Genomic DNA, 115,343 nt, shown 5'->3' on the forward strand with positions numbered 1-115,343 from the left:
GAAACGCGCACCTTGCTGCAAGGCACATTCGACGAAGTGAACCGTCATTTCGGCGAGCTGTTCCCGCGTCTCTTCGGCGGTGGCCAGGCCAAGCTGATCATGACCGGCGACGAGATTCTCGACGCCGGCGTGCAGGTGATGGCGCAGCCGCCGGGCAAGAAGAATTCGACGATTCACCTGCTGTCGGGCGGCGAGAAGGCCCTGACCGCTACCGCACTGGTGTTCGCGATGTTCCAGCTGAATCCCGCGCCGTTCTGTCTGCTCGACGAAGTGGACGCGCCGCTCGACGACGCCAACACCGAACGCTTCGCGAACCTCGTGCGCGCAATGTCGGACAAGACGCAGTTCCTGTTCATTTCGCACAACAAGATCGCGATGGAAATGGCGCAGCAACTGATCGGCGTGACCATGCAGGAACAGGGCGTATCGCGGATCGTCGCGGTCGACATGGAAACGGCGGCTGGTTTCGCCCAGAATATCGTTTGAGTTTTCGTTTAGGTTGATCATCGCGGGCGCCCGCGTTCAGCGCAGCGGCCATCGGCCGCGCGACACGTGGGGCGGGCGCAAAGCCGCGCAGACAGAAGAATTGCTGATGGAGCATGCATGGACGAGTTGACACTCGGTTTGATCGGCGCGGGTGCCGTGGTGGTCGGGGGCGTGGTCGTGTACAACGCATGGCAAGGCGCGAAGGTGCGCCGCAAGATGCCGCGTCCAATGCCGGCCGATACCGCCGAAAGTTTCGCGCGGGACGATCAGGAGGAGCAGAGCCCGTTTATCGAACCGGCCCGGCCGACCACGCGGCGCGAGCCGGTAGTGGGTTCGGAGCAGGCGGCGGAAACCTCGGCGGCGCGCGTCGAACCGACTTTTGGCGCGACCGCCCCGCCGCTCGATACGCCGGCCGATATTCAGGCCGAGACGACTACGCCGAATGGCTATCCAGAAGCGGAAGGCATTGCTGAAGCCGAAAGCGGCCATGCCGCGACGGCCGATGAGCCGATCCTGCCCGCTGCCACGACGATTTCGTCGGCGCCGCCGGCTATCGTCGATCGCCGCATCGACTGCATCGTGCCGATTCGTTTGAACGGCCCGGTGGCCGGCGACAAGGTGATTCCGCTCGCGCAGCGTCTGCGCCGCGCCGGCAGCAAGCCGGTGCATATCGAAGGCAAGCTCGAAGGCGGCGCGTGGGAATTGCTGCAGAACGGCGCGCGCTATGAAGAGCTCCGCGCGGCCGCGCAACTGGCCAATCGGAGTGGCGCGCTCAACGAACTGGAGTTCTCCGAGTTCGTGACCGGCGTGCAGCAGTTTGCCGACGCGCTCGACGCGTCGCCGGAATTTCCCGACATGCTCGAAACGGTCGCAATGGCGCGTGAGCTCGACGGCTTCGCCGCACAGTGCGATGCGCAGCTGTCGATCAACGTGCTCTCCGACGGCGCGCCGTGGTCGGCCAATTATGTCCAGGCCGTCGCGTCGCAAGACGGCTTGCTGCTCTCGCGCGACGGCACGCGCTTCGTCAAGCTCGACGCGAAGCAGAGCCCGGTCTTCATGCTGCAATTCGGCGACACCAATTTCCTGCGCGACGACCTGACCTACAAGGGCGGCCAGATGATCACGCTGGTGCTGGATGTGCCGGTCGCGGACGAAGACATCCTGCCGTTCCGCCTGATGTGCGACTACGCGAAATCGTTGGCTGAGCGTATTGGCGGCCGGGTGGTCGACGACGGACGCCGGCCGCTGCCGGAAACCGCGCTGCTGGCGATCGAAAAGCAGTTGATGACGCTTTACGCGAAGCTCGAACAGGCGGGTATTCCGGCGGGTTCGCCGGCCACGCGACGTCTGTTCAGCCAGTAAGGGCTTCGCAATCGCGCAGTATTCGACGGCCGCACAGTGTGCGGCCGTTGGCGTTTGGGGCGGCGTCTGGGGCGGAATAACGAACGCACGAAACTGGCCATTCGGCCGATGTAAAGGGGCACGCTTCCTGCGATAATCCAATGTCTGAATTCCTTTGAAGAAGCTTCCGACAGCATGGCCCGAACCCCCGTCTCCAACCCTGCAACCAGCGCGCCTGCCGAGCGGGCCGCGTGGCTGCGCGCGGAACTCGAACGCGCCAATTACGCGTACTACGTGCTCGACCAGCCCGACCTGCCGGACGCGGAGTACGACAAGCTGTTCAAGGAGCTGGAGCGAATCGAGGCGGAGCATCCGGACCTGATCGTGCCGGATTCACCCACTCAGCGCGTGGGCGGCGAGGCGTCGAGCGGCTTCGAGCCGGTCGTGCACGATCAGCCCATGCTCTCGCTGAACAATGGTTTTGCCGACGAAGACATCATCGCGTTCGACAAGCGGGTCGGCGACGCGCTCGGCAAGAACGCGAGCGAACCGCCGGTGCCGGTGGAATACGCTGCTGAACTGAAGTTCGACGGCCTTGCCATCTCGCTGCGTTACGTCGACGGCACGTTCGTCCAGGCGTCCACGCGCGGCGACGGCGCCACCGGCGAGAACGTCACCGAAAACGTCCGCACGATCCGTTCCATTCCGCTCAAGCTCAAGGGCAAGCGCGTGCCGCAGGTGCTCGATGTGCGCGGTGAAGTGCTCATGTTCAAGCGCGATTTTGAGCGCCTGAACGAGCGCCAGCGGGCCGCTGAGCAAAAGGAATTCGCTAATCCGCGTAACGCTGCGGCGGGCAGTTTGCGGCAGCTCGATTCGAAGATTACTGCGCAACGGCCGCTGTCGTTCTTCGCTTATGGAATCGGTGTGGTCGAAGGCATCGAAATGCCGGCCACGCATAGCGAACTGCTGGACTGGTACAAGGAACTCGGCTTGCCGGTGAATGGCGAGCGCGCGGTGGTGCAGGGCGCCGAAGGCTTGCTGGGGTTCTTTCACGCGGTGGGCGAAAAGCGCGATACGCTGCCTTACGATATCGACGGCGTCGTCTACAAGGTCAACCGGCGCGATGAGCAGGACGCGCTCGGCTTTGTCTCGCGCGCGCCGCGTTTCGCTCTGGCGCACAAATTCCCGGCGCAGGAAGCGCTGACCAAACTCCTGGCCATCGACGTGCAGGTGGGCCGCACCGGTGCGATTACGCCGGTTGCGCGGCTGGAGCCGGTGTTCGTCGGCGGCGCCACGGTCACGAACGCAACGTTGCACAACGAAGACGAAGTGCGTCGGAAGGATATTCGCATCGGCGACACGGTGATCGTGCGGCGCGCGGGCGACGTGATTCCCGAAGTGGTGAGCGCGTTGCTCGACCGCCGCCCGGACGACGCCCGCGAGTTCGTCATGCCTACGCAGTGCCCGGTGTGTGGCTCGAGCATCGAACGGCTGCCGGACGAGGCGATTGCGCGCTGCACGGGCGGCCTGTTCTGCCCGGCACAGCGCAAGCAGGCGCTGTGGCACTTCGCGCAGCGGCGAGCGCTGGATATCGACGGGCTCGGCGAAAAGATCATCGATCAGCTCGTCGAGCAGAATCTGGTGCGCACGCCGGCCGATCTGTTCAACGTCGGCTTTGCTACGCTTGCTGAACTCGATCGCTTCGCTGAAAAGTCCGCGCAGAATCTGCTCGACTCGCTGGAAAAGGCCAAGCACACCACGCTGGCGCGCTTTATTTACGCGCTCGGTATCCGGCATGTGGGTGAATCGACAGCGAAAGATCTCGCCAAGCATTTCGGCTCGCTGAATCCGATCATGGACGCCTCGGTCGAAGAATTGCTGGAGGTGAACGACGTGGGCCCTGTGGTGGCCGAGTCGCTTCATCAGTTTTTTGCCGAAGAACACAACCGCACGGTGATCGAGCAACTCCGCGCACCGGGCAAGGTCACCTGGCCGGAAGGACCGCCCGCACCAAAGGCGCCGCAAGGCGTGCTGGCCGGCAAGACGGTCGTCCTGACCGGCACCTTGCCGACGCTCGCCCGTGAAGAGGCGAAAGAAATGCTCGAAGCGGCCGGTGCGAAAGTGGCCGGTTCGGTGTCGAAGAAAACGGACTACGTGGTGGCGGGGGCCGAAGCGGGCAGCAAGTTGGCGAAAGCCGAGGAACTCGGCGTTCCCGTACTCGACGAAGATGGTATGCGTAAGCTCCTGGAGGGGCAGTTATGATCCGCGAAATTCTCAAGATGGGCGATCCGCGCCTTTTGCAAATTGCCGACCCGGTCGACCACTTCGACACCCCCGAGTTGCATGAACTCATCAAAGACATGTTCGAGACCATGCACGACGCGAACGGCGCGGGGCTCGCCGCGCCGCAGATCGGCGTCAATCTGCAGGTGGTGATCTTTGGTTTTGGGCACAACGAACGCTATCCGGATGCGCCGCCGGTGCCGGAGACGGTGCTGATCAACCCGACCATCACGCCGGTGTCGCAGGATATGGAAGAGGGCTGGGAAGGTTGCCTGTCCGTGCCGGGCCTGCGCGGCGCCGTGAGCCGGTTTTCGATGATCAAGTATCACGGCTTCGATCAATACGGCAAGCCGATCGACCGCGTCGCCGAGGGCTTTCACGCGCGTGTCGTGCAGCATGAGTGCGATCACCTGATCGGCAAGCTATACCCCATGCGGATCAACGATTTCGCGAAGTTCGGTTTCACGGAAGTTCTGTTTCCGGATATGGATCCGAATAGCGACGACTGAGGCTGCGGTGTTCTGCGCGCGTGCGTTGCAGGCATAAAAAAACCCACGTTTTCACGTGGGTTTTTTGTTGGGCGAACGTATCTGAGCGTCAAGCTCCCCGCATCAGAACGACTCGTCCGCCGACAGATAGCGCCATTGACCCGGCGGCAGTGCGCCCAGCATGACCTGACCCATCCGCACGCGCTTCAGGCCGATTACTTCGAGGCCGACCAGCTCGCACATCCGGCGGATCTGGCGTTTCTTGCCTTCGCGCAGCACGAAGCGCAGTTGCTCGCCGTTTTGCCAATTGACCTGGGCGGGTTTCAGCGGCACGTCGTCGAGCGAGAGGCCGTGGCACAGGAGCGCGAGGCTTTCCGGCGGGAAGTGGCTTTCGACGTCGGTGGTGTGCTCGCCGAACGACACGCGCACCAGATACTCCTTGTCGATCTCCGAATGGCCGCCAATCAGCTGCTTGGCAATGCGGCCGTCCTGAGTCAACACCAGTAAGCCCGTCGAATCGATGTCGAGGCGGCCTGCCGGCGCGAGTTGGCGCAGATGCGAGACCGAGAAGCGGATGTCGGAAGTGTCGCCATCCCAGCGATTTTCCGGCGTGACCAGCGTGATCGCCGGTTGATAGCCGTCTTCCGCCTGGCCCGATACGAGGCCCACGGGCTTGTGGATCAAGACCGTCACCTGGCTCGCTTGCGCGGCTTCGGCGGCGGGGTCGATCTCGATGCGTTGATCCGGGCGAACCTTGGTGCCGAGCGTGTCGATCCGCTCGCCGTCGACCAGCACCCAGCCTTTTTCGATCCACTCGTCGGCTTCACGGCGCGAGCACAGGCCGAGTTCCGACATCAGCTTGGACAGGCGCAGCGTTCCCGGTGCGTCTTCGTAGTCGCGGCGCGGCGTGCGCGGAGCGGCATCGGTGTCATCGTCGCGTTCGGCTCTGGCTGCGGGCGCTGGGCCACGCGGCTTGTCGGCACGGGCGGGGCGGTTGTCGTCGCCGAAGCGGCGGCCGGCAGCCGGCAGCGCCTTGTCGAAGCTGCGAGCAGGGCGCTCGCCCCGCTCGCTACGTTCGTTACGTTCGTTACGTTCGTTACGTTCGCCGGCACGCGGCGGACGATCGCCGAATTCACGTTTGGCCGGGGCGCGTTCGCCACGGTCGTCACGCGGTGCGCGAGCCGGACGGTCCGTGCGGTCACGGTAGCCGCTTTTGACGGGCTTCGCGAAAGTGCGCTCGCCACGCTCGCCTTCAAAACGGCGCGGTGCTGCGCTGTCGCTGCGCGGACCGCGCTCGCCGCTGCCGCGCCCCTGCGGGGCGCCACGGTCGCCGCCGAAGCGGGGCCGATCCGAGGCGTCACGCGCCGGACGCTCGCCACGCGGGCCACCTTCCGACGGACGGCCTGCACCCGGGCGCGGACCGCTGAACGAGCGGCGTTCGCCTTCGTCGCGGCGCGGGGCACGGTTGCCTTCGAAACTGCGCGGTGCGCGTTCGCTGCGATCGGTGTTGCCTTCGAAGCGGCGGGGCGCGCGTTCGCCGCGATCGCCGGCACCTTCGAACCGGCGCGGAGCACCTTGAGGGCGTTCGCCGTCAGCACGGCGCGGAGCGCGTTCGCTACGATCACCGCCACCTTCAAACTTACGGGGCGCACGAGCGCCCTCATCCCGACGCGGTGCACGATCGCCGCCACCTTCAAATCGACGCGGAGCGCCTTGGCTGCGTTCGCCACCATCACGGCGCGGCGCACGTTCGCTACGATCGCCACCACCTTCAAACCGGCGCGGCGCACGCTCACCATCGTCCCGACGCGGAGCGCGATCACTACTGCCCTCGAAACGACGCGGCGCACCGCCGGCCCCTTCGCGCCGCGGCGGACGATCCGACGGCGCCCGGCGCGCAGCGCCGGCACCACCCGCATCCCGCTCGCGGGAAAACGATCCTTCAGCCCGTGGCGCACGCGCGCCGGCGCCTGCCGGCTTACCTGCATCCGCCGGCCGCTTGCCACCACCCGCTGCGCCTTCGCCCCGCGCCCCGTTGAACCCTGCCGTCGGCGTAGACGGCCGTGGCCCGGTCGGACGCGTCGGCTTACGCGCCGAGTTGCTTCCGGTACGGACAGGGGCGCGTTCGGACGAAGCCGGCCGCGGGTGCTTGGCTGTTAATTTGACTCGCATGAAATCTCACACTGCAATCGCGCGCAGCAGTTCGGTCTCGACCTGAATTTGCAGGCGGTTGTCCGACAGACCGTGTCCATCCAGCAGGAACACGTCTTCGACACGTTCGCCGAGCGTATTGATCCGCGCCGACGCAACGCCGACCCGGTGCTCGGCCAGCACGCGCGCGATTGAATAAAGAAGGCCTGGCCGGTCGTTCGCAGACACGGACAGGATGTAATATTGGCCGCGCTCGTCGGCCCGAAGATCGACGCGCGGCGTCACAGGGAAGGTCCGCGACAGCCGTGACAACCGGCCTTTCGACGGTCCCGGAAGCAGGGTGCCGTCACCGGCGAGGCGTGCGGTCAGTTCCTGTTCGACCAGATTGGCAATATCGCGATAATGCACGTCTTCTTCGGTGTGCGCGACGAGGAAATTATCGAGCGCGTACCCGTGGCGGGTCGTGCTGACCCGCGCATCGAGCACCGACAAGCCATTGCGGTCGAAATACGCACAAATGCCGGCGAACAGATCGGGCTGGTCTTTCACATACACCAGCACCTGAAGCGCTTCGCCGATCGGCGAAGGACGCGCCCGTACGATCGGCGTCGCGGTTTCGACGTGCCGGTACAGCACACGGGTCTGCCACGCGATATCCGCGGCGTCGTGGCGCAGGAAGTAGCCGATATCCAGCTTGTCCCACAGCGCCTTTTGCGCGCCTTCCGGCACGGTTTCGAGGCGCAGCAGGGCAAGCGCTTCTTCCTGGCGCGATTTCAGTTCCGAATGCGCGTCTGGCCGGGCGCCGCCAAGCACCGCCAGGGTTGCGCGGTAGAGGTCCTCGAGCAGCTTGCCTTTCCACGTGTTCCAGACTTTCGGGCTGGTGCCGCGAATGTCGGCCACGGTCAGCAGGTAAAGCGCGGTGAGCCAGCGCTCGTTGCCGACCAGTTCGGCAAAGCGCTTGATGACTTCGGGGTCGCTCGTATCCTGCTTCTGCGCGACCTGGCTCATGGTCAGATGCTGCTGCACCAGCCAGACGACCAGTTCGCCGTCCTCGCCCTCGATGCCATGGTTGCGGCAGAAGCGCCGCGCATCGGCCATGCCGAGCGTGGAATGGTCGCCGCCGCGGCCCTTGGCGATGTCGTGAAACAGCGCCGCCACGTACAGCACCCACGGCCGGTCGAAATTGGCGATCAACTGACTGCAGAACGGATATTCGTGCGCGTGCTCGGCGACCGCGAAGCGGCGCAGATTACGCAGCACCATGAGGATGTGCTGATCGACCGTATAGACGTGATACAGATCGTGCTGCATCTGCCCGACGATGCGCCGGAAGTTCAGCAGATAGCGCCCGAGCACGCTGGTCTGGTTCATCAGTCGCAGCGCGTGCGTGATGCCGGCGGGCTGCTTCAGGATGTCCATGAACAGGCGACCGTTTTCCGGATCGCGCCGCCAATGCTGGTCCATCACGTCGCGAGCGTTGTAGATCGCGCGCAGCGTGCGCGCCGACAAACCCTTCACGCCCGGCGTCTGTTCGTAGAGCAGAAAAGCTTCGAGGATCGCGTTCGGCTCGCGCTGGAAGACGTCGTCGCTGGCGATTTCCAGCATGCCCTGCTTCTCGACGAAACGGTCCGAGAGCACGCGCGTGATGCCGCTCGTGTTCGGGAAGAGCTGCGCTTCGATGTTCTGGATCAGGATCGTGGCCAGCTGCGTAACGGCTTTGGCGGACCAGTAATAGCGGCGCATCAACTGTTCGCTGGCGCGCTTCGTCGCCGTTGGCTTATAGCCGAAGCTTTCGGCCACCGGCGTTTGCAGGTCGAACACCAGAATGTCCTGACGACGGCCGGCGATCACATGCAAGCGGGCGCGCAGCGTTTTCAGGAAGCCTTCGTTGCGGCGCAGTTCGCGCGCTTCTCGCTCGGTGATCAGGCCGCGTGCTTCGAGCTCGCGCCAGCTGCTGCCGAAGCCAGCTGCCTGGGTAATCCACAGAATCAGCTGCAGATCGCGCAGGCCGCCTGGGCTTTCCTTGATGTTCGGCTCGAGCGCATACGGCGTGTCCTGAAATTTGGCGTGCCGCTGACGCATTTCCAGCACTTTGGCCTGGAAGAACGCGCGCGGGTCGAGCGTTTCGCGGTAGCGCTTCGCAAAGTCGTCGAAGAGCAGGGTGCTGCCTGTAATGCGCCGAGCTTCGAGCAGCGAGGTGCGCACGGTGACGTCGTTCGCGGCTTCTTCGACACACTGCACCACGCTGCGCACACTGCTGCCGAGTTCGAGTCCCAAATCCCACGCGAGGCTGATAAAACGCTCGATGCGTGCTTCCAGATGCGCGATCGGCGCGTCGGGCAGCAAGACGAGAATGTCGATGTCAGAATGCGGCGCGAGTTCGCCCCGCCCATAGCCGCCGACCGCGAGCAGGGCCAACTCGGGCGGCAACTCGCAGGTATTCCAGGCGGCGCGCAGCGACTCGTCCGTGGCGCGAGCCAGGGCGGCCATCAGCGAGTCGACGTTGGAGGCTGTCTTGAAGCGTTCCAGCAACTGGGCTTTGGCCACTTTGTAGTCCGCCTTGAGCGACGTGGCATGGGATTGGGCGACGGCTGGAACACTACTCATTGGCAGGCGGGCGGGTGGGGGCGGAAGTCGTTCAGGCCGTGGCTGCGACAACCGGCGGACGCGCGGGCGTGCCAGCCGAGACAGTCAGCACGTCGTAACCGGTTTCGGTGACGAGCACGGTGTGTTCCCACTGTGCCGACAGGCTGCGGTCCTTGGTTTTGACGGTCCACTGATCCGGCATGGTGCGGATGTCGCGCCGACCGGCGTTGATCATCGGTTCGATCGTAAAGATCATGCCGGTTTGCAGCTCGAGCCCGGTGCCGGGACGGCCGTAGTGCAGAATCTGCGGGTCTTCGTGAAACACCGTGCCGATGCCATGGCCGCAATATTCGCGCACCACGCTGTAGCCTTGCGCTTCAGCATGCTTCTGGATGGCGTAGCCGATGTCGCCGAGATGGGCGCCCGGGCGAACCTGATCGATGCCGAGCCACATGCATTCGAAGGTGGTTTGCACGAGGCGCCTGGCCATGATCGAGCCTTCGCCGACGATGAACATCCGGCTGGTGTCGCCGAAATAGCCTTCCTTGATCACCGTGACGTCGATATTCAGGGCGTCGCCGTTCTTCACCGTCTTGTCGCCCGGAATACCGTGGCAGATCACGTCGTTGACCGAAATGCAGGTGGCTTTCGGGTAAGGCGGGTAGCCGGGCGGCTGATAATTCAGCGGCGCCGGAACCGTGCCTTGCACCTGGAGCATGTATTCGTGACATAGCCGGTCGAGTTCGCCGGTCGTGATGCCGGCCGTGACGAACGGCGTGATGTAGTCGAGCACTTCGCTAGCGAGCTTGCAGGCGACGCGCATCTGCGCGATATCGTGTTCGTTTTTGAGCGTAATAGCCATGAGTCGGGCCTGAAATGCGATTTATTGCAAGATTATCGCACCATATTCCCGCTGCCGCAGGGTTTTGCCACGGTTTTGCAATATGGTGGTGGGCGTATAGGTGCAACCCGCCTGCGGCAAACGGGAGCTACCGCGCAGGTTGAGTCGGCCGATAGTCACGTGCTATAATCTTTGGCTAAGTCGATCTCTGTCTTATTTTGTTGCTCTATTGGTCACTCTGATGAGCGCAAACTGGCAGGAAAGGCGCCTCGTAGCGATAGTTGCCTGCGCTACGGGTAAGGCGGTACGAAGGCAGCAGACTCGCAAGCCGGCGCACCCAGGGTGTCCGTCGCGTTCAGCCAGAACGGCAGCGCGGCAGATACGGCAGCCGGCTTAAGACCCAACCCTCGCGGAGATTTTCATGGCAGTTACCATGCGTCAAATGCTGGAAGCCGGTGTCCACTTCGGTCACCAAACGCGCTTCTGGAACCCGAAGATGGCCCCCTTCATTTTCGGCCATCGCAACAAGATTCACATCATCAACCTCGAAAAGACGCTGCCGATGTACAACGACGCGCTGAAGTACGCGCGTCAACTGGCAGCGAATCGCGGCACGATCCTGTTCGTCGGCACGAAGCGTCAATCGCGCGACACGATCGCTGAAGAAGCACAACGCGCTGGCATGCCTTACGTCAACGCACGCTGGCTCGGCGGCATGCTGACCAACTTCAAGACGCTGAAGGTTTCGATCAAGCGCCTGAAGGACATGGAAGCATCGCTGGAAGCTGGCGAAACCGAACGCATGAGCAAGAAAGAAGCGCTCCTGTTCGAACGCGAAATGGCCAAGCTGCAAAAGTCGATCGGCGGCGTGAAAGACATGGGCGGTATTCCGGACGCGATCTTCGTGGTCGACGTCGGCTACCACAAGATTGCCGTTACCGAAGCGAACAAGCTCGGTATTCCGGTCATCGCCGTGGTCGACACGAACCACTCGCCGGAAGGCATCGACTACGTGATCCCGGGTAACGACGACGCTTCGAAGGCTGTAGCTCTGTACACGGCTGGCGTGGCTGACGCAATCGTCGAAGGCCGTGCTAACGCGGTCAACGAAGTGGTGCAAGCTGCTCGCGGTGGTGACGGCGACGAGTTCGTCGAGGTCAACTCGGAAGCGTAAAGCTGCCCCGTGTCCGGCAAAAAAGGGGGCTTTCTACAGGCCCCCTTTTTTTAAGCCGCGACAAAGTGGTGTGCTGTGAGTAGTGCTGAAACGTAGTCCGTAAAAAATACGTGCGACGTTGAAACGAATTCTTGCCGCCGGTATCGAAGTCCGGGCGGCGTGTGACAAGACGGAACTCAAGGAGCAAATGATGGCGGCAATTACCGCAAGCATGGTTGCAGAACTGCGCGCAAAGACCGACGCGCCGATGATGGAATGCAAGAAGGCGCTGACGGAAGCTGAAGGCGACATGGCGCGCGCTGAAGAGCTGCTGCGCGTGAAGCTGGGCAACAAGGCCAGCAAGGCAGCATCGCGCGTGACGGCTGAAGGCGTGGTTGCATCGTTCATCGGCGGCAACGCTGGTTCGCTCGTCGAACTGAACTGCGAAACCGACTTCGTTTCGAAGAACGACGACTTCCTGGCATTCTCGAAGACGATCGCTGAACTGGTCGCCACGCAAAACCCGGCTGACGTCGCTGCCCTGTCGGCACTGCCGCTGGACGGCTCGACGGTCGACGCAGTGCGTCTGGCGCTGGTCGGCAAGATCGGTGAAAACCTGTCGATCCGCCGTTTCGTGCGTTTCGAAACCTCGAACAAGCTGGCAGCGTACCTGCACGGCACGCGTATCGGCGTGCTGGTCGAGTACACCGGCGCGGACGAGCAGGTCGGCAAGGACGTGGCAATGCACATCGCCGCCATGAAGCCGGTCTCGCTGTCGTCGGACGACGTCCCGGCGGATCTGATCGCCAAGGAGCGCAGCATTGCTGAGCAGAAGGCTGCTGAATCGGGCAAGCCGGCTGAAATCGTCGCCAAGATGGTCGACGGCAGCGTGCAGAAGTACCTGAAGGAAGTGTCGCTGCTGAACCAGACGTTCGTTAAGAACGACAAGCAGACGATCGAACAGATGCTGAAGGCTGGCAATGCGAGCGTGCAGAAGTTCGCGCTGTTCGTGGTCGGCGAAGGCATCGAGAAGAAGCAGGACGACTTCGCAGCTGAAGTGGCCGCTCAAGTCGCTGCTGCAAAGCAACAATAAGTATCGCTTAAGCTTCAGTTAGTACTGTTGGACCCGCGGCGGAGCAAGACTTTGCCGCGGTCGGCAGCGCCGCAAGGCTGCACGCGGGTGACCCTCGCGGCGCACGCCGCTGGCGGACCCCAGGGTTCGTCAATTTGGCGACGCTTGCCCGAATCAGCATTTCACCCCTACATTAGTCCCTTGTTGTTGCCCTGTTCTGCGCGATCTGGATACCTCTATGCCCACTGCCTATAAACGCGTCCTGCTCAAACTCTCCGGTGAAGCTCTGATGGGCGACGATGCCTTCGGCATCAATCGCGCGACCATCGAACGAATGGTAGCGGACGTGGCCGAAGTGGTCCGTCTCGGAACGCAGCTGGCCGTGGTGATCGGCGGCGGTAATATTTTCCGCGGCGTCGCGGGCGGCGCGGCCGGTATGGATCGCGCCACGGCTGACTACATGGGCATGCTGGCCACCATGATGAACGCGCTGGCGCTGCAGGACGCAATGCGCCACGCCGGCATCGAAGCGCGCGTGCAATCCGCGCTGCGTATGGACCAGGTGGTCGAGCCTTACATCCGCCCGCGTGCGATTCGCCAGCTCGAAGAAGGCAAAGTCGTGATTTTCGCGGCCGGCACCGGCAACCCGTTCTTCACGACCGATACGGCCGCCGCGCTGCGCGGTTCGGAAATCGGCGCGGAGGTCGTGCTGAAAGCCACTAAGGTGGACGGCGTTTATTCGGCCGATCCCAAGAAAGACCCGAGCGCGACCCGTTACACCACGATCAGCTTCGACGAAGCCATCGGCCGTAATCTGCAGGTGATGGACGCCACGGCGTTCGCGCTGTGCCGCGACCAGAAGCTGCCGATCCGGGTGTTTTCGATCGTCAAGCCGGGTGCGCTCAAGCGCATCGTACAAGGCGAGGACGAGGGCACCCTCGTCCACGTGTAAACTCTCGTTCACATAACGTGGGCTTTAACGCGAGCCCAGGCCGCCGCATAGTGCGCGCGCTGGCCGGCTCGCACCGTTTTGAAGGTTCGGAGGTTTAAAAATGTCTGTGGCTGATATCAGGAAGGGCGCTGAACAAAAGATGCAGCGTTCCATCGACGCGTTCAAGAACGACTTGTCGAAGATCCGCACGGGCCGTGCACACACGGGCCTGCTCGATCACATCCAGTGCGATTACTACGGTTCGCCGGTGCCGATTTCGCAGGTCGCGAATCTGACGCTGATCGACGCACGCACGATCGGCGTGCAGCCGTGGGAAAAGAAGATGGTCCAGGTCGTCGAAAAGGCGATCCGCGAGTCGGACCTCGGTCTGAACCCGGCTACGCAAGGCGACGTGATTCGCGTGCCGATGCCCGCGCTGACCGAAGAACGCCGTCGCGAACTGACCAAAGTGGTCAAGAGCGAGGCGGAAACGGCCAAGGTCGCTGTGCGTAACCTGCGCCGTGATGCAAACGAGCAACTGAAGAAGCTCGTGAAAGACAAAGAAATTTCTGAAGACGACGAGCGACGTGCAGGTGACGACGTTCAGAAACTGACGGACAAGTTCGTCACGGAAATCGACAAGCTTGTAGTGACCAAAGAAGCCGAGATCATGACGGTCTGAGGCCGGTTGGCTCAGCACCTTTAAGATCTCCACTTCTTTTTTTGCAGTCACTGTCCCGACGGCCATGACCTATACCAGCTCAACCGTGCGCGTGCCTGATGTCGCCGCGGTGCCGCGACATATCGCGATCATCATGGACGGCAACGGCCGTTGGGCGACCCAGCGCCGTCTGCCGCGCGTGGCCGGCCATACGCGCGGCGTCGACGCAGTGCGTGCGGCCGTCGAGGCCTGCGCCCGGCAGGGCGTCGAATACCTGACGCTGTTTGCCTTCAGCTCGGAAAACTGGCGCCGCCCGAATGACGAAGTGTCGTTCCTGATGCGCCTGTTCGTCACTGCGCTGGAGCGCGAGATCGGCAAGCTGCACGCGAACGGCATCCGTCTGCGCGTGGTCGGCGATCTGTCCCGATTCGATACGCGCATTCGCGACCTGATCAAGCGCGCGGAAACCAAAACCGCGCGCAATACCCGTCTCACGCTCACCATTGCCGCCAACTACGGCGGTCGCTGGGACATCATGCAGGCCACCCGCAAGCTCGCCGAACAATCGGCGCTGGCGGGCAAGGCGGTCGAGGTGAACGAAGATTCGTTCGCCGAACACCTGTCGATGGCCTATGCGCCGGAGCCGGACCTCTTTATCCGCACCGGCGGCGAGCGCCGCGTCAGCAACTTCCTGCTGTGGCAACTCGCCTACACCGAGTTCTACTTCACCGACACGTTCTGGCCGGATTTCGACGCCGACGCGCTCGGCCACGCCATCGCATCCTACGCGGAGCGTGAGCGCCGCTTTGGCCGCACCAGTGCTCAACTCGAGCCGCAATCGCAGAACGTCGATTCGCTTCCATGCTAAAAACCCGTGTCATCACGGCGATCATCCTGCTGGCGATCTTCCTGCCGGTCACGCTGTTCGCGCCGGTGGGCGCGTTTGGCGCGCTGATCGCCTTCGTCGTCGTGTTCGCCGCGTGGGAGTGGGCGCGTCTGCTGAAGCTCGGCGGCGCGGGCCCGGTCATTTACGCGCTGGTCTCTGCGGTGGCGCTGGTCGCGAGCACGCGCCTCGGCACCGGCGTCGAGGAACCCCGGCCGCTCTTTCAGGCGGCCGCTATTTTCTGGGTGATCGCGGGGCCGTACGTGCTCCTGCGCAAGCCGGCCCTCGCGCAAGGCGCCTGGCGCGCGTTTCTCTTTCTTGCCGGCATTGTGGTATTCGTCGCGTGCTGGCATGCTCTCGTCGCCGCACGCATGCAGGGCGTGGCCTTTGTGCTGTCGCTGCTCCTATTGGTATGGCTGGCCGATATCGGCGCATACTTCTCCGGAAAAGCTTTCGGAAAACACAAGCTGGCGCCTGCCATCAGCCCGGGTAAGACTTGGGAGGGCGCGATCGGCGGTTGGCTGGTGGTGATGATCGTCGCGGCGGCGGCGGTCTTTTTGCACGCGTTCGAGCCGACCCTGTATTCTGCGCTGCTGGCGCAATGGGGCGCCGTACGTACGTTGCTCGCACTGACCCTGCTGGTGGCGTTCAGCGTGGTGGGCGACCTGTTCGAATCCATGATGAAACGCCAGGCCGGAGTGAAAGATTCAAGCGGCCTGTTGCCTGGGCACGGTGGCGTACTCGACCGCATCGACGCATTGTTGCCGGTGCTGCCGCTTGCCATGCTGCTGCTCGGCTAGAGAAAGAGATATGCAAAAACGTCTGACATTGCTCGGTTCCACGGGCTCGATTGGAGACAGCACGCTCGACGTCGTCGCGCGTCATCCCGAACGCTTCTCGGTTTACGCGCTCACGGCGCATCGCAACGGCAACAAGCTCGTCGAGCAATGCCTGCGCTTTCAGCCTGAAGTCGCGGTGGTTGGCGATGCCGATACCGCTGCGCAGGTCGCGGCGAAGTTGCGTGAAGCCGGCTGCAAGACGGAAGTCACTTACGGCCCGCAAGCGCTCGTTGACGTGTCGAAGAGTGAAAGCTGCGATACGGTCGTAGCCGCGATTGTCGGCGCTGCAGGCCTCGCGCCGAGTCTCGCTGCCGCGCGCGCCGGCAAGCGCATTCTGCTCGCCAACAAGGAAGCGCTGGTGATGTCCGGCGCGATCTTCATGGACGCGGTGCGTGACAACGGCGCCGTGCTGCTGCCGGTCGACAGCGAACACAATGCCATTTTCCAATGCTTGCCGCGCGAAGCCGCACAGCATGGCGGCGTCTCGAAGATCATCCTGACCGCGTCAGGCGGCCCGTTCCGCACGCGCGAACCGGCCACGCTGGTCGACGTCACGCCGGACGAAGCCTGTAAGCATCCGAACTGGGTCATGGGCCGTAAGATTTCGGTCGACTCCGCCACGATGATGAATAAAGGCCTCGAAGTGATCGAGGCGCACTGGCTCTTCGATCTGCCGGGCGAGCGAATCGAGGTGCTGATTCACCCGCAAAGCGTGATTCACTCGATGGTGTCGTACGCTGACGGCTCGGTGCTCGCGCAATTGGGCAATCCCGACATGCGCACGCCGATCGCGCATGCGCTGGCATTTCCGGACCGCGTCGATTCGGGCGTGGCCCAACTGGATCTGCTGCAGGTCGCATCGCTGTCGTTCGAAAAACCGGATTACACGCGCTTCCCGTGTCTCGCGCTCGCCGTGAAGGCGCTGGCCGAGGGAGGCCTCGCGAGCGCGGCTCTCAACGCCGCGAACGAAGTCGCGGTGGAAGCGTTCCTGTCGCACCAGATCGGTTTCATGGCAATCGCTCAGGTCGTCGACGCCGTACTCAATGCGTTGCCGAACCGCAGCGCGCACGCGCTGGAAGACGTGATCGAAGCGGATGCGGCCGCGCGCCGCGCCGCTGCCGACTTTATCGCGCGCCTGCCTGACGGCGCCCGTCGCACGGAACGCGCCGTCCAGTGAGGCGCCTATGAACCTGCTGATCGAACTGCTTGCCTTCGCGGTGGCGATTGGCGTACTCGTGGTTGTCCACGAGTACGGGCACTACAGTGTCGCGCGCTTGTGCGGCGTCAAGGTGCTGCGTTTTTCGATCGGCTTCGGCAAGCCGCTGTTCCAATGGGTGAGCCCGAAGACGGGCACCGAATGGACGATTGCCGCGCTGCCGCTGGGCGGCTACGTGAAAATGCTCGACGAGCGCGAGACCGGCGGGGCGCCGATTCCCACTGAAGCCTTGCCGCATGCGTTTAACCGGCAGTCGGTGTGGCGCCGTTTCGCGATTGTCGCGGCCGGGCCGGTCGCGAATTTCCTGCTTGCCATCGTGCTGTTCGCCCTCGTGTTCGCCACGGGCGTGACGGAGCCGGCGGCTGTGGTGGCAGCGCCTACGCCGAATACGCCGGCCGCGCTGGCCGGTTTCGACGGTGGCGAAACGATTGTTGCCGTGCGTGCGGAAAACGCCGGCGAATCCGAGCGAGTGCGGTCGTGGTCCGACCTGCGCTGGAAACTGCTGGGCGCGGCATTCGATCACAAGCGCGTCGTGCTGAGCGCAAAAGATGCACACGGCACCTCGGATTTCCAGCTGGATCTGCGTGGCGTCACCGAGAAAGACGTCGACGACGACTTCATGTCGCGCCTTGGTTTCGAGCCGGGTGGCGGCAAGCTGACGGTCGCCGGAGTGCAGCCGGGTAGCGCGGCGCAAAAGGCAGGCCTTGCGGTGGGCGACCGTCTGCGCGCGATCAACGGTATCCCGACCGACAATGCCACAGCCTTCATCGCTTATGTAAAATCGCACGCCGGCACGCCCGTAACGCTGCAGGTAGAGCGTGGCGGGCAAGCCGCGGGCAAGCTGGAAGACGTTCGCATCGTCCCGCAGTCGCAGCGCGATGACGCGACCGGGCAGCAGATCGGCCGTATCGGCGCGGAACTCGCTACCCAGGTGCCGTCGATCGACGTGCGTTACGGGCCGGTCGAAAGCTTGCAACTGGGCGCGCGCCGTACGTGGGATCTGGCTGTTTATTCGGTGCGGATGTTCGGACGGATGATCGTCGGCGAGGCTTCGCTGAAAAATCTTTCTGGCCCCGTGACGATCGCCGATTACGCAGGAAAGAGCGCACGTCTAGGTCCATCTGCATTCCTGTCGTTCCTGGCCCTTGTCAGTATTAGCCTCGGCGTACTGAACCTGTTACCAATTCCGGTATTGGACGGGGGTCATCTGTTATATTATTTGGTTGAAGCTGTAACCGGCAAAGTTGTCTCCGATCGCTGGCAACTCGTTTTTCAGAGGGCGGGTCTCGCCTGCATCGTCGCGTTGTCGGCGATTGCGCTGTTCAACGATCTGGCTCGTTTAATCCATTTTTAAAGTGTCTGGCGGCGTTCACGATGGCGACCGCCCGACCTGATGCAGCTATACACACTGGGGAAGCACGTTGTTTAAACCTCATCGCTTTGTTCCAAAGACGGTTATAGCCGCGGCGTTTGCCGCGCATGGGCTGGTTGCTCACGCAACGACGCCCTTCGTGGTGCAAGACATCCGGATCGAGGGATTGCAACGCGTCGAACCCGGTACCGTGTTCGCGTACCTGCCTATCAAGCAAGGCGACACCTTTAGCGACGACAAGGCTTCCGAAGCCATTCGCGCGCTGTACGCCACGGGCTTCTTCAACGACGTCAAGATCGCGACGGAAGGCAATGTCGTCATCGTGCAGGTGCTGGAACGTCCGGCCATCGGCACGATCGACTTCGCCGGCATTCATGAGTTCGACAAGGAAAACCTGACCAAGGCGCTGCGCGCGGTCGGTTTGTCGCAAGGCCGTTATTACGACAAGGCACTCGTCGACAAGGCCGAGCAGGAACTGAAGCGCCAGTACCTGACGCGTGGCTACTACGCCGCCGAAGTCACCACCACGATCACGCCGATCGACCGCAATCGCGTGTCGGTGCTGTTCTCGGTGGCTGAAGGTCCGAGCGCGAAGATCCGCCAGATCAACTTCATCGGCAACAAGGCGTTCAGCACGGGTACGCTGCGCGACGAAATGCAGCTGTCCACGCCGAACTGGTTCTCGTGGTACACGAAGAACGACCTGTACGCGAAAGACAAGCTCACCGGCGACCTCGAAAACGTCCGCTCGTATTACCTGAATCGCGGCTACCTCGAGTTCAACATCGAGTCGACCCAGGTGTCGATCACGCCGGACAAGAAGGACATGTATCTGACGGTCACGCTGCACGAAGGCGAGCCGTACACGATCAACAGCATCAAGCTGGCCGGTAATCTGCTCGACCGCGAGCCGGAGCTGAACAAGCTCATCAAGATCAAACCGGGTGATCGCTTCTCGGCTGAAAAGCTGCAAGCCACGACCAAAGCGATCGTCGACAAGCTCGGCGAATACGGCTACGCGTTCGCCACGGTCAACGCGCAGCCGCAGATCGATCAGGAACACCACAAGGTCGACCTGACGCTGCAAGTGGACCCGAGCCGCCGTGTGTACGTGCGCCGCATCAACGTGGTCGGCAACACGCGCACGCGCGACGAAGTGGTGCGCCGCGAAATGCGCCAGCTCGAAAGCTCGTGGTTCGATTCGAACCGCCTCGCGCTGTCGAAAGACCGGATCAACCGTCTCGGCTACTTTACCGATGTGGACGTGACCACGGTGCCGGTGGAAGGCACGCCCGACCAGGTCGATGTGGACGTCAAGGTGGCCGAAAAGCCGACCGGCGCGATCACGCTGGGCGCTGGTTTCTCGTCGACGGACAAGGTGGTGCTCTCGGCCGGCGTATCGCAGGACAACGTGTTCGGTTCGGGTACGAGTCTCGCGGTGAATGTGAATACCGCCAAGACGTACCGTACCTTGACGGTCACGCAGGTCGACCCGTACTTCACGGTCGACGGCATCAAGCGCATTACCGACGTCTACTACCGTACGTACCAGCCGCTGTACTACTCGACGGATTCGAGCTTCAAGATCGTCACGATCGGTGGTGACCTGAAGTTTGGTATTCCGTTCTCCGAAGTCGACACGGTGTACTTCGGCGCGGGCCTCGAGCAGAACCAGCTGGACGTCGACGCGAACACGCCAGCGTCCTATAAGCAGTACGTCACCGATTTCGGACGCGTTTCGAACAACGTGCCAATTACGGTGGGCTGGTCGCGCGACGCACGAGACAGCGCGCTGGTGCCGAGCCGCGGCTACTTTACGCAGGCGAACGCCGAGTACGGCACGCCGATCGGTGGCACGCAGTACTACAAGGCCGACATCAACGCGCAGTACTATTACTCGTTTTCGCGTGGCTTTGTGCTGGGCTTCAACTTCCAGGGCGGCTACGGTAAGGGCATGGGCGGTAAGCCGTATCCGATTTTCAAGAACTACTACGCAGGTGGTATCGGTTCGGTGCGGGGATATGAGCCTAGCTCGCTGGGTCCGCGTGACGCGACGACGAACGATCCGATCGGCGGCTCAAAGCTGCTGGTGGGTAACATCGAGTTGACGTTCCCGTTGCCGGGCACCGGGTATGATCGCACGCTGCGCGTGTTTACGTTCCTTGACGCAGGTAACGTCTGGGCGGACGCAAGCAGTGCCGCTACGTCGAATGGCGCGAACGGCCTGCGTTACGGCTACGGTGTCGGTCTTGCGTGGATCTCGCCGATCGGCCCGCTCAAGCTCAGCTTGGGCTTCCCGCTCACGAAGCACACGGGCGACCAGTATCAGAAGTTCCAGTTCCAGATCGGGACGGCATTCTGATCCGGCGGAGGGCGGCCCGGGCCTTTACGGGCGGCTTCCGGCGGTGGGCCCGGCCAAACTACAGTATCGAGAGGATGACTTTGCGAACCGGTATGTTTTCGAAACGTGTGGCTTGCGCGCTGGCGCTGGCAATGACGCTGGGTGTCGGCGTAGCGGGGGTCGCGCACGCCCAGGAAGCCAGGATCGCTGCGGTGAATTCGGACCGTATCCTGCGTGAATCGGCTGCCGCGAAGGCTGCACAGGTCAAGCTCGAGGCGGAGTTCGCCAAGCGCGACAAAGACCTGGCCGACATGGCGCAGAAGCTGAAATCGATGTCCGACTCGCTCGACAAGAACGGTGCGTCGATGTCGGCTGCCGATCGCGCGCAGAAGCAGCGCGATCTGTCGCAGCTGGATACGGACTTTCAGCGCAAGCAACGTGAGTTTCGGGAAGACCTGAACCAGCGCCGCAACGAAGAACTGGCGGCGGTGCTCGACCGGGCCAACAAGGTGATCAAGCAGATCGCCGAGCAGCAGCACTACGACCTGATCGTTCAGGAAGCGGTGTACGTGAGCCCGCGCATCGACATTACCGATCAGGTGCTCAAGGCACTGGCGGCCTCGGGTAACTGAACGCACACGCCGCGCGCCGGGCACCGGCCGGGGTGCAGCGCAGGGCCGTAGAACCGACAAGTTGGACTGATTGTGCAGCAACCATCTCGCATGGGATCGGAGACAGAGGATAGGCATGGCATTTACGCTTGAGGACATCGTCCAGCGGTTCGGCGGTGAAGTAGTCGGAGAGGGTTCGCAGCGCGTCGGCAGTCTGGCGCCGCTCGACCAGGCAGGCCCGGACCAGCTGGCGTTCCTCGCCAATCCGAAGTACCTGTCGCAGGTCGAGACGACCCGTGCAGGCGCGGTGTTGATCAATGCCGACGACCTCTCGAAGCTCAGCTCCCTTACTGGCCGTAACTTCATCGTCACGCCGAATCCGTACGCTTACTTCGCGCGCGTCGCGCAGACATTCATCGACATGGCGGCGCCCAAGGCGGTGCCCGGTGTGCATCCTAGCGCGACGATCGACCCGTCGGCCCAGATTGCCGCAAGCGCGGTGATCGGTCCGCACGTCACGGTGGAAGCGGGCGCGGTGATCGGCGAAAACGTGCGTCTGGACGCCAACGTGGTGATCGGCCGCGGCACGCGAATCGGTGCGGGCTCGCATCTGTATCCGAACGTCGCGGTGTACTACGGCTGCAAGCTCGGCGAGCGCGTCATCGTGCACGCCGGCGCGGTGATCGGTTCGGACGGTTTTGGCTTCGCGCCGGATTTCGTGGGTGAAGGTGATGCGCGTACCGGCAGCTGGGTGAAAATTCCGCAAGTCGGCGGCGTGTCGATCGCGGCGGACGTCGAAATCGGTGCGAACACCACCATCGACCGCGGCGCCATGGCCGACACGATCATCGAAGAGTGCGTGAAAATCGACAACCTCGTGCAGATCGGCCACAACTGCAAGGTCGGCGCTTACACCGTGATCGCCGGCTGTGCGGGCATTGCGGGCAGCACCACGATCGGCCGTCATTGCATGATCGGCGGCGCGGTGGGGATCGCGGGGCACGTTACGCTGGCTGACTATGTGATCGTCACGGCGAAGTCGGGCGTCTCGAAGTCCTTGCTGAAGCCTGGCATGTACACCAGCGCATTCCCGGCGGTGAACCATGCCGACTGGAACAAGAGCGCTGCTTTGCTGCGTAACATCGATAAGCTTCGCGATCGTATCAAGGCGCTCGAAAATGCCGCTTCGGCAGGCAAGCCGGCCGGCGCGGCAAGCAATTCCGCGGGCGACGAAGCCTGAGACATAAGGCCGACCCGCAGGCAGACCCGCACGCCGACCCGCGGGTCAACCCGCACAACAATCCGCGGGCCAACCGGCCGGTACCGCGTAAAATAGCGGGCAAGCATCAGGAAGCAAAGTCGGTTGCCGTGACCGGGTGGCATGGCCGCCGGGTTTCGGCGAGCGCCGGCAGCACGCGTTACCAACCCACCTGCACCAGTATCCGCAGTCATCATCGCGCAGTCAATGCGTGAGTAGAAACACCATGAGCACCGAAAAAATCAATCTCGACATTCATAAGATTCTCACGCTGCTGCCCCATCGTTACCCGATCCTGCTGGTCGACCGGGTGCTCGAACTCGAGCCGCATAAGAGCATCAAAGCGTTGAAGAACGTGTCGATCAATGAGCCGTATTTCCAGGGTCACTTTCCGACCCGTCCGGTGATGCCCGGCGTGCTGATCCTCGAAGCGCTCGCGCAAACGGCAGCGCTGCTGACGTTTTCGGAAGAGCCGAGTGATCCGTCGAACACGCTGTATCTGTTCGTGGGCATCGACAACGCGCGTTTCAAGCGCGTGGTGGAACCGGGCGATCAGCTGATCCTGAACTGCACGTTCGAGCGTCATATGCGCGGCATCTGGAAGTTCAAGGCACGCGCCGAAGTGGATGGAGCCGTGGCGGCGGAAGCCGATCTGATGTGCGCGGTGCGGCACACGGACAAAGACGCTTGAAGCCGGTGTCCGGACGGTCAGTCGCTTATCCCAGGCGCTGCGCACTCCGGCTACGCCCATCCAGACAACGCAACAGAATCAGAAGCGAGGACGCATGAGCAGGATTCATCCCACTGCGATCGTCGAACCGGGCGCACAACTCGACGAATCCGTCGAAATCGGACCGTATGCCGTCGTCGGCGCACATGTGACGATCGGCGCACGGACCACGGTCGGTTCGCACAGCGTGATCGAAGGTCACACGACGATTGGCGAAGACAACCGCATCGGCCACTATGCATCGGTCGGCGGTCGTCCGCAGGACATGAAGTACAAGGACGAGCCGACCCGGCTTGTGATCGGCAATCGCAACACGATCCGTGAGTTCACCACGATCCACACCGGCACGGTGCAGGACTCGGGCGTCACTACGCTCGGCGACGACAACTGGATCATGGCCTACGTGCACATCGGCCACGACTGCCACGTCGGCAACAACGTGATTCTGTCGAGCAATGCGCAGATGGCCGGCCACGTGACGATTGGCGACCATGCGATTATCGGCGGCATGTCGGGCGTGCATCAGTTCGTGCGCATCGGCGCGCATTCGATGCTGGGCGGCGCGTCGGCGCTCGTGCAGGACATCCCGCCGTTCGTGATCGCTGCCGGCAACAAGGCCGAGCCGCACGGTATCAACGTCGAGGGTCTGCGCCGCCGCGGTTTCTCCGCAGACGCGATCTCGGCGCTGCGCTCGGCGTACCGCTTGCTGTACAAGAACGGCCTGTCGCTTGAAGAAGCGAAGGTGCAGTTGCGCGAACTCGCAACCGCGGGTGGCGATGGCGATGCGCCGGTACAAACGCTGCTCGCGTTTGTCGAAGCGTCGCAACGCGGCATCATCCGCTAACCGATGGCTTTGAACCCGAGTCCCCTGCGCGTCGCGATGGTGGCAGGCGAGCCGTCCGGCGACCTGCTGGCGGCGTCGCTGCTCGACGGCCTCGCGAGCCGTTTGCCCGCCGGCACCCAGTATTACGGGGTCGGCGGCCCGCGCATGATCGCCACGGGTTTCGACGCCCACTGGCCGATGGAGAAGCTGACGGTGCGCGGCTATGTCGAAGCACTGCGGCATATTCCAGAGATCCTCGGCATCCGCAAGGAACTGAAGCGCCAATTGCTGGCGGAACCGCCGTCGGTATTCGTCGGCGTGGACGCGCCGGATTTCAATTTCGGACTCGAGCATCCGTTGCGCGACGCCGGTATTCCGACGGTTCACTTCGTTTGCCCGTCGATCTGGGCGTGGCGAGGTGGGCGCATCAAGAAGATCGCCAAGGCGGTCGACCACATGCTGTGCGTGTTTCCGTTCGAAACGGCGTTGCTGGAAAAGGCCGGCATCGCGGCCTCGTACGTGGGCCATCCGCTTGCCGACGAAATTCCTCTGGTACCCGATACGCTTGGCGCGCGCCGTACGCTCGGTCTTGCCGAAAGCGGCCCGATCATCGCGGTGCTGCCAGGCAGCCGGCGCTCGGAGATCGATCTGATCGGTCCGACGTTCTTTGCCGCGATGGAAATGATGCAGCACCAGGAGCCCAGTTTGCGTTTCGTGATGCCGGCGGCCACGCCCGCACTGCGCGAAATGCTACGGCCGCTGGTCGATGCGCATCCCGGTCTCGCGCTGACCATTACCGACGGCCAGGCGCAAATCGCCATGACGGCGGCCGATGCGATCCTCGTCAAGAGCGGCACGGTGACGCTGGAAGCCGCGCTGCTGAAAAAGCCGATGGTGATCTCGTATAAGGTGCCCTGGCTGACCGGCCAGATCATGCGCCGCCAAGGCTATCTGCCGTATGTCGGCTTGCCGAACATTCTGGCGGGGCGCTTCGTCGTGCCGGAAATTCTGCAGCACTTCGCGACGCCTCAGGCGCTCGCCGAAGCGACGCTGAAACAGTTGCGCGACGAGGCCAACCGGCGCACGCTGACGGAAATCTTCACGGAGATGCATCACGTGCTGAAGCAGAACACCGCGCAACGTGCAGCGGAAGTCGTGGCGAGCATCGTCGAAAAGCGGAAGGCGCGGCCGTGACTACCGCGCGCGCGCCACGCCGCAAGGCTGCGACCGTTGCTGGCGCGGCGGCGCGGCAGGTCGGTCTTGACTTCGAGACGCCGGACGACATCGTCTGCGGCGTCGACGAAGCAGGGCGCGGGCCGCTGGCCGGCCCGGTGGTCGCTGCGGCGGTGATTTTCGATCCGTCGAAGCCGATGATCCGCGGCCTCGACGATTCGAAAGCGCTCACCGCCAAAAAACGCGACGAGCTGTACGACAAGATCGTCGACCGGGCGCTCGCCTACTGCATCGCGTCCGCCAGCGTCGAAGAAATCGATACGCTGAACATCCTGCACGCCACCATGCTGGCGATGAAGCGGGCGGTCGAAGGCCTCTCGGTCGTGCCGACGCTCGTGAAAATCGACGGCAATCGCTGCCCGACGCTGAGCGTTCGCAGCGAGGCGGTGATCGGCGGCGATGCACTGATCAAAAGCATTTCGGCGGCGTCGATTCTCGCCAAGGTCACGCGTGACCGGATGCTGCTCGAATTGCATCAAACCTATCCGGTCTACGGTTTTAACGCACATGCCGGCTACGGCACGCCGCAGCATCTCGCGGCGCTGCGCGAACACGGACCCTGCGAGCATCATCGGCGCTCGTTCGCACCGGTGCGCGAAGCGCATCAGCGTTTCGGCACGGCGTTGAAACCACTGCCGGCGGGCGACATGATCGTCGTGTCCGGAACGCTCACCGACGCCATGCTCGACGACGACGCCTTCGGCGAACGCAGCGGCGCGTAAGCGCTGCGCGTTGTCCGGCGCGTCGCCCACTCTTTCCTCATTCTCACTGTCTGCGCTGCCTGTGAAAGCCATCACCTCGCGGGACAATCCGCTCTACAAGCGCCTCAAGGCACTGGCCGGCTCGACGCATCAGCAGCGTCGCAGCGGTCACGCGTTGCTCGAAGGGTTCCATCTCGCGAGCGCATATCTCGACGTCGCCGGGCAGCCGGAAATGTGCATTGTCACCGAGGGCGCGTTGCGCCACGACGAAGCGCAAGCGATCGTGTCGCGCATCGACGAGCACCGTATCGTCACGTTGCCCGATGCATTGTTTGGCCAGGTGTCGAACGTCGTGCATGGTGTCGGGATTCTGCTGCTGGTCGAAAAGCTCGATACACCGTTGCCGGAGAAGGTCGGACAAACCTGCCTCGTGCTCGATGGCGTGCAGGATGCCGGCAACGTCGGTTCGATTCTGCGCAGCGCGGCGGCCGCCGGTATTCAGCAGGTGTTTTGCGCGCCGGGCACCGCGTACGCGTGGTCGTCGAAGGTGTTGCGCTCAGGCATGGGCGCGCATTTCCTGTTGCAAATCCATGAGGATGTCGAGGCGCAGGTATTGATCGAGCGCCTCGCGGTGCCCATCGTCATTACGGATTCGCACGGTGCCGAGGCGATCTACGATTGCGATCTGAGCGGGCCGCTCGCGTGGGTGTTCGGCAACGAAGGAGCGGGCGTCTCGCAGACCTGGCGCGATGCGGTTTCGTTGCGGGTGACGATTCCTCAGCCGGGCGGCATGGAATCGCTGAATGTGGCGGCCGCTGCGGCTGTCTGCGTGTTCGAACAGTGCCGCCAGCAGCGCCGCGCGTGACAGTGCAATGACTTCAGGTCTGAGGCGATCTCCGCGACCGCCTCAGCACCACGTACACACGCCGGCAAAGCTGGTCGTCGCTCAATAAGCCGGCCGGTCCAGCTTGATCTCCTGCAGGATCGTTGTCGCGATCTCCTCGATCGACTTATGCGTCGACGACAACCACTTGACCCCTTCGCGTCGCATCATCGCTTCCGCCTCGTTGATCTCGTAACGGCAATTTTCCGGCGCGGCGTACTTGCTGCCCGGGCGGCGCTCGTTACGGATCTCCGACAGCCGCTGCGGATCGATCGACAAACCAAACATCTTCTGCCGATGCGCCAATAGCGGCGTAGGCAGCTTGCCGCGCTCGAAGTCTTCCGGAATCAGCGGATAGTTGGCCGCTTTCACGCCGTACTGCATGGCCAGATACAGGCTCGTCGGCGTCTTGCCGCTGCGCGACACGCCCACCAGAATCACGTCGGCATCGGCCAGATTGCGGTTCGATTGACCGTCGTCGTGGGCGAGCGAGAAGTTGATCGCCTCGATCCGGTTCTTGTATTCCTCGGTATCGGCGTTCTGGTGGCCGCGGCCCATCGCGTGGCTCGACTTGAGCTCCAGCTCCTGCTCGAGCGGCTCGACGAAGGTCTGAAACATATCCAGCACGAGCGCGTTCGAGCCTTTGACGATCTGATTCGACGCGCTGTCCACCAGCGTCGTGAAGACGATCGGACGGCGGCCGTCCTGCTGGATCGCTTCGTTGATCTTTTCTAGCGTGGCGTAGGCTTTTTCCGTCGAGTCGACGAAGGGCACGCGAACCAGGCGGAATTTCTGGTCGAACTGGGAGAGGATCGAATGCGCGAAGGTTTCGGCAGTGATCCCGGTACCGTCGGAGACGATGAATACGGTGGGCGGCATCAGTGGGGCTGGGGAACGTGAGCGGAAAAAAGCGCTCGAATGAAACATCGCTGCATGGATGTCGCTGCACGGTGGCTAACCGGAGATTGCAGCGGCGTCATGTCAGCGCGCCGTGGGCACCGCAATTGCGTCCGGAAGGTAGTGGGTCCTCGCGAGAGCCTCGCAGGAGCCCGTCAGCCGGTCCGGGGCGCGATTCGAGGCGCAATTCTCGTCCGACTGTCACATTTTGAGAGTCGGCACGGTAGAATAGCGGCAACCTGTTGGATAAGCAATTGCAGGCGATTGGCGTCTAACTTACTGCGAACGGTCGGTCAACGCCACGCTTTGCGCCGGTAACTTGCGGCAAATTGAGAGATTGTGACGGATCGATCGGTAATTTCGTCCAACCGCTTTCTACGTCGCGCATCCGGCACTTTTTGGCACGCGCGGCCATTTGCAGCGATTGCTTCTCCAACAGGTTGTGCAAGACGCGAGGTCACGCTTCCAATGGGCGTCTCGCGTTCAAGCCCACTTGCACAGCCGTGAATTTCTTTCACACTTAGGGGCTTGTATGACTAACGCAGTTACCGTCGCAAAGGAAGAGGCGTATGTAGTTCCGTTCGAGCAGTTGCGGATGACCGATGTGGAGATTGTCGGCGGCAAGAATGCGTCGCTTGGCGAGATGATCAGTCAGCTCGCCGAAGCAGGTGTGCGCGTGCCGACTGGCTTCGCCACTACGGCGCTGGCTTTCCGTGACTTCCTGCATCACAACAATCTGACCGAACGCATCGCCAAACGTCTCGAAACGCTCGACGTCGACGACGTGAAAGCGCTCGCCGAAGCGGGCAAGGAGATCCGTCAATGGATCGTCGACGCCCCGATGCAGCCGCGTCTCGAAGCGGATATCCGCGCAGGCTTCGACACCCTGCAAAACAGCTCGCCTGAAGAGTTGTCGTTTGCCGTGCGTTCGTCGGCAACGGCAGAAGACTTGCCGGACGCATCGTTCGCGGGTCAACAGGAAAGCTATCTCAACGTGGTCGGCATCGACGAGGTGCTCGATCGCATGAAGCACGTGTTCGCGTCGCTGTACAACGACCGTGCCATCTCCTATCGCGTCCACAAGGGCTTCACCCACGCTGAAGTCGCGTTGTCGGCTGGTGTGCAGCGCATGGTGCGTTCGGACGTCGGCGCGGCGGGCGTGATGTTCACGCTGGACACGGAATCGGGCTTCAAGGACGCAGTCTTCATCACGTCGAGCTACGGCCTGGGTGAAACGGTCGTGCAGGGCGCCGTGAATCCGGACGAGTTCTACGTCTTCAAGACCACGCTCGCACAAGGCAAGTACCCGATCATCCGCCGCTCGATCGGCTCGAAGCTGATCAAGATGGAATTCACCAAGGCGGGCGAAGAAGGCCGCGTGAAGACCGTCGACGTCGCGCACGAGCAGCGCAACCGTTTCTCGATCACCGACGAAGACGTGATCGAGCTCGCGAAATACGCCGTCATCATTGAAAAGCACTACGAGCGTCCGATGGACATCGAGTGGGGCAAGGACGGCCGCGACGGCAAGATCTTCATCCTGCAGGCGCGCCCGGAAACGGTGAAGAGCCAGGCAGCGGGCAAGGCCGAGCAACGCTTCAAGCTGAAGGGCCAATCGAACGTGCTGACTACCGGCCGCGCAATCGGCCAGAAGATCGGTGCGGGTCCGGTGCGTGTGATTCACGATCCGTCGGAAATGGACCGTGTGCAGCCGGGCGACGTGCTGGTGGCCGACATGACCGACCCCAACTGGGAACCGGTGATGAAGCGCGCCTCCGCAATCGTCACGAACCGTGGCGGCCGTACCTGCCACGCGGCAATTATCGCGCGTGAACTGGGCGTGCCCGCGGTGGTCGGCTGCGGCGACGCGACCGACGTGCTGAAGGACGGCGCGCTGGTGACCGTGTCCTGCGCGGAAGGCGACGAAGGCAAGATCTACGACGGTCTGCTCGAAACCGAAATCACCGAAGTGCAGCGCGGCGAATTGCCGTCGATTCCGGTGAAGATCATGATGAACGTCGGCAACCCGCAACTGGCTTTCGACTTCTCGCAACTGCCGAACGCAGGCGTGGGTCTCGCGCGGCTCGAGTTCATCATCAACAACAACATCGGCGTTCACCCGAAGGCGATTCTCGAGTACCCGAACATCGATCAGGACCTGAAGAAGGCCGTGGAAAGTGTGGCACGTGGCCATGCATCGCCGCGCGCGTTCTACGTCGACAAGCTGACCGAAGGCATCGCAACGATCGCAGCGGCGTTCTATCCGAAGCCCGTGATCGTGCGTCTGTCGGACTTCAAGTCGAACGAGTACAAGAAGCTGATCGGCGGTTCGCGTTACGAGCCGGACGAAGAAAACCCGATGCTGGGCTTCCGTGGCGCGTCGCGCTACATCGCTGACGACTTCGCCGAAGCGTTCCAGATGGAATGCATCGCGCTGAAGAAGGTCCGCGAAGAGATGGGCCTCGACAACGTCGAGATCATGGTGCCGTTCGTGCGTACGCTGAAGCAGGCGGAACGCGTGGTCGGGCTGCTGGAGGAGTTCGGCCTGAAGCGCGGTGAAAAGGGCTTGCGCCTGATCATGATGTGCGAAGTGCCGTCGAACGCGATTCTCGCCGAAGAATTCCTGCAATTCTTCGACGGCTTCTCGATCGGTTCGAACGACCTGACGCAGCTCACGCTCGGCCTCGACCGCGACTCCGGCATGGAACTGCTGGCAGTCGATTTCGACGAACGCGATCCGGCCGTCAAGTTCCTGTTGAAGCGCGCGATCGATACGTGCCTGCGACTGAACAAGTACGTCGGCATCTGCGGCCAGGGTCCTTCGGATCATCCGGACTTTGCGCAATGGCTGACCGACGAAGGCATCAAGTCGATCTCGCTGAACCCGGACTCGATCGTCGAGACGTGGCAGCAACTGGCGAAATCGCTGGTGAAGTAATCGAGCCCAATAAGCAGTGTGCATAAAGGGTGGTGCGGTATGTCAAAAGCACGTAAAAGCGTGCTGCACCGTCCGGTAATATGCACCTGCTTCGTGCTATAAACACCCCGGTAGATCCGGGGTGTTTTGCTTTGTGGAGATCAACATGGCGCCAGGTGGATTGTTCTGGTGGATCGGGGCAGGTGTGCTGATCGTGCTGGAATTGATCAGCGGCACTTTCTATTTGCTGATGATCGCGTTGGGTTGTGTAGCGGCCGCCATTGCGCATATGGCGGGCGCCGCTGCCGATGTGCAGTTCGCGGTTGCGGCTGTGGTGGCGCTGGCGGCGGTCCTGGTGCTGCGGCGTTCGCGCTTTGGCCGCAGGACGCGTAAGGAGGCGTCGAAGAACCCGGACGTCAATCTGGACATCGGCCAGACGTTGAACGTGCCGGCGTGGCACGAGCGCCGGGCGCGCGTCAATTACCGCGGGGCTGCATGGGACGTCGAACTGGCCGCGGGCGAGCCCGAAGATGCTCAGCTCTATGAAATCGCCGAGATGCGTGGCAGTTGCCTTGTCGTCGTGGCCAGCCGGCAGGCGAAAGCAAGAGCAACCGCGGCCTGAGCGCGCGCCAATGCGCGCACAGCGCCATGCATAACTATTCGAACTACGGACCGGAGGTCAGTCATGGATTCAACCATTGTCGGGGCGGTGCTTCTGCTTATCGTGATCGTGCTGGCGGCGCAGACGCTCAAGATCGTGCCGCAGCAGCATGCGTGGGTGCTGGAGCGGCTCGGCCGCTATCACCGCACGCTGACGCCGGGCCTGAGCTTCGCGTTTCCGTTCGTCGACCGGATTGCGTACAAGCACATCCTCAAGGAAATCCCGCTCGAAGTGCCGAGCCAGGTGTGTATTACGCGCGACAACACGCAATTGCAGGTGGATGGCGTGCTGTATTTCCAGGTCACCGATCCCATGAAGGCGTCGTACGGTTCGAGCAACTTCGTGTTCGCGATTACACAGTTGTCGCAGACCACGCTGCGCTCCGTGATCGGCAAACTCGAACTCGACAAGACGTTTGAAGAGCGCGACTTCATCAACCACAGCATCGTGTCGTCGCTCGATGAAGCGGCGTCGAACTGGGGTGTCAAGGTGCTGCGCTACGAGATCAAGGACCTGACGCCGCCCAAGGAAATTCTTCACGCCATGCAGGCGCAGATCACCGCCGAGCGCGAAAAGCGCGCGCTGATCGCGGCATCCGAAGGGCGTAAGCAGGAACAGATCAATATTGCCTCGGGCGGGCGTGAGGCGTCGATCCAGAAGTCCGAAGGCGAGCGGCAGGCGGCGATCAACCAGGCGCAGGGTCAGGCTGCGGCGATTCTGGCGGTGGCCGAGGCTAACTCACAGGCGATTCAGAAGATCGCTGCGGCCATCCAGTCGAACGGCGGGATGGAAGCGGTGAACCTCAAGGTGGCCGAGCAATATGTGAATGCATTCGGTAACCTGGCGAAGCAGGGCACCACCTTGATCGTGCCGGGCAACCTGGCGGATATGAGTTCGATGATCGCGTCGGCGCTGACCATTGTGAACAAAGGGAAGGGCGCGGCCTAAGCGCGCTGGTTGACGCTCTTCCTTGCCGAATGAAAATGGCCCGCAAATTTGCGGGCCATTTTTCGTTGAATCGCAGTTTTACGACGGCGAGCGCATCAGGCGCGCCTTCTCGCGTTCCCAGTCGCGCTTCTTCTCGGTTTCGCGCTTGTCGTGCTGCTTCTTACCCTTGGCGAGGCCGATCTCGCATTTGACGCGACCGCCCTTGTAGTGAAAGTTCAACGGCACGAGCGTATAACCACGCTGCTCGACCTTGCCGATCAGTTTGCTGATTTCCTCGGCGTGCAGCAGCAGCTTGCGCGTGCGCACCGGGTCCGGATTGATGTGGGTCGAGGCTTCGGGCAGCGGGCTGATGTGCGTGCCGATCAGGAACAGTTCGTTATTCTTGATGACCACGTAGCCTTCCTTGATCTGGCCACGGCCGGCGCGCAAGGCTTTGACCTCCCATCCTTCGAGCACGAGCCCCGCTTCGTAGCGTTCTTCGACCGAGTAGTCGTAGAAGGCTTTTCTGTTGTCAATGATGCTCATGAATGGAAAGTGCCCAACTCGTTTAAAATCACGATTTTAGCAAAGCGGGGCAAGGAAAGCCCGCGGCGCTTGTCCACCCTTGCCACGCGCTGTTCAATTTATGGCAGATGTCCAGAAAACCGTGTTGATCCGCCATTCGGCGGAACAGATGTTCGACCTCGTCACCGACGTCGCCGATTACCCCAACTTCCTGCCTTGGTGCGGGGGAGTCGAAATCCGCCGCCAGGACGAAACCGGCATGGAGGCGAAGATCGATATCAACTTCAAGGGCATCAAGCAGCATTTCGCCACGCGCAACAGCATGGAGCGGCCCACGCGCATCGATATGGAGTTCGCGGACGGCCCGTTTCGCAAATTCACCGGCTTCTGGCGCTTCACGCCGCTGCGGGCCGACGCCTGCAAGATCGAATTCGCGTTGCACTACGAATTCACCAATATCATTCTCGAGAAGATCATCGGGCCGGTGTTCAGCCACATTGCCAACACCTTCGTCGAATCGTTCGTGAAGCGCGCCGATCAGCGCTACGGTAAGGCATGAGCGCGCGCTTGTCGATTGAAGTCTGCTACGCGCTTGCCAATGAGCAGGCGCTGATTGCCGTGGACTTGCCGGAAGGCGCCACGCTGCAGCAGGCGATAGACGCGAGCGGTATCTTGCAGCGTTATCCGCAGATCGATCTGGGCACGCAGAAGGTCGGCGTGTTCGGCAAGCTCAAGCCATTGGATACGGTGCTTGCCGACCATGATCGTGTCGAGATTTACCGGCCGTTGCTGGTGGATCCGAAGCTGTCGCGCCAACGGCGCGTCGAGAAGACCCGAAAGGCGGGCTCGATCGAAGGGCGTCGCTGGCTGAATAAGGATTCGCGCTAGGCCCGTCCCGTGGCTGCGGCGAGGCGGCGCCTCGTTCTCAATCGTCTCAATGCACCGAAGGCTGCGCCTTCTCCTCAAGCGACGCCACCCCTGACGTATCGTCGTCCGCATGCTGGCGCACCGACCAGCACACCCCCGCCACCAGCAGCAGGATCGCCGCCGTTTCCAGCGGGCGCGGCAGGCGCTGGTCGTAGATAAACGCGTAGAGCAGCGCGAAAAGCGTCTCGAACACGATCATCTGGCCGGACAGCGTGAGCGGCAGCCGTTTCGACGCGGCATTCCACAGCCCATTGCCGAGCCACGACGCGCCGACGGCGAGGCCCAGATTCAGCATCCAGAAGGCGTGCCAGCGCGCGTCGCCGAGCGGCCCTTGCAGGTTCTCGGACGGCATGACGGCGACCACCAGCCACAATCCCGCGCCGAGCGCGCCGGTCACTACACCCCACAGTACCGACCACTCGTTGCCGCTGAAATGCTTCTGACGGTGCAGATACCGGGCGTTTTCGACCGCGAACCAGGTCCAGCAGGCGAGCGCGCCGACCGCACAGGCAAGGCCGAGGAGCTTCGTCGCGATACTGACGGGCGTGCTGTCCGCTACCGTGAAGACGTCAATGTTGATGCAGGCGATGCCTGCCACCACCAGCGCAAGCGGCCATACGAGGCGGGCGAGCGGCACGGCGCCGTGATCGCGCCGGCCGAGCAGCGTCACCGTGACCGGCAGCACGCCGACGATCAGCGATGCCGGCGCGATGCCGATCATATGGACCGCGGCGGTCAGCAGCAGGTAGTAGAGCAGATTGCCGGCCAGCGCCAGTTTGACCAGTGCGCCGAGATCCTCGCGGGTCAGTCGTTTGACGAGCGAGCGCCCCATCGGCAGCGCGGCGGCCAGCGAGACGATGCCGTACATCGTGTAGCGGCCGGCGCTCAGCAGCAGCGGCGAGAAATCGGGCAGCACGCGCGGCACCAGAAACACCATGCCCCATAAGGCCCCGGCCATTACTCCATATGCCACACCGCGCTGCATCGACTGCCCCTGCAAGAAAAACTGGAATGGTCGGCAGAATAGCCGTTCGACGGCTAGGGCGTCTTGTTTGATTCTGCATTTCGGCGGTTTTATCCGGCGTGTTCAGGCGCTTTTTAACTTCAACGCGATGGCCCGGCGCCGCTCAAGCCCCCGAAATACCCATTCCCGAACCGGGTGGGGCGTCCATGCGCCCGAACGCGCAAACGAAACCGGATCGAACTCGAGGCGAACGCAGAAGCGAAATCGAAGGGTACAAAGTCACGAAAAAAATCCCCTGAAATTCGCTAAGCTGCTGTTAGTGCAGTGAAAACCAGGGAGGTATCGCGTATAATTCGCTTTTGCGCCTATAGGATTTGCCATGCGTCTGATCCAAACAGCACTCACGTTCGATGACGTGCTCCTCGTCCCGGCTTTCTCTGATGTTCTGCCGCGCGACACCAGCCTCAAGACCCGGCTGACCCGCAACATCTCCCTGAATATGCCGCTTGTGTCCGCCGCCATGGACACCGTCACCGAAGCCCGTCTCGCGATCGCGATGGCGCAAATGGGTGGCGTGGGCATCATCCACAAGAATCTCACGCCGGCCGAACAGGCGCGTGAAGTTGCCAAGGTCAAGCGCTTCGAATCGGGCGTCGTGCGTGATCCGATCACCGTGCCGCCGCAAATGAAGGTGCGCGACGTCATTGCGCTGTCCCGCCAGCATGGCATTTCGGGTTTCCCGGTCGTCGAAGGCTCGCAACTGATCGGTATCGTCACGAACCGTGACTTGCGCTTCGAAGAGCGTCTGGACGAGCCGGTGCGCAACATCATGACGCCGCGCGAGCGCCTCGTCACCGTCAAGGAAGGCACGCCGCTCGCCGAAGCCAAGGCGCTGATGCATAGCCACCGCCTCGAGCGCGTGCTGGTCATCAACGACGCATTCGAACTGCGCGGCCTGATGACGGTAAAAGACATCACCAAGCAAACCGAACACCCGGACGCGTGTAAAGACGAACACGGCAAGCTGCGCGCAGGCGCGGCGGTCGGTGTGGGTGAAGACAACGAAGAGCGTGTCGAGCTGCTGGTGCAGGCCGGCGTGGACGTGATCGTCGTCGACACTGCGCACGGCCACAGCAAAGGCGTGCTCGAGCGCGTCAAGTGGGTCAAACAGAAATTCCCGCATGTCGAAGTGATCGGCGGCAACATCGCTACTGCTGCGGCAGCCAAGGCGCTCGTCGAATACGGCGCAGACGGCGTGAAGGTCGGTATCGGCCCGGGCTCGATCTGCACGACGCGTATCGTCGCCGGTGTGGGCGTGCCGCAGGTCACCGCGATCTCGAACGTGTCGGAAGCGCTGAAGGGCACGGGCGTGCCGGTCATCGCCGACGGCGGCGTGCGTTTCTCGGGCGACGTCAGCAAGGCGCTGGCCGCCGGTGCGAATTCCGTGATGATGGGCAGCATGTTCGCCGGCACCGAAGAAGCGCCGGGCGACGTGTTCCTGTTCCAGGGCCGTCAGTACAAGTCATACCGTGGCATGGGTTCGGTCGGTGCGATGAAAGACGGCGCGGCAGACCGCTACTTCCAGGACAACTCCGCGAACATCGACAAGCTGGTGCCGGAAGGTATCGAAGGCCGCGTCGCCTACAAGGGCTCGGTCAACGCGATCCTGTTCCAGCTGATCGGCGGCGTGCGCGCCAGCATGGGCTACTGCGGTTGCCGCACGATCGCGGAGATGAACGACAAGGCCGAGTTCGTGCAGATCACGGGCGCGGGCTTGCGCGAGTCGCACGTGCATGACGTGCAGATCACTAAGGAAGCGCCCAACTACCACGTGGACTAAACGCCAATGAAGCCATTGCTGCGCGCTGTACTCATCCTCGATGCACTGTTGCTGCTTGCGTTCGGCCTGCTGTTTCTGCTGACGCCCTGGACTTCGTTGTACAACGCGCTGCTCTTGGTGCAAACCCAGCCGGCTCTGGTCGGCCAGGGGTTTGGCGTGGCGCTGATCGGGCTCGCGTGGCTTGCTTTGCACGCGTCGATCGACGGTTCGCTCACGTCGACAGTCGCCAAGGTCGTCGGCCATGTGAACTGGTTGACCGGCGTGCTGATGCTGGTCTGGCTGCTCGGGCTGCATACGCCGGCGCTGACCGGCTTCGGGCAGATCATCGCGGTGCTGACCGGTGTGGTGCTGCTGGTGGTTGGCCTCGGTGGTGTGCGCCTGTCCGGCGCGGTGCGGCGGCGTGAGAGGGTGCGGCTGGTTGAGGCCGCAGCCGCTGAACGCGCCGAAAAGCAGGCCGCGAAAGATGCCGCCAAAGACGCTGCCAACAGGCGCGACGCCGGTCGCGTAACGGCGGAGCCGGTCTATCGCGCGGAGCCGGTCGTCGAGCCCGTTGTGCCGGTCACACGGCCCGTCAGTCCAGTTTCGGCTGCGCCGGTCTACCCGGCGGTCGACGAACCGGGTCTGACGGCCTCTGAACGCGCCGCACGCGCCGATGCTGCAGCTGCGCGCGACGATGCCCGTAACGCCGCTGCCGACGCACCTGGTGCGCCCCGGCCGCCGTTTCATGGCTGACGCGCCAAGCGCCAGAACGCCTGCCGAAGCAACCGGATTCCGTTCGCGCGCGCCGCAGGCAAGTGCCTGCGGTGCCGAATGGTCCAGCGCGCTTCACCGCCACGCTTCATGCTCGATCGTCCCCACGTGGACAGCTTTGAATTCAACGCCGCGCTTCTTGCGCGGTATCCCGTATCCGTTCACTTTTGACTCCGTCCGCTGCCATGCATGACAAGATCCTGATCCTCGACTTCGGTTCGCAAGTCACTCAACTGATTGCACGTCGCGTTCGCGAAGCCAACGTGTATTCGGAAATTCATCCGTACGACGTCGATGCGTCGTTCATTCGCGATTTCGCGCCGAAGGGCGTGATCCTCTCCGGCGGCCCGAGCTCGGTCACCGAAACGGATACGCCGCGCGTGCCGCAAGCGGTGTTCGAACTCGGCGTGCCCGTGCTGGGCATCTGCTACGGCATGCAGGCGATGGCCGAGCAGCTCGGCGGCAAGGTCGATATCGGCCACCTGCGTGAGTTCGGCTACGCCGAAGTGCGCGCACGCAACCATACGAGCCTGCTCGAAGGAATCAGCGACTTCACCACGCCGGAAGGTCACGGCATGCTGAAGGTGTGGATGAGCCACGGCGACAAGGTCCTCGAAATGCCGCCGGGCTTCCAGCTGATGGCCTCGACGGACTCGTGCCCGATCGCGGCAATGGCCGACGAAGCGCGCCATTTCTACGGCCTGCAATGGCACCCGGAAGTGACGCACACGGTGCAAGGCCGCGCGATGCTCGAACGTTTCGTGCTGCAGATTTGCGGCGCGAATCCCGACTGGGAAATGGGCCATTACATCGACGAAGCCGTCGCGAAGATTCGCGAGCAGGTCGGTAATGAGCACGTGATTCTGGGCTTGTCAGGTGGCGTGGATTCGTCGGTGGCTGCGGCGCTGCTGCATCGCGCGATCGGCGATCAGCTGACCTGCGTGTTCGTCGATCACGGTCTCCTGCGTTTGAACGAAGCCGAGCAGGTGATGGCAACGTTCGCTGAGAACCTCGGCGTCAAGGTGATCCACGTCGACGCGAGCGAAGTGTTCCTGTCGAAGCTGGCCGGCGTCACCGATCCGGAAGCGAAGCGCAAAATCATCGGCGCGGAGTTCGTCGAGGTGTTCCAGACCGAAGCCAACAAGCTGACCGACGCGAAGTGGCTCGCCCAAGGCACGATCTATCCGGACGTGATCGAATCGGCCGGCAAGGGCAAGAAGGCCACGCAGACCATCAAGAGCCACCACAATGTGGGCGGCCTGCCGGAGACGCTGAATCTGAAGCTGCTCGAGCCGCTGCGTGAACTGTTCAAGGACGAAGTGCGCGAACTCGGCGTGAAGCTCGGCTTGCCGCCGGCAATGGTGTATCGCCACCCGTTCCCGGGCCCGGGTCTGGGCGTGCGGATTCTCGGCGAAGTGCGCCGCGATTTCGCCGATCTGCTGCGTCGCGCGGACGCGATTTTCATCGAGACGCTGCGTACCTTTATCGACAAGGAAACCGGCAAGTCATGGTACGACCTGACGAGCCAGGCTTTTGCGGTGTTCCTGCCGGTGAAGAGCGTCGGCGTGATGGGCGATGGCCGCACCTACGAATATGTGGTTGCGCTGCGTGCTGTGCAGACGCTGGACTTCATGACCGCGCATTGGGCGCATCTGCCGCACGAGTTGCTGGGGCATGTGTCGAACCGCATCATCAATGAAGTGCGCGGGATTAACCGGGTTGTCTATGACATCTCGGGGAAGCCGCCGGCAACGATCGAGTGGGAATAGAATTCCCGCCAGGAAACATCATTCGCTAATTGACTGACTATTAAAGCCCTGTTTTTTACAGGGCTTTATATTTTGTTCTGAGTACCATTTTTGGAATTTCCCCATGGAAATTAAAGTCAACTTTCTCGACAAGCTACGTCTTGAAGCCAAGTTCGATGACTTCACAGTCGTGGCCGACCAGCCTATCCGTTATAAGGGCGATGGCTCGGCGCCTGGTCCCTTCGATTATTTTCTGGCCTCATCGGCTTTGTGTGCGGCTTACTTTGTGAAGTTGTACTGCGTAACTCGCAATATTCCTACCGAAAATATCCGTCTGTCGCAGAACAATATTGTTGATCCGGAAAACCGGTATCAGCAGATTTTCAAGATTCAGGTTGAGTTGCCGGCGGACATCTCCGACAAAGACCGCCAGGGCATTTTGCGTTCTATCGACCGTTGTACGGTCAAAAAAGTGGTGCAAGCCGGACCTGAGTTTGTCATTGAAGAGGTAGAGAACCTGGATGCCGATGCACAGGCCTTGCTGACCTTGACTCCGGCTTCCGACGCCAGCACCTATATTGCGGGCAAGGATCTGCCGTTGGAGCAAACCATCGCCAATATGTCGGGCATTCTGGCAGGCTTGGGCATGAAGATTGAAATCGCTTCGTGGCGCAACATCGTTCCCAATGTGTGGTCGCTGCATATCCGCGATGCACACTCGCCGATGTGTTTTACCAACGGCAAGGGAGCGACCAAAGAAAGCGCGTTGGCGTCCGCGTTGGGAGAGTTTATCGAGCGCCTGAATTGCAACCATTTCTATGGCGGGGCGTTTTGGGGCGAAGACATCGCCAACGCGGAGTTTGTGCATTACCCGAACGAGCGGTGGTTCAAGCCCGGCCGTAAGGATGCGCTGCCGGCTGAGATTCTGGATGCGTACTGCCTGGAGATTTACAACCCGGATGGGGAGTTGCGTGGCTCGCATCTGATCGACACCAACTCCGGCAATGTGGAGCGCGGCATCTGTTCGCTGCCGTTCGTGCGGCAGTCGGACGGCGAAGTGGTGTACTTTCCGTCCAACCTGATCGAAAACCTGTACGTCAGCAATGGCATGAGTGCCGGTAATACGCTGGCCGAAGCGCAGGTGCAATGTCTGTCCGAAATTTTCGAGCGAGCGGTGAAGCGCGAAATTCTGGAAGGTGAAATTGCCTTGCCTGATGTGCCGCACGAAGTGCTGGCGAAATACCCTGGCATTCTGGCCGGGATTCAGGGATTGGAAGAGCAGGGCTTTCCGGTGCTGGTAAAGGATGCGTCGCTGGGTGGGACCTACCCGGTGATGTGCGTCACCTTGATGAACCCGCGCACAGGCGGTGTCTTTGCCTCGTTCGGCGCGCACCCAAGCTTCGAGGTGGCGCTGGAACGGAGTCTGACGGAATTGCTGCAGGGGCGTAGCTTTGAAGGCCTGAACGATTTACCTCAGCCCACCTTTGTCAGTAACGCCGTGACTGAACCCAATAACTTCGTTGAGCACTTCATTGATTCCAGCGGCATAGTGTCGTGGCGCTTTTTCAGCGCCAAAGCGGATTTCGAGTTTGTCGAGTGGGATTTTTCTGGTCAGGGTGCAAACTCCAACGCCGACGAAGCAGCAACCTTGTTCGGCATTCTCGAAGACATGGGCAAAGAATCTTATATGGCGGTGTACGACCAGCTGGGTGCTGTTGCCTGCCGGATTCTGGTGCCCGATTATTCGGAAGTTTACCCGGTAGAGGATTTGATCTGGGATAACACAAACAAGGCCCTGTTGTTCCGCGCCGATATTCTGAACGTGCATCGCCTGGACGATGCCGGCCTGGCAGCACTGCTTGAACGGTTGGAGAACAGCGAGCTGGACGAGCACGCCGATATTGCCACTTTGATCGGCATCGAATTTGACGAGAATACGGACTGGGGGCAGCTAACAGTTCTCGAGTTGAAGCTGCTGATTCATCTCGCCTTGCAACAATTTGAGGAAGCGCAAGAACTGGTGGGCGCTTTCCTGCAGTACAACGACAACACGGTCGAGCGCGGATTGTTTTACCAGGCGTTGAATGTGGTGCTGGAGGTGCTGCTCGATGACGACCTGGAACTGGACGACTACGCGGTCAACTTCCGTCGGATGTTTGGCAACGCTCGGATGGACGCGGTAATGGGCTCAGTGGACGGCAGCGTGCGCTTCTATGGATTGACGCCGACGAGTATGAAACTGGAGGGTCTCGATAGGCACCATCGTTTGATCGACAGCTACAAAAAACTGCATAAGGCGCGGGCCAATGTGACGGCTACAGCCAGTTAGGGTTGCGAGGCGTGATTTAAGGTGCTCCCGGGTCTCTCCGGGAGCGCCGGTTTTCCCTGTTTTTCCTTTAACAAAACATGGGGTTTATTGTCCGGTGCGATCTGCAGCGATCCGGGCAATGTCAGATGGAAATGTCGGTATCAATGACGGTATCGACATTTCCTCCTCGGACGGCCTTGTCCGATACCCTCCTGGAAGAGATGACGGCTGAGCGAGGCATCACGGTCGATCAATCAACCGTGCATCGCCGGGCGCTTCGCAGTCCGTTGTTCGCGCTGCTACCCGATTCGATCCCATAGATTTTGCCGTCGAGCTAGTCGTAGTAACGCGCGAGGTCCTTGCAGCTTTTGAGGCCTGCGTCCCCTTCATAGCCCAGCGGCCCGAACGTCGCCGTTGCGAGCGCGTTGCTGTGCCGACAAACCGAAGGGTCAGGCAGAGCCTTGTGTCGCCACGGGTTGACGCAATGCATGCGAACGGGATACGACTACATGAAAGTAAGGATATCCCTACCGTTCTCTTACCCCGCATACCAAAGCAGAGTACGCGATACGCATATGGTTACTATGGATAAGCAAGCACGTTCATTAATCTCGCAGAGTCTGAACCCGAACACCACTTCCTAGATGGACGCAACATGAGCAACCTTATAAAAACGGTCAGGTTCAAGATCATTCTCGCTTTTGGCGTATGCGTGCTTCTCATGGTCGCGCTCGGATCGTTTGACGCGTGGGAGCTTTCCAGGCTCAATTCGAACATCGCCGACGGGTATGCTGAAAACACGGTTCCCATTGCAGATCTATCCGAAGTTCGCGCAGCCCAGCTTAATGTGCGTCTTCTGCTAAGGCGCATGCAGGTGGCCCACGATCCAGCGAAAACGACGGAATACGCTGCAGGCATTGCCCTGCAATTTGAACGACTCAACAAGTCGTGGAACCACTACTACCCAGCCAGTGTTTCCAGCGACAAAGAGCGTGAAATCGCAAAGCGCATCCAAAGCTCCTTGCCCGAGTTCACGGCGTTAAGCAAGGAAGCTGTGGCTGCCGGTAGCGCAGGCAATTTCGACCGAGCCGCTGTCGTAATCGACGAAATCCTCTCGGTAAGTAAGTCAATGAACGACGCGATAGACGAGGACGCCGCTCTCAATCTGGATCAGGCCAGACAGTCTGTCGAGGACAGTGATGCGACGTTCAGGGCAACCCTTCGGAATGCATTTGTCCTTCTCTGCGGCGGCATGCTGGTTGCTGTTGGCATGTCTGTATACCTGCTACGTTCGATCTCGAAGCCGCTCAACAAGGCCGTTGATCTGGCCAACCATATCACGAGCGGAAAGTTGGAAAATCACGTGGTGGTCGACTCAGGCGGCGAGTTTGGTCAGCTTCTCGAGGCACTGAAGAAAATGGACCAGCAACTGAGTCAGACGGTTCGCGGGATCAAGGTTTCCACCGAGTCGGTCGCAGTGGCATCGCGCGAAATTGCAAGCGGTAATACGGACCTCTCGGCCCGCACAGAGGAGCAGGCCGCGTCGCTTGAAGAGACCGCGGCGAGCATGACGCAGCTGACCGAAACGGTAAAGCAGAACGCCGACAACGCCCGGCAGGCGAACGCACTGGCCACGAGTGCCACAGACATCGCCGATACGGGTAATGACTCGGTTCAGGCCATGGTCGGCACCATCGGCCAGATCAGCAGCAGCTCCAGCAAGATTTCGGAAATCACCGGTGTCATTGAAGGGATCGCGTTCCAGACGAACATTCTCGCGCTGAACGCGGCCGTCGAAGCCGCACGTGCTGGCGAACAGGGTCGGGGCTTTGCTGTGGTTGCCAGTGAGGTTCGCAGTCTGGCTCAACGGTCCGCCACTGCGGCAAAGGAAATCAAGGAACTGATCAGTTCGTCCGTGACAACGATTCAGGACGGCGCAAAGCAGGCAGCGGAAGTCAGTGCCACGATGGGGCAGGTCAAGCAGGCAATCAAGCAGGTCTCCGATATTGTCGGCGAAATCGCAGCGGCGTCCGAAGAGCAAAGCCGCGGCATCGAACAGGTGAATCAGGCCGTCGTCCAGATGGACGAGGTCACGCAACAGAACGCTGCGCTTGTTGAGCAGGCGGCCGCTGCAGCGCAGTCCCTCGAAGAGCAGGCAAAGACTCTTCAGGGCGCGGTGTTGGTGTTCAGATTTAGCGATCCGGCTTCCTCCCAATCGCAATTAATCGTCCCGGAAAGCAGGCCGCGCATTCCCGAGTTGCGGGTATCGCGGCCCCGTGGGGCGCCGAAAGCAGCTGGGAAGTTGCCCGGTACAGTGACAGTTTCCGCCACGACCATGGCCACGTTAGCGTCCAGGGAAAATGAAACGTGGGAAGCGTTCTGATGAAAGCAAAGAATACGAGTGCCATTCGCGAACTCCCGAACAAATTCAGGATGCCTACCTTGCTCAACAGCAACAAGGTTTCATTTCTCAACACGCTTCCGACCGGACTGAAGGAGCAAAGTGGCAGCCAACGATAGATTGCTCTGGCGAAGCGTGCCGCCTTCCCGCAAGTCCCGATTTAACGTGCCCGCCGGGTCGTTGGTGAAACTTCCCGAATTGTTGATCTTCAAAGGATCAATCTTACCCGGGACACGTACAGCGTACGTCTTCGTTGGTCTCATTGGTCTGATAGTCGCTTCGTCATGCAAAGCGGAGCTCGGTAGCGCACCCACATGGCAACCTGGCAATTCAAATTACACTAAAACGTTTTGCAAACACGCAAATACACCTGGCATGTCGTTCTCAGTCAATGAGACGGCTTTCACTACGGGAGCTGTCGCGAGAGAATATGTCGCACAAGCGGGAACCGTATTTGCGGTGGCGTGGAACGGCCCCCAAATGGCGCCACTCGACGTACTTCTTGGACCTTACTTTCCGAATTATCGGTTAGCACTTGCCACCGCACTGACAGGGGCAAACGCCGGTGTCGACTCCATGAGAGTTGAGCAGAGCGGTCTGATCATCGAGATCGATAACCATGGCGGTGCATTTGCCGGCCGCGTGTATTTGCCGCAGGCGCTGCCAGCAGGGGTTCGGGACGACTCCATCAGATAGCAGATGGCGCGTCTGGCGTGAACCCGAGTTGACACGCCTCTGCACGTGCTTCGCCTGAGCGTTCCGTGCTTCGCCGGCCGAAAGTACTGGCCGGTTATCTTCAGATTCACCGACGATCGGATCGCTGGGTGGGCTGTGAAGCCGAATCCCAATAGACGTTGAAGCCCATCAATGAAGTGAGCGTTTCCGCTGCCCGTTCCATCATGTCGCCGACTTCGGTCATCGACGGCACGGGGGCGTCGTCGATTCGCTCGATATAAGGGGTAGTCAGTGCCGCAATGGCATGACCGTCCCGGCCGAACACAGGGTAGGCCAGATTCTTCACCCCCTTGACCTGCCGGCTGGACATACGTGCGTTGCCGTGTTTGCGGATCTGCGCGAGGTCCTTCGCAAGCTGTTGCGGGTCCATGGCCCGTTCGCCTTCCACCGGAACGTGCAGTTCGAACATCTCGACGCGTTGCGGTTCTTCCTGAAAGGCGAGCAGTACCTGTCCCGACGCGGTATCGGTGAGTCCTATCAACGTGCCGACCTTCAACGCAAAGCCCCAACGCTCCGGACTTTCGACGCCGGCGACGATCAGCACGCGTCCCTTCTGATACACGCACAGATGAAACGACTGGCAGGCATCTTTGGCGAGTTGTGTCATCAGCGGTAGCGCGCTCGATACTAGCGAGCGCACGGGCTGATGCCGGTGCGCCAGCTGAAAGAGCAGCAGCGATAGAACATACCGGTCGCCGATGGTGCACAGGTAGCCGCGCGTCTCCAGCGTTACGACCATCCGGAATATTTCGGCGGTGCTGCGGCCGAGGTCTTTTGCGAGTTCCGCAAGAGACAAACCCTCCGCGTGGTCCGCCAGCAGTTCGATGATGTCCAGACCCTTTTCCAGTGCAGGTGCCGAATAGCGCGGTGCGTTGGCGTTCAAGTTCCCTCCTGAAATCGCAGATGAAATGGCGCACATGATAACCAGACGGATTGTAGGGCGACTGAAGGTTGGACGAGCGTAAAACGACCCGTTCGACGGACGGGGAAAACACCTACTAAGTTTTCATCAATAAAACGTAGTTTCATATATACAATTTCCTCAGGGGTACGGCGAGAGTGGTCAGCTGCGCTCAACTGCCGGTTACTGAATAACCCGGGAAGGAGGGCAGATGGCAGCCGTAGCATTCGAGCAGGTCAGGAAATCGTTTGGTGAACAGGAGGTGTTGAAGCAGATCGACCTGCAGGTTCCGGACGGGGAGTTTCTCGTACTGGTCGGGCCGAGCGGATGTGGCAAATCCACACTGCTGCGTGCGCTGGCGGGCCTCGAAAGCGTCAGCCACGGGCGCATCGTGATAGACGGCGAGGTCGTCAATACGCGGCCGCCGCGCGATCGCGATATCGCGATGGTTTTCCAGAACTACGCGCTCTATCCGCACATGACTGTGCTCGAAAACCTGACGTTCGCGCTCAAGCTGCGCAATCGCGATCCGCAGGAGATTGCCTCGCGGGCGCAGAAGGCCGCGACGATGCTGGGTCTGCAGGATCTGCTGGATCGTCATCCCCGCCATCTGTCGGGCGGTCAGCGGCAGCGTGTGGCGATGGGCCGTGCGATCGTGCGTGACCCGAAGGTGTTCCTGTTCGACGAGCCGCTCTCGAATCTCGATGCGAGGCTCCGCGTGCAGATGCGCGCGGAGATTAAGGCGCTGCACCAGCGCTTGCGTGCCACGACAGTCTATGTGACTCACGACCAGATCGAGGCGATGACGATGGCAGACCGCATCGTCGTGCTCAACGGTGGCGTGATCGAACAGATCGGTACACCGCTTGCGTTATATGACGATCCCGACAATCTTTTCGTAGCGGGATTCATCGGCTCGCCTGCAATGAACTTCTTCGAGGGTACCTACGAACGGCAGGAGGATGGTGCATGCGTGCGCATCGGCGAGCTTGCGTTGCCGGCGCCGCTCGTCAATGCCACGCATGGACAGAAGGTGACGTACGGCGTTCGTCCCGAGCATCTGAGCCTTGCCGGCGCAGACGGCATGCCGTTCGCGCTCGAAGTGGTCGAGCCCACCGGGGCAGCGACTGAACTGTTCGGCACGGTCACCGGCCAGCCCTGTTGCGTGATGCTGACCGGCCGTACCGATGTGCGTGCCGGCACGACCATCGCGCTGCTAGCGAACCCCGCCAAGGTACTGGTGTTCGACAGCAGCAGCGGGCGACGGCTGCGCTAAACAGGATGGCGAGCCAACCGCCGCGGGGCTCGCATTGCACAGTCGCCGCCGAAGTCGTGCGGCCCACGGCGGAATCCATAAAGGAGGAGACAATGATGCGTTATAAAACCATGGTCAGGCTCGCAGCTTCGGTATTTGCGCTCGCGGGTGTTGTCGCTTCGGGTCTCGCACATGCCGACGGTGAATACAAAGGCTACACGCTGCGGGTCAAGCTGATCGGCGGCGTCCAGTACGAGGCGCTCTACACGCGCATTCCGCTGTGGGAAAAACAGACAGGTGCGAAAGTCGAGATCGTATCGCGCAAGAGCCATTTCGAGCTCGATCGCGAGCTGAAGCAGGACATCGCATCGGGTCATGTCGACTATTGCGTCTCGTCCAATCACACGAATTTCTCGGCACAGTACCCGATTTTCCGTGATCTGAAGGGCCTGTTTCCGGCCAGTTACCTGGCGGCTTTTTCGCCGAGTCTGCTCAAGCAGTCCGAAATCAAGGGACATCTGGTGCAGATTCCGCGCTCGGTCGACATCGAGGCGCTTTACTACAACAAGGCGGCCTACGCCGATCCGGCTAACCAAAGCGCCTATCAAAAGCAGTTTGGCGAGCCGCTCGCGCCGCCGAAGAACTATGTTGAATTCACACAGCAAGCGAAGTTCTTCACCAAAGCGCCGAACTTTTACGGCACGCAATTCCCCGGCAAGGATGAAGCAATCACAGGCACGTTCTATTCGCTGTTGATCGCCAATGGCGGGCAGCTGCTGGATGGCAAAAACCGTCCTGCGTTCAATTCGCCGATCGGCGCCAAGACGCTGAACTGGTTCGTGGATCTATACAAGGCGGGAGCCGTACCCAAGGGGGTGCCGAGCTATGTGTGGGACGATCTCGGCAACAACTTTGCTGCAGGCAAAGTGGCACTGGATCTTGACTGGCCAGGCTTTGCTTCGTTCTACAACGATCCGAAGACGTCCAAACTGGCTGGCAACGTTGGCGTGGTGCCGGCGCCGCTTGGCGTTGCCAACAAGCGGCCGGGCTGGTCAGGTTCGCATAGCTTCTCGATCACGAAAACCTGTGACCGCCCGGAAGTCGCAGCGAGCTTCATCCAGTTCCTGACCAGCCTCGATTCGCAGATGGTGGAGGCGCGGCTCGGCACGATTCCGTCGCGGGTCGATGCGCAGCAAGCGATCGTCAAGGAGTTCGAGGCGAAACAGGACGCGTATATGGCGCATGCAATCTCGGTGTTCAGCACGGCGGCTCAGCAGGATGCCTTTACGCCTCCGCGAATTCAGCAATGGGACGAGATCTCCAATGCGCTGTGGCCGGAACTGCAGAAGGCGCTGATCGGCGACAAATCGTCCCAGCAGGCGCTTGACGACGCGGCGAAAAAAGTTTCCGACATCATGCAGGACGCGTCCAACTAGCGACATGCATGGCGCGGCCTGCGCGCCGCGCCATGCAGCCGATCCGTTTTCTCCTGCCTCAATATGCGCTCCAATATGCGATTCAATATCCGCTATTCGTCTGCCGCACAATCCCCCGGGCCGGCCCTGAATGAGAGCCTGGCAGTTCCGTTAAGGCTGCTACTGCCGGCTTTTTTTTCGGTAGCGATCGTCGTTGTCCTGCCACTGCTTTTTTCGCTCTACACAAGTTTCACCGCGTACAGGCTCATCGACCCGGACACGATCTGGAACGTTGTCGGCTTGCGAAACTATATGCGCGCGTTTGCGAACGGGGATTTCTGGGCCGCGTTCGGTCGCACCGTGCTGTTCCTGACGATTGCATTGAATCTGGAACTGTTGCTGGGTCTCGGCATCGCGTTGCTGCTCAACCAGATTGTGAAAGGCCAGCGTGCGCTGCGCACCATCATGATGTTCCCGATGATGTTTTCGCCGGTGCTCGTCGGCTTTCAGTTCAAGTTCATGCTTAACGACAGCACGGGCGTCGTCAATCATGTACTGCAAACGGTATTCGGACTGAAGACCACGATTCCGTTTCTGGTCGACGGGCAATCGGCGCTTGCTTCGCTGATCGCGGCGGAGGTGTGGAATTCGACGCCGGTGTTCGCAGTCATTCTGCTCGCTGGCCTGATGGCACTGCCGAAGGATCCAATCGAAGCATCCAAAGTCGACGGCTGCACGCCATGGCAAACCTTCCGTTACGTGACACTGCCTTACCTGATGCCGTTCATCTATATCGCCATGACGATCCGTTCACTGGACGTCGGCCGGGCCTATGACATCGTGCGCATCATGACCAACGGCGGTCCGGGCGGCCGTACCGAACTGCTCTGGACGATGGTGGGCCGCATCGCTTACGACGATTCGCGCATGGGTTACGCGAACGCCATCGGCTACGTGTCCGTGCTCGTATCGGTGCTGTTCACGCTGTATTTTTTCCGCAAGCTCAACGCGGCACGCAAACACATGGGGCCGGCCTGACATCATGGGTACAACATTCAATCGCGGTTCCAATCGTGCGTCCACATTCGATTCGCTGCGAGCACCGATGAAGCGGGGCGCTTTGTGGCTCGCGGTCTTCCTTGTCATGGCGGTCATCTGCCTGCCTGGCCTTTGGGTCATGCTCAACGCTTTCCGCTCGAATGTCGCGATCCTGTCCAACCAGTCGTTGCTCGATTCCGGCAGCTATACGCTCGATAACTTCCGCAATGTGTTCGGCTTTGGTGGAATGGCGTCGCTGCCGATTCGTCAGTATTTCGTGAACTCGGTGGTGATTTCTCTGGCGAGCACGATTGCTGCGATCGTAGTCGGGGTGGCCGGTGGTTATGCGTTTGCGCGTTTCGAGTTCCGCCACAAGAAGCTGTTGTTCGTGGTGCTGATGCTTACGCGTGCGATTCCGGGCATCGCGCTCTCGCTACCGATCTTCATGTTGTGGGCGTGGACAGGTCTGCTCGACACGCATATCGGCGTGATCATCGTCTACCTCGCGATGAACGTGCCGTTCACGGTCTGGCTGATCGACGGGTTCTTTCGCGAAGTGCCGGCGGAACTGGCCGAGGCCGCTCAGATCGACGGCTGCAGCCGCTGGCAGGCGTTCTGGCATATCGAACTGCCGCTCGCCCGCTCGGGGGTGGCGTCAGCGGCGATCTTTGCGTTTCTGACGAGTTGGAACGAGTTCGCGCTGGCGTCGCAACTGTGCCGCAGCCCCGATACCAAAACGCTGCCCGTCGGCTTGATGGACTTTACAGCGCAATTCACGGTGGACTGGGCCGGCATGTGCTCGATGGCCGTGATCATCATTATTCCGGCCATCATCCTTACGTTTATCGTTCAGAAACACCTGATCGCAGGTCTCACGCTTGGCGGCGTCAAAGGATAGAACAACCATGACCCACATCGAAACCGTAGAAATCCGGCAGGTCGACCTTCAGCCGAAAGTGCGGCGCACGGATGCCATTCAGTCTTTCGTCGTTCAGGAAACAGTGCTGGTCACGATCCGTTGTAGCGACGGCAGCGAAGGCACAGGCTACACATACACGATCGGCACAGGCGGCTCGTCGATCGTCGCGTTGCTGCACGACCATCTGGCGCCGCAGTTGATCGGACGCAATCCTGCGGAATTTGAAGCGATCTGGCGGCATCTGTTCTATCACACGCACGCCACGGCGGTCGGTGCGATTACGAGTCTCGCGCTGGCCGCGATCGACACCGCGCTGTGGGATCGCAATACGCGTGCGGCCGGACTGCCGTTATGGATTGCCGCGGGTGGTGCGAAGCCACGCGTGCGGACTTATACGACGGAAGGCGGCTGGCTGCACCTGTCGGAGAGCGAACTTGTCGAGCAGACCTTGCAGGCGCAGGAGGCGGGATTCTGCGGCGCGAAGGTGAAGGTCGGGCGTCCACATCTTTCCGAAGACGTGCGGCGACTTGTGGCCGTGCGGGAAGCGGTAGGCGACGGTTTTGAGTTGATGGTCGACGCGAATCAGGGCTTCACGCTTTCGGAGGCGCTGCGGCGAGCACACGCGTTCGAGCCACTGCACCTCGCATGGCTGGAGGAACCGCTGCCCGCTGAAAACATTGCCGGCCATCGGCAATTGAGCGCAGCCACGGCGGTGCCGGTCGCGGTCGGCGAATCGATATATCATCCCGCGCAGTTCGCCGAATATATGAAGGCAGACGCCTGTTCGATTGTGCAGGCGGACGTTGCGCGCGTCGGTGGGATCACGCCGTGGTTGAAGATCGCTCATTTTGCCGAGGCAATGAACATCGCGATCTGCCCGCATTTCCTGATGGAACTGCACGTGAGCCTGTGCGCGGCGGTGCCGAATTCCGGGTGGGTCGAATACATCCCGCAGATCGACACCCTCACGCGTTCGCGTGTGAAGATCGAGCAGGGGTATGCGGTCGCGCCGGACGAGCCAGGTCTTGGCATCGATTGGGACTGGGACGCGATTCGTGCGAGCCAGCACGTACATAAGTCGATTGGTGCGCCCGCCGGGCGTGTCGCGGCCGCAGGCAGATGATGGACTGCGCGCAGCCTGAGAGAGGCGCGGTGACGGGCGCGCACGAGCGGTCTGCTCCGTTGCGCGACCTTTGGAGAACCTGATGAAACGTTGCCTGATGTTGGACCTCAAGGATTCCGCCGATCTGATTGCCGAGTACGAAACCATGCATCGCGTGATCTGGCCGGAGGTGGCGAATTATCTGCGCACTCAGGGTGTCACGAGTATGGAAATTTTCCGTTTGGGCACCCGGCTGTGCATGCTGATGGAGACAGATGACGCAATCTTCAGCGCTCAACGGTTTGCGGATGCTGAAGCAAATGATCCCGTGCTGATGGAGTGGCAAAGTTTGATGTCGAAATTTCAGGTCCCAACGCCGTGGACCCCGCCCGGTGAGAAATGGGTCGACGCGGCGCTTATTTTCGATTTGTCGCGACAACCATGATGGGTCGCTCGAAGGTGGGTCGTATTAGCGCCGAACCCTGGCGGGCGGTGGAATCACCCAGGAATTGGATGAGCGCCACCGGTGCGTGTGGGAGCTTGAATCGAGAGCGTCTGCTCTGAGGGCAGGATTTCAACTGCCAGTGTCGAACCAAAGCTACCGACCAAACGGACATGCAGTCCGACGGAAAGACCTATCCCGCTCTTTCCCTACACCTTTGTAGGACATCTACCCATCGGAGCCGTAAAGGGCGCGCGCGATAATCGCCTGTAACACACTAGCTGGTCGGCAAATCCGTAAAGATCATGCCTGGTCTTTTCTATTCGAAAATTGGCGGGATTCTTAGATTGCTTGCAATCCCGATGGCAATATTCGCACCGCCGGTTTCGCAAAGCCTTTCGGCCGATCAACGTGTCGATCTGACCGCGGGCGCTTTCTGTTCGGCGCGAAACGGTCCTGGGTTTCAGCTATCCAACGAAGTTTCTGTCCAGCCGGTCCGGCCCCTTCCGGCTGATGGCATTCGTAAGGAAAGTGCTATACGGGCCCGCTATCCACCGGATAGTATCCTCGAAAAATTTTGACTACCCATGAAGCTCCGCGCCCACAAACACTCTGTCGCATGGCTTGGCCTCATCGCCATGTGGCTCGTCGTTGTCGCGCCGCTCGTGAGCCAGTTGCTGGTTGCGTCCCGCGCCCATGAGCCGGGCAGCGCCATTTGTTCGGCAGTCGGCAGTGACGCTCCCGCTGCACACCACGCGTCTGCGGACAAGCTTGCAGCGTGTGGGTACTGCGATCTCGTCTCTCATCATGTAGCGGCGCTGAGCGTCCCTCCGGCCGGCCTCATTGCAATGCTATTGTTAGCGGTTGCGCAAGTATCGGCGCCGCCCCTGTTTGTCCCTCACGCCGCCGCGTTTCCATCCGGCCGGCCTCGCGATCCTCCCGTCCTTTCCTAGTCGTCGCACTTGCCGACCGAAGCGTCAGCCTGCTTCGTAATCAGGCCGTCGCGGCCGCCTGTCGTCTCAGGAAAACACGCACGTCTTTCCACCTGAGGAGGGGAGGCGCGTCCGTATCGAGCGGAGAGGAAACCATGTCTACCAGCCAGAACGTGCTATTGCGCTACACGCTGCCTTTCGTTATGGCCGCGATCTTTCCCATTGCGGCTCGCGCATGCGCCACTTGCGGCTGCTCCTTGAGCACCGACGCAGCGATGGGCTATTCCGCCGCTCCAGGCTGGCGAATCAACATCGAATACGACTTCATCAACCAGAACCAGTTGCGCAGCGGTTCCGGTTCGGTGTCGAACACACAGCCCGCCAGTATCAATGACGCCGGCGGCAGCCAGGAGGTGGAGCGTCAGACGATCAACCGATACATCAATCTCGGCATCAGCTATAGCCCCGGCGCGAGCTGGAACTTCAGTGCTCTCATCCCTTACATTTACCGTAGCCACACGACGTACGGCAACGCGACGACGGATCAGCTCACTCCTGACAATGTGAGCGGCGCAACCAGCAAAGGCTTGGGAGACGTCAAGCTGATCGCCAGCTATCAGGGGTTTCTGCCACTGCGCAATCTTGGAATACAGCTCGGTGTCAAGTTACCCACGGGGCGGTACGGTGGTCAGAACGTCAATACGGGTGCAACCGTTGGGCACAATCCAGTGTTCTTCTCGAACGGCCCCAATGCAGCCGCAGGCCAGGCGCTCGACACCAGCTTGCAGCCTGGCACTGGCAGTACTGACATTATTGTCGGTGCCTACTATTACCGGGCGATCAGCCAGAACTTCGACGCGTTCATTAACGGGCAATTCCAGTCCGCAATCGTGGAAAATCTCGATCACGCTGGCGCGACATACCGCCCGGGGAATCTGGCCAGCTTGAGCGTGGGACTGCGCTATGAGGCGAACCCGAAGTGGGTTCCGCAGTTGCAGATCAACGTCACCCGCAAGAGCCACGACCAGGGCACGCTCGCGGATACTGCGAATACGGCGGGAACGGTCGTTTATGTCAGTCCCGGCATCACCGTCAACCTATGGAAAAACCTCGAGGTGTATGGCTTCGTGCAGCTCGCGATACACAGCAAACTCGACGGTTATCAGTTGTTTCCACGCTGGACCGGTAATCTGGGGATGAGCTATGCGTTCTGACGTAATGCGAGCGCCGCTGGCGCATACAGACGCCGTCTCCTCGACATCGACCGCGCGTCGGGCGTGGTTGCGTGCGGTGCTTGCATTGTCTCTAGGTGCGAGCGCGTTGGGCCGACCCTCCGCGACCCGCGCTGACATGCTTGCCGTCGGTCAACCCGCACCGTCGCTCGTCCTTCATACGCTCGATGGCCGGAACATCAGCACCGCCGATCTGCTCGGCAAAGTGATCATTCTGACGTTCTGGGCTACCTGGTGTGAGCCGTGCCGTGACGAACTGCCTCTTTTGTCCGCCTACGCCGCACGCAATGCGGATCGAGGGCTGCAAGTGCTCGGGTTCAGTCTGGATGGGGCCGACAATCTGTCTGCGGTTCGCGAGGTTGCAGCGAGCTTGAGCTTTCCAGTGGGGCTGCTGGGCAGCGCCTGGGCAGGCGATTATGGGCGCATGTGGCGCATTCCTGTGAGCTTCACGATTGGACGTACGGGTCTCCTGGTGGACAACGGATGGGACGACAAATATCCCGTTTGGACATCCGAGCGCCTGCAACGCGTTATCACGCCACTTTTGAGGCAATAGATGCGTAAGTGACGGATGCGAAGAGCAAACGCCGCCCGGACGTCCCCGGTGGCGAGCGTTATTGTCATGACTCGGCACACTGCGGTGTGTGGTTCGACGTTTTCGTGCGTGCCTGATCAGAGCCTCTCGAGAACCTCAAGAAAGAGCAATATGCCGATCAAGAAGCCAATCCATCTTACCGTGGTCATGAGACTAGTGAGCCGAACAGTCAGTGAGTTCACGGCGTCCGCGACAGGGTTCGCCGTTAATTCATCACCGCGGCCGCCGCTCGCCGTCGCGGTACGCAATTGAGCCGCTGCCAGGTCAATACGAAGGTGGGTGACGTAGCCAATTGCGATTTCCGGACATTCAATTGCGCCGTCGCTTTTGCTGGGCCTGAGAAAAAGGTTCGGCTCGCGCTGAGGGTCAGCTAAAGCACTTTCGGCTGTGTAGAGGTGCCGCAGCGCCAGTCCCAGCTCGACTGCGCCAAACTGTCCATCGGACATCGCCTTCGAAAGCGCATGTATACAGGCTTCGGGAATGTGGCAGGCGAGCCACCACTGATCGGGTTCACCAGTCTCGGCGTCGGCCCGATTGGCGCCGAGACGAGCAGTACCGAGCGGCACGTCGGAAAACGAAATGCCGAGTTCGTCCTCCAACTCGCGCAGACCTAACCGGTCAGCCTTGCTGACGTCGCGTGCCTCGAAGGACACCTCGACAGTGCGCATCGCGTGTCCAGCGTCGCCAATGATCGACAGTTCCTGGCCATCGAGGCGCGCCACTCCATGCAGCGAGGTGGAAAGTGTTGGTTGCTTGTCTGCGTCCAGAGGCTCTGCGAGCTGTTGCGTCACATGAAGCTGTTCCAGCCTCAACCACATTGACCTGGCCGGAAAATATGTCTGCCTCTCGCCATCCAATCCAACATGTTCGAGGGTGTGATCCTTCCGCTCAACTAATTCCGTCGCGACGTTTTTTTCCAAAAACTCCATGGCGCTCCCCACTCGTGATTGCGTCAAACCCTTGGGCGATAAAGGACAAGGGTGTGGGTGTCCGCCTGAGCGCATGGTCAAAGCGCCGACGGTTGCGTATTGCAATGCAGCATGCGGATGGTAGGAATTCTACCCATCCGAACGTTTGGTCGATATTAGGAAGAGCACACATAAATTGCAATTTCTTTCTAGGCCCACTCTAGCCAGCCAGATCTGAAGAACGTCACTGGGTTTGCCCTACCGCAAGTGTAGGGGGGTGACCCATCCCAGGCTCCGTCGCTCTTGTTCAGAATCCAGATACGGGCTGATGTAACAACGTAACCAGCCCGCATTCGCAGTAGAGCATGACGTCCGGCGCGTATCGCACCGGCTGACCCCTGGGACGGAGGTCATATGTTCAGTACCCGCGCTTATCGCAGCAGTGTTGCCGCGCTGCTGTTCCTGCTATTTGCAGTTCCTTCGTTCGGCCAGTCGTTCCGGGTGCAATGCCCGCCGACCACGCCGGCGCATCCGACGGCGCTGCCGCCCGGTACGGGGGAGCCCGCCTATACCGGGCCGTCCTACACCGGACAGACCTCCACGTCGACAGGCGTCGTCAACGGCGCGATCAAGTGCCAGCAGATCTCGGGCGGCGATGGTTACGCCACGATGGCGAACGGCGTGCAGACCTATCTGTTCGCTTTTGGCCCGTTGTCCGGGCTTGCCGACATCAAGGCCGGTCTTCCGGGCACCGAGTTCGCCTCGGTGTTCAACACAGTCGGCGACCCAAGGTCGGACCCGACCTACAACGGTGCGGTCGGCCTCGTGCCTGATCCGGAGTCTGTGCCTCCGGGCCAGTTGACCGGCCATGTCGATCCACGCCCCATCATGGATATCGGCGTGATGAACGGCAACGAGCCGGCGCCGACGATGGCGATCGACGAGGACGACGAGTTCTTCCTCACGCTGACGAACGTCGGGATGATCATGCGCCCCGATCTGTTCGAGCAGCACACGGTGCACTTCCATGGCTATCCGAACGCCTCGTCGTTCTATGACGGCGTGCCGGATGCGTCGGTGGCGATCAATATCGGCGCGAGCTTCACGTACTACTATCTCGCGCCGGACGCGGGCACCTACTTCTGGCATTGCCACATCACGCCGCCAGAGCACCTGCAGATGGGCATGGTCGGCCAGATCTTCGTGCGGCCGCGCCAGAACCGCGTTCCCGGCGGTGCGTCGCTGTACAGCTCGCTGCAGCAGCAGCAATTGGATCTGCGCACGAAATGCGGCACTGACATTCTGTGCACGACACCGCTGCCACCTGCGAACAGCGTTCTCCACGTCAACAACAAGAGCGGCAAGCCGACGCTCTACGCGTACAACGACGGCGACGGCTCGACGGCCTACGACGTCGAATATCCGGTGCAGATACACGGTTTCGATCCGAACTTCCACTTCATCGGCATGACGTTCAATCCGGAGCCGTTCACCGACATGAAGGACAAGTTCTTCATGTTGAACGGGCGCAGCTATCCGGACACCGTGAATTCGAACCCGCTGTCGACGACGGTGGCGGATGGCACGCAGCATTTTTCGCAACCGCTGCCGACGCTGATCAACATTCCGGCTGGTGGCAAGGCACTGCTGCGGATCTCAGACCTCGACGTGACGGAGTTTCAGACGCTGGCGTCGCTCGGCATCCCGATGCACGTGGTCGGTGTCAACGCTCGCTTGCTGCGCGACATGTCCGGCAACGACCTGACCTACAACACGAACTCGATCACGCTGGGCGGCGGCGAATCGATTGACGTGATCCTCGACGCCAGCGACACGACGAAATATAAGCCGGGTGCGATCTTTTACCTGTACACCCCGAATCTCGATCACCTGGCCAACGACCAGGAAAACTTCGGCGGCTTGATGACCGAGGTCCACATCTGCAACGCAGTGGACCCGACCAAGAAGTCCTGCACCTAGGAGAAGAGCCGTGGGACACATCAATCACAACACATGGATCGCCACGCTCGCGCGCCTTGGGCGGCTTGCACGGTTCGGCGCGGCGATGCTCGCCACGCTCGTCTGCATGCACGCGCAAGCCGCCGCGCCCGGCATCACGGGGACGCACTTCGACCTGAGTGCCGAGGCAAATCGCATCACCCAACCCGACGGCGCGAGTGTCTATTCGTGGGGCTATGGATGCCGCACGGCGCCGGCCGGCTTTTCGCCGTCCACGATCGCGGGCGCGAACTGTCCGAGCATGCAGATTCCCGGTCCGACGCTAATCGTGAAGCAGGGCGATGTCGTCACGGTGACGCTCACCAATAACCTGCCGGCGGCGGCGGGCAACACGTCGATCCTCTTTCCGGGATTCCAGGTCTGCGCCGCGGCACTGAACCCCGACGGGACCTGTCCCGCCGCGCTCACCGGCTCGCCGGGATTGCTGACCCGCGAGGCCGCCCACGGCAGCACGGTGACGTATAGCTTCGTTGCGGCGACGCCTGGCACGCACGCTTACTACAGCGGCACGCAGGGCGATCTGCAGATCGAAATGGGCCTGTACGGCGCGATCATCGTTTTGCCGACCTCCTCACCGGGCACGGTTGCGGTGCCTGCTGGTTGCCGCGCGGTCGCGGCGACGCTGCCCGATGGGCAACCCGATTTCCGCAATGCCGGCGCGGCTTATAACCACAGCGCAGCCTGCTATGACCGTGAGTATCTTTTTCAGTTCTCCGAAATTGATCCGCGCATTCATGCGCAGGCGGAACAGCAGGCGGCGAACGCGTGCACGGCGCCGAACGGCTGCATGACCGTCGAGACGGAACCCTACCACCCGGCCTATTTCATGGTTAACGGCCGATCGATGCCGGACGACATGGACCCGAACTACGCGGTGCAGTATCCGCATCAACCCTACAACGGTAATCCGCACATGCATCCGGGTGAACTGGTGCTGTTGCGGATCATCGGCACCGGCCGCTGGCAGCATCCGTTCCACGAGCACGGCAATCACGTGCGGGTGTTGGCGCGCGATGGAAACATGATCCTGAGCAAGACGGACCCGACCAAGGTGGCCGGACCGCTGCTGTTCACGACGACCACGACGCCGGGCCTCGCGATGGACGGAATTTTCTACTGGACGGGCAGGGGCCTGAACTGGGATGTCTATGGACACAAGCCCGGCGACCTGTACACCGATACCGATCCGAAATACGCGGCTTATCTCGGCAAGCCAGTTGTCTGCATCCCGGACGTGAACGGCTACTACACGGCCGACCCGCTGGCGCCGAACTACTACGAGTGGTGCGCCGATCACGGCAAGGCACTCGAAGCGCATCCGTTCGGCAACGTGGGTAGCGGCGGGCCGGTCACCCTGCCGGACTCGCACGTGCTGACTAACGGCTTCTGGTATGGCGGCAGTCCTTATCTTGGGCCCGACGCGACCGTACGCGCCACTGCGCCCACCGGGACCACACCGCCGAGCGGGACGGTCGTGAATCCACCCACGACAGAAGCAGGCTTCGCATTCATGTGGCACTCGCATAACGAGCGCGAGATCACCACGAACAACATCTTCCCAGGCGGAATGATGATGATGATGCTCGTCGATCCACAAGTTTTCCTGATTGACGAATCCAATTAGAGGCGGGGAGAAGCGCGATGAGATCCACTCAGTTTAAGGCGACCCTCTTCGACGTGTTCAAGGCAGGGGTCACGGCGTCGATTCTGCTGACTGCCAGCAGCATATCTTGTGCTCAAGTCGTCAATCTGACAGCGAAGGCGACGACGGCCACGCTGCCCGACGGGCAGGCGGTGCCGATGTGGGGCTACACCTGTACGCCGGCTGCGGTTGCGCCGGCGACCTGCGCGGCCGCCAATCCGGGCGCCGGAGCGAACTGGTCGCCTGTGGTGATTACCGTGCCGCCAGGACCGCTGACGGTCAATCTCACCAATAGCTTGCCCGGTGCCGTGCCGACCTCGCTCGTCGTTGTTGGACAGTTGGGTGGCGGCCTGGGGACGACGGCGACGAACATGCCGAGTCCGCCGCATCCAACGCAAACCGCGACGACCTGGCCGATTGCCAGCAGTGCGAGCGGCGCGACCTTTACGCCACCAGCGCAGGGCCCTCGGGTCCAGTCGTTCGCGACCGAGGTGGCGACCGGCAAGACTACGGCGCTCACCTGGAGCAACCTCAACCCGGGCACCTATCTGATCGAGTCGGGAACGCATCCGTCAATCCAGGGGCCGATGGGGCTATACGGCGTGCTGGTGGTGAAAGCGCCGGTCGGCGGCACCGTAAGCTGTCCGGTAGCGTCGCAGCGGTATCAGGCTTATACGAATCCGGCTATCTGCTATGACGCCGACGTACCGCTCGTGCTGAGCGAAATCGATCCCGTGCAAAACACAGCCGTCGCAGCGGCGGTGACGACGGCGGGCTTCAGCGAAACCCTGGCGTGGTCGGGTCAGCCCGGCGGCTGCGGCGATTCGAAGTCGACGGCGTTCGGCACCTGCTATCCGCCGACCGTGAACTACGATCCGCGCTACTACCTGATCAACGGCGTCGCCTTCGACCGGACCAATCCCGGCGGCTCATCGTTTGCCGCTACCGCGCCCGTTGCTACGGGCCAGGTGCTCATGCGTTTCGTGAATGCAGGTTTGCGGATGCACGTTCCGTCGGTAGTCGGTGCACAAACCGGCAATCCTGTCGCTTCCGGTTTCTCGCTGATCGCCGAGGACGGCAATGTGTTGCCCGGCAATCCGCGAGTCCAGTCTGAAGTGTTTCTGGCGGCCGGCAAGACCTACGACGTGATGATGAACGCACCGGCCACAGGCGCAACGGCGCTTCCGGTGTTTGACCGCGAACTGAGCCTGTCCACCAACAATCAGCGTGACGGCGGGATGCAGGCCTACATCGCCGTCAATGGCGGCGCGCTGCCGACGTCGGGTGCGGCGAATCAGAATGCGATTGCCAATTCCTCCACCTACTTCTTTGTCCCTGGCACCACGCTGACCGTGTCGGACCCGGCCAAGGGCGTGAAAGCCAAGGACGTGAATGTTTACGGCGTGGAGGTCAAGACAACGACCACCGGCGGCGCGCTGACGCTGAACCCGGACGGCACGTTCGTCTATGTGCCGAATGCCGGTACGACAGCTGACAGCTTTGTGTATCAGGCCAACGGCAATCCCGCGGTATCGGCGACGGTCACGCTGTCGGCCTGCAGCGCCGGCAATGGCTGTCTGTCCGGCCCGCCGGTGGCCAGCAATGGCGCTTACGTCAGCAACATCGCGTCGCGGCTGCAGATCGGCGCGCCCGGCGTGCTGGCCAATGCCTCGGATCCGAAGGGGCTGCCGCTCACCGCAGCGATTTCGGGGGCAGTGACAGGCGGGACCGTCACGCTGAATCCGGACGGATCGTTCACCGCGATTCCGACGACGCCGCCGGTCGGCAGCAGTGCGACTGCCACCATGACGTTCAAATACACGGCAAAGAATTCGCAGAACACGTCGAGCACCGCCGCGACCGTGACGGTGACGTTCAAGGGCGGCAGCGGACTTATCGTCAAGCCGCTTGACGCGCCGAGCATGGCGCCGGGCAAGACCGCGGTTCAGCTTGCCGACTACCGCTGGATCATCGAGGAAGACCGTACGTTCCAGATCGATCCCGCATGCCAGACGACCGCGACAACGCGCCCGGCTAGCTGCCCGCCGCTGCCGGTTCCCAGCCTGGGCGCCAATTTCCACACCAGCTACATGCCGGTGGTGGCAGCAGGCTGTGTCGGCAAGGTCGCCTGCGAGTCGGGGCAAACCGTGTACGACCCGGCGAGCAACTCGCACTTGCCGGCCGTGTGCGATATCGGCAACGGCGTGTGCCGTACGACGGCTGCGCAACAGGTGCCGGTCAATCCGGCGCAGGTGTCGCTCGATCCGACCAAGCACTATTACATCTCGATCTTGCCAGGGGACGCCGGTAACAGCTTTGGGAATGGTGCAGGCACGCCGCAACCGGTCAATCCGGCGAACCCGAGCGGGCCGCAAAGACAGTTCGATATTTCCAAGGACTGCCCGTCGGGTCCCGGCGGCGCGGATTTTGCGCCGGGCACGGGTAAGTGCGGCCACACCATGGGCGGCGCTCCGATCGCACCCGGACAGACCACCGTCAACGTGCTGCTGCAGGAGACGCCGCTGGCGACCGCGAAGGTCTCGGTGTTCGTTTTCGAAGACGACGCTCCGCTGAATGGCGAAGTGGACGTCAGCGGCGGCACCGACACGTTCGGCACGGCGCGCGAACCAGGACTCGGCGGATTCGAAATCAAGCTCTTCGACGACGCGGGCGGCACTGGTGACGCGACCGGACAGATGACCTACGACATGTTCAACATGCCGCTGTCCAATTCCTTGCAGGGGACCATCGATCCGATCTCGGGGCTCAATGCCTGCCCGATTTCGACGTCGACCGACGGTCTCGTCGGCATGGTCCCGACGTGTCCGAAATTCGAATCGGATGGCAAGACGATTTCGCCGCTCGTCGGCCAGGCCATCATTGCCAACCTGATGCCCGGCCGGTACGGCGTCGTCGCGACGCCGGCAGCCGACCGGATCGGCAGGGGCGAGGAATGGCTGCAGACGAACACGCTGGACGGACAGAAGGCACACGACGCGTTCATCAAGGTGGGTGGGCCGGCTTACTTCCAGGAGTTTGGGCCCGCAGGCTTTCACGTGGCGGTTGGTTTTGCCAACCCGAAAATTATCAATGCCCGTCTGCCGATTCTGTGCGCGGGCGCGACATGCAACAACGGGCTCAAAGGCAGGGTAACGAACCTGCACTACAGCCGTCCGCCAAACGAGAATCTGTATGGCGCCGGCTCGCGCACCTCGCTGAGTTTCACGCAATGCTATATCAGCGTCGGCGATCCGGACGGCGAGGATGTTGCGTTCACCAAGTGCAACGCCGACGGGACGTTCAGTTTTAGCGGCTTGCCCGCAGGCACGTTCAGAATCACGATCTTCGATCAATGGAACGATCAGATCGTCGACGGGCTCGCAACGGCGGTGCAACTGGCGGGCGGCCAGACCACGGATGTCGGGGATATTTCGGTGCTCCAATGGCACACGAATCTCTATACCCGGACCTTCATGGACCTGAACGGCTCGGGTGTCTCGCAGGCGAGCGATCCGGGGCTCGCGCTGGTACCGACCAATATCCGCTTCCGCGACGGCAGCTATTCGAACTTCAACAACACGGACATGAACGGCTATGCGTCGTTTAACGAAGTGTTTCCGTTGTTCAACTGGTACGTCGTCGACACCGACGAAACGCGCTTCAAGCAGACTGGCGTGCATGTGGTGTACGACGCGGGCGGCCCGCCCGACGGCACACCCGGCGGCGGCACCTCGGCCATCGCTGCCAATTACGCCAACACGCTGGAATCAGCGACCTCGCACCTGCCGACGAATCTGCGGGTGCCGGGAGCGGTGTATTGCAACGATGCGGACTGCAAGGACCGCTCGGGTACGACTCCTTCGACCGGCAGAGTCGATCCGCCATGGGTAACCACGATGGGTTGGCAGGGCTTCTCCGGGCAGAGTTCCTTCATCGAGTTTGGCAAGGCGCAGTTTGGCGCGACTGAAAACGGCGGCATCCGGGGCGAAGTCATCTATGCATCGACGCGGCCGTTCGACGATCCATCGCTCCTGATCCACACGAGCTGGACGCCAGACGTGCCGAACGTCACGGTGAACCTGTATCAGGAGGGCATTGCGGCGGACGGCACCACCAGCCTGACGCTGGTCGACACGACGAAGACCGCCAGCTGGGATGACTGGGCGCAGGGCTTCCGCACCGACGGCGTGCCGAACATGAACTGTCCGGGACAGGAGACCACCGACCCGTTCTTCTTCACGTTGAAGGACACCACCCAGTGGCTCGACGCGCAGCATCGTGCGTTGCCGGCGCATTCGCAGTTCAAGTGCTACGACGGCATGCACGCGTTCAACCAGCTGCAGCCCGCGCCGTACGACGGCATGTACAAATTCCCCAGCGTGACTGGCCGGAATACGACGACCGGCAAGCCGACCGCGACGAACTGCACGGTCTGTGTGGCCAATCCTTCGGGCGACGGTACGCAGATGCTGCCGGCCGGCAAGTATGTGGTCGAAGTGATCGTGCCGCCGGGCTACGAACTGGTGAAGGAGGAAGACAAGAATATTCTCATCGGCGACAACTACATTGCACCGGTGACACAGCAGTTTGCTGGTCTGGGCAACATCTTCATCCTGCCCGACCAGGCCGCGGTGAACTCCACCTATAACCGCAACAACGGGCAGAATCCGACCGGGAATCTCGGCTCCAACACCTTTCCCCGGAATGAGGGCGACACGGGCAGCATTGAATCGTTCTGGCCTTGTGTCGGTGAATTGCGCATCGTGCCCGACTTCATCAGCCTGTTCCCGGGCTCACAGGAAGTCGCGCCTTTCGCGGGCGCCTCGCGGAACCTGTGCGACCGCAAGGAAGTGACGGTGTCCAACCAGATGACGGCGCTGGCGAAGTTCTGGATCTTCAGTTCGACGCACGTCGCCGCGCACTACACCGGCTTCATGCTGGATGACTTCTCTTCGGAGTTCGATCCGTATTCGCCGCAATTCGGCGAAAAGTTCGCGGTGCCGAACGTGCCGATCTCGATGAAGGATTTTGGCGGCAACGAAGTCGCTCGCACCTATACGGATCAATGGGGCATCTTCAACGGCTTGAACTATTCGACCTGGCAGGTCAATCCGCCGAACCCGACCGGCTATGCACCGACGATGATGGTCGCCTGCATGAACGATCCTGATATGCCCGATCCGGCGCATCCCGGCCAGACGATTCGCGATCCTCTGTTCAACCCGGCATACAGCCAGTTCTGTTACGAGATTCCGTTCATGCCTGGACAGACCCAGTACATGGATACGCCAGTGGTGCCGGTCTCGGCCTTCGCGGATGGCTACAACCAGCCGGACTGCGCGTACCCGGATGCCACGCCGGCGATCTCCAGCGTAACGGGCGACCCGATCAGCGGCGGCTCCGGACCGTGGGTCAGCGCTCCACTGCACACGCTGACCATCAACGCGCAGGGCAACGCGCAGGTGCCGAACCATGCCTACACGGGCCCGGCCGCGACCACCGCACCGTTCAACCAGAAGTTCCTCACGCGGCACTATGGCTTCGGGGCACAAAAGGGAACGGGATCGGTGACGATCGGCGGCGTGAATGCAATCGTGCAGTCATGGAGCGATACGCAGATCAAGGTGCTGGTGCCGATCCTGCTGCCGACGCAGTCGAGTTGCACGATCCAGCAGCGCGGCGTGCTGAACCCCACGTTCTGCGGTGAACTCGTCATCACGGCAGGCAACGGCAAGCGCTCGATCGACACGGTCACGGTCACGATCGGCGGCAAGACGCCAACCTATGTGAGTGGCGAGAACGCGACGAGCAACGCGATTCAGACCGCGATCGACAAGGCGGCCCCGGGCGACATGATCGTCGTCGGTCCGGGCGTCTATAACGAAATGCTGCTGATGTGGAAGCCGGTCCGCTTGCAAGGTGTCGGCGCGACCGCGGTGACCGTCAACGCGAACACCCACCCGTCGGGCAAGATGGACCCGTGGCGCAGACAGGTTGGCTGTCTCTTCGGCGATGCATTGAACGGCGGCCTGATTTCGTCGAGCAATCCGTACGATCCGACCGGCACGTATTCCTGTTCGACCGCGATGCAGCGCAAGGTGGATGCCATACCGCTCGAACCCGCCTCGGGATGGGATTTCAACCTCAACGGAAACCTGGCTGAACTGCTGATCGAGCCGACGCTGATGGGCGCGTATGAAGGTGCGGCCATTACCGTGCTCGCCAAGGGCGTAAAGGACGTGACGGTGGGCGGCGTGGCGCAACCCGACCCGAACTGCACGGCGAACGGCATTTGCACGCCGCTCACGGGACCGACCCTGCTTCAGCCGAACCCGCCGGATTGCACGAACTACCCGAGCAACTTCCTGTGCAATCCGTCGCGTATCGACGGTATGACCTTCACCAACAGTTCGCAAGGCGGCGGCGGGATCTTCCTGCACGGCTGGAACCATTACACGGAGGTCTCGAACAACCGTGTCTTCGCCAACGCAGGGACGCTCACAGGCGGTATCACGGTAGGCCAGGTGGAAACCGCCGATGCGGCCATCGCTGCGAACGGCGTCACGCAGTTGCCGTTCCTGCTCAACCAGCATGTGAACATTCACCACAACTCGGTGACGTCGAATGCTTCGTACGGCGACGAAATAAACTCGACCACGCCTTCATCGGCGGGCGGCGTGACCTTCTGCACCGGTGCCGACTACTATCACTTCAACTACAACTGGGTCTGCGGCAACATGAGTGCCGGCGACGGTGGCGGTGTCGCGCACTTCGGGTTCAGCTACAACGGCGACATCTCGCACAACTGGGTGTTGTTCAACCAGAGCAACAACCCGACGCTGCCCACCTACGGTGGCGGCATCATCGCCCAGGGCGTACCGCCTGACGGCACGTTCTGCGAGAACGCTACGGTGGACACCGATTGCGCGCCTGAGCTTTCAGACGGCATTGGCCCGAAGCTTGTGATCGACGGCAATCTGATTGTCGGCAACACGGCGGAAAGCGGCAAGGGCGGTGGCCTGCGACTTCAGAACGTCAACGGTACCGATGTGCAGCGCAGCCCGAGCAACCCGAGCGCGTGGTATTCGGTTCAGGTGACCAACAACATCATCGCGAATAACGTAGCCGGTTGGGCGGGAGGCGGTGTCTCGCTGCAGGATGCGGTGGCCGTGAACTTCGTCAACAACACGGTCGTCGCCAACGACTCGACAGCGTCCGCAGGCGTGCTGTTCAACACGCCCGCGGCCACCCAGGCCAACGTCGGGCCGCCGAACTGCACGACGGTGGGATCGGAAACGACGTGCTCGCCGATCACGACGTCGACTTTCGAGCCGGCTGGGCTGGAGACCGCGCGCCACACGCAGAATTTCATTGTCGCGTTCACCAATCCGGGCGTGGCGTGTCCGGCGGGGTTGCCCAACTGCACGACGTTCTCGAACCCGGTGCTGACCAACAATGTGTTCTGGCAGAACCGTACGTTCTATATCACCGTGGGAGGAAAGAATCCGAATATCGCGGGCCTGCAGAACGCGGTCACGTTGAACCCGTCGTTGAATCAGGCAGGCAAGGCGACCGGCTTCTGCGATCCGAACGCAGTCTATTGGGACATTGGCGCGTTCGGCGACACCTCGGCCAGCAGTCGTCAAGCGGCTTTGACGATGCACCCGCAGTACTCGATTCTGACTGACGCCGCTGACTACCCGGGGGCGCACAACAGCAATCTGAATCCGGCGGTGGTGCACCAGTACTGCAACGGTTCGCGTGTGCCGCCGGAAGCCGGCGGAATCGGTATCACGGTGCCTCCAGGCATTGCCGATACGGTTCTTCCGAATCCGCTGTTCACTCTGATGCCGTCGGCGACGCCGGATGAAGGCAATCAGTGGATCAACATGTCGTACGGTCCGTTGTCGCTGTTCAACGAAGCGCTCACGTCGGGCATGACCGGCTACAACGTAGTACTGGGCAACTACTCGATCAATACCGGTTCGCCGGCAATCAATGCCGGCACGGCGACCGGTGCGCCGAATCATGACATCTTCGGCACGTCGCGGCCGCAGGGGTTCGGATACGACATCGGCGCAGTCGAGTTTGTGCAGCCAGGCCTGTTCGGCGGCGGCACCCCGATCGATCCGCTTGCGTTGGGCGGCTCGTCGGACGGCCTGCTCAGTCTGCTCGGCCTCGTCCAGGTGTTGACGCCGAAGCCGGCCGTGACACCGCCAGCGGCGGCACCGCTGATCCCGGCGCAGACGCAGCCGCCGGTCGTCAAGTGAGAGGGGCGCAGCAATGAAACTTTGCTTCTCCGTGATGAGGCCGGCGCTGCGGTTTGCGAGCAGCGTCTGTCTGGCCGCGGCCCTGGTTCAAGGGGCTTCGGCTCAGCAGAGCCCACCGGCAGCGCCCACGCTCAGGCACTCGCCGTATTTGCCGGTGAACATGTCGCAGCATGCGAAGAACTACTACGGGATGATGAAGGGCATCGACAACCTGAGCGTGCGCAGCACGGCATCGGGCAATCTGATTCGCTTCAGCTATCGCGTGACGGATCCGGTGGCGGCACATCTGCTCGGCGAGAAGAGCGCCACCGCCTATCTATACGGCGAAGCCAGTCACGCGCTGCTCGAGATTCCGGTCATGGACAAGATCGGCCAGCTTCGCCAGACCGGTCCGCTCGAAGCCGGGCAGGAGTACTGGATGGTGTTTTCCAACAAGGGCTGCCCGATCAAGCCCGGCGAGCGCGTCGACGTATTCATCGGTTCGCTTCATGTCGACGGACTGATTGTCGAATGATCGCGGCACGGCGATTTGCAACACAAATGGGGGAGGTGACTCATGTCTCGATTTCTTTTGAAGGCGATTTCGGCGGCCTCAGTGGCCGGTGTTCTGGCATCCGGCCCGGCTGCATTCGCGGCCTCGACCGCAGGAACGGCACAAGCCGCGGCGGCGAGTCACTTGAGTGCGGCGCAGATCGTCGAGCGGAACGTCGCGGCACGCGGTGGGCCTCAGGCGTGGCACGCGGTCAATACGATCACGATGTCGGGGCAGATCGAAGCAGGTGGCACGAAGAACACCAGGCTGCCGTTCACGATGACGATGAAGCGGCCGAACAAGAGCCGCTTCGAGATTCGCTTCAAGGAGCAGACGGCGTTTCAGGTATACGACGGCGCGCAGGGCTGGAAGGTCAGGCCCTTCCTCGGACGCAACGAAGTCGAACCGTATACCCCTGCAGAGGCTAAATCGGCAGCGGCATCGGCTGACCTGGAAGGGCCGCTGATCGACTATGCGAGTAAGGGCTCGCGGGTCGAAGCGCTCGGCATGGAATCTGTCGAGGGACATCGCGCGTACGTCCTGAAGTTGACGCAGAAAGACAATACGTCGCGCCGCATCTGGATCGACGCAAGCAGTTTTCTCGAACTGAAGATCGATGGCGAACCACGCAAGCTCGATGGGCGGATGCACAACGTCGCCATTTTCTACCGCGATTACAAGAAAGAAAATGGGCTCGTCATTCCGCACACGCTGGAAACCGCAGTCAGCGGTGTCAAGCCGACGCACAAGCTGATGATCGAGCACGTCACGGTGAATCCGCCGGCGGACGACACCCTGTTCGCGAAACCGCAACTGGCCATGGCCAAAGTGCCGGGCCAACAGCCACAAGCGACTAGCCACTAGCCAACATCCGTGCGAGGTCCACTGCCATGGCACGAATCGCACTGTGGGTGCTCATCGGCTGCCTGACGGCGGCGGTGTACGCGAGCGAGCAGATACCGGAGCACGATCTGAGCCCGGATCAGATCGTCGAGAAGAACGTCGCCGCGAGGGGCGGGCTCGACGCATGGAGGAAGATCCAGACGATGGTCTGGGTCGGGCACGTGGATAGCGCGAATACACCCGCGGAGGAATTGCCGTTTGTCCTCGCGCTAAAACGACCAAACATGACACGCTTCGAGATAACCGTGCTCAACCGGCGGGCTGTCAGAATGTTCAACGGCAAACAGGGCTGGAAAGTGAGTCCGAGCGCCACGGGCAGTGGGGAAGCGCGGCCGTACACCATGGACGAGCTGAGGTCGGCGCACGACGAGCAGGTCATCGATGGCTTGCTGATCGACCATCAGGCGAAGGGTGTCGATGTTGCGCTTGAAGGTGTCGAAAAGGTCGACGGACACGAGGCTTACCGCCTCGGCGTAAAGTTGCCTTCTGGTGTGACCCGTCATGTGTGGGTCGACGCACAGAGCTTTCTTGACGTGAAGTACGACCGCGCGGTGCGGGGCCCTCACGGGCCGATCACCGTTGAAGTGAAGTACAGCGACTACAAGAACGTCGAGGGTTTGCAGATACCGTTCACGATCGAAAGCGGTGTGGTGGCGGCCGGCAAGAGCGACAAGCTGACGATCGACAAGGTGTCGCTCAATCCGCCGCTTGACGATGGGATGTTCGCGAGACCGGCCTCGCAAGGCTGGCACAGTTCGGTCTCGATCAACGCCGAGCCGTCGCCGTCGACGCCGCCCGCCCTGAGCCGGCCGAGCCCCTAGCCATGGACCGCGCCCGGGTCAGCCGACGTGCCATCGCGCGGGTACGATCGCTCGCGGCGCTCGTGTTCATTCAATGTGCCTTGTTCGCCGCGTTGACGGTGCCGGTGGGCAAGGCGAACGCTGCCCCGTCAACGCCGCAGGTTACGTCAGGGAACACGGGGGAAGCGATCTTCCAGAAAGGCGTGCTGGGTTCGGGTGACCAGCTCGAGGCGATGCACGACGGTGGCGTGAACCTGCGAGGCACCGCCGCGGCCTGCATGAATTGCCATCGGCGCAGTGGCCTCGGATCCAGGGAGGGGAATAACAACATCCCGCCGATCACTGACCGTTATCTGGTCCATCCTCGCGCGGACAGTCCCGACGATCTCGACATTCCCTACATTCCCGGCATGCGAACCAATCGCGAGCCTTACACCGATGCGACGATTGCAAGAGCAATACGCGAAGGGCTTGACTCGGAAGGCAAGCCACTCAGCAATCTGATGCCGCAGTACGCGCTGAACGACACCGACATGGCAGCGCTGATCGGCTATCTGAAGCACCTCGATCGACGTGCGTCAACGGGTGTCACTGACACGGTGCTGCACTTCGCGACGATCATCACGCCGGATGCGGACCCCGTGAAGCGACGCGGCATGCTCGATGTGCTCAAACAGTACTTCGATGACAAGAACGTATTTCCGCTCGGTGCGACGCCGCCGCTGCGCTCTTCGCGCAAGATGATGTTCATGGTCAATCGTCGCTGGGAGTTGCATGTTTGGGAGCTGAGCGGACCGCCGTCGACGTGGCATGAACAGTTGAAGCGCTATCTGGCGGAGCAGCCGGTGTTTGCGGTGCTGTCGGGACTCGGCGGCAAGAACTGGGCGCCGGTTCACGAGTTCTGCGAGCAGGAGGCCGTGCCGTGTCTCTTTCCCAACGTGGAAGTGCCGGTTGAAACCGACCAGGATTTCTATTCCGTATATTTCTCGAAGGGCGTACTGCTCGAGGCGGCGCTGCTTGCGAGGCGGATTCTCGACGAAGGCAGTGGCAAGCCCATGCAAGCGAAGCCAAAGGTCTGGCAGGTCTATCGCACGGGCGACAGCGGCGAACGGGGTGCAGAGGCGCTTGCCGCGGCATTGAAGGGCCATGGCATCGCGGTGTCGAGCCGCGCTCTTGCGCCAGGCGACAGCGTTGCGCGTTCCCTGCGCGGAATTTCGCGGGCCGACGTGCTGGTGCTATGGCTGCGTCCGCCCGATGTCGAGGCGCTTGGGCATTTGCCACCGCCTTCGGACACCGTGTTCATGTCGGGGCTGCTGGGCGGGCTCGATAGCACACCGTTGTCGGCGAGCTGGCGCGGCGTCACGCGCCTCGCGTATCCATTCGACTTGCCAGACGGACGGCGTGTCCGTGTCGACTATGCATTCGGTTGGTTCTCGATTCGCAAAATCCCGATGGTCGCCCCGCAGGTCCAGGCGGACACCTATCTCGCATGCGGTTTACTGGCGGAGACGCTTGGTCATATGGTCGATGCGTTCGAGAGGGATTACCTGATCGAGCGCATTCAGGACATGCTTGAACGCCGCATCCTGACTGGCTACTACCCGCGCCTGACACTGGCGCCAGGGCAGCGCTTCGCGTCGAAGGGCGGCTATATCGTCCGCTTTGCCGGGCCCGACCGAGTCAGGCTCGTTGCCGACGGGGCCTGGATGGTGCCGTGACGATGTCGTGAGACGAGGCGTGGACCGGCGCGCAAGAACTCACGAGACGCTATCGCCTGCGCGGCCGGGCGTCTCCCCTACCGCAAGAATAGGACGTTGACCCATGTCGTTTCTCGTCGCCCATTTGCACAATGAAAACGTGGCGAAGAGTACAAATGCCTCATCGGAATGGATCACTGTAGTCGCAACACCTCTTTCTCACTTCGCTAGTTGCAGTCGGGCGCAACGTAGTAACGAAGTCAGTGACTTTTGCCGCCGTTGGTAACTGTGTGAAGCACGGCGCAGGGAGAGATAGCCATGGCAAAGACTATTATCAGTATTCCTGCATTTTATAGGATGCTTCACTGTGGTTGGGCGGCGATCTTGATGGCCCTTTGTCTGTTCCATGCTTCTACCGCACATGCTCTGCCTATATTCGCACGCCAAACGGGACAAAGCTGCGTGGCGTGCCACGCAGGCGGTCAGTTTCCCGAGCTCACGCCGTATGGGCGCATGTTCAAGTTGAACGGATATACGCTCGGCGAACGCACCATCCCGCTTGCTGTGATGGGAACAGTCGATGTGACCAAAACCCGGCACAACAACGACGCTAACGGCAATCCCATCTCGCCCAAAGACGGCAATCTGACATGGGATGCGGCCAGCATTTTCCTCGCGGGGAAGATCACCGACAAGATCGGCGCGTTCGCTCAATATACCTACACGAACTACGATCACCAGAATGGCGACGGCAGGTGGATCGGTAAATGGGCATCCGACAACACCGATGTCCGTTATGTGGAACGGATCATCGGCGAAGCGAGCGACTTCATACTGGGCGTAACGTTGCACAACAATCCGACTGTGCAGGACGCCTTCAATACTGCGCCTGCATGGAGCTACCCCTACCTTTCTTCGTCGACAAGCGCGGTCGGGTCTCCGCAGTTTACGCCGCTCATCGAGGGCGCATTGGCGCAGCAGGTCGTCGGCATTGGCGGCTACCTGTACTGGAACAAGTTGATCTACGCGGAACTGACTGCGTACAGCACAGCCGACGGAATCTGGTCGTTTATGAGCCATGGCAGCAAGGCCGGAGACCTGGCCCACCCGCAGACCTATCTGAAAGGCTACAATCCGTATTGGCGCCTTGCGCTGACTCGCGAATGGGGCGCGCATAACATCATGGTGGGGACGTTCGGGTTGCTTGCCGATGTCTATCCCAACGATCCAAACGCTTTCCCGATATTCACGCAGGGTGTAACCCGCTATCGTGATATTGGCGTGGATGCGCAGTATCAGTACCTGCTCGATCCGCATACGATTACCGCGCAGGCCCGCTACGTTCACGAGAACATTAGCGATCCGAATAATTTCGTTTTAGGCGACAGTCAATCAGCAAATCTCAAATCGATGCTGTTGAAAATGTCGTACATCTATCAGGCCAAGTATGGCGTGAGCCTCGCCTTCTTCAATGTGACGGGCAGCACCGATAGCGTGGCTTACGCCAGCAGCGCGAACTTTTCTCCCGCCACGCAGGGATGGATACCCGAGATCTTCTGGATTCCGGTGCAGAACATTCGGGTCGGCCTGCAATACACGCATTTCACCAAATACCTCGGGTCCCGATCCAATTACGACGGCACCGGGCGAAACGCATCGGACAACGACACGCTGTTTGTCTATTTATGGGCCGCGTACTGGTGAAATTTGGTGGTAAGGAGGTTCGTGACATGAAAACGTTGGCGCAAATCATCTCCCTTGGGATGCTGCTTGCAGGATCGGGCTGTCACGAATTGGATCGGTCAAGGGCGGTCGATAACCCGGCAGTCGCCGGAAAAACCATTGCTCTGCAGGTCTGTTCGAACTGTCATGGTGTGAACGGCGTCTCGGTGTCGCCGGCTTTTCCCAAGCTGGCGGGGCAACGAAAGGAATACATTGTCGATCAATTGACGGACTTCAAGACGCATGCCCGATCGGACCCGAACGCCAAGAGGTTTATGTGGGGTTTTACGCACTTGAGCGAGGCGCAAATCGACGAACTTGCCGCGTATTTTTCCAGTCAGAAGGCGGCTCTGGGTGAATCCGGAGACCAATCGCTGATTGGCGAAGGGAAAGCGATTTTTGTGTCCGGGTTGCCGGACAAGGGCGTCGCGGCATGCGTTTCGTGTCACGGCCAGCATGGCGAGGGAATGAATCAGTTTCCGCGGCTCGCCGGTCAACATGCGGACTACATCGTCAAGCAGCTATTGGTTTTCCAGAGCCACGTCGATCAAAGACCTCGCGGTGAGGTCATGAAGGCGGTCTGCGGCAATATGTCGGAGCAGGATATGCGCGCAGTAGCTGCCTTCGTGGAAGCGTTTCCGCCAGAAACCGAGGCAGCGGCCAGCCCGCCGGCCGATCAATGAACAAGTTGACTTACGTGTCGCTGCGCCCGTGGACGTGGCGATTCAGAGTCCAGGCCGTCCGTCTGGTCTGTGCAACGCGGATGCACCGTTGCACGGCAGCGGCACCGGCAAGAACGCCTGCGTCGTTGTTGAGATCGCCCCGGGTGGGGGCATCGGCGGCGATGTGGCGAATAGTTTGCGCTCCGTCTCCCCCCGGCGGGCGCTTTTTTTTCAATCTGCAGTGGAAACTTACGGAGCGAATCGGAAAGCGGGCGCTCAAGGTCGCAAGGGGTCTTCCGGTCACGTCTGGCGGCGCGTTTGCGCGACGGGGACCACCACCGGTTGAGCATGCCTTGCGGCCCGGCCGTCGAACGAAGCGCGTCTGGAAAGCAGTCAATTGTGTGCCGACGGCATCATGTCGACGCGATCGGCACAACGGAGAGCACCATGAACCTGACCCAATCGTCTCTTGACGCCGCTGCGCCGGACCCGGTGCCCGTGCTTAAGTGGGATGTCTCAAAGACCGCGGCTCAAACGGTGGCTCCGCTCGACGAGCGGCCGTTTCTGAAACGGCTCGGCGTCGTCGACTGGCTGTTCGCCGTCGTGATGGTCGCGGGCGCGGGGTTTGCGCTGTCGCGCTATCACCCGTTCATGAACTACTACGACAAACTGGTGCTGTGCCTGGCGGTGCCGGTGTTCGTCGTACTCGGCTGGCGCTGGAAGCCGGTGCGTCCGCTGATGGTGGGCATCGCCGCGCTGTCGCTGCTGGCGATCCAGATCTACCACGGCGATCTGACGCGCGCGGATAACGCGTTCTTCCTCAAATATTTCCTGTCGAGCCAGTCCGCGATTCTGTGGATGAGCGCGCTCTTCGTCTTCGCCACCGTCTTCTACTGGATCGGCCTGCTGTCGCGTTCCCCGACCGGCGCCGCGATCGGTTCGAAAATGACGTGGGCTGCGGTGGTGATGGGCTTCGTCGGTCTGATGGTGCGCTGGTACGAGTCGTACCTGATTGGCGCGGACGTCGGCCATATTCCAATCTCGAACCTGTACGAAGTGTTCGTGCTGTTCAGCCTGATCACGGCGCTGTTCTATCTGTACTACGAGCAGCACTACAACACGCGTGCGCTCGGCGCATTCGTGCTGCTGGTGATCAGTGCGGCGGTCGGTTTCCTGATGTGGTACTCGGTCGCGCGCGACGCCCAGCAGATCCAGCCGCTCGTGCCGGCGCTGCAGAGCTGGTGGATGAAGATCCACGTGCCGGCTAACTTCATCGGCTATGGCAGCTTCGCGCTGTCGGCCATGGTCGGCGTCGCATATCTGGCGAAAGAACGCGGCGTGCTGGCCGACCGCCTGCCGCCGCTCGATGTGCTCGACGACCTGATGTACAAGTCGATCGCCGTCGGCTTCGCGTTCTTCACGATCGCGACGATTCTCGGCGCGCTGTGGGCTGCGGAAGCATGGGGCGGTTACTGGAGCTGGGACCCGAAGGAAACGTGGGCGCTGATTGTGTGGCTGAACTACGCGGCCTGGCTGCATATGCGCCTGATGAAGGGCCTGCGCGGCGCAGTGGCGGCATGGTGGGCGCTAACCGGCCTGCTGGTGACGACCTTCGCGTTCCTCGGCGTCAACATGTTCCTGTCGGGGCTGCATAGCTACGGCAAGCTGTAAATGAATGCCGGAGCGCTCACACCCTTCGCCCGAAGCTCCGGCTTGGCGGAGCATGGTTCGAGCGGCGATACGCACTGCGGGTCCCTACCCATTCCGTTCGGCGAGCATTCCTACTTTTTCTCGTTGCCACTCCGCGCAAGAATGTAGTCACGGGTCCGGACGGACCCCGATCCACGGTCAGCGAGGTCGCCATGAGACGCATATACTTTTTGCTGCCGAGCACGCAATGTGCGCGGATGATTGTTGACGAGCTTCTGGTGAGGCGAGTCGATTGGCGGCATATCCACGTGATTGCCAACCATAGCGTACGGCTCGACGATTTGCCGGAGGCCACGCTTGCGCAGAGCAGCGACTTGCTTCACGCACTGACACGAGGTACAGCGGCGGGTTGCGCGACCGGCATGTTGACGGGCCTGGTTGCATTGGCTTATCCGCCGGCGGGCCTGACCATTGCGGGTGGCGTTGTCGTTGCGCTCACGCTCGCGGGCGCCGGGTTCGGCGCATGGACGGCGACGATGATCGGTGTCGATGTACCAAATACGCGGCTGAAACGGTTCGAAGAGGCGATCGAGCGGGGCGAATTGCTGATGATGATCGACGTCCCAAAGGACCGCGTCGAGGAAATTGAGGAGATGATCAAGCTCCACCACGCGGAGGCCGAGATCCGGGGAACGGAGCCGACCATTCCCGCATTTCCGTAATCTGTTCCCGGACTCGGCAACAGTACGACGAGGCCGGCGGCTGGTCGCGCCCGGATGTCATCGATATGGGTGCCGGCTTGCCGCCGGAGCGCGCAACGGTTAACCGGCTGCGAGCATGCGTCGATAGCGCTCCAGAACCCGTGGCACGTAAAGGCGCGTTTCCCGCACTGAGGGCACGCGATAGCCGGCCCGAATCACAGCATTTTCCCCGGCGTTGTACGCGGCCACGGTGAGTTCGACATCGTCCTTGAAGAGATCGAGAAGGAAGCGTAGATAGCGGGCTCCGGTCAGCACGTTGTCTCGCGGATTGAGCATGTCTCCACCGGCAAAGCGCCGTGCCGTCTCCGGCATGACCTGCATCAGGCCTAGCGCACCTTTGTCTGAAACCGCTTTCGGGTTGTATCGCGATTCGACGTCAATCACTGCGCGCAAGAGTTCGGGCTGAACGCGAAAGGTGCGGCTTGCTTCGTCGATCACATCCGCGAACCGCGACGCGTCGCCGCTCCCGGACGATGAGGCTTGCGCACGCTTCGCATCGCGTTCGGCAGGTGGATCGCCGGCAACGATGACGGCCAACCCTGCTTTGCCAGGTACGTTGGTCAGGATGATCGCACCGTTACTCGCCACCGCTCCAAAAATCTCTGCGCGTGCCACCCCCGGTGATGCCATGCCAAGCACCGCGCATGCGATGAGGATCGCGTTTTCCGGTCTGGATGAAGGGCAATGGCGCATGGTCGTGTTCTCCCGCACCTCAATTGTGGTGTGGAGAAATGCGCATCGGCAATGGGGCACCTCCCTACACTTTGAGACGCAAGACGGATGCATCGGAGGGCTGTACAAAACCGTTACATTCGTAATGCGTGGTAACCGTGGGTAATCGGACGCGTCATGACCTGGCGTATCCGTCGAGGGAAAATATTTCCGATTCTGATTGTTAATTGGCAAGTCCTGTCACGCTGACCGATTCGTCGCGCAATGTCTACTCTATCGGTATTGCTACTAATCTCCAGTCCTGGGAAAAACAGTTCAGATTTGAAACATACACGTAGCTATCGTCGGCCATTTCAAACGTCGTATGAATTTAGCAGGCTGATCAATGCTGGCTTGCAGAGACATGGCGCGAACCTTGCAACGGAGACACGCGTGCGGCGTTGCCGCCCGGCAAGTGAAAAATAAAGTTAGTAATTCGAAAGGATTGGCCGCAAGGAAAAGACGAGGCATGCGGTGGGTGCCGTTTGACGGCTGTACTGCATTGTCGCGACCGGTTCATGGTTGCCAGGGGTAAACACATGAATACCAACTGCCGTGTCGTGATCGCCGAAGACCACGATCTGCTACGGAACGGGCTGCGCTCGATGCTCTCGGCGCAGGGGGGCTATGACGTCATCGGCGAAGCGAGGGACGGCAAGGAAGCCTGTCAAATGGCGATGACGCTGAATCCCGATCTGATGCTGATGGACCTGTCGATGCGAGGTATGAACGGAATCGATGCTAGCGCGGCGATCAAACGCCGATCGCCGAACGTACGAATCGTCGTGCTCACGGTTCACCAGAGCGAAGAGTATGTGCGTGAGGCGCTGCGCGCCGGTGTCGAAGGCTACGTGCTGAAAGATGTCTCGTTCGATGAACTCCTGGTCGCGATGCGTATGGTTATGCAGGGGAAGAAGCATCTGAGCGCCGACGTGTATGGCTACATGGTCGACTCGTTCGTCACAGGCCGCGAGGCACCCGCGCCAAAGAAGGCGTGGGACATTCTGACGGCGCGGGAGCGCAGCGTTCTGAAACTGATCGCAGAAGGGCGCACCAACCGGCAGGTAGGGCAGTACTTGAATCTCAGTCCAAAGACGATTGAGAAGTATCGGGCCAGCATGATGCACAAGCTCAATATCGCCAATCTGACGGAATTGGTCCTGGTCGCTATCAGCATGGGTCTGCTGACTTCCCTGGCCGAGAAGTGTTCCGAGCCGAACATTGACGACACACCTGTCCGATTGTCGGCCGATCTGGATCGACAGTCGGAATCGCCTGAAGACACGGGGTTGCCCAGGTACGGGCTGGGAGCGGGGCGTTGAGCGCGAACGGAAATTGCGCTAGGCGTTCCATGCCGCCGAGACCAGCGTTCCGCTCGTACCGAACGACTGGATTGAAAACGTGCCGCCGTGCGACTCGACCCGGTGCTGCATGCCGATGAGACCAAGCCCGGTTGTACAGGCGTCTTCTGTCGACAGAGAACGGTTTTCGTAGCCGATGCCATTGTCCTGAATCGTCATCAGGAGGCCGCCCGCAATACGCCGGAAACCGAGCGTGACTTCCGTGGCCGCTGCATGCTTGACGGTGTTGTTCAACGCTTCCTGGGCGAGTCTGAACATGTCGGCCTTCAGATGCTCCGGCACGTCCTCGTCGTCGACATCGCAGTTGAACACAACTGAGACGTTTTCGGCGCCGCGCTCGATGCGCCGGCATAGTGAACCCAAGGCGGCGGGCAGGCCGAGCTGATCGAGCATCAGCGGACGCAGCTCGCCGCATATCTGCCTCACGTCGCCGATCGTCTCGCGGATTCTGAGCACCGTTGCATCCAGCAGCTGGGCTGCGTCGTCGACCTGCCCGCGGCGTATCCGCATCAACGCATCCTCAGCCATCAGCTTGACGAGCGTCAATGCTTGCCCGAGGCCGTCGTGCAGTTCCGCTGCAAGGCGTTGACGTTCTTTCTGTTGACCCATAGTTAAATACGTCAGGTGGTCCCGCGCACTCGCATCGGGCAAACGCGTGGCATTCGCAAGCTCGGGTCCGGAAACCAGTGGCTCCTCAAAAAGCGTCAGCAACGCACTGCACCCGGTCTGGCCGGTGGGGACCGACTGCTGGTGCAGCATGAGCTGGATCGGCTGGCCGGTACGGCCGCCGAGTACCGTAGGAAAGGAGTGAAATTCTCGATGAGCGCTCACGGACAATTCGCTTGCGAGCGGCGCGCAAGAGCTGGCCGGCGCCATGTCGGCGAGTTGCTTGCCGACCAGGTCGGCATTCGAGTAGCCGAGGAGGGCAGCCGCAGTGCGGTTTGCCGACAGGAATGTTCCATCCGATGTGAGAAGGGCAAGTGCCGCGCCGCGCGCATCGGTGACGCTGGCGGTACCTGGCTCGTGGGTCCGGGCCGCGATGCAAAGCTTGCGCATGGCCTCGATCAGGTCGGCCAGCTTTATCTGCAATCCCGTGGGCTCGTTTGCATCCATTGGAGCTCCCGATGCGTTTTCTTAAGGAAACCTTAAGGCTATAAGTGATTGTAGGCCTCGATTGACGCTCGCTGCAACCGGGCAAGTACTGAGTCGCGATGTGGGGACACCCCGGCTGAACGAGGCGGGTTTTCCCGCAGGCGGACATGCCCTACCGTGCTTTGGGGGCTCTCATCCAATGACGCTTGCGCGCAAATTCATGAGACTGAACATGCACGGTGGCGCGCCTTTCATGCGCTCACGCGGGTATCGACGCCGTGCTCATGATACTTCTGGAGCCAGCGATGAGAACGACCAACGTAGTCCTGATCGGCGCGGTCCTGCTAGCCGGCGCCGGACTGGCAGGTCCCGCGGCATGGTGCGCGTCTGCCGCAGACGCTGCCGATGGCGCCGACGCGCATATGCATCATCACATGATGTCGGGGACGATGCGCTCCACAGTCGACTACACGCTGCCGCCGGTGAAACTGGTCAGGGACGACGGCAAGACGGTCTCGTTGATCGATGAATTGAATGACGGCCGGCCGGTGATCCTGACTTTCATCTACACCACGTGCACCACTATTTGCCCGATGGTCAGCCAGACGCTCGAGAAGTTGCAAAGCGAGTTGGGCAGCGACCGGGACAAGGTGCACATCGTGTCGATCTCGATCGATCCTGAGCAGGACACGCCGGCACGACTTAGAACGTATGGAGCCCGATTCGACGCTGGCCCCGAGTGGCAGCACTACACCGGCACGGTCGAGGCCAGCATTGCGACGCAGCGCGCCTTCAACGTCTATCGGGGTGACAAGATGAATCACACGCCGGTTGCATTTGTGCGGGCGGCGCCTGGAAAGCCGTGGCTGCGTATTGACGGCTTCGCGACGCCGGCGGAACTGCTGAGCGCCTACCATGACGCTGTCGCGTCCAACTAGCGGCGCACGGTGCAGACAGGAGCGACGAAATTGGCAAAACAGCACCGTGTGCTGATTGCGGAGGATCAGCATCTCTTGCGCAGCGGCCTTTGTCGCATGGTGTCCGAACTATGCGACTACAGCATCGTCGGCGAGGCGAGCGACGGACTCGAGGCATACCGTCTTGCGATTGCTACGATGCCCGATCTGATCCTGATGGACCTGTCGATGCCGGGCGGCAGCGGTTTCGAGGCGATCGCCGCAATCAAGCGCCGCGCGCCGCAGATCCGCATTATCGTCCTCACCGTTCACCGCAGCGAAGAACATGTGCGAGAGTCGTTCGCCGCGGGTGCCGACGGATATGTGATCAAGGATGCGTCATTCGAAGACCTCGTCGGCGAGATGCGGCTTGTCATGCAGGGCAAGCGCAACACGAGTCTCGACGTTTGCGGTCGCTGTGCCGGTGCACCGGACTTCGCTTCGGCTACCCGGCAAAAAGCGCACCTCTGGGATGCGTTGACCGGCCGCGAGCGGTCGGTGCTGCGGCTCGTTGTCGAGGGACACACCAATCGGCAGGTCGGCGAGCACCTGAAGCTCAGCCCGAAAACGATCGAAAAGCATCGCGCGAATCTGATGCGCAAGCTGGGCATCACGAACGTGACAGGTCTGGTGCGCATCGCGATCGACATGGGCGTGCTGACGCTGCCGGACGAAGAGCACGTGCATCACCCCTCCGTATAAGCGCGGCGCAACTGGAGGGTCTTTACCCATGTCTTTGGACGGCTCTCCCTACTTCTTGCCCGTATCGACCTGAACAAGAATGCATTCAACGGCTTCGGCAACGCCGAAGCGGTGGGTCGTTACAGGGGGAGCCGTGTACAACGAATTGTCCTCTATCAAGCCCGGCATGCCCGGGCGTCCGTGGCAGTGCGTCCGCCTTGAAAGGGGCGCGCGACGCAGCCACGGCTTCACGCTGCTCGAGCTGCTTGTGGTGATGGTCATCATCGGCTTGCTGGCAGGTCTCGTTGCTCCTCGATATTTCGAACAGGTCGGCAAGTCGAATACGAAGATCGCGCGCGCGCAGATTGTCTCGCTCGGGCAGGCGCTCGATCAATACCGGCTGGATGTCGGTTCCTATCCGTCGACCGAAGAAGGGCTGCAGGCACTGATCGCCAAACCGCAGGACGCGGCGCATTGGAGCGGGCCGTATCTGGCGAAGGCGGTGCCGGTCGATCCGTGGGATCGACCGTACCAGTATCGTTCGCCGGGCGAGCACGGCGACTACGATCTGTTTTCGCTTGGCAAGGATGGACGAGGCGGTGGCGTCGGCGAGAACACGACCGTCTCTTCGTGGTAACGGTGCACCGCGCGGTTGCCGCGACGCCGGGCCAGTAGTGGGTTGTTTGCAAGGAGAGTCGACGTGAAGTTCGTGCTGCGTGTTTTCGATACCAGTGGTGCGGTTCAGACGCTTCGCATCGATAGCGATTCTTCGTCGACTGCGGCGTCGCTTGCACGCGCCCGCGGCCTTCGTGTCGTATCGGTTCGCGCAGACGCGAGACGGCGGCGCCAGGGGAAAAGCTGGGCGGCGCTGCCCGGCGGCAGATTCAACGTCGAACTGTTCGCGCGCGAACTGGCGGCATTACTCGATGCAGGCGTCGGCGTCGTCGATGCATTGCGCACGCTCGGGGGCAACGAGCGCCGCGAGGCATCGGCACAGGTATATCGCGAACTGTTGCGGCTACTGGAAGAGGGGCAGTCACTCTCCGCGGCGCTCGAACACGCGAGCCACATCTTTCCGCCGGTGCTTGTCGCCTGCGTGAAAGCCAGCGAGCAAACCGGCGGCCTCGCGGATAGTTTGACCCGCTATTCGCGCAACAGCGCGATGCTTCACGAACTGCGCGGCCGGGTGGTGTCGGCAGCGATCTATCCATCCGTTCTGCTGCTGGTGGGCGCGGCGGTCGTGCTGTTCCTGCTGGGTTTCGTCGTGCCGAGGTTCGCGACCTTGCTCGAGCACAGCGGGCGTGAGCTCCCGTTGCTCTCGCGCTTGCTGATCGCCTGGGGCAGCATGGTGCACGCCCACGGGGCGGAGTTGAGCGCGAGCCTCGCTGTGCTGGCGGTGGCGGCCGGTTTCGCGCTGCGCAGACCGGCGGTCCGGAGCTGGATCGCCGATCGCATGTTTGCTCTGCCGGGCATTGGGCAACACTTCCGCATCTTTCGCCAGTCGCAGTTTTATCGCACGACCGCCATGCTGGTCGACGGCGGTATTCCCGCTGTGCGCGCGTTCGATCTTGCGCGCGGGCTAGTCGGCCGCGCGGATCAGGCCGCACTCGCGGACGCCCTGCAGCAGGTGCGCAACGGCACAAAGATATCCGACGCGTTTCAGCAGGGCGGACTCGCCAACCCGATCTCCTATCGACTCCTGACGGTGGCGGAGAAGACCGGTGGCCTTGGACCCGTTCTCGACAGAATTGCCGCGTTTCAGGAGGCGCAGGTGTCTCGCACGATCGATCTGATCTCGCGTTTGATCGAACCCGCGATGATGATTTTTATCGGTGTGGTTATCGGTGGAATTGTCGTGCTGATGTACATGCCGATTTTCGAAATCGCATCGAGCATTCAATAGACCCACCTGGAGAAAACACGTGGATACCGTCAGCACGATTCCGGCAAGCCTAAATGTCGAAACGCGTGTCGAACCGCGTGTCGAGTTGCGCGAGGCACTGCGAACGCTCGGCGAGCGGCACGGTTCCGGTATTCGCGCGCTGGAAGAGTTGATGACACAGACGGCACTGAGCGCGGACGAGATGCGCGCCCAGTTGGCTGTGCAATTTCGCATGAAGCCGATCAGCATGCGCGAGTTGAATCAGTACGAGCCTGATTTCGACGTGATGTCGTTTGTCGAAGCGACGACCCGCCTGTGCGTGTGTTTTCGCGAGGCAGATGGAACAAGCGGCACAAACGGCTCAGGCGGTACAAACAGTGGCAAGGGTCTGCTGTTCGTCATCGCCGATCCGCTCGACGCGCGCACGCGAGGCTGCGTCGAACACCGCATGCGCTCGCGGCCGACCGTGCCGTACAGCTGGGCGCTCGCGAGCGCGGGGGACATCAGCGCGTATCTGGCCGTGCGCGAAAAAGACGTGCGGGCGATGGACTCGCTCGCGTTCGACGACCCGATCCAGAGTGCAGTCGATCCGTCTTCGCTCGCGTTGACGCTGCAGGGCATCAGTAGTGACGACAGCCCGGTGGTGAGGCTGCTCAACTCGACGATCTATGACGCGCTGAAGATGATGGCGAGCGACATCCACCTCGAATGCCGCGCCAACGGGTTAATGATCAAGTGCCGCGTGGACGGTGTGCTGACTGTGGTCGGCCGGGTCGAAGGCCGCGATGTCGCGGACCAGGTCCTGTCGCGCGTGAAAGTGATTTCCGAACTCGACATTTCCGAGCGCCGTGTTCCGCAGGATGGGCGTTTCAAAGCGCAGTACGCGGGACGTGACATCGATTTCCGCGTGTCGATCATGCCGAACCAGTTCGGCGAGGACGCGGTGCTACGGATCCTTGACCGCTATCAGCTTTCGCAGGCCTCCGGCGGTCTGACGCTCGAGGCGCTGGGCTTTCAGCAGGCTGATACACGCTTCATGCGCTCGGTCGCATCGATGCCGTACGGGATGCTGCTCGTGACCGGGCCGACCGGTAGCGGCAAGACGACGACGCTCTACGCGATTCTGACTGAGATCAACAACGGTCTTGAGAAGATCGTGACGATCGAAGACCCGGTCGAATATCAGCTGGGCGACATCCTGCAGATTCCGGTCAACGAAGCGAAGGGCCTGACGTTCGCGCGCGGACTGCGATCGATTTTGCGGCATGACCCGGACAAGATCATGGTCGGCGAAATCCGCGATCCGGAAACAGCGCAAATCGCCGTGCAGGCAGCGCTGACCGGCCACCAGGTGTTCACCACCGTGCACGCGAACAACGTCTTCGACGTGATAGGCCGCTTCACGAACATGGAGGTCGATCCTTACAGCTTCGTGTCCGCGCTCAACGGCGTCGTTGCCCAGCGTCTCTTGCGGCAGTGCTGTCCGGATTGCACGACCGATGAAGCGGTCGACGCGGACACGCTGGTCCGTTCGGGCATCGATCCGGATACCGCCGGCAGCTACCTGTTTCATCGCGGCACGGGCTGCGCGGCGTGCCGCGGCAGCGGGTACCGCGGACGCCGCGCAATTGCAGAAGCATTGCGCATGAACGACGAGTTGCGGCAACTGCTGTCGGAACGCGCACCGCTTGGGGCTATCAAGGCGGCAGCGATGCGCTACGGCATGCAGTCGCTGCGTACCGCTGCAGTCGAGCTCGTGAAGCGCGGCGAAACGACTCTCGAGGAGATTAACCGTGTCACCATGGTTGAATAGTCCGGTTGCAATCGGAGTCGGCACACGTGAGATTGTCGTCGGTGCGCGCGTGCCTTGGCCGTTACGCCTGCGCAAATCGGCATCTGCCGCCGAGCCTGCCAGCGTTGCGATTCCCGAGGAGCAGTGCTGCACTGAACCGGGTGCACTCGACACGCTGCGCAGAGCGCTTGCCGACACGCTCATCGCAACGCCCGCCGCAGATGCGGCGCCAGTGCCGCAGGAGTTTGTGCAGAAGCGCAACGCACACGTGGTGCTGGATGATTTCTGGGGCAATCACGCGATCTTGCGTGGCGATTTCCGCACGCTGCGCGCGCGCGAACTCGAAGAGATCGCGTTAGCGCATTTCACCGATACCTATGGAATTGACGGTGCGTCGCTGGTGGTCCGTTTCGGCGTGCAGCGCGGCGGCCGGGCTCTGTTTGCCAGCGCGATGTCGCGCGAACTGCTTGCCGGTATCCACGACGTGAGCGCAGCCGAACATGTCGGGATTAGCCGCTTGACGTTATGCCTTCCGGAGATGCTCAATCGCATCGGCGATGCGGCCGAGGGCGGTGAGGCGCTGCTGCTGTTCGTCGCGGACGAGCAGATGCAGGCGGTCATGATCGAACAGAATCGCTGGGTCGCCTACGATGCACAACGCCTGTTTCCTGGAGATGCGGACGACGCGTCCCGGCTGGCCGAACTGGCCGAGCAGTTGTTCGAACGCTCGGCAACCCACGCGAACCTGAAGCACGAAGACTGCAAAATCTTTCTGTTCGGGATCGAGACCGAGTTGGCGCCGTTCGAAGCGCGTTTCGCCGCGGCGATCCGGCAGGCGCCGCCGGCGGACCACTCGCCCGCGCATCGGCTGATGGAGTGTGCGCAATGATCCCGCGCCTTGACCTCGACTTCAGCCGGCGCCGCGCCACCCCCGCGGCGGGCGGGTTGATCCTGCTGTGCGCCGCTGCCGTGCTGTTGCTCGCAAGCGGCGCGCGGCTCTGGCATGCGCACTCGGAAAACGATCGTGCGCAGGCACAACTGGAGGCCGTCCAGCGGCAAACAATGGCAAGCCGGCACGTGGCGAAGGCGCCGCTGACGCCGGCTGCCCGGCTCGCGGAAAAGCAGAGCCAGTCGGTTCTGCGTGAACTGACCGTGCCGTGGCAGGACCTCTTCTCGATCGTCGAAGACTATCCGGATCACGATGTCGCGCTGATCGGCATCGATCAGAACCCCGCGCAAAGCCAGATCCGTATCACGGCCGAGGCGAAGAACTTCGACGCGATGATTGCCTACCTGAAGTATCTGCAGAGCAGCGTTCTGCTGCGGGAAGCCGTGCTGAACGATCACCTGATCGAGACGAACGTACCGGGCAAACCCGTGCGTTTCCAGATCACTGCCGTCTGGAGGAAATGATGAAAGCAGACCAGTTGCAGGACATGCTGTTGACGCTGCGCTTCGAGATGCAGCGCTCGTTCGGCCTGCCGGGACTGCTCGGCGTGCTGGTGATTGGCGTTGCCGCCATCGTGGCCGTCTCGACGCCCAGTGTGGAGTCCGGGACGCACGGAATGGGTGAGATGCAGGATGCCGCGCGAGTCGCGCGGACTGCGAACGCGCATCACCTTGCCGGCGAGCGTAGCGCGGCGGTGGATCCAGTCGCACTCGATACCTTGCCGGGACTGTTCCCGGGTTTCACGCAAAGCGCGAACGATATCGCGGTGATATTCGCGCAGGCCCGCGAGAGCAATCTGACGCTCGGCTCAGCCGAATACCAGGTGACGACCGAAGCCGGTGCGCCCTTTACGCGGTATCAGGTGCTATTGCCTGTCAAGGACCAGTACAGTGCGATCCGGCGTTTTCTCGCGGCAGTCCTGAACAACGTGCCCAATGCGGCGCTCCAGGCGATCCACGTCGAACGTCCCGCAGTCGACGGCAATATTCTTGATGCGCGGGTCCGCTTCGAGCTCATCTACCGGACTGCACAGCCATGAACCTCGCTCTGGTCAAACGCGTTCGAGCGCATCTGCCGGACAGCGCAGCCATGAAACCCGCTCTGGTCACACGCGTGTTGCTGACGTTCTGCGGGATCGCCGTCGTGGGACTCGGGTATCGCGCGCAGGTGGCGGCGACCCAGACGCCGGTGGTGCTTGCCGCGCTCCACGGCAAGGGGCATGACGACGTGCGGGCGCGGCCTGCTTCCGCTCATCTTCAGTCCGCCGCGTCTGCCGTGCCAGCAACCTCGCGGGGAGCGGCGCCAGTCCCGGTTCCTGCGTCGCGCGTCGGCGCTGCCAATGCGAAGCCGACGATAGCGGTGACGCCACGCGCAAAGCTGATCGCCCTGCGCACGCCGCTGTCCGTCGAATCGGCCAACAATCCGTTCGCCGCCTCTTCGTGGCTTCCGCCGCCGCCTCCAGTCGAGGTGCCGATCGTACCCGAGGTGCGGGCACCGGCGCCGACTGCGCCGCCCGTGCCATTCACGTACGTGGGCGAGCTGGATGCGAAAGCGGCCAAGCCGCAGGTATTTCTCAGCAACGGCGAGCGGTTGCTGATCGTTTCGCCGGGCGAAGTCGTCGATGACCAGTACCGCGTCGAATCGGTTTCGGAATCCGACGTGGTGCTGACCTATCTACCGCTTAACCAGACGCAGTCCGTATCCATTCCAAGAGAGGCAAAGTAGATGAAAACCTCACGCACACGGGGTGCGAGCCGCAATGGGGACAGCGGCCCGGCGAACCATCTCTTGCCATCTGTCCCGTTCCGTGCTCAGTGCACCCCAATCGGAGGGATCGCGAGAAAGCGTGCGCTCGCGGTCGCTATCGCCATGCTTGCCGTCAGCGGTTGCATGCAAATGCCGGCCCGGCAGGACAATCCGACCGGCGCCGAGGCGAAAGTCGACTATCTGAACGACCGCAATAGTCAGGTCAACGCGCTGCTCGATCAGGCCGACCAGTTCCGTCTGAGCTACCAGTTCGATGCCGCGATCCAGAAGCTCTACGCGGCAAGCCAGATCGATCCGACCAGCGAACGCGGCCGCAAGATCGGCGCGCTGATCGACCAGGACCGCCGGGATCTTACGACCCTGCAGGAAGCGGACCGCATGATGCAGCGCGGCTCGCTTGCACCGGCGTCCGATCGCGTGCACCGCGTGTTGTTGAGGAATCCGACCAATGCGCTGGCGTTGCAGATGAAAAAGGAAATCGACGATAAGATCCGGCAGCAACGCGCGGACAGGGAAGAGGGGCTCGCCGCTTCGTCGATCATGCGTACGCCGATCACACTGCAGTTTCGCGATGCCAACGTGCGCATGGTCTTCGAAGCGTTGTCGCGCACTTCGGGATTGAACGTCATCTTCGATCGCGACGTCCGTGCGGATTTGAAGACGACCATCTTCGTGACGAACGCGTCACTGCAGGATACGGTCGATATGATCCTGATGCAGAATCAGCTCGACAAGAAGCAACTCAACGCGAATACGCTTTTCATCTACCCGGCGACTCCCGCCAAGCAGCTTGAATATCAGGAATTGAAAGTACGCACGTTCCAGTTGTCGAACGTCGAAGCCAAACAGATTCAGTCGTTGCTGAAGAGCCTGCTTAAGATCAAGGAAGTCGTGATCGACGAGCGCGCGAATACCGTAACGATCCGCGGCACCCCGGACACCATCAAGGTTGCCGAAGAGATGATCGCCGCGCAGGATCTGCCTGAACCGGAGGTGATGCTGGAAGTCGAGGTGCTGGAGGTCTCGCACGAACGCTTGTCCAATCTCGGGATCGAATGGCCGAACTCGTTCTCGGTGTCGACACCGTCCACGGTGGACACATGGGGCGCGTTGCACCATCTTCCCATCAATGCGCTGAATGTCAGCGGTCTGTCTGCGACGGCAAACTTCAAGCTTACGGATACCGACGCGAATTTGCTGGCGAGTCCACGTATCCGGACGCGCAACAAGGAGAAGGCCCGGATCCTGATCGGCGACAAGTTGCCGGTGATTTCGAGTTCCAGCACGCCCAGCACGAGCGGACCGTCATACACGCAAATGATTCAGTACATCGATGTCGGCATCAAGCTCGAAGTGGAGCCACAGGTCTATCGGGATGGCGATGTCGGCATCAAACTGAATCTCGAAGTCAGCAATATCACCAATACGATCCAGAGCGGTAATTCGCAAACAGGTCTGAGTTCGCTCGCCTATCAGATAGGAACACGTAGCGCGTCGACAAGCCTGCGTCTGAGAGACGGCGAAAGCCAGATTCTCGGCGGGCTGATCTCTGATCAGGACCGCAGGTCGGCCGACAAGGTGCCTGGCCTCGGGCAGTTGCCCATCCTCGGGCGCCTGTTCTCGGACCACAACGGCGACCATGTGAAGACGGAGATCGTATTGCAGATCACACCGCACATTGTGCGGCCGCAGCTCGCAGCGGATGTGGACACGCAGGAGGTCTGGTCCGGCACCGACGTCAATGTGCACGCCGACCAGCTTCGGCTCGATCCCGTCATGGCCGCCGCGGCGGTGCCCGGAGCGCCTGCTGTAAGGGCGCTGCCCGGCAGCGTAGGCGGTGGCACGGTGGGCGGCAAGTCCGCACAGGCGGGTGCGGCGGCGAACGGTTCGACGACGGCGCCCGCGACCGGTTCGTTTGGGCAACTACCGCCGCCGCAGCGCACGACGCCGCCACCCGCACCCTACGGCGGACGCTTTGCGCCGCAATCGACCGCGCCGGCGCCGGTGCCGGTTCCCAATGCGCCGCCGGCAGCGGAGCAGGCGGGAGGAGAGGCCGAACCGGGCGCTGGGGCGAACGCGGCGCCGGCGGCCACCCAGCCGCCCGCGCCTCCCCCGGCTGCACCCGCACCGGCGCCCGCGCCCGCTCCGTCGATCTTGCAGATGCCGCCGGGTGACATGGGCAACGATAACCCGCTTCGCTCGATTCAGAACGGGTATTGAGCCGTGGCCATGCCGACGAACACAGTCCGCTCGCGTGGCGCAAGCCGGCCCGATCAGCGTGGATTCACGTTGATCGAGCTGGTGATTACGCTCGCGCTTGTGGCTATCCTGTCGCTCGCGATCATGCCGTTCTCCGAACTGATCGTGCAGCGTCAGAAGGAACAGCAGTTGAGCGCCGCGTTGCGCGAGATTCGCACGGCACTCGACGCATATAAGGATTCGAGCGACGTGGGTTTGATCGACAAGGAGGCGGAGGCGTCCGGCTATCCGCCGTCGCTGACCGTGCTCGTGACGGGTGTGCCCAATGCGAAGGATCCGAAAGGCAGTCTGTTGATGTTCCTTCGCCACGTGCCGCGCGATCCGTTTTTTTCTGGCGATCCGGACACGGCCGCGGAAGACACCTGGAACGTGCGGTCCTATGGTGTGCAGCCGGATCAGGCCGGCGCCGATGGTCCGTCCGGGAATGATCAGGCTGGCAAGGACGTGTTCGATGTGTCGTCGAAATCCGATCGCGCCGGCATCAACGGCGTTCCGTACAAACAATGGTGACGGTGCATCATGAAACCCGCTCATACGCGCAGATTCCGCGCATTTACGCTGATCGAACTGGTTGTCGTGATGGCGATCATTGGCCTGCTTCTGACGATCGCTCTGCCGCGTTATATGCACAGCATCGAACGCGGCAAGGAGCAGGTCCGGCAGCAGAACGTCGCCGTGATGCGCGATGCGATCGATAAATACTACGGTGACAACGGCCAGTACCCGGATACGCTCGATGAACTGGTGACGAAACACTATCTGCGGGCGGTTCCGGTCGATCCGGTCAACGGCGACGACAAGTGGGCGGTAATCGCCTCGCCCGATGAAAGCAAGACGGGCGTGTACGACGTCGTGCCGGCGAGTGGTGCGCAGGGCACGCCTGCCGATCCGGCAGGAGCAGGCAAGTGAGTCGCGGCGCATTCTCAGCGCGAGGCGGCGCGCGCATTTCGTCGGTATCGAAGCGGGCTGCGCGACGCCGTGCCTCGCTTTGCGCCGCGCGCCAGCGTGGGCTCGTGATGCTGGCGCTATTGATCGCGCTGATGTTGATGTCGATTGCGTTGGCGGGCGCGCTGGATGTCTGGTCGCTGGAACGTCGGCGCGAGCAGGAGAAGCAACTGTTGTTCGTGGGTGACCAGTACCGGCAGGCAATCGTGCGGTATTACCGCGTTGGTCGCGTCTACCCCGCGTCGGTCGACGATCTGCTGGACGACGCGCGCTTCCCGGTTCCGATGCATCACCTGCGTCAGGCATACCCGGATCCGGTCACCGGCAAGACCGATTGGCTCTTCTTGCGGCAGGGCGATCGCTTTTATGGTGTGTATAGTAGCTCGGAGGCGCCGACGATCAAGCGCGCGGAGTTCCCGCGGCGATACGTAGACTTCGAGACCGAGCAGACTTACGGCGGGTGGAAATTCATCTACCTTGCGCCGGGGCTGCGCAGCACGCCCACCACTGCCGTTCCGGCGGCGCCCGGTCGTCCAGTGCGGACCATTGATCCACAGAATGGTGCGCTCCGCTTTCCGTCGGCAGGCTTCGGTGCAAACAGGATTGGTGGTCGTTAGCGTTGCAGGAGCAAGCCTCAGCTCTTCCACTACGGTCTCTCCTACAGGATGAGCCGTATCGACTACCAACCGAAGCGTTGGTGCCGCCCGGCGGTATCCTACTTGTATCGATCCCGATCATCTGAACGTTTTCCGAAGCCGAGGAGTTGCGAAACATGACCGAGCTATCACCAGCCATCGAAATCGAAACCGCGCCAGATCCCAGATTCGCCGTCATCCTGATGCACGGTCTCGGCGCCGACGCCAATGACTTCGTGCCGCTTGTCCCCGAATTGCGCCTCACCGGCGGACCCGCTGTGCGCTTCGTGTTTCCCAATGCACCTGAGATTGCCGTTACTGCAAACGATGGCTACGTGATGCGCGCGTGGTACGACATACGGTCGTTTCAGGACGTTAATCGACAAGTTGACGAAGCCGGTATCGAATCGTCTTGCGCGACCGTGCGGCGATTGATCGAAGTGCAGAACCAGCGCGGCATTCCGACTTCGAACATCTTTCTCGCGGGTTTTTCGCAGGGCGCGGCGATGACCTATTCAGCAGGACTGACGCACCCTGAGGCGCTTGCCGGCCTGATCGTGATGTCGGGCTATATACCGTCGCAAGGCTTTGTGGACAGCCGGTTGAGCGCCGCAAACAGCAGCACGCCGATTTTTGCCGCGCATGGTATACACGACGACGTGTTGCCAATCCGGCTAGGGGAGGCCGCGCGTGACTTTGCGATCGCGCGAGGTTGCAACGTCGCCTGGAGTGCGTATCCGATGCCGCATTCGGTGTGTGAGGAGGAGATCTCGGCGTTGCGCGTGTGGCTCGGCGGGCGCCTCACGGGCTCTCGTTGAATGCGCCGCAGCGTCTATTCGTCGAGCACAAGTATCGCGGATGGCGCCCCGGCGATGCGTACGTGTGCGCAGACGGCGGACTCGCGGGGAGTGGGCTGAAGGAATATCCTGTTCACTCACGCCTCAGCCGGTGTCACCACCCGCCACCGGCAACACCGTGCCGGTGATATAGCTCGCCTCGTCTGAAGCGAGAAACAGAATCGGCGCGGCCTGTTCGTCGATGCTGCCGTAGCGTTTAAGGAAGGTGGATTCCGTGACCTGCTTCACGGCGTCGCCCATCCAGAGCTTTTCCTGTTCGCTGTCGCCAGCGGTATTGCGAGGAACGCGTCGCGCTGGTGCGTCGGTCCCGCCCGGTGCAGTGGCGACTACACGGACGTTGTGCTCCGCGTACTCCATCGCCAGTGACTGCGTGATCGCGTTGACACCGCCCTTGGCCGCCGAATACGGTACGCGGCGGATACCGCGCGTAGCATTCGAGGAGACGTTGACGATGGTGCCGCCACCGCGCGTGAGCAGGTGCGGCAACACAGCATGGCAAGCATAAAGCGTAGGCATGAGTGAACGGCGAATTTCCGCGTCAATCTGTTCAGGTTCGAACTCAGCGAATGGACGCATGCGAATCGCGCCACCAACGCCATTGATCAGTATGTCGATGCCGCCAAACTTGCTCACTGCAAAAGCCATCGCCGATGCCGCGCCTTCATACGTCTCGAGGTCGGCAACAAAGCCTGCCGTTTCTGCGCCACTTGCTTCAGCAGCGACTTCAGAGACGAACTCCGCGCGGTCGACGAACAGCACCTTGCCACCTTCAGCGGCCGCACGCAGCGCTACGGCGCGTCCAATGCCCTGTGCCGCGCCTGTGACGACCATGACCTTGCCGGCAAATCGTTGCGTGCTCATGCGGTCCTCGGTGCTGCGTTAGGAGTGAACTTCTCGTAGTGGAAGCTGTTGGGCTTCACGCCGTTATCGTCGAAATGCTTACGCACTGCATCGACCATCGGTGGCGGCCCGCACAAATAAACGTCGACGTCACCATCATTCAAGGCCTCGGCCGGCATGTGCTGCGTCACCCAACCTTTGCGGGGATGAGTCGAATCCGTGTCGGCCACGACGGTGGCGTAGGTGAAATTCGGCAACTTCGCCACGTAGGCTTCAATGGCATCGACCTGCACCAGATCGAGGTCGCGGGTCACGCCATAAATCAGGTGGACCTTCTGCTGCGAGTCGGTACGCGCCAGCACTTCCAGCATCGACAGGAACGGAGCCAGACCCGTGCCGCCAGCGAGGAACAGCAACGGCCGCTCCACGGCGCGCAGATAGAAACTACCGAGCGGCCCGATCAGTTCCAGCTTGTTGCCAGGCTGCGCGGAATCGAGCCAGGTGCTCATCACGCCACCAGGAATTCGCTTGATCAGAAAACTGACTTTCGATTGCCCCGGCGCGGATGAGAAAGAATACGAGCGATGCTGGCCGCTGCCGGGAACATCGATGTTGACGTACTGGCCCGCCAGGAATACCGGCGCGGTTGCATCCACGTCCAGTTCGAGTACGACAGCCGCATCGTTGTGCGGCTCCACCTTCGATACCGTCGCGGCGAACCGGCTCTGTTCAGTCTTGCATGCAGTGGAAGAGGCGGGCACGGCGATCACACAATCGCTTTGCGGCACCATCTGGCAGGTGAGTACAAGGCCACTGTCTTTCTCGTCGTCGCTCAGCGCGTCTTCAATGTAATCGTCGCCAAGGTCATAGCTGCCACTTTCGGCGCGGCACTTGCAGGTGCCGCACACGCCATCGGAGCAATCCATTGGCAGGTTGATTTTCGCGCGAAAGGCGGCATCAAGCACCTTTTCGCCCGGCTTGCATGCGACGAAGCGGGTCACGCCGTCTTCGAAGTTCAGTGCAATGTTGTAAGTGGACATGTTGTCTCCTCTACTTCCAGTTCCCTCCCGGCGCTCGACATCAAACGTGGTAAATGTCGAGCACCTGGCGGATGTAATCGTTCTTCAGCACAATTTTCTTGCTGGCAATCAGCAGGGCATCGTCGACCTTTCGCAACGTAACGAACATCGTGCCGAAAAAATGATCGTTGATTCTGTAGCGGTGGCTGAGCGTGTCGAAGTTGTAGCGCACGTCCACTTCGTTGCCGCGTTCGGCCAGCACTTCCACATTGGTGACGTTGTGGCTGGTCCGCGGTTCAGGCATCGACGCACTGCTGCGTTCGGTCTTGATGCGGAACACCCGGTCTTCCAGGCCGCCACGGTCCGGGTAATACATCAGCGAGATCTGACTCTCGTGGTCATCGGTGAGCCGGTCGTCGTCGTCCCACGCGGGCATCCAGTAGGTGACGTCCTCGGCGTAGCAGGCGAGCCAATCGTCCCACTGGCGGTCGTCGAGCAGACGCGCTTCGCGGTAAAGCGTGGCGCAGATTTTGGGGTAGTCGAAGCTCATGCCACGGTCTCCTCTTGTTCTTTCTTCAGTGCATCGCGCATCACCTGCACCCAGTATTCGTGCTGGCACACAAACAGGCCTTCGTCTTCGCTGCGCTCGCCTGAGATGAGCGGCTTCATGCCCATGCTTTTCGCGTTCGCGTCGGGACCTTCGATCCACAAGGGCGCGCCGCGCGAAAGGTCGTTCCACATCGCCGTGGTGCCGGCATAGCCGGTCTGGCAGGCGCGGAACTCTTCGAGGTCATCCGCGGTGCCCATGCCCGTCACGTTGAAGAAATCCTCGTATTGGCGAATGCGGGTAGCGCGGTCGGCTGCGCTCTCACCCTTGGGGGCAAAGCAGAAGATGGTGACTTCGGTCTTGTCGACGCTCAGCGGGCGTATCACGCGAATCTGGGTGCTGAACTGGTCCATCAGGAACACGTTTGGATACAGGCACAGGTTGCGAGTCTGATTGACGATGAAATCCGCCTTTGCTTCGCCGACACGTGCCTTGATTTCCTCGCGGTATTGATAAACCGGTCGGACTTCCGGGTTCATCGTCTTGGTCCACAACAGAATGTGGCCGTGGTCAAAGCCGTACACGCCGGCTACCGACTTGCTCCAGCTATTCGCATCCACAGCCTTCGTGCCTTCGACCTTGCGGCGGTCCATCGTCGCAGCGTAGTTCCAGTGCACGGTGCTGACGTGATAGCCGTCGCAGCCGTTCTCCATCTGCATCTTCCAGTTGCCGTCGTAGATGTAGGAGGAGTTGCCTCGCAACACTTCCAGTCCGTTTGCGGCCTGGTCGACGATCTGGTCAATGATGACCTTGGTCTCGCCGAGGTAGTCCTCGAGCGGCATCGCATCCGCATTGAGACTGCCGAACAGGAAGCCGCGATAGCTCTGGAAGCGCGCGACTTTCTTCAGATCGTGCGAGCCGTTGGTGTTGAACTGCACCGGATATTCGGTGGTCTTCACGTCCTTCACTTTCAGGAGCTTGCCCGTATTGGCGAAACTCCAACCGTGGAACGGACAGGTGAAGGTGCCTTTGTTGCCGTGCTTTTTCCGGCAAAGCATGGCGCCTTTGTGCGCGCAGGCGTTAATGACCGCGTGTAGTTCGCCGTTTTTGTCGCGAGTGATCACGATCGGCTGGCGGCCAATCCAGGTGGTGTAGTAGTCGTTGTTGTCGGCAACCTGGCTTTCGTGCGCCAGGTACACCCAGTTGCTCTCGAAGATATGTTTCATCTCGAGCTCAAACAGATCGGCGTTGGTGAAAATATCGCGGCGGCAACGGAATACGCCGTTTTGCTTGTCGTCCTGAACGGCGGTATGCAGCAGTTCATCCAGTTGCGAGGCTTTGTCGATAGTTGCAGACATGAGTGCTCTCCCTACGCGTGCGCCAGGTCATGGAGCACGCGCATCGGTGTCGAAAGATTCTTGCGAAAGATTGAGCGGCAGCGGGGGTACGACGTAGCTGCCGCGTTTAGCGGTCAGGCGATAGCAGACGCACGCAGACGATGGACGGCCTGGTTATCCTTGCCCTGAACCAGCGGAGTCAACGCGATGTTGAACTCGATTTCCTTGTACGCGTCGGCCTTCATACCCGACGCAGTGCCGCCGGTCTTTTCGACGACATGCGGAATCAGATCCTCGCGGGTCGCGTAGGCGAAGTCATCCCAGATCAGCGGATCGCCTTCAATATTGATTTGCGTCGTCAGCTTGCGGTGCTTGTCGCTGGTGACGAAGAAGTGCACGTGCGCCGGGCGGTTGCCATGGCGGGCGAGCACGTTCAACAGTTGTTGGGTCGCGCCCTGCGGCGGGCAACCGTAGCCCACGGGCATGAGCGTACGGAATTCGTACTTGCCGTCGGAACCGGTGCTGACCGCTCCGCGCAGGTTGAAGTCGCTCTGCGCGCCGGTCGGGTCGAAGTGCGAATAGAAGCCTTTTGAATTTGCGTGCCAGCATTCGACCACCGCACCTGCGACGGGTTTGCCATCCGGGCCGGTCACGGTGCCGCGGATCACCAACGGGCCAGCATCCTCGTCCGGATCGATATCAATTTTCGACACGCCATCGTGCACCGGCGCACCGGCGACATACAGCGGGCCTTCGATAGTACGCGGCGTGCCACCGGTGATTTCAGCAGCCTTGTCCTCTGCATCCATGCGAATGTCGAGATACTTCTCGAGACCGAGACCTGCGGCAAGCAGGGCCGCTTCGCCGTCCTGGCCGAGCTTGTTGAAATAGTGAACGCCGGCCCAGATTTCATCGGGCGTCATGTCAAGGTCGTCGATGGCCTTGAACAGATCGCCCAACAGGCGATGGACAATTTGCTGGGCGCGAGCACTGCCGTCCCGGCTACCGACGTTAGCAGCAGCCTTTAACAGGTCCTGCGCTTCCTTCGTATCGAACACTTTGACGCTCATGTCTGCTCCGGAATCTCTATTTTCTTTGGGGTAAACCCTTGTTTTAGCGACCCCTCGGATATGCTTGAAAGGTATAATGGGCGCTGAAACAGAGTGTGAATGCAGAATAGTGGACGCCGGAAGGCCTCGTCCAACACTGATTTAGTATTGGTCTATATCTACAAGGTATTGAAATGGAGCTGCGCCATCTTCGCTATTTCGTCGCCGTAGCCGAGGAACGTAATTTCACGCGCGCGGCGCAGCGGCTGAACATGGCCCAACCGCCTCTGAGCCGTCAGATACAGCAACTTGAAGAGATTCTCGAGGTGCAGTTATTCCAGCGCGACTCGCGCCCGTTGAAGCTCACGGAGACGGGCAAGTTTTTCTATGCTCATGCCGTCCAGTTGCTGGCTCAGACCTCCGAACTCGAATCAATGACGCGGCGCGTGGGCAACATCGAGCGCAGCCTCTCGGTCGGTTTTGTGGGTTCGACGTTGTACGGCATGCTGCCAAAAATCATCCGGCGCTTTCGCGACGAGAACACGACCGTCGAACTCAGCCTCCACGAGATGTCGACAATGGACCAGATTCGCGCGCTGAAAGACGGTCAGATCGATGTCGGGTTCGGCCGTATCCGGCATGAGGACACCAACATCCGCCGGGTGATTCTTCGCGAGGAGAAGATGATTGTCGCCTTCCCGGAGGGCCATGCACTCTCATTGGGCAAACCCGTCCTCGGGCTCAGCGACCTGGTCAACGAGACCCTGATTATTTTCCCCAAGGCGCCGCGGCCCAGTTATGCAGACCAGGTACTATCGGCATTCGCAGACCGTGGTCTCAAGCCTCGTCGCATATATGAAGTACGGGAGTTGCAGATTGCGCTGGGCCTCGTCGCAGCGGGGGAAGGCATTTCCGTCGTTCCGAGTAGCGTGTATGGCCTGAAGCGAGACGACGTGAGTTACAAGGAACTGGACGACCCCACGCTGGTGTCCCCAATCATCATGAGCACGCGAATGCTCGACGAGTCGCGCGACCTTCGGGAACTGCTTGAACTCATCTACCGGTTGTACGAGGAGGAGCGGGTACCTTACGCGCCCCGTAACGATGCCGGGCGGTGATACTCGCTGACTGCCCGACGCCATCAGTAGGAAACTCCCAGGTAGCCTGAAACGATTGACCGGCGTGTACTAGAGTGTACTTACGACGCCTTCAACGGAGGTTCTGCCGTGGATACTCATTCGATTCTGGGCATGATTCACGCCGAAGAGGCTTTACTGGTCTCCATCGTACGGTCGTTACCTCCGGACATCAGACGCGCGGTCGCCAACGATTTTCATGAGCAGGTTGAACTCGCCGGGACTTCGCACCTGAATCCGACAACCGATCGGGAAGCGAGCGACGCGTTCAAGGCACACATGAAGAGGTTGTCGATCATGCTTGCCTCGCTGTCGTGAAGAGACGTCGATCAGTCCGAGGCGCCATGTGTGGCGTGCACGGCTCATGCTGATCCTTTTCATTGCGCCCGCAGGTCTGTTTCGCGATGGCGTCGCGCGTCTGCTTGGTGAGGTGGCGGACGGCGCCGAAGTGAAATGCGCCGACTACACATTGAACCCTTTCGACCACGGGCAAACGGTCGACGTACTCGTGCTCGACGGTGACTATCTGCCGGAAGCGCTTACTACCGCAAGCGCTTCTCGCCACGGTGCACCTAATCTGCCCGTGCTTGCACTGCTGACCTCGGTCGATCCTCAGACCGTCGAGCAATTCATCTCGGCAGGCGTGGCAGGTCACCTGGGTAAATCGGAGTCCACCAATGCACTGATCAGTGCGCTGCGCCTCCTCGCTGCCGGCGGGCGGCATCTGCCATCGGACATTCGCTTATCGGCGTCCACCGCGGACACCGCCGGTACCGCTTCCACCGACGCGCTGCCAAAGTCCGCCGGCGCGGCCGAACCCAATTCCGACTTTCTGACCCCTCGCCAACTGCAAGTGCTGGCGCTCGCGGCGCGCGGCGATTCGAACAAGTCGATCGCGCGGCAGTTGAACATTACGGAAGGGACCGTAAAAGTGCACTTATATACGGTGTACAAAGCACTCAAGGTTGGCAGTCGCGGGCAGGCGAGCGTTGCCGCGGCGCGCTTGCAGAAGGTCGGCGATGTGCAGCTTCACCACGCGCTGGACGGCCAGCTTTCAATCAGTCGACTGCTGGCTTATACGGCGCCCACCCGTTTTCAATCTGGCCACGTTCTCTTTCACAAAGATGACCGAAGCGATGCGCTTTACTACATGGTGCGCGGAACAGTCATGCTCGAGGAGATCGGCATCGAGGTGGGGCAGGGCACGATACTGGGCGAAATCGGGCTCTTCTCTCCGGACCATCGGCGCACGTGCACGGCCCGTTGCAAAAGCGAATGCGAATTACTGGTGGTCTCGGCGACCGACGCGATGCGACTTTATTACCAAGATCCGGATTTCGCCACCTTTCTGATTCACTTGATTACCCGCCGATTGGAGGCCGATAAGCTGCGCACGAAGCGTTAATCGCGACGCTCGAACGCTTATTGCAGACACGGCAATTCAACGTGCTTCAACTTTGTCCGATATCGACTGACATAAAGCGGACCGCGGGCAAAAAAAGCCATTTTCCCGATGTTTTTTTGACCTATAACACATACAAATCGCCAGTCTGCTGAAGACATCGGCCGCGCGTCCGCGTCGCCCCGTCAGGCGGCGAGATTCACCATTTCGAGCATTTCGGCTCAACGCTGAAAGGTTGCGCTTGCGTGGGCGCGGCTCTTCCGACGTGACATTTGAAAGAATGCGCTGGGACAGTGAAGTCCTTTGCGTATAGGACCGTGCACGCCCACAAAATGGCTTGAATAAACGTCATGGCAGATTTCCCCCATTTACCGGATGGCCTGGTTTGTGTCGTTCGCTCCGTGCTGTTTATGGATCTCGTTGAATCCTGCAGGCTGATGCAGGATAACGAGGTCGAAGCAGCGCGGCGCTGGCGCGCGTTCAAGGCGCGGATCGAGAATGAATTGGTGCCTGCGCATGCCGGCCGCCTGATCAGAACCGAGGGCGACGGACTCATGGTCACGTTCGTGCGCCTGCAGGATGGACTCGCCGCGACCTTTGCGATCCAGCGCGCGTCGCGCGAGGCCAACGCAGGCGAGCCGGCGAGCACGCACATGCTCTTGCGGATGGGCTTGCACGTCACGGAGTTGTACGAAGACGAGCGTGATGTGTACGGCCGCGGCGTCAATCTGGCTGCGCGCCTCTACACGCTGGCGGGACCGGGAGAGATCGTGGTGTCCGCGCAGGTACGGGACCAGCTGACGTCCGAACTGGATGCGGAAATCGACGACCTCGGCGAATGCCATCTGAAGCATTTCGAGCATCCGGTGCGTGCCTATCGGATCGGCCCGCCTGGGCCACGTCCGCTGATCGAGCGTGGCGCTGGTTTTTTGCCGGAGCTGCGGCCCACCATTGCGGTGATTCCTTTCATCTTGCGTGGCGGCGGCGTCGAACAGCGGATGCTCGGCGAAGTGCTCGCTGACGAAATCATTTCCTCCTTGTCTCGCACGGCCGAGCTTCAGGTGATCTCGCGTTTGTCCACGACCGCGTTTCGCGAGCGCGGCGCGTCGCTCGACGAAATCAGCGGGTTTCTCGGCGCGCGTTACGTGCTGTCGGGCGCATATCGCATGTCGGGCGATCAGTTCGTGCTCGTCGCCGAACTCGCCGAGGCCAAATCGCGTCACATCTTGTGGACCGAGAGCATCAGAGGCCGCACGTCCGAGATCATGCTCGGCGAAGACGAACTGATCGGCCGGGTGGTCGGCGGGGTCAGCAATGCGATCATCAATCGCGAACTGCATCGGGCACGATCGCAGGCGTTGCCCACGCTCGAAATCTCGACACTGCTGATGAGCGCTATCGTGCTGATGCATCGCGGCGTAGCGGACGACTTCAATCGCGCGCGAGACATGCTGGACGCGGTGATCGAGCGCGCGCGCAGACAGGCATTGCCGCATGCCTGGCTCGCCAAGTGGCATGTCCTGCGCTTCAATCGCGGCTGGACTGACGACCGCCGCGGTGAAGCGCATATAGCGCTCGAATGCACGCGACAGGCGCTGGACGCCGATCCTGAGTGTTCGCTCGCGTTGACTATCGACGGATTCGTGTACACGAATCTGCTCAAGCAACTCGACGTCGCGCAGCAGCGCTACGCGCTCGCGCTCTCGGTCAATCCCAACGATTCGCTTGCATGGCTGCTCAAAGGCACGCTGCACGCATTCGAAGGCGAGGGCGAGGAGGCGGTCGACGCAACCGAGCGTGCCCTCCGCCTTTCGCCGCTCGATCCCTTGCGCTATTTCTACGAATCGCTCGGAGCCACGGCAGCGCTATCCGCAGGCCGCTACGAACGCGCGGTGGAACTGGCGCAACGGTCCCTGCGGGTGAACCGTACCAACACGTCCACGTTACGCGCGCTGGCGATCGCGCAGTCGCTGCTCGGCAACGTCGAGGCGGCGCGTCTGACGGTCGGCGAAGTGCTGGCCATCGATCCGACGCTGACGGTGCAACGTTATCTCGAACGCTCGCCTAGCGGCGCATACAAGACCGGCAAGATCTGGTCGGAGGCACTTCGTCAGGCGGGATTGCCTGGTTAGATAAAAGAAGCAATGAATGCGGTGCTGGATCCCTGAGAGTGGAGACATATCGTGAGCGGACTTGGCGGTGCGGGCGGGGCAGGCGGTGCGGGTGGTGCTGGTGGGGCGGGCGGCGCTGGCATTCCGCCCGGCGGTGGCGGCGCGGGCGGTGTCTATGATGCGGGCGGCGGTAGTTCGGGCGACCCGCGGCTTCTCGCGGAAGCGCTGATCGGACACCGCGACGGGATCGTGGGCAGTTGGCGGACTCCGGAACTGGTGACGCTCAACTTCGACAATCAGAAACTGCAGGATCTCCCTACCGCGCCTGCGCTCGACGATCCCGCTCAACTGTGGCGCTGGGAGCCCTGGGTCCGCGCGACGGTGCTCGATTTCGAACTGCTGAGCAGTTTGCGCTTTTCGTTTCCAAACCCTGCTACCGCCACGCTGTCTCACCGGGCAATCGCACAAGGCGGCGCGGACGTGGATATCGTCTCCTTGAGCCGCCCGGACGTGGCCGTTTTCACGAAACAACTCGACTGGCTGGACTTCTATTCGGACCTGCGCGAGGACCGCGCCGCGGAGATACTGTGTCAGATGGGTCCGCAAGTGGCGTTCTGGAGCACTCTCATCTTTCTGCACCCGAGCCGCACGCCGAAGACGCTCGAACTGCTCGATACCGCTGTGCGATTCGCGATCTTCGCGGAAATTCGTTTCAAGCATGCGATCGCGGCACAAAGGCCGATCGAGTATTCGACCCAGGTCCAGCCGATGATCCAGACGCCAGGGCATGGCTCGCTACCAAGCGGCCATTCGACCCAGGCGTTCATTATCGCGGTAGTGCTGTGCGCATTGTTCAATGAGGGGCCTGGCTCCGTATTCCAACAGCAGGTGATGAGGCAGGCGTACCGCGTCGCGGTGAATCGCACGGTAGCGGGTGTGCATTTTCCGATCGACAGCATTGCGGGGCACGTGCTCGGTACTTCACTCGGGGAATACTTTGTTGCGCGGTGTAAGCGAAAGCTTGGCGGCAACGGCATGATTACTCCGCGCTATTTCAAGGGCAACAGCATCAACGCCAATGGTCCGCGCGGCAACCCGGACTTCGACTATCACGAGCCGCTGAGCAACACCGATGTCGCCACCTACATCCTGAACAATTCGGGCATGACCGCGCCACAGGTGCGAGCCTATTTCTCGTTCATCGACTGGGACTCTACGCAAACGGCCGTGGATGGATCCGCCATTCTGTCGTGGCTATGGAACCAGGCGGCGAGCGAGTGGACGGGCAAGAGTCTCCAGAACACGCGTTAGCCGTAAGCTGTCGATGCGTGCGGAAAAGGTGGCATACGAGGTGGCATATGAGCTGGCAATCTTTGGCGGGTGGCGGCGCGTGGAGCGGTCTCAACTGGATCGGACGGGCTGCTAACAGCACTCGTGCCGACCCCTATCTGGCGTGGGCGGACACAACGGCGTTTGCTCACCTCGGAGGGCAACCCACGTGGGTGCGCGTCATCCTCGAACTGGAAGCGCACTGGCCAGGAGCGGCCGCTACGCCCCTTACCGCGCAGACGTTTGCGGAGAGTTTGGAAAACGGAAACGCCGCGTGGAAGACGTGGATTCAGGTATCGACCGTCTATCTCTTTCCGCCGCATGACCTGGAAGCGTCGCGCTTCCTGACTGCGATCGTGACAGAGCGGTTCTTCAAAGAAATCGATCGTGCCATGAAGGGTGTCGTAAAGCGCTTCGAACTCGGAATGCCGATCGCTCCTGGCGACGCGGCGCCGTCTTTGGCTCCTGGTTCCAAAGCGCCCTTGCCGGGAAAGGCGCCCGTCTTCGTTCCCATCGCTCAACGAGGCGCAGCGTCCACTGCCGCGGCTGACCAGCCGCACGCCGTGTTCATGGGTGTCATGGACGATGGCCTGGCGTTCGCTCACGAACGCTTTCGTACCGTCGGCGATGATCCGTCGACTCGCATCGAATACTTCTGGAATCAGGATGACGCGGCGGCAGGACCGCTCAATGTGCACTATGGGCGTGAGCTAGACAGCGACCGGATTAACGGCTTGCTTAAACAGTGCGCGTGCAACGGACTCGTCGATGAAGACGCCGTGTATCGACTCAACGGTTACGTCGGTGCGCGCAAACGCTGGGCACACGGCACGGAGGTCATGGATCTCGCGTGCGGCGTGAGGCCCAACAAGATCGAGGCCGCCGCGTTGACCCTTGAAGGGGAGCGGACGGGAACGGTTCAACCGCCGCGTATCCTATGCGTCCAGTTCAAGACGGCAGGGCGAACGATTCGCGACACCTCCGGGCTCTGGTTCGCCGTTCACGCGCTCGACGCGATCCGCTACCTCCTGCGTCGCGCCGACGATCTTGCCGACGGCGCAGAGTACTCGGTTGTACTCAACCTGAGCTATGGCTATATGGCGGGTCCGCACGACGGCAGTTCGATCATTGAATGCGCGATGGACGAACTGATCGGTCTGCATCGCGATCTATCCATCGTCATACCCGCGGGAAACAGCAACATGCTGCGCTGTCACGCGGAACTCCTGGTTAAAAAAGGAACGTCGAGCCCGCTTACGTGGCGTGTCCTGCCCGATTGCGCCACGCCTGGCTTTCTTGAGATATGGTTGCCGAAGCATGTCGACGTATCCAAGCTGACCGTTCAGATCACACCTCCGGGGGGAGACACAAGCCCCGCGTTTCCCGTCGAGAATCTCTACACGTGGCAACCGGGGCGCAATGTGCTGTGCACGGTGGTCTATCTGGACTGCGTCGCGACGGGGGACTGCAAGATGATCCTGATTGCACTCGCCCCTACGACGATGAATCAGTCTCAGCGCGATCCGGCGCCGGCGGGCAACTGGACCGTGACGTTGACGAACGGGTCGAGTGACGATCTGGAGATTCATGCGTGGGTGCAGCGTAATGAAACGGCCTACGGCTATCCATTGCGAGGGCGCCAGTCGCGCTTCGAGGATCCGGCATACAAGCGGTTTGTTTTTGGAGCCCACGTGCGGGACTTCGACCAAGGCGATCCGCCGACGTGGATCAAGCGTGGCGGCACGTTGAGTTCCATTGCGACCGGCGAGCACACCGTCGTGGTCGGTGCCTATCGCAGGACTGATGGACGCGCGGCGACTTACTCATCGACCGGACCTTCTCTTCTGGCGACGCAGCGATTGGGTCCGGATGCGGCGGCGGTCAGCGAAGACTCCGTCGCATGCGCAGGTGTGCTGGCTGCGAGTACGCGCAGCGGCTGCCTCGTTGCGTTGAGTGGAACCAGCGCCGCGGCGCCGCAGGTGGCACGCTTGCTGGCGAGGCAAAAAATCATCGAGCACGCGAATGGATTGCAGCCCAATACGTTCACGCCTCAGCCTTCCGCTCGCGTGTGGATTGAAACCGAGGCGAATTCCCTCGATCCGGATCAGGTCGCGTCGGTTCCTCACCTGCTAGGCTCATGTGTCGGCACGTTGAACCCACCGCCGGTAGCGATCGGTCAACACGCCTATGTGCCGCGTCTGCCTGCGATTCGGGCGGGCTCCGGCAGGTTGCCTTCGCCGCGCTGGAAGAAAAGAGGTATCAAGCTGTAGCGAAGCCATAGCGCGCCGAGGACCGGGTCTTGTTCACCCGGTCCTCGTCGTGCGTTACCTGCGTCATGTGCATCACGTGCGTCCGCTGCAGGCATTCGGAGCGGACAGGAAGATCATTGACCTCCCTTGAAAAGCTCCTGGAGCCTTGCGGCTTCTCCGTTCCGCTGCGAGCGCACGAGGTCCTGATAGACATCGGCGCGGGTTTTGCCCTGCTGAGTCGCGGCGCCGCCCGACATCGAGTTGGTCGACATGTCTGGCCCTTGCGAACTGTTCATGATTTCGGTCGCCGTCGGCGGCTGTTGCGCGGTGGTGTCCTGCGCGTTTGCCTGCCATGAGCACGCGCAGAGCACGCCGCTGACCAGTAAAAGTGCTGTCTTCATTTTGACTCTCCTTTAGAAGTGGCGGCGCCTGCACCCACTGCGCCGAACCGAAGCGCCGATGTGCGCCGTGTCCAGGGAGAAAGCGGGTCGCTCCGTGGAACGGAGTGAGTGCGATCGGGCGAGGTTGCAGAGACGCTTAGGCTGATTGCAGTATGCGTGTCGGGTATGGGCCCGGCTATATGGCATTGGTGATAGACGAGGAGGGGCGCGGGGCGGGCACGCAGTGTTCTGGCGCCGGTCTGAAAGCGCAGTTGTGTGCGTCCATCAAAAGACGCTTAGTCCTGAAGAAGGCGTAAGGCGGCGTCCCACGCGAGATCGATCACGCCGTCAGCGCAATCCATCTCGAACTGTCTCGCAGTGCGCTCACATACTTCGACGCCAGGCATGATCAGGCGCGTGCCACCAGACATCGCCTGAATTTGTGCCTGGCACGCGCGCTCGAGCATATAGATCTCGTGAAATGCTTCCGCAGCCGAAGTGCCGCCGGCAAGCAGCCCGTGATTGGACAGAATCATTGCCTTATGCGGTCCCAGATCCGCGATCAGACGTGCACGCTCATCGAGATCGAGCGCGATTCCTTCATAGTCGTGATAGCCGATCCGATTGAAAAATTTCAACGCGTGTTGGCTGATCGGCATCAGACCGTCTGTTTGCGCCGACACAGCGATCCCGGCAGCCGTATGCGTATGGATCACGAAGGTAAGGTCTTCGCGAGCCATGTGAATTGCCGAGTGAATCGTGAATCCAGCGGCGTTGACCCGGAAATGCCCGGGCATCGAATGAGCACGCTTATCAATCACGTTTCCGTCACAATCTATCTTGACGAGGTCTGATGCGGTCACTTCATGGAAAAGCACGCCATACCGGTTGATCAGAAAGGTCGGGGTGGCGCCCGGTAACCGTGCGGTAACGTGCGTGTCGATCAGATCCGTCATCCGGAAATGCGCGAGCAGGCGGTAGAGCGATGCCAGTTCTTCGCGCAGTCGGCTCTCTTCGGTGTCAAGGATTGCTACTGATGTGTTGGGGTTGGCCATATGAGTCTGTATCGAAGTTAAGTGAATGCGGACAGAATCCAGCGGACTATGGCGCCACCTGGAACGCGAAACGTCGCGTAGCATCCGGGTGGTGGTCAGAACGTGGTTGCACTCGCGGATATCACCTATAGCAAGCGGACATCAACGGATTCATCATGCCGCCTGACCGAACGGGAACAAATCGGTAGCGGCAAAAATTTGGTTCAAGATTTTCTGAAGTATTGCCTGCTTCGAAATTTGCGGGTATTCATGCAGGTGGTGGCAATGCCCGGAAAACTGTCTGTCTTTCATAGTGGAGTTTGCGTTGAGCACAGTGATACCCGAAGCACGCCTGCTGCGAATTTTCACTTGCGTAGTACGCCATCAAGGCTTTGCTAGCGCTCAGCAGGAGTTGAACCTCTCCACTTCGGCAATCAGCACCTACATGAGCCAACTGGAAGCACTGGTAGGCGTGGTGCTTTGCCATCGAGGCCGGGGCGGTTTCAGCCTCACGCAAAAGGGAGCGGAATTTCACGAAGAGGCGATGCGGCTACTCGGTGAAGTGGAGGGATTCGAGCGCTATGCCGCCGGACTTAAAGGAGAGTTACGCGGCAGTCTCAAGCTTGGTGTGCTCGACGCACTAGTAACCGATCAGTCGCTACCACTGGCCAGCGCGATCGGTATATTCACGCATGAGTATCCGGCCGTTCACCTCTACCTGCACTTGCAAAGTCCATACGAATTGCAGTTGAGTCTGTTAGGCAATCGGCTGGACATGGCGGTTGGCGCCTTCCAGTTGAGAATGAATGGATTGCTGTATCAATCTCTCTATCGGGAGCAGCATTGGCTCTATTGCGGCGACAGTCATCCGCTATTCGGCGCGCATCGCGTTTCGGAAGCGGAACTGGCTCAGCAGAGGATGGTCGGCCGGGCTTACTGGAATCAGGCCGAGCACGCACGCCATGGTCTCAAGGCGACAGAGGCAACCGTGGATAGCATGGAAGGCCAATTGATACTCATCCTGTCGGGTGCGTACATAGGCTTTCTGCCAGAACATTTCGCCCAGCCGTGGGTCGACCAGGGACGATTGCGCGTGTTGTCGCCCGCAAGCTTTGGCTTTCACGCCCCCTTTTCACTGGTCGTACGGCGTGGACGTTCGAAGGAGCCACTGGTCCAGAAGTTTCGTGACATCCTGAAGCGACAACTCGGGAGTTGATGCGCCCCTCCTAACGCAGTAACGAACGTGGATTCAACCTGGCGCCGTGCTTGCCATTGCGTCAGTAGCAGGGGATTCGAGTCCGATGAAGCGGCGCACGCGCTCTGCGGCCGGATCGTTGCGAATCGAATCAGGCGAAGCAGCAAGTTGTATTACACCGCGCTCCATAAAGACGACCCGATCCGAGATAGACATCGCGAAATCCATCTCGTGAGTCACGATGATCATCGTCATTCCTTCCCTGGCCAGATCGCCGATGACCTTCAGAACATCGCCAACCAGTTCAGGATCAAGCGCTGAGGTAGGTTCGTCAAACAACATGATTGCCGGGTCCATTGCTAGCGCTCGAGCAATTGCAACACGTTGCTGTTGGCCGCCTGATAGTTGGTGTGGATACTTGTACGCATGAGCGAGTAAGCCCACCTTGTTCAGGAGCGACAGCGCCCGTGTGCTCAGCTTCTCTGCAGTGCCACGCCCATGGTATTGCGGCGCCATGACGATATTGTCGAGAATGGTTCGGTGAGGGAACAGGTTGAAACTCTGAAACACCATCCCGATGTGGCTGACACCCTCTCTTGTGCGGCGATTCCCCGACGGGTCGCCTGCTTTGATGAACGGTTCTCCGAATAACGAAATCTCGCCCCGATCGATGAACTCGAGTGCGTTCACGGTGCGGATAAGTGAGGTTTTTCCTGAACCGGAAGGGCCGATGATGGAAATGACTTCCCCCACGCCCACCTCAAGGTCAATGCCCTTCAGCACTTCGTGATCTCCGTAGCGCTTGTGGAGATTCGTCAGTTGAAGTGCGCCTGAAACGCCTTTTTCATGGGATGCGGCAGGCGTCGCGCGCGATGGGGGAAGGCTATGGAGCAGCGTCGACAGCGTCATTTCGGAGATCGTTCCCGATCGTCGCCGCGTCAGATCGAGCCGTCGTTCCACGTGCTGCAGTAGCCAGCCGAAAACAGTAACAATCAGCACATAGTAGATTGCGATTGCCAGAAGAGTCTCCAGCACCAGAAAGTTCTGAGCATAGAGACGCTGACCGACCATCAGCAATTCTGTTAGCGAGATCACCGAAACCAGCGACGTGAGCTTCACGCAGGTGATGAATTCGTTGATCAGCGTTGGCAGCGCAATGCGGAATGCCTGCGGTATAACCACAAGTCGTTGCAGGCCGATAGAGCGGATACCCAGAGCGGTACCGGCTTCGTATTGTCCACGGGCGACTGACAGCAGACCACCGCGATGAATCTCCGCCATGTATGCCGCCTCAGTGACCACGAGCGATACAAAGCCGGCAAAGAACGGATGTGACAATGCGGCGCCGCTAGACGGAATGAGCTGGGGTAGGTTGAAGACGAAGACAATCACAACCAGCAACGGCACACTGCGAAAGAACCAGATATACAGGTTCGCCGGCATTGTCAGCCAGCGTTTGCCGGATAGCTTCGCTACGGCCAGCGGAAAACCCAGAATCATGCCGAGCCCCCAGGATAGGGCGCTGAGTTCCATGACGGTGACACTGGCTTGCCAGAAGGCTGGCCGCGAAAACAGTGAGAGGAAGTATTCGAAATCGAAGCGCATGGAAACCTCGTACCGCGTCGAAACGCGGACGTAATGGCATTGAGATCAGGAGGATTTTGCGGGCGGCACGAGGTCGTACTTCTTCAGGATTACTCCGTACTCTCCGCTGTTTTGTAATTTATCCAGCGCCTTGCTCAGTGCATCGAAGAGACTGGAATTGTCCTTCTTCACATAGATGCCGAGCGTTTGTGGATAGATCAGTTGAGTCGATGTGACAACCACGCGGCCCGAGGATTTGGCCGCCAGCGCGCGTGCGGCGCCAGCGATTTCCATTTGAGCCTGCACGTTGTGAGACAGCAGGGCTTGCATTGCTTCAGGTGCCGACGGGAACTCGCTCACGCTGATTTCGCTCTTTCCGTGCGCCTTGCAGTAGTTTTGCGAGACGGAGCGTAGCGTCGGGGCCCATGACGCACCTTGCTCCACGCCAACACTGAGACCGCAGAGCGCTTCCGGTACTTGCGGCTTGAGTTGCCCAGAGGCCAACACAAGGATTGCCGCGCCCGTTTGAGCGTAAGGAATGACTCGAGCCTGGGCCACCCGTTCCGGAGTCACGTACATCCCGGAAATGACCGCATCGTAGTGGCCAGAATTGAGTCCAAGAATGAGGCCTGAGAAGCGGGTATCGACGAAACTCGCGCTCGCTCCCAGTTGCCTGGCAAGCAGACGTGCCAATTCGGGATCGGAGCCGACGACCTGGTCGCCTTCGTATGATTCGAAAGGTGGGTAGCTGATCTCCATGCCGACCTTAAACTGACCTGGCACCTGTGTCTGCGGTGTCGTCTGCGCAACGGCGCCAGTCTGTGCAAGTGCGCCGGCCGCAACCGCAAGAAGAATGCGGGCGGAATTTCGTTTAAAAGACATGGTGATCCTCCGATCGTTATTGGGGGCGTTGGTTCGGAGAGATGTTGCGTGGTTGGGCGACCATGAAAAATCATGGAAATAAAACAATTAGTTTTGGCTTATCTGAACTAACCGAACACTTAACACGTACCCGCGTCGGTGCTGGTTGTGGCCGCCGCATCCGCCGATTTGGCGTGTTGGCGCAGTCGGGCAAAGTTCTCCAGCCGATTCTGTATTTTTTGGGGCAGGCGTACGCAAGGCAGCGCAGCGCTATGGGAGGGTGGGTCGGGCGCACGGAGCGCCCCGGCAACGTTATCTATGGTGGTTACGACGGCGGCAGATCGCCAACCGTCGTAGCCGATACTCGCTTATAAATGCGTCGAAGGCGTCTGCTGATACCAGTACGCGCATTGATGCGCGGTGTAGGCATCGAAGTTGGCGTTCAGCGTGTCGCCGAAGCTAAATACTTGTCGGTTGGCCCCCGAATACTGCTGCCATTGCGGGGTACCCGTCACGCCAGGATTACCGCTCCTGGCGAAATTGGCAATCGACGTCGACATGGTCGTAGCAAGCTGCGTCTGGCTCGCCGTCGGGTTGACCATTTGCGCGAACCAGTAGTCGGTGTCCGAGCCGTGAAAGGCGCCGTAGTCGATATTGGTCGGTGGCAGCGTTGAGATCAGGGTGTTCGTGCTATACGGTGTCTTCTCCGAGAACTGGTAGACAAAAGCAGAGGGCGCGAAACGCGCGATATTGTCCGTGTCCTGCATGATTCCGCAGATCACCCTATAGTCGCCATACACCCTTGCGAGCGCCTGACTCGGTGATTTGTACTGGCTGAGCGGATAGAGCGCAGCGGTGGCGTTGCCGTCCACGCCAAGAAATCCTTGTATCGTTGGGACATAGCCGCTGGAAGTCACTGGTTGCCCGTTAGCGTCGAAAGCCGCGGCGACAAAGTAGGTGCCCTCGTCATCCACGAACCCCGTCATGATTGGGACCTTGTTGAACTGCCCCGTGCTGAATGTTACAGAAGTAGACATCGTCAGGAAGCGGCCGTCCACGTTGGGAAGCCATGCCGGTGGATTGTTCTGCAGCGTCGCAGCGGCAGGCACGTTGCGTAGGCAGGCTGCAATGTCGGCGGACGAACCTGTCGTGCATCCCCATTGACTCGTGAAGCTCACGCCATCCGATTCAGCCTGAGCCAGCGTAGCCTGAACGCGGGTGAAGCCGCCGCTTTGCGGCGCAGCCTTTGCAAAGAGTCCGGCCGACATGGGCGAGACCATATGTGTGAAGACCGAGATACCGCCTGCGGAACCACCGGTGATTGTGATGTTGTCCGGGTTGCCGCCGAACGCGGCAATATTGCGTTTGACCCATGACAGCGCGGCATTCTGGTCCAGCAAACCGTAGTTGCCTGATGCGTGTTGGGTGTCTTCGGCGGTCAGAGCAGGGTGGGCCAGAAACCCGAGTGCATTTAACCGATAGTTGATCGACACGACAATTACGTTGTCGTTTTTGGCAAGCGAAGTCCCATCGATAAAGGCGCTCGAGCCAACCGCGAAACCGCCGCCGTGAATGGCGAAGATGACAGGTAGTGCCGAGGTAGACGCAGCATTGCGCGGCCGGTAGATATTCAGATAGAGACAGTCTTCGCTACCCGTTGCGGCCGTGGCGCTGCCCTGAACGCACTGCGAGCGCGCGGTGCTTGCGTTGTAGGTGCCGGTGTAGTGCGCAGCCGCGGTAGGCGGTTTCCAGCGTAACGGGCCCACTGGCGGTGCGGCATACGGCAGGCCGAGAAATTCGCTGACGCCATTGGCTACCGTGCCTTTTGCCAGGCCTTGCTCGGTTTGCACAACGGAGGGATCCGACGCAACGTCGTTGCTTCCACAAGCGGTCGTCAACGCAGCGGCTGACGTTATAAGCGTGAAAATTACAATGAGCGAGCCAAACCGATCCATTCCTGTCTCCACAATTATTGATTTAGTTCTCTGAATGTCGACGCGTCGAATGAATCGGATTCCTTGAGGTATGTTGTCTGGCCGGCCTCGGTAATCGGAATGCCACGACGCGTTCTGATGCCGCAGTTAGCTTAGCGAACCTCTACGCTTAAAAAAATGGGCAATTTTTTTATGAACTCAATCTGGTATTTTGATGATCATGAATGCGATAACGCTTGATCAGTTTCACGTGTTCGTCACGGTGGTGGACGCGGGAGGCTTTTCCGCGGCGGCACGCAAACTCGACCGAACCCAGTCGGCCATTACGTATGCCGTCAAGCGGCTTGAAGAGGAAATCGGCGGTGAGCTGTTCGACCGGACGCTGTACAGGCCGCAACTGAGTGCGCGCGGACAGGCGCTCCTTGGGCGGGCCCGTAGAATTCTCGACGAGGTCGGGCAATTCCGCGAGCAGGCGAACTGGCTTGCACAAGGTCTCGAGGCAGTCGTGTCTTTGGTTGTCGATCCAATCGCACCCATGTCGTCAGTACTCGAATCGCTCAAGGCATTTCAGATACGCTTTCCCACGGTTGAGTTGCGCCTGACGCTGGAAGCGCTGGGGGCATCGGTTGCGCTTTTGCAGGACGGCAAGGCGGATCTGGGTTTGATCGTCGACTTCGGCGGGCTCGGTGCGGAACTCGAACGAACCTTTGCCTTCGACGTGCAACTGGTTCCGGTGGCCGCGCCCGGCCATCCGCTTGCGCTCGATGATGCGCAAGCGGATCGGCGCGTTCTTGCGCGGCATACTCAACTGGTGCTCAGCGACCGGTCTGAATTCACGCAAGGCCGGGATCTGGGCGTGGTCGGCACATCGTCCTGGCGCATCACGGATCTCGGTGTCAAGCACGCCATGCTGCTTGCCGGGATGGGTTGGGGCAGCATGCCCTTGCATATGGTCGAGGACGATCTTGCCGGCGGCCGCCTTGTCAGACTGCGGGTGGCGGCATGGAATCGTTCACCGGTTCTGCCATCCATCATGCTGTTTTCGGCGCGCTCCCGCGACCGGGAGCTGGGGCCGGCCGCGCGGTGGCTGCATGAATGCTTTACAACGGCCTAGCGGCCAGGTCCCGATATGTGTCCACGTCCATGCACTAAAGCCACTCAACCCTCGAGCAACGCTTGCGCGAGCCCTCCCAGCCGACGGACGCCGTCTTCTATGCGATGGTCCCACGCATGCCCGGCGCTCAGCCTGAGGCAGTTGCGAAAGCGCCGACTTGCGGAGAAGACGTCACCAGGCGCGAAGCAAATGCCTTGTTCGAGTGCTTCGTCGAAGAGCGCGCGCGAGTCGAAGCGCCTCGGCAGTTCCAGCCAGAGCATGAAGCCGCCTGCCGGCCTGCTCACTTTTGTGTCGGTCGGGAAGCTTGTCTCGATCGCACGCGTCATGCGCCCGAGGTTCTCTTCGAAGATGCGGCGCACGCCGCGCAAGTGTGCATCGTATGCGCCGCTCTCCAGAAAGTCCGCGAGCGCGACCTGAGGCAGGACAGGGCAGCAGAGGCTGAACGCCAGCTTGCGTTCCATCACCCGTTGCGCATAGGCGCCCGCCACGATCCAGCCGACCCGATAGCCGGGTGCGAGGCTCTTCGAAAACGAGCTGCAGTAGATTGTATTGGCGCCGCCGTCGAGCGCGATGAACGGCTTGGGCCGTTCGCGGCCGAAGTGGATGTCGCCGTAGACGTCGTCTTCGATCAGCGGCACGGCATGCCGTGCGAGCAGCGCAAGGAGCGAGCGCTTGTCGGCTTCGGCCATCGCACAGCCTAGCGGGTTGTTGAAATTCGACGACAGTACGCAGGCGGCCACCGGTTCCGTATCGAGCAGGCGGGCGAGCGCGTCGACGTCGATGCCGCGCGTCGGGTCGGTGGGCAGCTCGAAGGCCTTCATGCCCAGCACTTCGAGAGTATGGAGGAGGCCAAAGTAAGTGGGCGATTCGATCGCAATCGAATCGCCCCGTTTGGCGACAGCGGTCAGCGCGAGCGTCAATGCCTCGGTGCAGCCGTTCGTGACGAGCAGGTCGTCGGGCGACAGCGCATGTCCGAAGTGCATCGCCCGTTTCGCGATTTCGCGGCGCAGGCGCGGGTCGCCTTGCGGTGCGCAATAGATGTTGTAGCGCGTGCCGTGTTGACGTGCGGCACGCGCGAGCGCGAGGTCGAGCCGCTTCGACTGCAGCAGCGCCGCGTCGGGTACGGCGCAGCCGAGCGGCACCAGCGCCGGATTCGATACGTGCTCGAGCAGTCCCGCGACCGCGCCGCTGATCGACACCGTCGACGCTTTCGCGCGCGCTCGGGAGACCGAAGGCAACGCGAGTGCGCCGCGGCGCGAGCCCGCGACGTAAAAGCCTGACTGCGGCCGCGCGACGAGGATGCCGCGATCTTCGAGCAGGCGATACGCCTGTAACACCGTGGAGATGCTGATGCTGTGCTGTTCGCTGACGGCGCGCACGGATGGCAGACGCGTGCCCGCCGCGAGCGCGCCATTGTCGATCATGCCAACGATGAGCTCAGCCAGGCGCTCGTAGCGGTACGGAGTGGGCGTGTCCATGTCCATGGCAGGGCTCGTAACGGTGTAGTCGGTGTAATCCACGATTATCGACCCGGAGCCCCCGCTCGCCAAGAGGAATTGTGATGGTCCATTTCGCAGAAAATTGTGACTGTTATGGTCGGCGGGTGAACGCTACGATGCATGTGTTGCGATCGCGTCTGAAGGAGCCGGGGTGCCGCGCACAGCGAAGACTGCTGTCGGGGCCAGGCTGAAACGGCTGTTTGGCTGCTTGCAGCGGATCGTCTGACGAACTATTCACAGCAAACGCAAGGCAAAAGCATGCAGGGTATTCAACAGAACGTCGACGAACGACAGCAGGCCGACCTCAGCGAATCGGATCTAGAGGCGTGGCACGGGCGATTTCCTCGCAACGAGATCATTTCACTTCTCAATGTGAACCGGCCGTTCAACCTGGCGGAGAGCACGTCGCAGGACTTGACGCTCGGCGAATTGCTGTCTCTGCCGGGTCTCGAGGATATCCGCAATCTGAAGCTCGGCTATGGCACATCAGCCGGTTCGGTCGCGCTTCGCGAGGCAATTGCCGAGGGCTGCAGGGTTCCAGCCGAGCAGATCATCACGACACAAGGTACCGCGCTGGGTCTGTTTCTTCTCGCTTTCGAAGTTTGCCGGTCCGGCGACGAGGCTGTCCTCGCGACACCCTGCTTTCCGCCGAGCCGTGATTGCCTGCTCGGCGCCGGCGTTAGCGTCCGCGAGATCAAGCTGTCATTCGAGCACGGCTATCGGCTAGACCTGGAGCAGATCGAGGCAAGTCTGTCGCCGAAAACGAAGCTGGTCAGTATCGCTTCGCCACAGAATCCGGCGGGTATCCAGACGTCCCGTGCCGACGTCGAGAAGCTCCTTGTCCTGATGGAAAAGCGCGCTCCTGACGCGATACTTTTCATCGACGAGACCTATCGGGAGGCTACCTATGGCGACAATGCGGCGCTCGAAAGTTTCGCGGGACTCGATCCACGTAT

At 61.1% G+C, this 115,343-nt stretch carries 97 protein-coding genes (2 of these 97 running past the window's edge); 76 read left to right on the forward strand and 21 right to left on the reverse strand.

What is annotated here, in order from left to right:
* The 4 genes from smc to def form a co-directional block, all read left to right on the forward strand.
* Positions 1–486, forward strand: the 3' end of a protein-coding gene (smc, locus tag M0D68_RS07345) for a chromosome segregation protein SMC (protein ID WP_200652044.1). 3,033 nt of this gene lie to the left of the window's left edge; the window shows 486 of its 3,519 coding nt (coding positions 3,034–3,519); its start codon lies beyond the left edge, outside the window; the stop codon is at positions 484–486.
* Between the two features lie 117 nt (positions 487–603).
* Entirely contained in the window at positions 604–1,848 is a 1,245-nt protein-coding gene (locus tag M0D68_RS07350; protein ID WP_266211517.1) for a cell division protein ZipA C-terminal FtsZ-binding domain-containing protein, read from the forward strand.
* A gap of 174 nt (positions 1,849–2,022) precedes the next feature.
* A complete protein-coding gene (ligA, locus tag M0D68_RS07355) occupies positions 2,023–4,089 on the forward strand; it encodes an NAD-dependent DNA ligase LigA (RefSeq protein ID WP_266224094.1) in 2,067 nt (688 codons plus the stop codon).
* Positions 4,086–4,619: a peptide deformylase gene (gene def / locus M0D68_RS07360; protein WP_093633338.1), complete on the forward strand. Its 534-nt coding sequence runs from the start codon at positions 4,086–4,088 to the stop codon at positions 4,617–4,619. Before ligA ends, def begins: the two co-directional genes overlap by 4 nt.
* Before the next feature lie 102 nt (positions 4,620–4,721).
* Here def and M0D68_RS07365 read toward each other — a convergent pair whose 3' ends face one another.
* The 3 genes from M0D68_RS07365 to map are packed head-to-tail and all read right to left on the reverse strand — an operon-like array spanning position 4,722 to position 10,197.
* Positions 4,722–6,770, reverse strand: a complete 2,049-nt coding sequence (locus M0D68_RS07365) for a pseudouridine synthase (protein WP_266224095.1) — start codon at positions 6,768–6,770, stop codon at positions 4,722–4,724.
* Between the two features lie 6 nt (positions 6,771–6,776).
* Positions 6,777–9,356, reverse strand: coding sequence for a [protein-PII] uridylyltransferase (locus M0D68_RS07370; protein WP_093633336.1), 2,580 nt, complete (start codon positions 9,354–9,356; stop codon positions 6,777–6,779).
* 31 nt (positions 9,357–9,387) lie between these two features.
* Positions 9,388–10,197: a type I methionyl aminopeptidase gene (gene map / locus M0D68_RS07375; RefSeq protein WP_200617953.1), complete on the reverse strand. Its 810-nt coding sequence runs from the start codon at positions 10,195–10,197 to the stop codon at positions 9,388–9,390.
* A 400-nt stretch (positions 10,198–10,597) separates the two neighbouring features.
* Here map and rpsB point away from each other — a divergent pair, with 400 nt between their 5' ends.
* From rpsB to M0D68_RS07455, 16 genes are all read left to right on the forward strand, one after another.
* On the forward strand, positions 10,598–11,350 hold the full coding sequence (gene rpsB, locus M0D68_RS07380) for a 30S ribosomal protein S2 (protein WP_054035183.1): 753 nt from the start codon (positions 10,598–10,600) through the stop codon (positions 11,348–11,350).
* 190 nt (positions 11,351–11,540) lie between these two features.
* Positions 11,541–12,422: a translation elongation factor Ts gene (gene tsf, locus M0D68_RS07385; protein ID WP_028199372.1), complete on the forward strand. Its 882-nt coding sequence runs from the start codon at positions 11,541–11,543 to the stop codon at positions 12,420–12,422.
* A gap of 217 nt (positions 12,423–12,639) precedes the next feature.
* Complete coding sequence (gene pyrH / locus M0D68_RS07390) at positions 12,640–13,353, forward strand: UMP kinase (RefSeq protein ID WP_011488865.1); 714 nt, start codon at positions 12,640–12,642, stop codon at positions 13,351–13,353.
* Positions 13,354–13,453: 100 nt separating this feature from the next.
* Positions 13,454–14,014, forward strand: a complete 561-nt coding sequence (gene frr / locus M0D68_RS07395) for a ribosome recycling factor (protein ID WP_054035184.1) — start codon at positions 13,454–13,456, stop codon at positions 14,012–14,014.
* A 64-nt stretch (positions 14,015–14,078) separates the two neighbouring features.
* Positions 14,079–14,861, forward strand: coding sequence for a polyprenyl diphosphate synthase (gene uppS, locus M0D68_RS07400; protein WP_028199369.1), 783 nt, complete (start codon positions 14,079–14,081; stop codon positions 14,859–14,861).
* Positions 14,855–15,676, forward strand: coding sequence for a CDP-archaeol synthase (locus tag M0D68_RS07405; RefSeq protein WP_200617956.1), 822 nt, complete (start codon positions 14,855–14,857; stop codon positions 15,674–15,676). The genes uppS and M0D68_RS07405 overlap by 7 nt, the downstream gene beginning before the upstream one ends.
* A gap of 10 nt (positions 15,677–15,686) precedes the next feature.
* Positions 15,687–16,892, forward strand: coding sequence for a 1-deoxy-D-xylulose-5-phosphate reductoisomerase (locus M0D68_RS07410; RefSeq protein ID WP_200617957.1), 1,206 nt, complete (start codon positions 15,687–15,689; stop codon positions 16,890–16,892).
* A 7-nt stretch (positions 16,893–16,899) separates the two neighbouring features.
* Positions 16,900–18,285, forward strand: a complete 1,386-nt coding sequence (gene rseP, locus M0D68_RS07415; protein ID WP_200617960.1) for an RIP metalloprotease RseP — start codon at positions 16,900–16,902, stop codon at positions 18,283–18,285.
* Between the two features lie 67 nt (positions 18,286–18,352).
* A complete protein-coding gene (gene bamA, locus M0D68_RS07420; protein ID WP_266224096.1) occupies positions 18,353–20,665 on the forward strand; it encodes an outer membrane protein assembly factor BamA in 2,313 nt (770 codons plus the stop codon).
* A 74-nt stretch (positions 20,666–20,739) separates the two neighbouring features.
* Positions 20,740–21,276, forward strand: a complete 537-nt coding sequence (locus M0D68_RS07425) for an OmpH family outer membrane protein (RefSeq protein WP_171925998.1) — start codon at positions 20,740–20,742, stop codon at positions 21,274–21,276.
* Between the two features lie 115 nt (positions 21,277–21,391).
* On the forward strand, positions 21,392–22,495 hold the full coding sequence (lpxD, locus tag M0D68_RS07430) for a UDP-3-O-(3-hydroxymyristoyl)glucosamine N-acyltransferase (protein ID WP_200617963.1): 1,104 nt from the start codon (positions 21,392–21,394) through the stop codon (positions 22,493–22,495).
* Positions 22,496–22,739: 244 nt separating this feature from the next.
* A complete protein-coding gene (gene fabZ / locus M0D68_RS07435) occupies positions 22,740–23,204 on the forward strand; it encodes a 3-hydroxyacyl-ACP dehydratase FabZ (protein ID WP_020065638.1) in 465 nt (154 codons plus the stop codon).
* Between the two features lie 94 nt (positions 23,205–23,298).
* A complete protein-coding gene (lpxA, locus tag M0D68_RS07440; protein ID WP_200617965.1) occupies positions 23,299–24,087 on the forward strand; it encodes an acyl-ACP--UDP-N-acetylglucosamine O-acyltransferase in 789 nt (262 codons plus the stop codon).
* A gap of 3 nt (positions 24,088–24,090) precedes the next feature.
* The gene (gene lpxB, locus M0D68_RS07445; protein WP_093633327.1) at positions 24,091–25,260 is read left to right on the forward strand and encodes a lipid-A-disaccharide synthase; all 1,170 of its coding nucleotides are present in this window, start codon (positions 24,091–24,093) and stop codon (positions 25,258–25,260) included.
* The gene (gene rnhB / locus M0D68_RS07450) at positions 25,257–26,021 is read left to right on the forward strand and encodes a ribonuclease HII (RefSeq protein WP_093633326.1); all 765 of its coding nucleotides are present in this window, start codon (positions 25,257–25,259) and stop codon (positions 26,019–26,021) included. Before lpxB ends, rnhB begins: the two co-directional genes overlap by 4 nt.
* A gap of 61 nt (positions 26,022–26,082) precedes the next feature.
* Complete coding sequence (locus tag M0D68_RS07455) at positions 26,083–26,865, forward strand: RNA methyltransferase (RefSeq protein ID WP_200617966.1); 783 nt, start codon at positions 26,083–26,085, stop codon at positions 26,863–26,865.
* A gap of 81 nt (positions 26,866–26,946) precedes the next feature.
* Here M0D68_RS07455 and M0D68_RS07460 read toward each other — a convergent pair whose 3' ends face one another.
* Positions 26,947–27,762, reverse strand: coding sequence for a pyruvate, water dikinase regulatory protein (locus M0D68_RS07460; protein WP_054035190.1), 816 nt, complete (start codon positions 27,760–27,762; stop codon positions 26,947–26,949).
* Positions 27,763–28,312: 550 nt separating this feature from the next.
* Here M0D68_RS07460 and ppsA point away from each other — a divergent pair.
* The 3 genes from ppsA (at position 28,313) to M0D68_RS07475 (ending at position 32,306) form a co-directional block, all read left to right on the forward strand.
* Entirely contained in the window at positions 28,313–30,718 is a 2,406-nt protein-coding gene (ppsA, locus tag M0D68_RS07465) for a phosphoenolpyruvate synthase (RefSeq protein WP_266224097.1), read from the forward strand.
* A 145-nt stretch (positions 30,719–30,863) separates the two neighbouring features.
* Positions 30,864–31,319, forward strand: a complete 456-nt coding sequence (locus tag M0D68_RS07470; RefSeq protein ID WP_200574086.1) for an NfeD family protein — start codon at positions 30,864–30,866, stop codon at positions 31,317–31,319.
* 63 nt (positions 31,320–31,382) lie between these two features.
* The gene (locus tag M0D68_RS07475; protein ID WP_093633322.1) at positions 31,383–32,306 is read left to right on the forward strand and encodes an SPFH domain-containing protein; all 924 of its coding nucleotides are present in this window, start codon (positions 31,383–31,385) and stop codon (positions 32,304–32,306) included.
* Positions 32,307–32,384: 78 nt separating this feature from the next.
* On the opposite strand, the gene smpB is transcribed toward M0D68_RS07475, so the two are convergent.
* Positions 32,385–32,831 carry an SsrA-binding protein SmpB gene (smpB, locus tag M0D68_RS07480; protein WP_054035193.1) on the reverse strand — a complete coding sequence of 149 codons (447 nt, stop codon included), beginning with the start codon at positions 32,829–32,831 and terminating at the stop codon, positions 32,385–32,387.
* A 100-nt stretch (positions 32,832–32,931) separates the two neighbouring features.
* Between smpB and M0D68_RS07485 the strand changes: the two genes are divergently transcribed.
* On the forward strand, positions 32,932–33,369 hold the full coding sequence (locus M0D68_RS07485) for a type II toxin-antitoxin system RatA family toxin (RefSeq protein ID WP_028199353.1): 438 nt from the start codon (positions 32,932–32,934) through the stop codon (positions 33,367–33,369).
* Positions 33,366–33,698, forward strand: a complete 333-nt coding sequence (locus M0D68_RS07490) for an RnfH family protein (protein WP_200617969.1) — start codon at positions 33,366–33,368, stop codon at positions 33,696–33,698. The genes M0D68_RS07485 and M0D68_RS07490 overlap by 4 nt, the downstream gene beginning before the upstream one ends.
* A 46-nt stretch (positions 33,699–33,744) precedes the next feature.
* On the opposite strand, the gene M0D68_RS07495 is transcribed toward M0D68_RS07490, so the two are convergent.
* Positions 33,745–34,722, reverse strand: a complete 978-nt coding sequence (locus M0D68_RS07495) for a DMT family transporter (protein WP_266224098.1) — start codon at positions 34,720–34,722, stop codon at positions 33,745–33,747.
* A 358-nt stretch (positions 34,723–35,080) separates the two neighbouring features.
* Here M0D68_RS07495 and guaB point away from each other — a divergent pair, with 358 nt between their 5' ends.
* The 6 genes from guaB to M0D68_RS36600 all read left to right on the forward strand — a co-directional run bounded on the left by guaB (position 35,081) and on the right by M0D68_RS36600 (position 44,444).
* On the forward strand, positions 35,081–36,541 hold the full coding sequence (guaB, locus tag M0D68_RS07500; RefSeq protein WP_054035195.1) for an IMP dehydrogenase: 1,461 nt from the start codon (positions 35,081–35,083) through the stop codon (positions 36,539–36,541).
* Between the two features lie 6 nt (positions 36,542–36,547).
* Positions 36,548–37,273, forward strand: a complete 726-nt coding sequence (locus M0D68_RS07505; protein WP_200617971.1) for a hypothetical protein — start codon at positions 36,548–36,550, stop codon at positions 37,271–37,273.
* A gap of 203 nt (positions 37,274–37,476) precedes the next feature.
* Positions 37,477–39,060: a glutamine-hydrolyzing GMP synthase gene (guaA, locus tag M0D68_RS07510; protein ID WP_093633319.1), complete on the forward strand. Its 1,584-nt coding sequence runs from the start codon at positions 37,477–37,479 to the stop codon at positions 39,058–39,060.
* A gap of 103 nt (positions 39,061–39,163) precedes the next feature.
* A complete protein-coding gene (locus tag M0D68_RS07515; protein WP_093633318.1) occupies positions 39,164–41,368 on the forward strand; it encodes an OsmC domain/YcaO domain-containing protein in 2,205 nt (734 codons plus the stop codon).
* A gap of 634 nt (positions 41,369–42,002) precedes the next feature.
* A complete protein-coding gene (locus tag M0D68_RS07520; RefSeq protein ID WP_266224099.1) occupies positions 42,003–43,730 on the forward strand; it encodes a methyl-accepting chemotaxis protein in 1,728 nt (575 codons plus the stop codon).
* Between the two features lie 201 nt (positions 43,731–43,931).
* Positions 43,932–44,444, forward strand: a complete 513-nt coding sequence (locus M0D68_RS36600) for a DUF2844 domain-containing protein (RefSeq protein ID WP_244862860.1) — start codon at positions 43,932–43,934, stop codon at positions 44,442–44,444.
* 106 nt (positions 44,445–44,550) lie between these two features.
* Here M0D68_RS36600 and M0D68_RS07525 read toward each other — a convergent pair whose 3' ends face one another.
* Positions 44,551–45,366 carry an IclR family transcriptional regulator gene (locus M0D68_RS07525; RefSeq protein WP_244869694.1) on the reverse strand — a complete coding sequence of 272 codons (816 nt, stop codon included), beginning with the start codon at positions 45,364–45,366 and terminating at the stop codon, positions 44,551–44,553.
* Positions 45,367–45,595: 229 nt separating this feature from the next.
* On the opposite strand from M0D68_RS07525, the gene M0D68_RS07530 reads away from it, so the two are divergent.
* From M0D68_RS07530 to M0D68_RS07570, 9 genes are all read left to right on the forward strand, one after another.
* Positions 45,596–46,660 carry an ABC transporter ATP-binding protein gene (locus M0D68_RS07530; protein ID WP_266224100.1) on the forward strand — a complete coding sequence of 355 codons (1,065 nt, stop codon included), beginning with the start codon at positions 45,596–45,598 and terminating at the stop codon, positions 46,658–46,660.
* A 92-nt stretch (positions 46,661–46,752) separates the two neighbouring features.
* Positions 46,753–48,075, forward strand: a complete 1,323-nt coding sequence (locus tag M0D68_RS07535; protein WP_266224101.1) for a sugar ABC transporter substrate-binding protein — start codon at positions 46,753–46,755, stop codon at positions 48,073–48,075.
* 279 nt (positions 48,076–48,354) lie between these two features.
* The gene (locus tag M0D68_RS07540) at positions 48,355–49,092 is read left to right on the forward strand and encodes a carbohydrate ABC transporter permease (protein WP_266224102.1); all 738 of its coding nucleotides are present in this window, start codon (positions 48,355–48,357) and stop codon (positions 49,090–49,092) included.
* A gap of 4 nt (positions 49,093–49,096) precedes the next feature.
* Positions 49,097–49,990, forward strand: a complete 894-nt coding sequence (locus M0D68_RS07545) for a carbohydrate ABC transporter permease (RefSeq protein WP_266224103.1) — start codon at positions 49,097–49,099, stop codon at positions 49,988–49,990.
* 7 nt (positions 49,991–49,997) lie between these two features.
* Positions 49,998–51,134 (forward strand): mandelate racemase/muconate lactonizing enzyme family protein, encoded by a 1,137-nt coding sequence (locus M0D68_RS07550; RefSeq protein ID WP_211701203.1) that lies wholly within the window; start codon positions 49,998–50,000, stop codon positions 51,132–51,134.
* 82 nt (positions 51,135–51,216) lie between these two features.
* The gene (locus M0D68_RS07555; protein ID WP_266224104.1) at positions 51,217–51,558 is read left to right on the forward strand and encodes an L-rhamnose mutarotase; all 342 of its coding nucleotides are present in this window, start codon (positions 51,217–51,219) and stop codon (positions 51,556–51,558) included.
* 584 nt (positions 51,559–52,142) lie between these two features.
* Positions 52,143–52,508, forward strand: a complete 366-nt coding sequence (locus M0D68_RS07560; protein ID WP_200622402.1) for a DUF2946 domain-containing protein — start codon at positions 52,143–52,145, stop codon at positions 52,506–52,508.
* Between the two features lie 134 nt (positions 52,509–52,642).
* Entirely contained in the window at positions 52,643–53,701 is a 1,059-nt protein-coding gene (locus tag M0D68_RS07565) for a transporter (RefSeq protein WP_266224105.1), read from the forward strand.
* A complete protein-coding gene (locus M0D68_RS07570; RefSeq protein ID WP_266224106.1) occupies positions 53,691–54,275 on the forward strand; it encodes a TlpA disulfide reductase family protein in 585 nt (194 codons plus the stop codon). Before M0D68_RS07565 ends, M0D68_RS07570 begins: the two co-directional genes overlap by 11 nt.
* A gap of 116 nt (positions 54,276–54,391) precedes the next feature.
* Here M0D68_RS07570 and M0D68_RS07575 read toward each other — a convergent pair whose 3' ends face one another.
* The gene (locus tag M0D68_RS07575; protein ID WP_200652017.1) at positions 54,392–55,243 is read right to left on the reverse strand and encodes a hypothetical protein; all 852 of its coding nucleotides are present in this window, start codon (positions 55,241–55,243) and stop codon (positions 54,392–54,394) included.
* 393 nt (positions 55,244–55,636) lie between these two features.
* On the opposite strand from M0D68_RS07575, the gene M0D68_RS07580 reads away from it, so the two are divergent.
* From M0D68_RS07580 to M0D68_RS07630, 11 genes are all read left to right on the forward strand, one after another.
* Complete coding sequence (locus tag M0D68_RS07580) at positions 55,637–57,202, forward strand: multicopper oxidase family protein (RefSeq protein ID WP_211705545.1); 1,566 nt, start codon at positions 55,637–55,639, stop codon at positions 57,200–57,202.
* A gap of 10 nt (positions 57,203–57,212) precedes the next feature.
* Entirely contained in the window at positions 57,213–58,865 is a 1,653-nt protein-coding gene (locus M0D68_RS07585) for a multicopper oxidase family protein (protein WP_200622505.1), read from the forward strand.
* A gap of 17 nt (positions 58,866–58,882) precedes the next feature.
* A complete protein-coding gene (locus M0D68_RS07590) occupies positions 58,883–67,153 on the forward strand; it encodes a choice-of-anchor Q domain-containing protein (RefSeq protein ID WP_211701206.1) in 8,271 nt (2,756 codons plus the stop codon).
* Between the two features lie 13 nt (positions 67,154–67,166).
* Complete coding sequence (locus M0D68_RS07595; RefSeq protein ID WP_234486809.1) at positions 67,167–67,667, forward strand: hypothetical protein; 501 nt, start codon at positions 67,167–67,169, stop codon at positions 67,665–67,667.
* 42 nt (positions 67,668–67,709) lie between these two features.
* The gene (locus M0D68_RS07600; RefSeq protein WP_200620120.1) at positions 67,710–68,549 is read left to right on the forward strand and encodes an outer membrane lipoprotein-sorting protein; all 840 of its coding nucleotides are present in this window, start codon (positions 67,710–67,712) and stop codon (positions 68,547–68,549) included.
* Between the two features lie 26 nt (positions 68,550–68,575).
* The gene (locus tag M0D68_RS07605) at positions 68,576–69,409 is read left to right on the forward strand and encodes a hypothetical protein (RefSeq protein ID WP_266224107.1); all 834 of its coding nucleotides are present in this window, start codon (positions 68,576–68,578) and stop codon (positions 69,407–69,409) included.
* 2 nt (positions 69,410–69,411) lie between these two features.
* Positions 69,412–71,106: a c-type cytochrome gene (locus M0D68_RS07610; RefSeq protein WP_266224108.1), complete on the forward strand. Its 1,695-nt coding sequence runs from the start codon at positions 69,412–69,414 to the stop codon at positions 71,104–71,106.
* 492 nt (positions 71,107–71,598) lie between these two features.
* Positions 71,599–72,789 (forward strand): cytochrome C, encoded by a 1,191-nt coding sequence (locus tag M0D68_RS07615; protein WP_234486821.1) that lies wholly within the window; start codon positions 71,599–71,601, stop codon positions 72,787–72,789.
* Between the two features lie 26 nt (positions 72,790–72,815).
* On the forward strand, positions 72,816–73,490 hold the full coding sequence (locus M0D68_RS07620; protein ID WP_200652011.1) for a cytochrome c: 675 nt from the start codon (positions 72,816–72,818) through the stop codon (positions 73,488–73,490).
* A gap of 426 nt (positions 73,491–73,916) precedes the next feature.
* Entirely contained in the window at positions 73,917–75,140 is a 1,224-nt protein-coding gene (ccsB, locus tag M0D68_RS07625) for a c-type cytochrome biogenesis protein CcsB (RefSeq protein ID WP_093633294.1), read from the forward strand.
* 191 nt (positions 75,141–75,331) lie between these two features.
* On the forward strand, positions 75,332–75,841 hold the full coding sequence (locus tag M0D68_RS07630; protein WP_093633293.1) for a DUF1269 domain-containing protein: 510 nt from the start codon (positions 75,332–75,334) through the stop codon (positions 75,839–75,841).
* 99 nt (positions 75,842–75,940) lie between these two features.
* Here the strand turns inward: M0D68_RS07630 and M0D68_RS07635 are convergent, their stop codons facing one another.
* Positions 75,941–76,510, reverse strand: coding sequence for a lytic transglycosylase domain-containing protein (locus tag M0D68_RS07635; RefSeq protein ID WP_244179261.1), 570 nt, complete (start codon positions 76,508–76,510; stop codon positions 75,941–75,943).
* Positions 76,511–77,130: 620 nt separating this feature from the next.
* Here M0D68_RS07635 and M0D68_RS07640 point away from each other — a divergent pair.
* The gene (locus M0D68_RS07640) at positions 77,131–77,913 is read left to right on the forward strand and encodes a response regulator transcription factor (protein WP_200652009.1); all 783 of its coding nucleotides are present in this window, start codon (positions 77,131–77,133) and stop codon (positions 77,911–77,913) included.
* Positions 77,914–77,931: 18 nt separating this feature from the next.
* Here the strand turns inward: M0D68_RS07640 and M0D68_RS07645 are convergent, their stop codons facing one another.
* Complete coding sequence (locus M0D68_RS07645) at positions 77,932–79,065, reverse strand: histidine kinase (RefSeq protein WP_266224109.1); 1,134 nt, start codon at positions 79,063–79,065, stop codon at positions 77,932–77,934.
* A 284-nt stretch (positions 79,066–79,349) separates the two neighbouring features.
* Here M0D68_RS07645 and M0D68_RS07650 point away from each other — a divergent pair, with 284 nt between their 5' ends.
* From M0D68_RS07650 to M0D68_RS07715, 14 genes are all read left to right on the forward strand, one after another.
* The gene (locus M0D68_RS07650) at positions 79,350–79,982 is read left to right on the forward strand and encodes an SCO family protein (protein WP_093633289.1); all 633 of its coding nucleotides are present in this window, start codon (positions 79,350–79,352) and stop codon (positions 79,980–79,982) included.
* Between the two features lie 30 nt (positions 79,983–80,012).
* Positions 80,013–80,702, forward strand: a complete 690-nt coding sequence (locus M0D68_RS07655) for a response regulator transcription factor (protein ID WP_093633288.1) — start codon at positions 80,013–80,015, stop codon at positions 80,700–80,702.
* 166 nt (positions 80,703–80,868) lie between these two features.
* Positions 80,869–81,318 carry a type II secretion system major pseudopilin GspG gene (gene gspG, locus M0D68_RS07660; RefSeq protein ID WP_200620156.1) on the forward strand — a complete coding sequence of 150 codons (450 nt, stop codon included), beginning with the start codon at positions 80,869–80,871 and terminating at the stop codon, positions 81,316–81,318.
* Between the two features lie 63 nt (positions 81,319–81,381).
* Positions 81,382–82,584 carry a type II secretion system F family protein gene (locus M0D68_RS07665; RefSeq protein ID WP_200620126.1) on the forward strand — a complete coding sequence of 401 codons (1,203 nt, stop codon included), beginning with the start codon at positions 81,382–81,384 and terminating at the stop codon, positions 82,582–82,584.
* A gap of 151 nt (positions 82,585–82,735) precedes the next feature.
* Positions 82,736–84,376 carry a GspE/PulE family protein gene (locus M0D68_RS07670; RefSeq protein WP_234486822.1) on the forward strand — a complete coding sequence of 547 codons (1,641 nt, stop codon included), beginning with the start codon at positions 82,736–82,738 and terminating at the stop codon, positions 84,374–84,376.
* Positions 84,357–85,244, forward strand: coding sequence for a hypothetical protein (locus M0D68_RS07675; protein ID WP_266224110.1), 888 nt, complete (start codon positions 84,357–84,359; stop codon positions 85,242–85,244). Before M0D68_RS07670 ends, M0D68_RS07675 begins: the two co-directional genes overlap by 20 nt.
* Positions 85,241–85,768, forward strand: coding sequence for a hypothetical protein (locus M0D68_RS07680; RefSeq protein WP_093633284.1), 528 nt, complete (start codon positions 85,241–85,243; stop codon positions 85,766–85,768). The genes M0D68_RS07675 and M0D68_RS07680 overlap by 4 nt, the downstream gene beginning before the upstream one ends.
* Positions 85,768–86,343 (forward strand): hypothetical protein, encoded by a 576-nt coding sequence (locus M0D68_RS07685; RefSeq protein WP_093633283.1) that lies wholly within the window; start codon positions 85,768–85,770, stop codon positions 86,341–86,343. Before M0D68_RS07680 ends, M0D68_RS07685 begins: the two co-directional genes overlap by 1 nt.
* Positions 86,340–87,029 carry a hypothetical protein gene (locus M0D68_RS07690; protein WP_266224111.1) on the forward strand — a complete coding sequence of 230 codons (690 nt, stop codon included), beginning with the start codon at positions 86,340–86,342 and terminating at the stop codon, positions 87,027–87,029. The genes M0D68_RS07685 and M0D68_RS07690 overlap by 4 nt, the downstream gene beginning before the upstream one ends.
* A gap of 165 nt (positions 87,030–87,194) precedes the next feature.
* Positions 87,195–89,291, forward strand: coding sequence for a type IV pilus secretin PilQ (locus M0D68_RS07695; protein WP_234487731.1), 2,097 nt, complete (start codon positions 87,195–87,197; stop codon positions 89,289–89,291).
* Between the two features lie 9 nt (positions 89,292–89,300).
* Complete coding sequence (locus tag M0D68_RS07700; protein WP_266224112.1) at positions 89,301–89,840, forward strand: type II secretion system protein; 540 nt, start codon at positions 89,301–89,303, stop codon at positions 89,838–89,840.
* 9 nt (positions 89,841–89,849) lie between these two features.
* The gene (locus M0D68_RS07705) at positions 89,850–90,239 is read left to right on the forward strand and encodes a type IV pilin protein (protein ID WP_093633280.1); all 390 of its coding nucleotides are present in this window, start codon (positions 89,850–89,852) and stop codon (positions 90,237–90,239) included.
* A gap of 107 nt (positions 90,240–90,346) precedes the next feature.
* Positions 90,347–90,892, forward strand: a complete 546-nt coding sequence (locus M0D68_RS07710; RefSeq protein ID WP_234487736.1) for a type II secretion system protein — start codon at positions 90,347–90,349, stop codon at positions 90,890–90,892.
* A 155-nt stretch (positions 90,893–91,047) separates the two neighbouring features.
* On the forward strand, positions 91,048–91,728 hold the full coding sequence (locus M0D68_RS07715) for an alpha/beta hydrolase (RefSeq protein ID WP_266224113.1): 681 nt from the start codon (positions 91,048–91,050) through the stop codon (positions 91,726–91,728).
* 123 nt (positions 91,729–91,851) lie between these two features.
* Here the strand turns inward: M0D68_RS07715 and benD are convergent, their stop codons facing one another.
* The 5 genes from benD to catA all read right to left on the reverse strand — a co-directional run bounded on the left by benD (position 91,852) and on the right by catA (position 96,580).
* On the reverse strand, positions 91,852–92,628 hold the full coding sequence (gene benD, locus M0D68_RS07720; protein ID WP_266224114.1) for a benzoate diol dehydrogenase BenD: 777 nt from the start codon (positions 92,626–92,628) through the stop codon (positions 91,852–91,854).
* Positions 92,625–93,647, reverse strand: a complete 1,023-nt coding sequence (gene benC / locus M0D68_RS07725; RefSeq protein ID WP_200652003.1) for a benzoate 1,2-dioxygenase electron transfer component BenC — start codon at positions 93,645–93,647, stop codon at positions 92,625–92,627. The genes benD and benC overlap by 4 nt, the downstream gene beginning before the upstream one ends.
* Before the next feature lie 40 nt (positions 93,648–93,687).
* Positions 93,688–94,176 (reverse strand): benzoate 1,2-dioxygenase small subunit, encoded by a 489-nt coding sequence (gene benB, locus M0D68_RS07730; protein ID WP_200620149.1) that lies wholly within the window; start codon positions 94,174–94,176, stop codon positions 93,688–93,690.
* A complete protein-coding gene (locus tag M0D68_RS07735; RefSeq protein ID WP_266224115.1) occupies positions 94,173–95,531 on the reverse strand; it encodes a Rieske 2Fe-2S domain-containing protein in 1,359 nt (452 codons plus the stop codon). Before M0D68_RS07735 ends, benB begins: the two co-directional genes overlap by 4 nt.
* A 113-nt stretch (positions 95,532–95,644) precedes the next feature.
* A complete protein-coding gene (gene catA / locus M0D68_RS07740) occupies positions 95,645–96,580 on the reverse strand; it encodes a catechol 1,2-dioxygenase (RefSeq protein WP_200652001.1) in 936 nt (311 codons plus the stop codon).
* 173 nt (positions 96,581–96,753) lie between these two features.
* On the opposite strand from catA, the gene M0D68_RS07745 reads away from it, so the two are divergent.
* The 6 genes from M0D68_RS07745 (at position 96,754) to M0D68_RS07770 (ending at position 104,807) form a co-directional block, all read left to right on the forward strand.
* Positions 96,754–97,677 (forward strand): LysR family transcriptional regulator, encoded by a 924-nt coding sequence (locus M0D68_RS07745; RefSeq protein WP_266224116.1) that lies wholly within the window; start codon positions 96,754–96,756, stop codon positions 97,675–97,677.
* A 108-nt stretch (positions 97,678–97,785) separates the two neighbouring features.
* The gene (locus M0D68_RS07750) at positions 97,786–98,013 is read left to right on the forward strand and encodes a hypothetical protein (protein WP_054035211.1); all 228 of its coding nucleotides are present in this window, start codon (positions 97,786–97,788) and stop codon (positions 98,011–98,013) included.
* A 46-nt stretch (positions 98,014–98,059) separates the two neighbouring features.
* Positions 98,060–99,100: a LuxR C-terminal-related transcriptional regulator gene (locus M0D68_RS07755; RefSeq protein WP_200651999.1), complete on the forward strand. Its 1,041-nt coding sequence runs from the start codon at positions 98,060–98,062 to the stop codon at positions 99,098–99,100.
* Positions 99,101–99,507: 407 nt separating this feature from the next.
* Complete coding sequence (locus M0D68_RS07760) at positions 99,508–101,229, forward strand: adenylate/guanylate cyclase domain-containing protein (protein ID WP_266211088.1); 1,722 nt, start codon at positions 99,508–99,510, stop codon at positions 101,227–101,229.
* A 51-nt stretch (positions 101,230–101,280) separates the two neighbouring features.
* Positions 101,281–102,519, forward strand: a complete 1,239-nt coding sequence (locus M0D68_RS07765; protein ID WP_200651997.1) for a phosphatase PAP2 family protein — start codon at positions 101,281–101,283, stop codon at positions 102,517–102,519.
* A gap of 47 nt (positions 102,520–102,566) precedes the next feature.
* A complete protein-coding gene (locus M0D68_RS07770; RefSeq protein ID WP_266211087.1) occupies positions 102,567–104,807 on the forward strand; it encodes a S8 family serine peptidase in 2,241 nt (746 codons plus the stop codon).
* Between the two features lie 113 nt (positions 104,808–104,920).
* On the opposite strand, the gene M0D68_RS07775 is transcribed toward M0D68_RS07770, so the two are convergent.
* Both M0D68_RS07775 and M0D68_RS07780 read right to left on the reverse strand, forming a co-directional pair.
* Complete coding sequence (locus tag M0D68_RS07775; protein ID WP_093640156.1) at positions 104,921–105,187, reverse strand: DUF4148 domain-containing protein; 267 nt, start codon at positions 105,185–105,187, stop codon at positions 104,921–104,923.
* A 275-nt stretch (positions 105,188–105,462) separates the two neighbouring features.
* The gene (locus tag M0D68_RS07780) at positions 105,463–106,221 is read right to left on the reverse strand and encodes a class II aldolase/adducin family protein (RefSeq protein ID WP_211705517.1); all 759 of its coding nucleotides are present in this window, start codon (positions 106,219–106,221) and stop codon (positions 105,463–105,465) included.
* A gap of 313 nt (positions 106,222–106,534) precedes the next feature.
* On the opposite strand from M0D68_RS07780, the gene M0D68_RS07785 reads away from it, so the two are divergent.
* Positions 106,535–107,416: a LysR family transcriptional regulator gene (locus tag M0D68_RS07785; protein ID WP_244869700.1), complete on the forward strand. Its 882-nt coding sequence runs from the start codon at positions 106,535–106,537 to the stop codon at positions 107,414–107,416.
* A gap of 33 nt (positions 107,417–107,449) precedes the next feature.
* Here M0D68_RS07785 and M0D68_RS07790 read toward each other — a convergent pair whose 3' ends face one another.
* Both M0D68_RS07790 and M0D68_RS07795 read right to left on the reverse strand, forming a co-directional pair.
* Positions 107,450–109,000, reverse strand: a complete 1,551-nt coding sequence (locus tag M0D68_RS07790) for an amino acid ABC transporter permease/ATP-binding protein (RefSeq protein WP_301711859.1) — start codon at positions 108,998–109,000, stop codon at positions 107,450–107,452.
* A 45-nt stretch (positions 109,001–109,045) separates the two neighbouring features.
* The gene (locus M0D68_RS07795; RefSeq protein WP_211705513.1) at positions 109,046–109,861 is read right to left on the reverse strand and encodes a transporter substrate-binding domain-containing protein; all 816 of its coding nucleotides are present in this window, start codon (positions 109,859–109,861) and stop codon (positions 109,046–109,048) included.
* A 62-nt stretch (positions 109,862–109,923) separates the two neighbouring features.
* Between M0D68_RS07795 and M0D68_RS07800 the strand changes: the two genes are divergently transcribed.
* Positions 109,924–110,214 (forward strand): hypothetical protein, encoded by a 291-nt coding sequence (locus tag M0D68_RS07800; RefSeq protein WP_266224117.1) that lies wholly within the window; start codon positions 109,924–109,926, stop codon positions 110,212–110,214.
* Here the strand turns inward: M0D68_RS07800 and M0D68_RS07805 are convergent.
* Positions 110,209–111,690: a carboxylesterase/lipase family protein gene (locus M0D68_RS07805; protein WP_211705511.1), complete on the reverse strand. Its 1,482-nt coding sequence runs from the start codon at positions 111,688–111,690 to the stop codon at positions 110,209–110,211. The two genes, M0D68_RS07800 and M0D68_RS07805, sit on opposite strands and share 6 nt — an antisense overlap.
* Before the next feature lie 304 nt (positions 111,691–111,994).
* On the opposite strand from M0D68_RS07805, the gene M0D68_RS07810 reads away from it, so the two are divergent.
* Positions 111,995–112,888, forward strand: coding sequence for a LysR family transcriptional regulator (locus tag M0D68_RS07810; protein ID WP_211705509.1), 894 nt, complete (start codon positions 111,995–111,997; stop codon positions 112,886–112,888).
* Between the two features lie 44 nt (positions 112,889–112,932).
* On the opposite strand, the gene M0D68_RS07815 is transcribed toward M0D68_RS07810, so the two are convergent.
* Positions 112,933–114,372: a PLP-dependent aminotransferase family protein gene (locus M0D68_RS07815; RefSeq protein WP_266224118.1), complete on the reverse strand. Its 1,440-nt coding sequence runs from the start codon at positions 114,370–114,372 to the stop codon at positions 112,933–112,935.
* A 273-nt stretch (positions 114,373–114,645) separates the two neighbouring features.
* Between M0D68_RS07815 and M0D68_RS07820 the strand changes: the two genes are divergently transcribed.
* Positions 114,646–115,343: the 5' portion of a pyridoxal phosphate-dependent aminotransferase gene (locus M0D68_RS07820; RefSeq protein WP_266224119.1), read on the forward strand. Its footprint extends 502 nt past the window's final position; only the first 698 of its 1,200 coding nucleotides appear in the window; it begins with the start codon at positions 114,646–114,648; its stop codon lies off the right edge, out of view.

Origin of the sequence: Paraburkholderia sp. SEWSISQ10-3 4 (genome assembly GCF_030464785.1) — a bacterium.
Taxonomy (GTDB): domain Bacteria; phylum Pseudomonadota; class Gammaproteobacteria; order Burkholderiales; family Burkholderiaceae; genus Paraburkholderia; species Paraburkholderia aspalathi.

Bases quoted from the DNA above. Each gene is read 5' to 3' on its own strand.
- M0D68_RS07350 (WP_266211517.1), top strand. From the start codon at position 604: ATGGACGAGTTGACACTCGGTTTGATCGGCGCGGGTGCCGTGGTGGTC.
- ligA (WP_266224094.1), top strand. From the start codon at position 2,023: ATGGCCCGAACCCCCGTCTCCAACCCTGCAACCAGCGCGCCTGCCGAG.
- def (WP_093633338.1), top strand. From the start codon at position 4,086: ATGATCCGCGAAATTCTCAAGATGGGCGATCCGCGCCTTTTGCAAATT.
- M0D68_RS07365 (WP_266224095.1), bottom strand. From the start codon at position 6,770: ATGCGAGTCAAATTAACAGCCAAGCACCCGCGGCCGGCTTCGTCCGAA.
- M0D68_RS07370 (WP_093633336.1), bottom strand. From the start codon at position 9,356: ATGAGTAGTGTTCCAGCCGTCGCCCAATCCCATGCCACGTCGCTCAAG.
- map (WP_200617953.1), bottom strand. From the start codon at position 10,197: ATGGCTATTACGCTCAAAAACGAACACGATATCGCGCAGATGCGCGTC.
- rpsB (WP_054035183.1), top strand. From the start codon at position 10,598: ATGGCAGTTACCATGCGTCAAATGCTGGAAGCCGGTGTCCACTTCGGT.
- tsf (WP_028199372.1), top strand. From the start codon at position 11,541: ATGGCGGCAATTACCGCAAGCATGGTTGCAGAACTGCGCGCAAAGACC.
- pyrH (WP_011488865.1), top strand. From the start codon at position 12,640: ATGCCCACTGCCTATAAACGCGTCCTGCTCAAACTCTCCGGTGAAGCT.
- frr (WP_054035184.1), top strand. From the start codon at position 13,454: ATGTCTGTGGCTGATATCAGGAAGGGCGCTGAACAAAAGATGCAGCGT.
- uppS (WP_028199369.1), top strand. From the start codon at position 14,079: ATGACCTATACCAGCTCAACCGTGCGCGTGCCTGATGTCGCCGCGGTG.
- M0D68_RS07405 (WP_200617956.1), top strand. From the start codon at position 14,855: ATGCTAAAAACCCGTGTCATCACGGCGATCATCCTGCTGGCGATCTTC.
- M0D68_RS07410 (WP_200617957.1), top strand. From the start codon at position 15,687: ATGCAAAAACGTCTGACATTGCTCGGTTCCACGGGCTCGATTGGAGAC.
- rseP (WP_200617960.1), top strand. From the start codon at position 16,900: ATGAACCTGCTGATCGAACTGCTTGCCTTCGCGGTGGCGATTGGCGTA.
- M0D68_RS07425 (WP_171925998.1), top strand. From the start codon at position 20,740: ATGACTTTGCGAACCGGTATGTTTTCGAAACGTGTGGCTTGCGCGCTG.
- lpxD (WP_200617963.1), top strand. From the start codon at position 21,392: ATGGCATTTACGCTTGAGGACATCGTCCAGCGGTTCGGCGGTGAAGTA.
- fabZ (WP_020065638.1), top strand. From the start codon at position 22,740: ATGAGCACCGAAAAAATCAATCTCGACATTCATAAGATTCTCACGCTG.
- lpxA (WP_200617965.1), top strand. From the start codon at position 23,299: ATGAGCAGGATTCATCCCACTGCGATCGTCGAACCGGGCGCACAACTC.
- lpxB (WP_093633327.1), top strand. From the start codon at position 24,091: ATGGCTTTGAACCCGAGTCCCCTGCGCGTCGCGATGGTGGCAGGCGAG.
- M0D68_RS07460 (WP_054035190.1), bottom strand. From the start codon at position 27,762: ATGCCGCCCACCGTATTCATCGTCTCCGACGGTACCGGGATCACTGCC.
- ppsA (WP_266224097.1), top strand. From the start codon at position 28,313: ATGACTAACGCAGTTACCGTCGCAAAGGAAGAGGCGTATGTAGTTCCG.
- M0D68_RS07470 (WP_200574086.1), top strand. From the start codon at position 30,864: ATGGCGCCAGGTGGATTGTTCTGGTGGATCGGGGCAGGTGTGCTGATC.
- M0D68_RS07475 (WP_093633322.1), top strand. From the start codon at position 31,383: ATGGATTCAACCATTGTCGGGGCGGTGCTTCTGCTTATCGTGATCGTG.
- smpB (WP_054035193.1), bottom strand. From the start codon at position 32,831: ATGAGCATCATTGACAACAGAAAAGCCTTCTACGACTACTCGGTCGAA.
- M0D68_RS07485 (WP_028199353.1), top strand. From the start codon at position 32,932: ATGGCAGATGTCCAGAAAACCGTGTTGATCCGCCATTCGGCGGAACAG.
- M0D68_RS07490 (WP_200617969.1), top strand. From the start codon at position 33,366: ATGAGCGCGCGCTTGTCGATTGAAGTCTGCTACGCGCTTGCCAATGAG.
- M0D68_RS07495 (WP_266224098.1), bottom strand. From the start codon at position 34,722: ATGCAGCGCGGTGTGGCATATGGAGTAATGGCCGGGGCCTTATGGGGC.
- guaB (WP_054035195.1), top strand. From the start codon at position 35,081: ATGCGTCTGATCCAAACAGCACTCACGTTCGATGACGTGCTCCTCGTC.
- M0D68_RS07505 (WP_200617971.1), top strand. From the start codon at position 36,548: ATGAAGCCATTGCTGCGCGCTGTACTCATCCTCGATGCACTGTTGCTG.
- guaA (WP_093633319.1), top strand. From the start codon at position 37,477: ATGCATGACAAGATCCTGATCCTCGACTTCGGTTCGCAAGTCACTCAA.
- M0D68_RS07515 (WP_093633318.1), top strand. From the start codon at position 39,164: ATGGAAATTAAAGTCAACTTTCTCGACAAGCTACGTCTTGAAGCCAAG.
- M0D68_RS07520 (WP_266224099.1), top strand. From the start codon at position 42,003: ATGAGCAACCTTATAAAAACGGTCAGGTTCAAGATCATTCTCGCTTTT.
- M0D68_RS07530 (WP_266224100.1), top strand. From the start codon at position 45,596: ATGGCAGCCGTAGCATTCGAGCAGGTCAGGAAATCGTTTGGTGAACAG.
- M0D68_RS07535 (WP_266224101.1), top strand. From the start codon at position 46,753: ATGATGCGTTATAAAACCATGGTCAGGCTCGCAGCTTCGGTATTTGCG.
- M0D68_RS07545 (WP_266224103.1), top strand. From the start codon at position 49,097: ATGGGTACAACATTCAATCGCGGTTCCAATCGTGCGTCCACATTCGAT.
- M0D68_RS07550 (WP_211701203.1), top strand. From the start codon at position 49,998: ATGACCCACATCGAAACCGTAGAAATCCGGCAGGTCGACCTTCAGCCG.
- M0D68_RS07555 (WP_266224104.1), top strand. From the start codon at position 51,217: ATGAAACGTTGCCTGATGTTGGACCTCAAGGATTCCGCCGATCTGATT.
- M0D68_RS07560 (WP_200622402.1), top strand. From the start codon at position 52,143: ATGAAGCTCCGCGCCCACAAACACTCTGTCGCATGGCTTGGCCTCATC.
- M0D68_RS07565 (WP_266224105.1), top strand. From the start codon at position 52,643: ATGTCTACCAGCCAGAACGTGCTATTGCGCTACACGCTGCCTTTCGTT.
- M0D68_RS07570 (WP_266224106.1), top strand. From the start codon at position 53,691: ATGCGTTCTGACGTAATGCGAGCGCCGCTGGCGCATACAGACGCCGTC.
- M0D68_RS07575 (WP_200652017.1), bottom strand. From the start codon at position 55,243: ATGGAGTTTTTGGAAAAAAACGTCGCGACGGAATTAGTTGAGCGGAAG.
- M0D68_RS07580 (WP_211705545.1), top strand. From the start codon at position 55,637: ATGTTCAGTACCCGCGCTTATCGCAGCAGTGTTGCCGCGCTGCTGTTC.
- M0D68_RS07590 (WP_211701206.1), top strand. From the start codon at position 58,883: ATGAGATCCACTCAGTTTAAGGCGACCCTCTTCGACGTGTTCAAGGCA.
- M0D68_RS07595 (WP_234486809.1), top strand. From the start codon at position 67,167: ATGAAACTTTGCTTCTCCGTGATGAGGCCGGCGCTGCGGTTTGCGAGC.
- M0D68_RS07600 (WP_200620120.1), top strand. From the start codon at position 67,710: ATGTCTCGATTTCTTTTGAAGGCGATTTCGGCGGCCTCAGTGGCCGGT.
- M0D68_RS07605 (WP_266224107.1), top strand. From the start codon at position 68,576: ATGGCACGAATCGCACTGTGGGTGCTCATCGGCTGCCTGACGGCGGCG.
- M0D68_RS07610 (WP_266224108.1), top strand. From the start codon at position 69,412: ATGGACCGCGCCCGGGTCAGCCGACGTGCCATCGCGCGGGTACGATCG.
- M0D68_RS07615 (WP_234486821.1), top strand. From the start codon at position 71,599: ATGTTCAAGTTGAACGGATATACGCTCGGCGAACGCACCATCCCGCTT.
- M0D68_RS07620 (WP_200652011.1), top strand. From the start codon at position 72,816: ATGAAAACGTTGGCGCAAATCATCTCCCTTGGGATGCTGCTTGCAGGA.
- ccsB (WP_093633294.1), top strand. From the start codon at position 73,917: ATGAACCTGACCCAATCGTCTCTTGACGCCGCTGCGCCGGACCCGGTG.
- M0D68_RS07630 (WP_093633293.1), top strand. From the start codon at position 75,332: ATGAGACGCATATACTTTTTGCTGCCGAGCACGCAATGTGCGCGGATG.
- M0D68_RS07635 (WP_244179261.1), bottom strand. From the start codon at position 76,510: ATGGCATCACCGGGGGTGGCACGCGCAGAGATTTTTGGAGCGGTGGCG.
- M0D68_RS07640 (WP_200652009.1), top strand. From the start codon at position 77,131: ATGAATACCAACTGCCGTGTCGTGATCGCCGAAGACCACGATCTGCTA.
- M0D68_RS07645 (WP_266224109.1), bottom strand. From the start codon at position 79,065: ATGGATGCAAACGAGCCCACGGGATTGCAGATAAAGCTGGCCGACCTG.
- M0D68_RS07650 (WP_093633289.1), top strand. From the start codon at position 79,350: ATGAGAACGACCAACGTAGTCCTGATCGGCGCGGTCCTGCTAGCCGGC.
- gspG (WP_200620156.1), top strand. From the start codon at position 80,869: ATGCCCGGGCGTCCGTGGCAGTGCGTCCGCCTTGAAAGGGGCGCGCGA.
- M0D68_RS07670 (WP_234486822.1), top strand. From the start codon at position 82,736: ATGACACAGACGGCACTGAGCGCGGACGAGATGCGCGCCCAGTTGGCT.
- M0D68_RS07680 (WP_093633284.1), top strand. From the start codon at position 85,241: ATGATCCCGCGCCTTGACCTCGACTTCAGCCGGCGCCGCGCCACCCCC.
- M0D68_RS07685 (WP_093633283.1), top strand. From the start codon at position 85,768: ATGAAAGCAGACCAGTTGCAGGACATGCTGTTGACGCTGCGCTTCGAG.
- M0D68_RS07690 (WP_266224111.1), top strand. From the start codon at position 86,340: ATGAACCTCGCTCTGGTCAAACGCGTTCGAGCGCATCTGCCGGACAGC.
- M0D68_RS07695 (WP_234487731.1), top strand. From the start codon at position 87,195: ATGCAAATGCCGGCCCGGCAGGACAATCCGACCGGCGCCGAGGCGAAA.
- M0D68_RS07700 (WP_266224112.1), top strand. From the start codon at position 89,301: ATGCCGACGAACACAGTCCGCTCGCGTGGCGCAAGCCGGCCCGATCAG.
- M0D68_RS07705 (WP_093633280.1), top strand. From the start codon at position 89,850: ATGAAACCCGCTCATACGCGCAGATTCCGCGCATTTACGCTGATCGAA.
- M0D68_RS07710 (WP_234487736.1), top strand. From the start codon at position 90,347: ATGCTGGCGCTATTGATCGCGCTGATGTTGATGTCGATTGCGTTGGCG.
- M0D68_RS07715 (WP_266224113.1), top strand. From the start codon at position 91,048: ATGACCGAGCTATCACCAGCCATCGAAATCGAAACCGCGCCAGATCCC.
- benD (WP_266224114.1), bottom strand. From the start codon at position 92,628: ATGAGCACGCAACGATTTGCCGGCAAGGTCATGGTCGTCACAGGCGCG.
- benC (WP_200652003.1), bottom strand. From the start codon at position 93,647: ATGTCCACTTACAACATTGCACTGAACTTCGAAGACGGCGTGACCCGC.
- benB (WP_200620149.1), bottom strand. From the start codon at position 94,176: ATGAGCTTCGACTACCCCAAAATCTGCGCCACGCTTTACCGCGAAGCG.
- M0D68_RS07735 (WP_266224115.1), bottom strand. From the start codon at position 95,531: ATGTCTGCAACTATCGACAAAGCCTCGCAACTGGATGAACTGCTGCAT.
- catA (WP_200652001.1), bottom strand. From the start codon at position 96,580: ATGAGCGTCAAAGTGTTCGATACGAAGGAAGCGCAGGACCTGTTAAAG.
- M0D68_RS07745 (WP_266224116.1), top strand. From the start codon at position 96,754: ATGGAGCTGCGCCATCTTCGCTATTTCGTCGCCGTAGCCGAGGAACGT.
- M0D68_RS07755 (WP_200651999.1), top strand. From the start codon at position 98,060: ATGCTGATCCTTTTCATTGCGCCCGCAGGTCTGTTTCGCGATGGCGTC.
- M0D68_RS07760 (WP_266211088.1), top strand. From the start codon at position 99,508: ATGGATCTCGTTGAATCCTGCAGGCTGATGCAGGATAACGAGGTCGAA.
- M0D68_RS07770 (WP_266211087.1), top strand. From the start codon at position 102,567: ATGAGCTGGCAATCTTTGGCGGGTGGCGGCGCGTGGAGCGGTCTCAAC.
- M0D68_RS07775 (WP_093640156.1), bottom strand. From the start codon at position 105,187: ATGAAGACAGCACTTTTACTGGTCAGCGGCGTGCTCTGCGCGTGCTCA.
- M0D68_RS07780 (WP_211705517.1), bottom strand. From the start codon at position 106,221: ATGGCCAACCCCAACACATCAGTAGCAATCCTTGACACCGAAGAGAGC.
- M0D68_RS07790 (WP_301711859.1), bottom strand. From the start codon at position 109,000: ATGCGCTTCGATTTCGAATACTTCCTCTCACTGTTTTCGCGGCCAGCC.
- M0D68_RS07795 (WP_211705513.1), bottom strand. From the start codon at position 109,861: ATGTCTTTTAAACGAAATTCCGCCCGCATTCTTCTTGCGGTTGCGGCC.
- M0D68_RS07800 (WP_266224117.1), top strand. From the start codon at position 109,924: ATGAAAAATCATGGAAATAAAACAATTAGTTTTGGCTTATCTGAACTA.
- M0D68_RS07810 (WP_211705509.1), top strand. From the start codon at position 111,995: ATGAATGCGATAACGCTTGATCAGTTTCACGTGTTCGTCACGGTGGTG.
- M0D68_RS07815 (WP_266224118.1), bottom strand. From the start codon at position 114,372: ATGGACATGGACACGCCCACTCCGTACCGCTACGAGCGCCTGGCTGAG.